Source organism: Bacteroides acidifaciens (genome assembly GCF_903181435.1).
In the GTDB taxonomy this organism is placed as follows: Bacteria; Bacteroidota; Bacteroidia; order Bacteroidales; family Bacteroidaceae; genus Bacteroides.
In genome coordinates, this window is the sequence record NZ_CAEUHO010000004.1 from 1,268,774 (window position 1) to 1,384,116 (window position 115,343).

Annotated in this window: 72 protein-coding genes, 1 tRNA gene and 1 pseudogene (2 of these 74 running past the window's edge); 30 read left to right on the forward strand and 44 right to left on the reverse strand. The window is 44.8% G+C overall.

The features are described from left to right. Nucleotides 1–172, reverse strand: partial view of a ParA family protein gene (locus CLIN57ABFB40_RS16840; protein WP_175631145.1) — the 5' end (the start) only. Its footprint begins 593 nt before the window's first position; only the first 172 of its 765 coding nucleotides appear in the window; its start codon is at nucleotides 170–172; the stop codon falls past the left edge of the window. Nucleotides 173–527: 355 nt separating this feature from the next. On the opposite strand from CLIN57ABFB40_RS16840, the gene surE reads away from it, so the two are divergent. The 3 genes from surE to CLIN57ABFB40_RS16855 all read left to right on the forward strand — a co-directional run bounded on the left by surE (nucleotide 528) and on the right by CLIN57ABFB40_RS16855 (nucleotide 3,294). Further along, nucleotides 528–1,295, forward strand: a complete 768-nt coding sequence (gene surE, locus CLIN57ABFB40_RS16845; RefSeq protein ID WP_175631146.1) for a 5'/3'-nucleotidase SurE — start codon at nucleotides 528–530, stop codon at nucleotides 1,293–1,295. Then, nucleotides 1,295–2,431: a lipid-A-disaccharide synthase gene (gene lpxB / locus CLIN57ABFB40_RS16850; RefSeq protein WP_175631147.1), complete on the forward strand. Its 1,137-nt coding sequence runs from the start codon at nucleotides 1,295–1,297 to the stop codon at nucleotides 2,429–2,431. Before surE ends, lpxB begins: the two co-directional genes overlap by 1 nt. Nucleotides 2,432–2,523: 92 nt before the next feature. Then, complete coding sequence (locus tag CLIN57ABFB40_RS16855) at nucleotides 2,524–3,294, forward strand: NigD-like protein (protein WP_175631148.1); 771 nt, start codon at nucleotides 2,524–2,526, stop codon at nucleotides 3,292–3,294. Between the two features lie 103 nt (nucleotides 3,295–3,397). Here the strand turns inward: CLIN57ABFB40_RS16855 and CLIN57ABFB40_RS16860 are convergent, their stop codons facing one another. From CLIN57ABFB40_RS16860 to rsfS, 3 genes are read right to left on the reverse strand one after another with little or no spacing between them, the layout of a single operon-like run. Next, nucleotides 3,398–4,246, reverse strand: a complete 849-nt coding sequence (locus tag CLIN57ABFB40_RS16860; protein ID WP_175631149.1) for a phosphatidate cytidylyltransferase — start codon at nucleotides 4,244–4,246, stop codon at nucleotides 3,398–3,400. A 34-nt stretch (nucleotides 4,247–4,280) separates the two neighbouring features. Further along, entirely contained in the window at nucleotides 4,281–6,410 is a 2,130-nt protein-coding gene (gene ftsH / locus CLIN57ABFB40_RS16865) for an ATP-dependent zinc metalloprotease FtsH (RefSeq protein ID WP_175631150.1), read from the reverse strand. A gap of 9 nt (nucleotides 6,411–6,419) precedes the next feature. Continuing rightward, complete coding sequence (rsfS, locus tag CLIN57ABFB40_RS16870) at nucleotides 6,420–6,779, reverse strand: ribosome silencing factor (RefSeq protein ID WP_024987356.1); 360 nt, start codon at nucleotides 6,777–6,779, stop codon at nucleotides 6,420–6,422. A gap of 262 nt (nucleotides 6,780–7,041) precedes the next feature. Between rsfS and CLIN57ABFB40_RS16875 the strand changes: the two genes are divergently transcribed. Then, nucleotides 7,042–7,112, forward strand: a tRNA-Gln gene (locus CLIN57ABFB40_RS16875). A gap of 233 nt (nucleotides 7,113–7,345) precedes the next feature. On the opposite strand, the gene CLIN57ABFB40_RS16880 is transcribed toward CLIN57ABFB40_RS16875, so the two are convergent. From CLIN57ABFB40_RS16880 to rsmA, 3 genes are all read right to left on the reverse strand, one after another. Beyond that, a complete protein-coding gene (locus tag CLIN57ABFB40_RS16880; RefSeq protein ID WP_175631151.1) occupies nucleotides 7,346–9,199 on the reverse strand; it encodes a DUF349 domain-containing protein in 1,854 nt (617 codons plus the stop codon). A gap of 85 nt (nucleotides 9,200–9,284) precedes the next feature. Continuing rightward, nucleotides 9,285–10,625, reverse strand: coding sequence for a magnesium transporter (gene mgtE / locus CLIN57ABFB40_RS16885; protein ID WP_175631152.1), 1,341 nt, complete (start codon nucleotides 10,623–10,625; stop codon nucleotides 9,285–9,287). A gap of 40 nt (nucleotides 10,626–10,665) precedes the next feature. Next, nucleotides 10,666–11,487, reverse strand: a complete 822-nt coding sequence (rsmA, locus tag CLIN57ABFB40_RS16890; protein WP_175631153.1) for a 16S rRNA (adenine(1518)-N(6)/adenine(1519)-N(6))-dimethyltransferase RsmA — start codon at nucleotides 11,485–11,487, stop codon at nucleotides 10,666–10,668. Between the two features lie 113 nt (nucleotides 11,488–11,600). Between rsmA and CLIN57ABFB40_RS16895 the strand changes: the two genes are divergently transcribed. From CLIN57ABFB40_RS16895 to CLIN57ABFB40_RS16920, 6 genes and pseudogenes are all read left to right on the forward strand, one after another. Next, the gene (locus CLIN57ABFB40_RS16895) at nucleotides 11,601–12,587 is read left to right on the forward strand and encodes a lysylphosphatidylglycerol synthase transmembrane domain-containing protein (RefSeq protein ID WP_175631154.1); all 987 of its coding nucleotides are present in this window, start codon (nucleotides 11,601–11,603) and stop codon (nucleotides 12,585–12,587) included. Nucleotides 12,588–12,734: 147 nt separating this feature from the next. After that, nucleotides 12,735–14,192 (forward strand): aminoacyl-histidine dipeptidase, encoded by a 1,458-nt coding sequence (locus tag CLIN57ABFB40_RS16900; protein WP_175631155.1) that lies wholly within the window; start codon nucleotides 12,735–12,737, stop codon nucleotides 14,190–14,192. A gap of 1,600 nt (nucleotides 14,193–15,792) precedes the next feature. Further along, nucleotides 15,793–20,865: pseudogene (locus CLIN57ABFB40_RS16905) on the forward strand (alpha-2-macroglobulin family protein); the annotation flags it as partial. A gap of 107 nt (nucleotides 20,866–20,972) precedes the next feature. Next, nucleotides 20,973–22,040, forward strand: a complete 1,068-nt coding sequence (locus CLIN57ABFB40_RS16910) for a DUF1573 domain-containing protein (protein ID WP_175631157.1) — start codon at nucleotides 20,973–20,975, stop codon at nucleotides 22,038–22,040. Nucleotides 22,041–22,051: 11 nt separating this feature from the next. Beyond that, nucleotides 22,052–23,149, forward strand: a complete 1,098-nt coding sequence (gene meaB / locus CLIN57ABFB40_RS16915; RefSeq protein ID WP_175631158.1) for a methylmalonyl Co-A mutase-associated GTPase MeaB — start codon at nucleotides 22,052–22,054, stop codon at nucleotides 23,147–23,149. Between the two features lie 119 nt (nucleotides 23,150–23,268). Beyond that, complete coding sequence (locus CLIN57ABFB40_RS16920; protein WP_175631159.1) at nucleotides 23,269–27,300, forward strand: glycoside hydrolase family 2 TIM barrel-domain containing protein; 4,032 nt, start codon at nucleotides 23,269–23,271, stop codon at nucleotides 27,298–27,300. Between the two features lie 102 nt (nucleotides 27,301–27,402). On the opposite strand, the gene CLIN57ABFB40_RS16925 is transcribed toward CLIN57ABFB40_RS16920, so the two are convergent. Then, on the reverse strand, nucleotides 27,403–28,320 hold the full coding sequence (locus CLIN57ABFB40_RS16925; protein WP_175631160.1) for a DMT family transporter: 918 nt from the start codon (nucleotides 28,318–28,320) through the stop codon (nucleotides 27,403–27,405). 168 nt (nucleotides 28,321–28,488) lie between these two features. Here CLIN57ABFB40_RS16925 and CLIN57ABFB40_RS16930 point away from each other — a divergent pair, with 168 nt between their 5' ends. From CLIN57ABFB40_RS16930 to CLIN57ABFB40_RS16950, 5 genes are all read left to right on the forward strand, one after another. Beyond that, the gene (locus CLIN57ABFB40_RS16930; protein WP_175631161.1) at nucleotides 28,489–29,340 is read left to right on the forward strand and encodes an AAA family ATPase; all 852 of its coding nucleotides are present in this window, start codon (nucleotides 28,489–28,491) and stop codon (nucleotides 29,338–29,340) included. 33 nt (nucleotides 29,341–29,373) lie between these two features. Further along, on the forward strand, nucleotides 29,374–30,375 hold the full coding sequence (locus CLIN57ABFB40_RS16935) for a DUF4435 domain-containing protein (protein ID WP_175631162.1): 1,002 nt from the start codon (nucleotides 29,374–29,376) through the stop codon (nucleotides 30,373–30,375). A gap of 32 nt (nucleotides 30,376–30,407) precedes the next feature. Beyond that, a complete protein-coding gene (locus CLIN57ABFB40_RS16940) occupies nucleotides 30,408–31,748 on the forward strand; it encodes a mechanosensitive ion channel family protein (RefSeq protein WP_175631163.1) in 1,341 nt (446 codons plus the stop codon). A gap of 55 nt (nucleotides 31,749–31,803) precedes the next feature. Next, nucleotides 31,804–32,700, forward strand: a complete 897-nt coding sequence (locus tag CLIN57ABFB40_RS16945) for an AraC family transcriptional regulator (RefSeq protein ID WP_175631164.1) — start codon at nucleotides 31,804–31,806, stop codon at nucleotides 32,698–32,700. Between the two features lie 87 nt (nucleotides 32,701–32,787). Further along, a complete protein-coding gene (locus tag CLIN57ABFB40_RS16950; protein ID WP_175631165.1) occupies nucleotides 32,788–32,970 on the forward strand; it encodes a hypothetical protein in 183 nt (60 codons plus the stop codon). A 100-nt stretch (nucleotides 32,971–33,070) separates the two neighbouring features. Here the strand turns inward: CLIN57ABFB40_RS16950 and CLIN57ABFB40_RS16955 are convergent, their stop codons facing one another. The 14 genes from CLIN57ABFB40_RS16955 to dxs form a co-directional block, all read right to left on the reverse strand. After that, complete coding sequence (locus CLIN57ABFB40_RS16955; protein WP_175631166.1) at nucleotides 33,071–34,510, reverse strand: NADH-quinone oxidoreductase subunit N; 1,440 nt, start codon at nucleotides 34,508–34,510, stop codon at nucleotides 33,071–33,073. Nucleotides 34,511–34,548: 38 nt separating this feature from the next. Continuing rightward, a complete protein-coding gene (locus CLIN57ABFB40_RS16960) occupies nucleotides 34,549–36,033 on the reverse strand; it encodes a NuoM family protein (protein WP_175631167.1) in 1,485 nt (494 codons plus the stop codon). Between the two features lie 13 nt (nucleotides 36,034–36,046). Next, on the reverse strand, nucleotides 36,047–37,936 hold the full coding sequence (nuoL, locus tag CLIN57ABFB40_RS16965; protein ID WP_175631168.1) for an NADH-quinone oxidoreductase subunit L: 1,890 nt from the start codon (nucleotides 37,934–37,936) through the stop codon (nucleotides 36,047–36,049). A gap of 108 nt (nucleotides 37,937–38,044) precedes the next feature. Continuing rightward, nucleotides 38,045–38,353, reverse strand: coding sequence for an NADH-quinone oxidoreductase subunit NuoK (gene nuoK, locus CLIN57ABFB40_RS16970; protein WP_007764713.1), 309 nt, complete (start codon nucleotides 38,351–38,353; stop codon nucleotides 38,045–38,047). 36 nt (nucleotides 38,354–38,389) lie between these two features. After that, on the reverse strand, nucleotides 38,390–38,902 hold the full coding sequence (locus tag CLIN57ABFB40_RS16975) for an NADH-quinone oxidoreductase subunit J (protein WP_175631169.1): 513 nt from the start codon (nucleotides 38,900–38,902) through the stop codon (nucleotides 38,390–38,392). 2 nt (nucleotides 38,903–38,904) lie between these two features. Next, nucleotides 38,905–39,393, reverse strand: coding sequence for a 4Fe-4S binding protein (locus tag CLIN57ABFB40_RS16980; RefSeq protein WP_175631170.1), 489 nt, complete (start codon nucleotides 39,391–39,393; stop codon nucleotides 38,905–38,907). A gap of 11 nt (nucleotides 39,394–39,404) precedes the next feature. Continuing rightward, nucleotides 39,405–40,481 (reverse strand): NADH-quinone oxidoreductase subunit NuoH, encoded by a 1,077-nt coding sequence (gene nuoH / locus CLIN57ABFB40_RS16985; protein WP_175631171.1) that lies wholly within the window; start codon nucleotides 40,479–40,481, stop codon nucleotides 39,405–39,407. A gap of 93 nt (nucleotides 40,482–40,574) precedes the next feature. Beyond that, nucleotides 40,575–42,167, reverse strand: a complete 1,593-nt coding sequence (locus tag CLIN57ABFB40_RS16990; protein WP_175631172.1) for an NADH-quinone oxidoreductase subunit D — start codon at nucleotides 42,165–42,167, stop codon at nucleotides 40,575–40,577. 27 nt (nucleotides 42,168–42,194) lie between these two features. Beyond that, nucleotides 42,195–42,797 carry an NADH-quinone oxidoreductase subunit B gene (locus CLIN57ABFB40_RS16995; protein ID WP_005677205.1) on the reverse strand — a complete coding sequence of 201 codons (603 nt, stop codon included), beginning with the start codon at nucleotides 42,795–42,797 and terminating at the stop codon, nucleotides 42,195–42,197. Continuing rightward, on the reverse strand, nucleotides 42,788–43,138 hold the full coding sequence (locus CLIN57ABFB40_RS17000) for an NADH-quinone oxidoreductase subunit A (RefSeq protein WP_024986404.1): 351 nt from the start codon (nucleotides 43,136–43,138) through the stop codon (nucleotides 42,788–42,790). Before CLIN57ABFB40_RS17000 ends, CLIN57ABFB40_RS16995 begins: the two co-directional genes overlap by 10 nt. Nucleotides 43,139–43,256: 118 nt before the next feature. Beyond that, nucleotides 43,257–43,634 (reverse strand): hypothetical protein, encoded by a 378-nt coding sequence (locus CLIN57ABFB40_RS17005; RefSeq protein ID WP_175631173.1) that lies wholly within the window; start codon nucleotides 43,632–43,634, stop codon nucleotides 43,257–43,259. 112 nt (nucleotides 43,635–43,746) lie between these two features. Then, entirely contained in the window at nucleotides 43,747–45,198 is a 1,452-nt protein-coding gene (locus tag CLIN57ABFB40_RS17010) for a TrkH family potassium uptake protein (protein WP_175631174.1), read from the reverse strand. A gap of 27 nt (nucleotides 45,199–45,225) precedes the next feature. Beyond that, complete coding sequence (trkA, locus tag CLIN57ABFB40_RS17015) at nucleotides 45,226–46,566, reverse strand: Trk system potassium transporter TrkA (RefSeq protein WP_175631175.1); 1,341 nt, start codon at nucleotides 46,564–46,566, stop codon at nucleotides 45,226–45,228. A gap of 1 nt (nucleotide 46,567) precedes the next feature. Further along, on the reverse strand, nucleotides 46,568–48,472 hold the full coding sequence (dxs, locus tag CLIN57ABFB40_RS17020; protein WP_175631176.1) for a 1-deoxy-D-xylulose-5-phosphate synthase: 1,905 nt from the start codon (nucleotides 48,470–48,472) through the stop codon (nucleotides 46,568–46,570). A gap of 81 nt (nucleotides 48,473–48,553) precedes the next feature. On the opposite strand from dxs, the gene CLIN57ABFB40_RS17025 reads away from it, so the two are divergent. From CLIN57ABFB40_RS17025 to CLIN57ABFB40_RS17045, 5 genes are all read left to right on the forward strand, one after another. Further along, a complete protein-coding gene (locus CLIN57ABFB40_RS17025) occupies nucleotides 48,554–49,543 on the forward strand; it encodes a GSCFA domain-containing protein (RefSeq protein ID WP_175631177.1) in 990 nt (329 codons plus the stop codon). Further along, a complete protein-coding gene (locus CLIN57ABFB40_RS17030) occupies nucleotides 49,519–52,059 on the forward strand; it encodes a bifunctional UDP-N-acetylmuramoyl-tripeptide:D-alanyl-D-alanine ligase/alanine racemase (RefSeq protein ID WP_175631178.1) in 2,541 nt (846 codons plus the stop codon). The genes CLIN57ABFB40_RS17025 and CLIN57ABFB40_RS17030 overlap by 25 nt, the downstream gene beginning before the upstream one ends. A 191-nt stretch (nucleotides 52,060–52,250) precedes the next feature. Further along, nucleotides 52,251–52,469, forward strand: a complete 219-nt coding sequence (locus CLIN57ABFB40_RS17035; RefSeq protein WP_007751163.1) for a twin-arginine translocase TatA/TatE family subunit — start codon at nucleotides 52,251–52,253, stop codon at nucleotides 52,467–52,469. An 11-nt stretch (nucleotides 52,470–52,480) separates the two neighbouring features. After that, a complete protein-coding gene (gene tatC, locus CLIN57ABFB40_RS17040) occupies nucleotides 52,481–53,305 on the forward strand; it encodes a twin-arginine translocase subunit TatC (protein WP_175631179.1) in 825 nt (274 codons plus the stop codon). Continuing rightward, the gene (locus tag CLIN57ABFB40_RS17045) at nucleotides 53,280–56,705 is read left to right on the forward strand and encodes a DEAD/DEAH box helicase (protein WP_175631180.1); all 3,426 of its coding nucleotides are present in this window, start codon (nucleotides 53,280–53,282) and stop codon (nucleotides 56,703–56,705) included. Before tatC ends, CLIN57ABFB40_RS17045 begins: the two co-directional genes overlap by 26 nt. A 396-nt stretch (nucleotides 56,706–57,101) precedes the next feature. Here the strand turns inward: CLIN57ABFB40_RS17045 and CLIN57ABFB40_RS17050 are convergent, their stop codons facing one another. The 3 genes from CLIN57ABFB40_RS17050 to CLIN57ABFB40_RS17060 all read right to left on the reverse strand — a co-directional run bounded on the left by CLIN57ABFB40_RS17050 (nucleotide 57,102) and on the right by CLIN57ABFB40_RS17060 (nucleotide 61,214). Further along, nucleotides 57,102–58,550, reverse strand: coding sequence for an MFS transporter (locus tag CLIN57ABFB40_RS17050; RefSeq protein ID WP_175631181.1), 1,449 nt, complete (start codon nucleotides 58,548–58,550; stop codon nucleotides 57,102–57,104). A 273-nt stretch (nucleotides 58,551–58,823) separates the two neighbouring features. Next, the gene (gene kduI, locus CLIN57ABFB40_RS17055; RefSeq protein WP_175631182.1) at nucleotides 58,824–59,744 is read right to left on the reverse strand and encodes a 5-dehydro-4-deoxy-D-glucuronate isomerase; all 921 of its coding nucleotides are present in this window, start codon (nucleotides 59,742–59,744) and stop codon (nucleotides 58,824–58,826) included. A gap of 63 nt (nucleotides 59,745–59,807) precedes the next feature. Then, nucleotides 59,808–61,214, reverse strand: coding sequence for a PTS galactitol transporter subunit IIC (locus CLIN57ABFB40_RS17060; protein WP_175631183.1), 1,407 nt, complete (start codon nucleotides 61,212–61,214; stop codon nucleotides 59,808–59,810). Nucleotides 61,215–61,516: 302 nt separating this feature from the next. Here CLIN57ABFB40_RS17060 and CLIN57ABFB40_RS17065 point away from each other — a divergent pair, with 302 nt between their 5' ends. From CLIN57ABFB40_RS17065 to CLIN57ABFB40_RS17080, 4 genes are all read left to right on the forward strand, one after another. Continuing rightward, the gene (locus CLIN57ABFB40_RS17065) at nucleotides 61,517–62,716 is read left to right on the forward strand and encodes a glycoside hydrolase family 88 protein (RefSeq protein ID WP_175631184.1); all 1,200 of its coding nucleotides are present in this window, start codon (nucleotides 61,517–61,519) and stop codon (nucleotides 62,714–62,716) included. A 9-nt stretch (nucleotides 62,717–62,725) separates the two neighbouring features. Beyond that, nucleotides 62,726–63,697 carry a pectinesterase family protein gene (locus tag CLIN57ABFB40_RS17070; protein ID WP_175631185.1) on the forward strand — a complete coding sequence of 324 codons (972 nt, stop codon included), beginning with the start codon at nucleotides 62,726–62,728 and terminating at the stop codon, nucleotides 63,695–63,697. 449 nt (nucleotides 63,698–64,146) lie between these two features. Continuing rightward, the gene (locus tag CLIN57ABFB40_RS17075) at nucleotides 64,147–65,886 is read left to right on the forward strand and encodes a pectinesterase family protein (RefSeq protein WP_175631186.1); all 1,740 of its coding nucleotides are present in this window, start codon (nucleotides 64,147–64,149) and stop codon (nucleotides 65,884–65,886) included. 331 nt (nucleotides 65,887–66,217) lie between these two features. Continuing rightward, nucleotides 66,218–70,720 (forward strand): two-component regulator propeller domain-containing protein, encoded by a 4,503-nt coding sequence (locus tag CLIN57ABFB40_RS17080; RefSeq protein ID WP_175631187.1) that lies wholly within the window; start codon nucleotides 66,218–66,220, stop codon nucleotides 70,718–70,720. A 76-nt stretch (nucleotides 70,721–70,796) separates the two neighbouring features. Here CLIN57ABFB40_RS17080 and CLIN57ABFB40_RS17085 read toward each other — a convergent pair whose 3' ends face one another. The 7 genes from CLIN57ABFB40_RS17085 to CLIN57ABFB40_RS17115 all read right to left on the reverse strand — a co-directional run bounded on the left by CLIN57ABFB40_RS17085 (nucleotide 70,797) and on the right by CLIN57ABFB40_RS17115 (nucleotide 84,504). Then, nucleotides 70,797–72,293 carry a pectate lyase gene (locus tag CLIN57ABFB40_RS17085; protein ID WP_175631188.1) on the reverse strand — a complete coding sequence of 499 codons (1,497 nt, stop codon included), beginning with the start codon at nucleotides 72,291–72,293 and terminating at the stop codon, nucleotides 70,797–70,799. Nucleotides 72,294–72,326: 33 nt separating this feature from the next. Next, on the reverse strand, nucleotides 72,327–73,991 hold the full coding sequence (locus CLIN57ABFB40_RS17090) for a pectate lyase (RefSeq protein WP_175631189.1): 1,665 nt from the start codon (nucleotides 73,989–73,991) through the stop codon (nucleotides 72,327–72,329). Nucleotides 73,992–74,022: 31 nt separating this feature from the next. Further along, a complete protein-coding gene (locus CLIN57ABFB40_RS17095; protein WP_175631190.1) occupies nucleotides 74,023–75,597 on the reverse strand; it encodes a pectate lyase in 1,575 nt (524 codons plus the stop codon). A 96-nt stretch (nucleotides 75,598–75,693) separates the two neighbouring features. After that, entirely contained in the window at nucleotides 75,694–77,337 is a 1,644-nt protein-coding gene (locus tag CLIN57ABFB40_RS17100; protein ID WP_175631191.1) for a pectinesterase family protein, read from the reverse strand. Nucleotides 77,338–77,411: 74 nt separating this feature from the next. Further along, entirely contained in the window at nucleotides 77,412–79,301 is a 1,890-nt protein-coding gene (locus CLIN57ABFB40_RS17105; RefSeq protein ID WP_175631192.1) for a DUF5123 domain-containing protein, read from the reverse strand. A gap of 15 nt (nucleotides 79,302–79,316) precedes the next feature. Continuing rightward, nucleotides 79,317–81,221 carry a RagB/SusD family nutrient uptake outer membrane protein gene (locus CLIN57ABFB40_RS17110; protein WP_175631193.1) on the reverse strand — a complete coding sequence of 635 codons (1,905 nt, stop codon included), beginning with the start codon at nucleotides 81,219–81,221 and terminating at the stop codon, nucleotides 79,317–79,319. Between the two features lie 25 nt (nucleotides 81,222–81,246). Next, nucleotides 81,247–84,504, reverse strand: coding sequence for a SusC/RagA family TonB-linked outer membrane protein (locus CLIN57ABFB40_RS17115; RefSeq protein ID WP_410489612.1), 3,258 nt, complete (start codon nucleotides 84,502–84,504; stop codon nucleotides 81,247–81,249). Between the two features lie 1,317 nt (nucleotides 84,505–85,821). On the opposite strand from CLIN57ABFB40_RS17115, the gene CLIN57ABFB40_RS17120 reads away from it, so the two are divergent. The 3 genes from CLIN57ABFB40_RS17120 to nagB are packed head-to-tail and all read left to right on the forward strand — an operon-like array spanning nucleotide 85,822 to nucleotide 88,919. Further along, complete coding sequence (locus tag CLIN57ABFB40_RS17120; RefSeq protein ID WP_175631246.1) at nucleotides 85,822–86,799, forward strand: TIGR01212 family radical SAM protein; 978 nt, start codon at nucleotides 85,822–85,824, stop codon at nucleotides 86,797–86,799. A 59-nt stretch (nucleotides 86,800–86,858) separates the two neighbouring features. After that, nucleotides 86,859–88,055: an FprA family A-type flavoprotein gene (locus tag CLIN57ABFB40_RS17125; protein ID WP_175631195.1), complete on the forward strand. Its 1,197-nt coding sequence runs from the start codon at nucleotides 86,859–86,861 to the stop codon at nucleotides 88,053–88,055. A gap of 51 nt (nucleotides 88,056–88,106) precedes the next feature. Then, nucleotides 88,107–88,919 (forward strand): glucosamine-6-phosphate deaminase, encoded by an 813-nt coding sequence (gene nagB, locus CLIN57ABFB40_RS17130; RefSeq protein WP_175631196.1) that lies wholly within the window; start codon nucleotides 88,107–88,109, stop codon nucleotides 88,917–88,919. A 93-nt stretch (nucleotides 88,920–89,012) separates the two neighbouring features. On the opposite strand, the gene CLIN57ABFB40_RS17135 is transcribed toward nagB, so the two are convergent. The 4 genes from CLIN57ABFB40_RS17135 to CLIN57ABFB40_RS17150 form a co-directional block, all read right to left on the reverse strand. Beyond that, nucleotides 89,013–89,627, reverse strand: coding sequence for an L-threonylcarbamoyladenylate synthase (locus tag CLIN57ABFB40_RS17135; RefSeq protein ID WP_175631197.1), 615 nt, complete (start codon nucleotides 89,625–89,627; stop codon nucleotides 89,013–89,015). 24 nt (nucleotides 89,628–89,651) lie between these two features. Then, nucleotides 89,652–92,177, reverse strand: a complete 2,526-nt coding sequence (locus CLIN57ABFB40_RS17140; protein WP_175631198.1) for an AsmA-like C-terminal region-containing protein — start codon at nucleotides 92,175–92,177, stop codon at nucleotides 89,652–89,654. Nucleotides 92,178–92,546: 369 nt separating this feature from the next. Continuing rightward, complete coding sequence (locus CLIN57ABFB40_RS17145; protein WP_175631199.1) at nucleotides 92,547–94,544, reverse strand: tetratricopeptide repeat protein; 1,998 nt, start codon at nucleotides 94,542–94,544, stop codon at nucleotides 92,547–92,549. A 24-nt stretch (nucleotides 94,545–94,568) separates the two neighbouring features. After that, nucleotides 94,569–95,357 (reverse strand): Cof-type HAD-IIB family hydrolase, encoded by a 789-nt coding sequence (locus tag CLIN57ABFB40_RS17150; RefSeq protein WP_175631200.1) that lies wholly within the window; start codon nucleotides 95,355–95,357, stop codon nucleotides 94,569–94,571. Nucleotides 95,358–95,425: 68 nt separating this feature from the next. Between CLIN57ABFB40_RS17150 and CLIN57ABFB40_RS17155 the strand changes: the two genes are divergently transcribed. Then, a complete protein-coding gene (locus CLIN57ABFB40_RS17155) occupies nucleotides 95,426–96,598 on the forward strand; it encodes a MalY/PatB family protein (protein WP_175631201.1) in 1,173 nt (390 codons plus the stop codon). A 330-nt stretch (nucleotides 96,599–96,928) separates the two neighbouring features. Here the strand turns inward: CLIN57ABFB40_RS17155 and CLIN57ABFB40_RS17160 are convergent, their stop codons facing one another. The 6 genes from CLIN57ABFB40_RS17160 to CLIN57ABFB40_RS17185 are packed head-to-tail and all read right to left on the reverse strand — an operon-like array spanning nucleotide 96,929 to nucleotide 107,306. Next, complete coding sequence (locus CLIN57ABFB40_RS17160; RefSeq protein WP_175631247.1) at nucleotides 96,929–99,694, reverse strand: glycosyl hydrolase; 2,766 nt, start codon at nucleotides 99,692–99,694, stop codon at nucleotides 96,929–96,931. Continuing rightward, a complete protein-coding gene (locus CLIN57ABFB40_RS17165; protein ID WP_175631202.1) occupies nucleotides 99,694–101,097 on the reverse strand; it encodes a glycoside hydrolase family 28 protein in 1,404 nt (467 codons plus the stop codon). Before CLIN57ABFB40_RS17165 ends, CLIN57ABFB40_RS17160 begins: the two co-directional genes overlap by 1 nt. Beyond that, nucleotides 101,094–101,669 (reverse strand): DUF4450 domain-containing protein, encoded by a 576-nt coding sequence (locus tag CLIN57ABFB40_RS17170; RefSeq protein ID WP_175631203.1) that lies wholly within the window; start codon nucleotides 101,667–101,669, stop codon nucleotides 101,094–101,096. The genes CLIN57ABFB40_RS17165 and CLIN57ABFB40_RS17170 overlap by 4 nt, the downstream gene beginning before the upstream one ends. Next, complete coding sequence (locus CLIN57ABFB40_RS17175) at nucleotides 101,620–103,143, reverse strand: glycoside hydrolase family 28 protein (protein WP_175631204.1); 1,524 nt, start codon at nucleotides 103,141–103,143, stop codon at nucleotides 101,620–101,622. The genes CLIN57ABFB40_RS17170 and CLIN57ABFB40_RS17175 overlap by 50 nt, the downstream gene beginning before the upstream one ends. A gap of 21 nt (nucleotides 103,144–103,164) precedes the next feature. After that, the gene (locus tag CLIN57ABFB40_RS17180) at nucleotides 103,165–104,403 is read right to left on the reverse strand and encodes a rhamnogalacturonan acetylesterase (protein ID WP_175631205.1); all 1,239 of its coding nucleotides are present in this window, start codon (nucleotides 104,401–104,403) and stop codon (nucleotides 103,165–103,167) included. A gap of 26 nt (nucleotides 104,404–104,429) precedes the next feature. Next, a complete protein-coding gene (locus CLIN57ABFB40_RS17185; RefSeq protein ID WP_175631206.1) occupies nucleotides 104,430–107,306 on the reverse strand; it encodes a sugar-binding domain-containing protein in 2,877 nt (958 codons plus the stop codon). A gap of 242 nt (nucleotides 107,307–107,548) precedes the next feature. Here CLIN57ABFB40_RS17185 and CLIN57ABFB40_RS17190 point away from each other — a divergent pair, with 242 nt between their 5' ends. Continuing rightward, nucleotides 107,549–109,951, forward strand: a complete 2,403-nt coding sequence (locus tag CLIN57ABFB40_RS17190; RefSeq protein WP_175631207.1) for a family 43 glycosylhydrolase — start codon at nucleotides 107,549–107,551, stop codon at nucleotides 109,949–109,951. A 150-nt stretch (nucleotides 109,952–110,101) separates the two neighbouring features. Then, a complete protein-coding gene (locus tag CLIN57ABFB40_RS17195; protein WP_175631208.1) occupies nucleotides 110,102–112,192 on the forward strand; it encodes a beta-galactosidase in 2,091 nt (696 codons plus the stop codon). Nucleotides 112,193–112,695: 503 nt separating this feature from the next. Here CLIN57ABFB40_RS17195 and CLIN57ABFB40_RS17200 read toward each other — a convergent pair. Together CLIN57ABFB40_RS17200 and CLIN57ABFB40_RS17205 are read right to left on the reverse strand one after the other, a co-directional pair. After that, nucleotides 112,696–114,780: a RagB/SusD family nutrient uptake outer membrane protein gene (locus CLIN57ABFB40_RS17200; protein WP_175631209.1), complete on the reverse strand. Its 2,085-nt coding sequence runs from the start codon at nucleotides 114,778–114,780 to the stop codon at nucleotides 112,696–112,698. A gap of 24 nt (nucleotides 114,781–114,804) precedes the next feature. Beyond that, nucleotides 114,805–115,343: the 3' portion of a SusC/RagA family TonB-linked outer membrane protein gene (locus CLIN57ABFB40_RS17205; RefSeq protein WP_175631210.1), read on the reverse strand. The gene runs 2,593 nt beyond the window's last position; the window shows 539 of its 3,132 coding nt (coding positions 2,594–3,132); its start codon lies beyond the right edge, outside the window; the stop codon is at nucleotides 114,805–114,807.

Sequence of the window (115,343 nt, forward strand, 5' to 3'; positions counted from 1 at the left end):
ATTCCGACTGCTTAATATCTACTCCCAGGCCGGAAGAGGCATTAGCTTGCGGGTCGGCATCTATCACGAGTACCTTTTTTTCGAGTGTAGCAAGCGAAGCTGCGAGGTTAATCGTAGTCGTTGTCTTTCCTACACCACCTTTTTGATTGGCCAAAGCAATAATTTTTCCCATATTCTCTAAATTTATTGGCAGCGAAATAAGTGATAAATCCTTAGAGCGCCTACGAAAAAAGAGAAACTTTGCAATTTCTGTTGATAAGTCACCTGTTTTGTTAATAACTGTCGGACGAAACAGCTACAAAAAACTGCCAGGTTCTTCATCTACTATTCTCTTTCTGAGCTTGCAAATATACATATTTATATTGGATATTTATTTCTTTTTTTGCTCGCTTGCAGAAGATTAAGATTTGTAAACGGGTAAGGGCAGGGTAGGGGAGTTACTTTTTCATCTGGAGGAAAGTGGGTTTGGCGGTACGGCTTCTTTTTGTTACTTTTGTGCGAATATTAAAAAGGAAAGGATTGAATATATGGAAAATGAAAAGCCGTTGATTCTTGTTTCGAATGATGATGGCGTGATGGCTAAGGGTATCAATGAATTAGTGAAGTTCCTTCGTCCGCTGGGAGAAATCGTTGTAATGGCACCCGATTCACCGCGTTCGGGCAGTGGTTGTGCGCTGACGGTGACTCAGCCTGTTCATTATCAACAGGTCAGGAAGGAGGTTGGACTGACTGTATATAAATGTTCGGGAACACCTACCGATTGTATTAAGTTGGCACGCAACACGGTACTCGACCGGACACCGGATTTGGTGATTGGCGGTATTAACCACGGGGATAATTCGGCTACGAATGTACATTATTCCGGCACGATGGGAGTGGTGATTGAAGGTTGTGTGAATGGAATCCCTTCTATTGGCTTCTCTTTGTGTAACCACGAACCGGATGCCGATTTTGACGCTGCCGGTCCTTATATCCGTAATATCGCCGCAATGGTATTGGAAAAAGGGCTTCCTCCTTTGACTTGTCTAAATGTGAACTTCCCGAATACTGCCGATATTAAAGGAGTGAAAGTCTGCGAGCAGGCAAAGGGGTGCTGGACTAACGAATGGGTTGCTTGTCCCCGTCCGACCGATCCGAATTATTTTTGGCTGACTGGTGAATTTACTGACCACGAATCCGAAAATGAGAAAAACGACCATTGGGCATTGGCTAACGGATATGTAGCTATCACTCCGACTATCGTTGATGTGACAGCTTATGATTTTATCGATGAACTTAATAAGTGGTTTAATTAATGAAGTATTATCTGATTGTCGGCGAAGCATCCGGCGATTTGCACGCTTCCCATCTGATGGCTGCCTTGAAGGAGGAAGACCCGCAAGCTGATTTCCGGTTTTTCGGGGGCGACCTGATGGCTGCTGTTGGTGGAACGATGGTGAAGCATTATAAGGAATTGGCTTATATGGGGTTTATTCCTGTGTTGCTCCATTTGCGTACTATTTTTGCAAATATGAAGCGTTGCAAGGAGGATATTGTTTCCTGGAATCCCGATGTGGTCATCTTGGTAGACTATCCGGGATTCAATCTCGATATTGCCAAGTTTGTGCACAGCAAGACTCAGATTCCGGTTTACTATTATATTTCTCCGAAAATATGGGCTTGGAAAGAGTATCGTATCAAGAATATAAAGCGTGATGTGGATGAGCTTTTCTCTATTCTCCCTTTTGAAGTGGAATTTTTCGAAGGGAAGCACCAATATCCTATTCATTATGTCGGAAATCCGACTGTCGATGAGGTAACTGCCTATCAGGAAGCGCATCCCAAAAACTTGGCAGCGTTTATTGCGGAGAACCAATTGGAGAATAAGCCGATAATCGCTCTTTTGGCAGGAAGTCGTAAGCAGGAAATAAAGGATAATCTACCGGATATGTTGAAAGCAGTTTCCGTTTTTCCTGACTATCAGCTTGTCTTGGCGGGTGCTCCTTCCATTGCTCCCGAATACTATAAGCAATTCATAGGTGATGCGAATGTGAAAATCATTTTCGAACAGACGTATCGTCTTTTGCAACATGCGGATGCCGCTTTGGTTACTTCGGGGACGGCTACTCTTGAGACGGCTTTGTTCCGTGTTCCCCAAGTCGTTTGTTATCACACTCCGGTCGGAAAGTTTGTTTCGTTTTTACGTCGTCATATCCTGACAGTGAGATTTATTTCATTAGTCAATCTGATTGCCGATCGCGAAGTCGTGAAAGAGTTGGTGGCTGATACAATGACTGTGAGGAATATGCAGCAGGAATTGAAGAATATACTTGAAAATGAGAAGTATAGAAACCGAATGCTTAAAGAATATGAGTATATGGCGGAACGATTGGGACCTGCCGGTGCTCCCCGTCACGCAGCACGTGAAATGCTGGACTTGTTGAAAAAATAACTTTCTTTTTCTGAATAAACGTAAAGCCGATGCAGTAAATGCACGGCTTTTTTATTTATAGTACAGAAGATTAAAAAAAGAAAGGAACCAATATGAAAAAATTTAAGTGGATTTTAGGTGTTTTAGTGTTGGCATTAGTGCCGATGTTGCAATCATGTGATGATGACGACGGTTATTCTATCGGAGACTTTAGTTGGGATTGGGCAACTGTTCATACAACTGGTGGCGGAGGGTATTATTTGGAAGGTGACCGTTGGGGAACGATTGATCCGGTTAGTACTTCTATTCCTTGGTATAAACCTGTAGATGGCGAACGTGTAGTGGCATTCTTCAATCCTTTGTATGATGTGGAAAATGGTGTTCAGGTGAAGATGGAAGGGATACGAGATGTGCTGACAAAAGAAGTGGAAGAGATGAAAAACGAAGAACAGTCCGAGGAATTTGGAAACGACCCTATCGTGATTTATGAGGGTGATATGTGGCTGGGAGGAAAATTTCTGAATGTCATCTTCCGTCAGGATATACCTCGTTCGGAAAAACATCGTATCAGTCTTGTGCAAAATCTGATAGGTGTAGAAGAACCGACACCTCTCGAAATAGCTGAAGACGGTTATGTGCACTTGGAACTGCGTTATAATACGTATGATGATAAGACCGGCTATTGGGGATGGGGACGAGTTTCTTATAATCTGGAGAAATTTTTTCCTACACCAAAAGATTCTTGGGTAGCACCAAAAGGTTTTAAGGTTACAATAAACTCAAAAGAAAATGGAGAAGGAAGAGTTATTGTACTTGACTTAGATCATCCGGTTGGTGTACCGGAAAATGCTAAGGACGTACATTCTACTTCTTCAATCCGATAACCTCTAACTATGATTTGCTGTGTGTGAAAAAGGTCGGGATACTAAAAGAAGTTCCCGACCTTTATTATTTTATTATAATTATATTCCTCTAAGAAAGAATGGTTTAAAATCCTGTCAAGGCATACAAATAAACTACTGCTGCCGGAATAGCCATTAGGGCGCTGTCAAACCGGTCGAGCATTCCGCCATGTCCTGGAAGGATGTTTCCCGAGTCTTTAACATGTAGCTGGCGTTTGAATAGTGATTCCGTCAAGTCGCCCCATGTGCCGAATATAACGACTACTAATGCCAGTCCGGCCCATTCCAACATGGACATGAATGGGAAGTAATGGGCAAGTATAAAAGATACCCCGATAGCTACTATTCCGCCACCAATAGAACCTTCCCAGGATTTCTTCGGTGAAATACGTTCAAATAACCGGTGTTTGCCGATAAGTGAACCGATGCAATATGCGCCGGTGTCATTCATCCAAAGGAATATAAAAATGGATAGCGGCAAAATCGGGTTGTAACTCACGCTACTGTATTCCGGGTTGTTATGAAATGCCAGTATGTTCAGCATAGCGAAAGGCAGACCGATATAAAGTTGGCTGAGCATTGAATAAGCCCAATTGAGTACCGGATTCTCTTTCTTGAGGTATAATTCACTAATCATCATATAGAGTAGCAGAAGTACATATGGAATAAAGATAGTTGAACCTTTCTGGCTTGCGTTGGTGCAGAATCCCATTATTGCAAGGAATAAATAGGCTCCTCCCAACATTGCAATGGTCTTGTTTATCTTAGCTCCTTCCACTCGCATATTCACTAACTGTCCGAACTCATAAATGGTCAGCGCACTGATGATAGTGAACAGAATACCAAAACTTAATGGATTATAAAGGATGCACCCCACCAAGATGGCAACAAAAAGTACACCTGTAATAGCTCGTTTTATAAAATTGTTAATCAAAATCAGTGTGTTTTAATTAGTTGGATTTGGTAGCTTATTTTTCCTTGTTAGTTTCAGTTTCCGTAGTTGTATTTCTTTCTACGGTCACTTTTGTTCCTTCTGCGGTAACTTTCGTTTCCATAGAAGCTTTTTCTTCTTCGGTATTTTTAGCTTCCTCTTCTTTAATCTCTTTTTCTTCTTTTTTCAACTTTTCAGCAAGCTGCTTTTCTGCATTTGCTGCATCCTGGCTTTTTTTTGCTGCCATGATTTCTTCCGAACGGGAAGCCCAGGGACGTTTGCCGAAGATACGCTCAACATCTTCCGCAAAGATTACCTCTTTGTCAATCAATAGTTGCGTCAGTTGGTTATGCCCTTCTCGATGTTCGGATAAAATCTGTTTGGCACGTTCATATTGCTCGTTTACCATCTTTTTAACTTCTTCATCAATGAGTTCGGCAGTCTTTTCGCTGTATGGACGGTTGAAAGAATATTCTTCATTGTTATAATAGCACAGGTTAGGCAATTTGTCACTCATTCCTAGATAAGCAATCATGCCGTATGCTTGTTTGGTAACTCTCTCTAGGTCATTCATGGCCCCTGTTGAGATACGTCCCATGAATAAATCTTCAGCCGCACGTCCACCGAGAGTTGCGCACATCTCATCAAGCATCTGCTCTTTAGTAGTAATCTGGCGTTCTTCCGGCAGATACCAGGCAGCGCCCAGCGCACGTCCACGAGGAACGATTGTTACTTTAATCAACGGATTGGCGTATTCCAATAGCCATGAGATGGAAGCGTGACCTGCCTCATGTAAAGCGATAGAGCGTCTTTCGGCTTCGGTTGTTATTTTGGTTTTCTTTTCCAAACCACCGATAATACGGTCTACGGCATCCAAAAAGTCCTGTTTGCCTACGAACTTCTTTCCGTGACGGGCGGCAATCAATGCCGCTTCATTGCAGACATTGGCAATATCCGCACCGGAGAATCCCGGAGTCTGACGTGCCAGTAAATCTACGTCTACTGTGTCGTCTATTTTAATCGGGCGCAAATGTACGCCGAATACTTCTTTACGTTCGTTTAGGTCGGGCAGGTCTACATGTATCTGACGGTCAAAACGTCCGGCACGGAGAAGTGCCTTGTCCAATACGTCTACTCGGTTGGTAGCGGCAAGGATGATAACACCGCTATTAGAACCGAAACCGTCCATCTCTGTCAGCAATTGGTTAAGGGTGTTTTCGCGTTCGTCATTTCCACCCATTGCAGGGTTTTTGCCACGTGCACGCCCTACAGCGTCAATTTCATCAATAAAGACGATACAAGGAGCTTTTTCCTTTGCTTGCTTGAATAAATCACGGACACGGGATGCGCCTACACCCACAAACATTTCCACGAAATCGGAACCTGCCAATGAGAAGAAAGGTACATTCGCTTCGCCGGCAACAGCCTTGGCAAGCAAAGTTTTACCGGTTCCCGGAGGACCTACTAGTAATGCCCCTTTGGGAATTTTACCACCCAAATCTGTATATTTCTGAGGTTCTTTCAGGAACTCTACAATTTCTTCCACTTCTTGTTTGGCTTCTGCCAGACCTGCTACATCTTTGAATGTAACTTTGATAGAGCCGCCTTTTTCAAAAAGCTGGGCTTTTGATTTTCCTACGTTGAATACACCGCCGGGACCACCGCTACCACCGCCGCTCATGCGCCGCATGAAGAATATCCATAAAGCAACCAGCAGAACAAGCGGAAGTATCTGAATCAGGATAGCAGGGAATATATCCGATTTAGGGGGATAATCCGATGTGCCGTCGAAATGACCAGCTTCTTTTTCAGTCTGTAGAAACTCTTCCAGTTTATCAGTAGATGGGGTTCTACTTGTGATGATAGGGTTACGTCCTACCTTTGTAGAGTCCGCACCAAATACGGCACCTACTGCAGTTGGTTTCAGATATGCCTCGATAGACTTGTCTTCATAACCCAATACTTTGCTGATATACCCATTTTTAACGTAATTCTGAAACTCGCTGTAAGTGACAGCTTTGCTTCCAGCACCCTTTGAATCACTGCCCCACCAGAGGCCGAGAAGCATCAGGGCAATAATCATATACATCCAGTTCAGATTGAACTTCGGCAAATTAACCTTATTGTTAGGTTTATTGCTGCTGTTATTATTGCTATTATTGTCCATAATCGTAAATTAGTCTAAATCGGGGATTTGAGTAAGTTTAGCATCTGCCCAAAGATGCTCAAGGTTGTAAAAATCTCTTGTTTCCGGCAAAAAAACATGCACTAATACATCAGAATAGTCCATAGCTACCCATTCCGCATTCCGAAGTCCGTCAATGGCAAAAGGTTTGCTGTCAGCGCCTTTGCGTGTAAATTCTCTGATTGAATCTACAATGGCACTTACTTGGCTGGGAGAGTTTCCCTGACAGATAACGAAATATTTACAGATGGTATCTTCTATACTGGTTAAATCGGCAATAATTATGTTTTTACCTTTTTTCTCTTGAATTCCTTCTTTTATTTTTTCAATTAATACTTTAGTATTGTTCATTCTTACAATTGAAATTAATAATTCATGTTCTTTTAGTTTATAACAAAAAAAGACAGTCCTTTGTTTCTAGTTATAAACGTGATATTTTTGACAAATATACGCTGATTTATTGGATACAAGAAAGTTATACCCCAATTTTTGTGTTTTTTAGTGGAGATACTTGCCAATAAAAAGCTAATTTTAGGATTTTAGCAAAAAAAACAGCAGAAATGTTTTGATTTCCCAAATTATTTGTATCTTTGCACCCGCAAACGAAAAGCATTGGGCTATGGTGTAATGGTAACACTACAGATTCTGGTCCTGTCATTCCTGGTTCGAATCCAGGTAGCCCAACAAAATACCAGCTTTTTAATGACAAAACCCGCTAAAATTGCATTTTTAGCGGGTTTTTTGTGCTTTGACAAATACCATCCGAAAAAAGTTTGACGCTAATTCGGTGACTAATTCGGTGGCACGAATGCTCTTTTTTTGATATTCTGTAACGTGTAGATAACAAAAAACAGGTTTTATCACCTATAGGCGTGATAAAACCTGTTTTTTATATTTCTAAATCAAGCAGGGAAAGGTTACTCTTCTGTCTTTATTGACTCATCAATCACCTTGATTTTCTGTAATACCAGCTCCAAATCCGCTTTCAATTTATCTACTTTGCGGTTTAGTTCGGTCAGCAAGCTGCTGCCCTTTTTGGAAGTAGAAGTAAGGAAGCCCAGATTGTTTTCGTAAGTCTGGAGTTCGTTCTTCATATTCTCATAAGTACGCATCAGTTTCTCGCGTTCTCTGTACAGGGATTGAGAGCCGCCGCCTTGTATGTTGCTGATATTCGAGCGGAAGTTACTCAATTTCTTGTTAGAAGCACTGATGTTGAAACGGTCAAACAATTGGTCGATGATACCATGATATTGTTTGTATAATCTGTCTTTCTCTTTGAATGGTACATGGCCGATGGCATTCCACTCTTTCATCAAATCGCGTACGAGTGTATTGGCTTCTTCGGTATCCATGTTTTCGTCAATGGCAGACAACTTTTCAATTAACGCTTTCTTTTTCTCCATATTCTCTATTTCGACAGAGCGTTGGGAAGAAGTAGCTTTGTTCTTTTGTTCAAAGAAATAATCACAGGCTGAGATAAAACGTTTCCAGACAGCATCCGAATGTTTCTTGGATACCGGACCGATTGTTTTCCATTCTTTTTGGAGTTTGGTCAACGCGTCAGCGGTTGTTTTCCAGTCCGTGCTGTCTTTCAACGCTTCCGCTTTTTCGCAGAGCGCTTTTTTCTTTTCCAGATTCTCGTTCATTCCTTCTTTCAGGCTCTTGAAGAATTCTCCTTTTTTCTTGAAGAAATCGTCGCAGGCATGACGGAAACGTTCGAAAATCTTCACGTTCATTTTTTGGGGAGCAAAACCGATGGTTTTCCATTTGTTCTGCAGGGCAATGACTTCCTGGGTCTTGTTTTCCCAAGCTGAGAATGTTTTCAGCTCATTGTATTCTATTGCTTCTACGATTTCGCAGATAACCGTTTTCTGATCCAGGTTATGCTGCTCCGTTTCTTTCAGAGCCTCGAAGTGCTGCTGATGGCGACGGTTGACAGCGGTAGACGCAGCTTTGAAGCGGTTCCAAATCTCATCACGCAATTCTTTTGTCACCGGACCCGTATCACGAAATTCCTGGTGCAACTTCTGGAGTTGGTGGAAAGCTGAAACCACATCTTCCTCGTCAGCCAACTTTTCAGCAGCTTCGCAGAGATGCATCTTTATTTCCAAGTTCTTCTTGAAGTCATATTCGCGGAATTCGTTGTTCAGTTTCAGTAAATCGTAGAACTTCTCTACATATAATTGGTAGTTCTTCCAAAGTTCATTCACTTTGCCTTGCGGCACCAACTTTGTTTCATTCCATTGTTGTTGCAACTTCTTGAATTCCGTATAGGATTTATTGGCGTCATCGCCGGATTCCACCAATTCCTTCAGTTCCTCTATAATGGAAAGTTTAACTTGCAGGTTTTCTTCTTTCTGCCGCTCTTGCTCGGCAACCAGTTTGCTCCTTCTGTCTTTAATGACTCCCATCAGACGCTTGAACTCTTCTTCTATCGGATCTTCTTGGGCAACAAAGTCTTCAACGGCGCCACCATTGTCTGTAAACTGCTTCTTGGCAACTTCCAGCTCAGTATTATGTAACTTGTAGAATGATTGTTTCAGGTTGTCAATTTCCTGCTTGTTTGCATTCTCGGCATCCTGCGCAAGCTCTTTCAATCGGTTTAGTACATCTTCCTTAGTGGCAGGTTTAAGAGCTGCTTCAGGTTGAACTTCGGCAGTAACTTCTTCAGTTGGAGTCTCTGTAATAGGTTCAGAAACCTCGACTGTTTTCTTTTCTTCTTCTAATTCCCCTTGGTTCAAGGGTTGATTAGTGTCATGGGCGTCCATCATTGTATATTAGTTTTGGGTCACAAATTAATGAAATAAAACGATTACTTCATACTATTTTGCTTATTTTTTTTTGTTTACTTCATTTTTATGATAATAAAACCGTAATTCCCATGTACAACATCATGCCGATGATGTCATTTGTAATGGCTATAAACGGACCTGTCGCTATGGCGGGATCGATTTTAAGTTTTTCAAGAGTCATCGGCACCAGTGTTCCGAAAATGGAAGCGAACATCACCACGGCAAACAAGCTGATAGATACGGAATAAGTAACCGTAGCCGTTGCTCCGAACCGGATAAAATTGTAGGTATATACCAATAGCGAAATAATAGTAGCATTGATTAAGGCCACTACCGCTTCCTTCGTGATTTGTTTGAATGTATCTTTAGCGTCCAGCGAACTGTTTGCGAGTCCTTGCACGATGATAGCCGAAGACTGTGTTCCGACATTCCCACCTGTACCACCGATTAGCGGGATATACAACGCCATTTCTGGATGAGCGGCGAACGTAGAGTCGAAATTGCCTAATATCATGGAATTTCCGATTCCGCCAATCATGCCGATAAGCAGCCATGGAAGGCGAGCCGTTGTTTGTTTGAGCACGTTGTCGTCCGTTTCTACGTCCTGCGAAAGACCGGAAGCCAACTGGTAGTCACGTTCCGATTGTTCACGGACTTCGTCCATGACGTCATCGACCGTAATCTGTCCGACGAGCCGGCCGATACTGTCGACAACGGGGATAGCCACCAAGTCATACTTTTCAATTGCCTGTACCACTTCGTCGATAGGCGTATCCACATGTACCGAAATCGGGTCTTTCTGCATCACGTGTTTCACTTTTGATACAGAAGGGGAGGTTATCATTTTCTTGAGCGGGAAAATACCTCGCAGGCGTTCGTCGTCGTCGATGACATATACATAATAGATTTCGTCCAGCTCTTCCGCCTGCTGGCGCATCTCTTTCAGACATTCGGGCATACTCCAATTCTCATTGACAAGCACCATTTCCGTACCCATCAAACCACCGGCGGTATTTTCATCGTACTTCAACAAGTCTACAATGTCACCTGCCTGTTCGATGTCCTCAATATGCGAAAGAACCTCTTCCTGTTTGTCCTCGTCAAGTTCACGCATCAGGTCTACGGCATCGTCCGTATCCATATAGTCGACGAAACGTTTGGCGATAGTTTCCGAAGGAAGCATTTCGAGAAACTCTTTACGGGCATCCTCATCCATTTCGACCAGTACGTCGGCGGCTACCTCGTTATCGAGCAGTCGGTAGACTAACTTGGCTTCTTCCGGGTTCAGGTCATTGCATAATTCAGCGATGTCGGCCGGATGAAGGTCGATGAGAAGTTCTTTTACCTTATCGGCATCTTTCTGTTCGATAAGATGTTTTACGTTGTCAATGTATTCCTCGTTCATTGTTGTCTATTACAAATTACGAATTACAAATTCCCGTTCTCTACTCATTTTGGTTTGTCAACAATTCGTTGCTGCCGACCGTCTTCAATGCTTGTTCCACTTTGTTGGTCAAGTCGATAAATTCCTCTACGGATAGTTGTTCCGGGCGTTTATTAAATAATATGTCCTCTGTCAGCGGGCAATCCTTGCCTAAAATCGGTTTGATAGAGTTGCGTAGTGTCTTGCGGCGTTGGTTGAAAGTAGTTTTTACTACCTGCTTGAACAGCTTGGGGTCACATCCCAACTCCTTAGTCTCGTTGCGTGTCATGCGGATAACGGCGCTTTTTACTTTTGGGGGCGGGTTGAATACATGTTCGCTTACAGTGAACAGATATTCCACTTTATACCACGCTTGTATCAGTACGCTGAGAATACCGTATGTCTTGCTGCCCGGTCCGGCAGCGATACGTTCCGCCACTTCCTTCTGAATCATTCCCGTGCAACAAGGTATAATATCCTTATTGTCCAGCATCTTGAAAAAAATCTGGCTGGAAATATTATACGGGTAATTACCGGTCAGAACGAAAGGTTTGCCGTCGAACAACCGGTTGAGATTCATCTTCAAAAAATCATCTTCAATGATATGGTCTTCCAGTGACGGATAGGCTTCGCGGAGATAGGCAACCGATTCATAGTCAACTTCTACGACTTTTACCAACCGATCTTTTTTTACCAGAAACTGAGTCAGTACTCCCATGCCCGGTCCTACTTCGAGAACGGGCAATTCGGGGAAAGTGTCGACTGTATCGGCAATATCCTGCGCAACTTTCAAATCTTTCAGAAAGTGCTGTCCGAGAAACTTTTTAGGCTTTACTAATTTCATTTACCAACTAAATAATTACTTTTGCAGCCGACAAAGGTAATTCTTTTAAATGAAGAACCTGCCACTATTTAGAAAATAAATGATGTGTCGGCGAAGCTAATGAAGAATAAAGGATGAAGAAACTGTTAAAAAAGACGCTGCAACTTATATTACCGATTGTTTTGGGCGGCTTTATTTTGTTTTGGGTATATCGTGGCTTTGATTTTACAAAGGTGGGCGATGTATTGCTACATGGCACAAACTGGTGGTGGATGCTTTTTTCACTGTTGTTCGGAGTTCTTGCCCAAGTGTTTCGTGGCTGGCGGTGGCGGCAGACGTTGGAGCCACTGGACGCTTTTCCGGAGAGAAGCGATTGCGTGAATGCCGTTTTTGTCTCTTATGCTGCCAGTCTGGTCATTCCCAGAATAGGCGAAGTGAGTCGTTGCGGTATATTAGCCAAATATGATAATGTATCATTCGCCAAATCACTGGGTACGGTAGTTACCGAGCGGCTGGTCGATTCACTGACAATCCTTCTGATAACAGGGATTACCGTGTTACTGCAAATGCCGGTGTTTGTCACTTTCCTTCAACAGACAGGGACGAAGATACCTTCCATGCTGCATCTGCTGACATCTGTCTGGTTCTATATTGTCCTGTTTTGTTTCATCGGAGTAGTGATACTTCTTTATTATTTAAGGAAGACGTTGTTTTTTTATGAAAGAGTGAAAGGATTTGTCCTCAATATATGGGAGGGAATCATGTCATTGAAAAGCGTGCGCAATATCCCCCTCTTCATATTCTATACATTAGCCATTTGGACGTGTTACTTTTTTCATTTCTATTTTACGTTTTACTGCTTTGCTTTTACTGCCCATTTGGGTATGATGGCAGCTTTAGTCATGTTTGTAGGCGGTACGTTTGCCGTGATTGTGCCTACTCCTAATGGAGCGGGGCCGTGGCATTTCGCTGTTATTTCTATGATGATGCTTTATGGAGTAAATGTGACAGATGCTGGAGTATTTGCCCTTATTGTGCATGGCATTCAAACTTTTCTGGTTGTTTTGTTGGGTGTCTATGGTTTGGCAGTTCTGCCGTTTACTAATAGACATCGGAAATGATGTTTTTTCAAAAGAAAATCCTTGGATGATATGCGAATGTTGTCTTTGAAATGAATGTTTTTGTTAACGTCCTTTGCTATCTGAAAACTTTTCCATAACTTGCCACTGTTTAATTATTAGATTTAAAACAGTGTTAAAATATTTGTTATGAGTACAATTCTTTCTCTAGCTCCACAGAATGTGTGGAAGCATTTTTATTCGTTGACTCAGATTCCTCGTCCGTCAGGGCATATGGAAAAAGTGACTGACTTTCTAATTAATTTTGGAAAGGGCTTGGGCTTGGAGTCTTTTGTCGACGAAGCAGGTAATGTTATTATCCGCAAGCCTGCGGTTCCGGGTATGGAAAACCGGAAGGGCGTTATTCTTCAGGCGCATATGGATATGGTTCCTCAAAAGAACAACGATACAGTGCACGATTTTGAAAAAGACCCGATTGAAACATATATAGACGGTGACTGGGTAAAAGCGAAAGGTACTACCTTGGGGGCTGACAACGGTCTTGGTGTAGCTGCCATCATGGCTGTGCTCGAAGCCAAAGACTTGAAACACGGTCCTTTGGAAGCCCTTATTACTAAAGACGAGGAAACCGGAATGTACGGTGCATTCGGTTTGAAACCGGGTACGTTGAATGGGGAGATTCTTTTGAATCTTGATTCTGAGGATGAAGGCGAATTGTATATCGGTTGTGCCGGTGGTATGGATGTTACTGCTACTTTGGAATATAAGGAAGTGGCTCCGGAAGAAGGAGATATCGCAGTTAAAGTTACGCTGAAAGGTTTGCGTGGCGGACACTCCGGTTTGGAAATCAACGAAGGACGTGCCAATGCCAATAAATTGCTGGTTCGCTTTATCCGTGAAGCTGTTGCAAGTTACGAAGCTCGTTTGGCTGGTTGGGAAGGTGGCAATATGCGGAATGCCATTCCGCGTGAAGCGCATGCAGTCGTAACCATCCCTGCCGAGAATGAAGAAGAACTGCTGGGTTTGGTGAAATATTGCGAAGACTTGTTCAATGAAGAGTATTCGGCTATCGAAACTCCGATTAGTTTCACGGCAGAACGTGTGGAACTTCCGGCAGGTCAAGTGCCCGAAGAGATTCAGGATAACTTGATTGATGCGATTTTTGCTTGTCAGAATGGTGTGACACGTATGATTCCGACTGTACCTGATACGGTGGAAACCTCTTCCAATCTTGCCATTATTACGATTGGCGAAGGTAAGGCGGCTATTAAGATTTTAGCTCGTAGCTCCAGTGATAGCATGAAGGAATATCTCACTACCAGTCTTGAGTCTTGTTTCTCTATGGCAGGAATGAAGGTAGAGATGACAGGTGGCTATTCCGGTTGGCAGCCCGATGTGAATTCACCGATTCTGCATGCGATGAAAACATCTTATAAACAGCAGTTTGGCGTAGAACCTGCAGTGAAAGTTATTCATGCAGGTCTGGAATGTGGTATCATCGGTGCTATTATTCCGGGATTGGATATGATTTCCTTCGGTCCTACATTGCGTTCACCGCACTCACCGGACGAAAGAGCGCTGATTCCTACCGTACAGAAGTTTTATGACTTCCTTGTGGCTACTTTGGAACAAACCCCAATAAAATAATTCTTTCCTATTATATAATAGGTATCCTATGGAAAAGGCACGGATGACATTTCTTCCGTGCCTTTTTGTCTTATTTGTTGCCGGGATTGTTGTAAATTTCTTCTTTAATAATTAAATTAATTGATGCAAATCAATTAATATGCTATAAAACATAAAATATCTCGTTTTTATGTGCGATGTATAAACAAAGGCTGTATTTTTGTGTTGTATAACATGTAAATAGGAGGATAACAAAATGAAAAGTTTAAAAAGATTGTTTAGAAAGTTCGGTGAAGCCGATGTACATGTTTGGGGATATTCAACGATTAATATAAGCCCCAAAGAAAAGTTTTAGTTTTCAGGAATTAGTAATTTAAAGATTTAAAGATTATGGCAAAGAAAATGAGTTCTTTAGTAAGAAAAATCCTCAGTGAAGTAGGTCGTAACGAAATGCTTGCATGGGGGTACAGAATTGAAAAATGAGAAAAAGTACATTAACTAAGTTTATAGTGGGGATACGTTATTGAAAACGCTATCCCCACTTTTTTTATGTCTAGGCGTAATACATTATATGTTAAGTCTTAATTTCCCGTTCCCAGGTTCGTAATTCCCGTTCCCAGACAGGTCATTGTCGTTTCCCTATATGGAAATTCGAGTTTCTCTACGTGGACACTGTCGTTTCCATAGCTGGAGACCGGAGTTTCTATATATGGAAACGGAACCGGATATGCAGAGAACTGTTGATAGCAGATGTGATATAAACGAAATGTTGCAGGTGGCAGATAAAAACGAAAAAATAAATTTGTGGAGAGGGGAATTATTGGGTAATTACTGTTGTCATAACAACCGTTATTATTGTACAAATCTATTATATTTATTCAAAAAAAGATGATTCTTTAAACTTTATTTCTTTACTTTGTTATTTATACTGTGATATTTATAGCGAACTTAAACTAAAAAGATTATGAAAATAAAGCAGATTTGCATGATGGTGCTGTTTGGGTTAGGAGTGATTCCGGCAGTACAGGCACAAACTTTCGACAAATTATGGAAAGAAGTAGAGCAGGCGCAAAAGAAGAGCTTGCCTAAAACGGTAATCAAATTGACTGACGAGATTTATCAGAAAGGAGAGAAAGAAAAGAACTCCGCCCAAATGCTGAAAGCCTATATGTGGCGGATGAAAACTCAGGAGACTTTGACTCCCGACAGTTTCTATGTCGGTCTGAAAGGTCTGGAACAATGGGCAAAGCAGACAGAACAGCCGATGGACCGTGCAATATTACACTCCTTGATAGCAGGCATCTATGCGAATTATGCTGCCAGCAACCAATGGCAACTCCGGCAAAGGACGGAAATTGTAGGGGAAACCCCTTCTGTCGATATGCGCGAATGGACGGCAAATATGTTCGTAGAGAAAGTACGGGCAAATATAAAGGAAGCGTTGGCTGACTCGGTATTGTTGCTTAAAACTTCCTCACGGAATTATATCCCTTTTATTGAATTGGGCGAGACTAGCGAATATTATCACCATGATATGTATCATCTGCTGGCTTCCCGTGGCATCGAATCTTTGAATCAAATAGAGAGACTGGGGCGCATCGGCTTCAATGACACCATGCCTTCACCTGTGAAACAGGATATTAAAAATATCTACGGCAACATGATTGCCGCCTATAAGGCTGCCGGTCTGAAAGAAGGATACATTTTGACTGCACTCAACTATTTGGAGTGGAGACGTAATGCGGATAGAAGTGTCATGCTTTTAAAAATTAAGGCAGGGCGTCGGGGATTGACTGAAGATACGTACCTGACAGCGTTGAATACATTGAAAAGCAAGTTTGCGTCGGAACCTGTTAGCGCGGAAGTCTATTTGGCGCAGGCCCGCTATGCTATTGAGAAAGAACAACAAATCAATGCCTTGCAACTCTGTGATGAGGCGATTCGCCTTTATCCGAATTATCGCAGGATAAATGCAGTGAAGAATCTTCGGGAAGAGATTTTAGCGCCTTCGTTGAACGTCAGGGCAGCGGGGCAGGCTTTTCCGAATGAAGAGATAAAGCTGGATGTCTTCCATAAGAATCTGGACGGATTCACCCTACGGCTGTATCGGGAGAAAAAACTGGTGAAAGAGCAGCATTACTCCGTTCTTCGTCCGCAGGATTACCGTACACAAGATACAGTATTCACGTTCAAGGCTCCCGACCTCGGTTCTTATGTGATGCGCATCGTGCCGGATATTCGTGCGAAGCGAGATAGCGAAAGCAACTTTAATGTGACACGTTTCAAAGTGCTGACATGCCGTCTGCCTGGGAATCAATATGAAGTGGTGGCATTGGACGGACAGACCGGTCATCCCGTTCCCAATACAAAAATTACACTATATAATAATGTAGAGAAAGTATTGCAGGAGTTTACGACGGGAGAAGACGGTAGGGTCGTATTCCCTTGGAAATCCGAATACCGGTATCTGAAAGCTTCGAAAGGTGCAGATACGGCGATGCCGAGACAAGGCATTTATGGTGGAAGTTTCGGGTATTACGGTGATGCGTACAAGGTGACTGAAGGTATGACGCTGTTGACCGACCGCTCTCTGTATCGTCCCGGTCAGACAGTGTATGTGAAAGGTATTGCTTATACACAGAATTCGGATACGGCAAACGTGCTTCCGAACAAAAACTACACAGTCGTTTTATTGGACGCAAATAATCAGGAAGTGGGACAGAAGTCCGTACGTACCAATGACTTTGGCTCATTTACTGTTGATTTTGCATTGCCTTCGGCTTGCCTGAACGGAATGTTCTCTTTGACGGCAGGAGACGGCAGGACGAATATCCGTGTGGAAGATTATAAACGTCCGACATTCGACATAACTTTTGAAAAACAGATGGGAAGTTACAAGCTCGGAGATGAGGTGCAGGTGAAAGGGAAGATACAATCTTATAGCGGTGTGCTGCTTCAAGACCTTCCGGTGAAATATACCGTGAAGCGTTCTACTTACAGTTTTTGGAGAATCTCGGAATCTACACAGCTTGCTTCTGGTGAAGTGACTGCCGACGCGAATGGAGAATTCACGATACCGGTTCGCCTGGAAGAAAGTGACGCTTATAAGAATAATGATAAGGTTTACTATCGTTATTCTGTTGAAGCTACTGTTACCAATGTGGCGGGTGAAACTCAGTCCTCTACGGACGTGATTTCAGCAGGTAGCCGTTCGTTGGTTTTGCAGCCGGAGTTGCAGGAAAAGACTTGTAAGGATACGCCGTTCAGCATCGTGTTTAATGCGCAGAACTTGAACGGACAACCTGTGGAAGTGAAAGGAAATTATGCCCTGTATGCTGCGAAAGATAAAGATTTTAAAGATTTGGGCGAGAGCCCGGTTGCGACGGGAACGTTTACTTCCAATGAGGACATGATGCTCAACTGGGAGAATATTCCGTCGGGAGCTTATGTACTGAAAGCATCGGTAAAAGACAGCCAGGGCAAGGAAGTGACGGCAGACACCCATACCATTCTTTTCTCCAAAGAAGATAAACGTCCGCCTGTACAGTCTACCGTGTGGTTTTATGCGCCGAATACGGAGTTTGATGCTGCCCATCCGGCAGTGTTCTGTTTCGGGACTTCGGAAAAAGATGTCTATGTGATGATGAATGTGTTCTCCGGTGATAAACTGTTGGAAAGTAAGATGCTGAACCTATCCGATACGATTGTGCGATTTAACTATCCGTATGAGGAAAGTTATGGTGATGGTATCTGTGTGAATTTCTGCATGGTGAGAGACGGGCAGGTATATCAGGAACAGATTCAAGTGAAGAAACGCCTGCCGGATAAGACGCTGACAATGAAGTGGGAAGTGTTCCGCGACAAGTTGCGTCCCGGACAAAAGGAAGAATGGAAACTGACAATTAAGACCCCGCAAGGACAGGCTGCCGATGCGGAAATGCTGGCAACGATGTATGATGCCTCACTGGATAAAATATGGAATCATAAGCAGGAATTACGGGTGTACTACAATCAGATACTCCCTTATTTTAATTGGATGAGCGGGTATGCCGGAAATAATTCGTTCAATTACTGGTGGAATAACCAGTATCTAAAAGTGCCTGCAATGTTGTATGACAGATTTGTCGTGCAGCCGGGATTTGGCGTTGAAGAATTGCTTGCGGTAACGAACAATGCGGCAATATATGGTGCATCGGCACAAGGAAGGATTATGATACGTGGAGTGGCGAGCCGGAGCGTGAAGAAGGAGATGTCTTCACCGGCTATGGTAGCCGATGCTGCCCAAGAAGTAGAATTTACGGCAGGTTGGGGACAAACAGAAATACTGGATAAAGCGGATACGTCCTCCGAAGAGGAAACACTTCCCGAAGCCCCTGCCGACCTGCGTACGAATCTTGTCGAAACAGCCTTCTTCTATCCGCAACTCCGTACCAACGAGCAAGGGGAGATTTCCTTCTCATTCACCATGCCCGAAAGTCTGACACGCTGGAACTTCCGCGGATATTCTCATACAAAGGGAATGTTGATAGGAACACTGGACGGTGAAGCCACCACCAGCAAGGAATTTATGCTTACTCCCAATTTGCCGCGTTTCGTACGTGTAGGGGATAAAACTTCCATTGCAGCTTCTATCTCCAACATGACAGGTAAGCTGCAAGCGGGAACAGTAAGCATGGTTCTTTTCGACCCGATGACGGAAAAGGTGGTCAGTACACAGAAACAGAAATTCTCCGTTGAGGCGGGAAAGACGATTGGTGTGAACTTCATGTTTACCGTAAGTGATAAATACGAAATACTGGGATGCCGGATGATAGCCGATAGCGGCACATTCAGCGACGGAGAACAACAATTGCTTCCGGTGCTCAGCAACAAAGAACATCTGGTAGAGACGCTTCCGATGCCTGTACGTGGAGAAGAAACCCGTACTTTCTCACTCGATAGCCTGTTCAATCAGCACAGCAAGACGGCAACCGACCGTAAACTGACAATTGAATTTACCGGAAATCCTGCTTGGTATGCTATTCAGGCATTGCCCTCTTTGAGTCTTCCGGTCAATAATAATGCTATTTCGTGGGCTACTGCTTATTATGCGAATACATTGGCTTCATATATAATGAACGGCCAGCCACGTATCAAGGCAGTGTTCGATAGCTGGAAACTTCAAGGTGGTACAAAAGAGACGTTCCTCAGCAATCTGCAAAAGAATCAGGAAGTGAAGAATATCCTCTTGTCCGAATCGCCGTGGGTACTCGAAGCGCAGACCGAAGAACAACAGAAAGAGCGTATCGCTACACTGTTTGATTTGAACAATATCCGCAGCAACAATATCGCTGCCTTGACAAGGTTGCAGGAGTTACAGAGTTCCGACGGCGCATGGTCATGGTATAAAGGTATGAACGGCAGTAGTTATGTTACTGCTTATATTGCGGAATTGAACGCCCGCCTTGCCTTGTTGACTGGCGAGAAGTTGAGCGGAACCGCGCTTTCTTTGCAGACTAATGCGTTGAAGTATCTACACCAGTCGGCTTTGGATGAGTATAAGAATATTCTTAAAGCACAGAAAGAGAGAGCGAAGTTCACAGGAGTTTCAAGCGGTATCCTGCAATATCTGTATATTATCGCCATTTCCGGCGAACAGGTTCCTGCGGCTAATAAAGCGGCTTACGCTTATTATCTCTCCAAGGTAAAAGAACTGCTTCCGTCAGCTTCGATGGATACCAAGGCTATCGCTGCTATCGTGCTTGATAAAGCCGGACGTAAGCAAGAAGCGCAGGAGTTTGTCGCTTCCTTGAAAGAACATCTGACGAAAACGGATGAACAGGGCATGTTCTTTGCTTTCAACGAGAATCCTTATACGTGGGGCGGAATGAAGATGCAGGCCCACGTAGACGTGATGGAAGCATTGGAATTGATTGGCGGCAACACGGAGACGGTAGAGGAAATGAAGCTCTGGTTGCTGAAACAGAAGCAAACGCAGCAGTGGAACTCTCCGGTGGCTACTGCTGATGCGGTATATGCGCTACTGATGAAAGGCACTAACCTGCTCGATAACCAGGGCGACGTACGTATCGTGATTGCCAATGAAGTGATGGAAACAGTTTCACCGAGCAAGACTACCGTTCCGGGACTGGGATACATCAAGCGTTCGTTTACGCAGAAGAATGTGGTGGACGCCCGCAAGATTGAAGTGGAAAAGAGAAATCCGGGTATTGCCTGGGGGGCTGTTTATGCGGAGTACGAATCACCGATAAGTGATGTGAGACAGCAGGGCGGTGAATTGAATGTACAGAAGCAATTGTATGTGGAACGTATGGTGGACAACGCGCCGCAACTGCAACCTGTTACGTCAAAGACGGTGCTTCAGGTGGGGGATAAAGTCGTTTCACGCCTGAGTATCCGTGCAGACCGTGCAATGGATTTCGTACAGTTGAAAGACCAGCGTGGAGCTTGCTTCGAACCTATCGGCAGTGTATCCGGTTATCGCTGGGACAACGGAATCGGTTATTATGTAGACATCAAGGACGCTTCCACCAACTTCTTCTTCGACCATCTCGGAAAAGGGGTGTATGTGCTGGAATATAGTTACCGCGTGAGCCGTACAGGAACCTATGAAACGGGACTGGCGACCATGCAATGTGCCTATGCGCCGGAATATGCTTCACATTCCGCCTCAATGACGGTGGAAGTGAAATAATTATTTATTAACGGTGAACGTTTGGCGTTCACCGTTAATAATCCTTTCAATCCAATCAATATCTCATCTAAAACAGCTACATTTGTGCACCAAATAAAATGTATCGCATGAAACGTAGTTTACTATCTATATTTTTTCTACTTACTGTCGCTTTGGCAGCCGTTGCCCAACCCCGTATCTCTTCGAATAAAGAGACACACAACTTTGGACAAATAGAGTGGAAACGTCCGGTGACAGTGGAATATACAATAACTAATACCGGTAACCAGCCGTTGGTTCTTACTAATGTCACTACTTCCTGTGCCTGCTCCGTTGCCGACTGGACAAAGGAGCCGATTGCTCCGGGAGCGAAAGGAACGGTAAAGGCTTCTTTTGATGCGAAAGCATTGGGACGTTTTGAAAAGTCGGTCGGGATATATAGCAATGCTACTCCGAATCTGGTTTATCTGAAGTTTACCGGAGAGGTGGTGCAGGAAGTGAAGGATTTTACAAAGATTCTTCCATATGCTATCGGAAATATACGTCTGGACCGTGACGAGTTTGCTTTCACTGATGTATATCATGGTCAGCAGCCTTCATTCACCTTCAATATAGCTAACCTGTCCGACCGTCCGTACGAACCGGTATTGATGCATTTGCCGCCTTATCTCAAAATGGAAGCGGAACCGAAAGTCCTGTTGAAAGGAAAGAAAGGGACAGTCAAACTGACGCTGGATGCCAGCCAGTTGAAAGATTACGGATTGACACAGACTTCGGTTTACCTTTCCCGTTTCGCCGGTGATAAGGTGAGCGAAGATAACGAAATACCTGTCTCGGCTATTCTTCTTCCCGATTTCTCACGTATGACGGCTACAGATTCTCTGAATGCTCCTGCTATGCGTATTTCGGAAACGGATATCGACCTCAGCGTGCCGTTGATTAAGAAGAAAAAGGCTAGTTATGATATATTGATTGCTAATGCGGGAAAGACGCCGCTGATTATTAGTAAACTGCAAGTCTTTAATTCATCGGTAGGGGTGAGCCTGAAGAAAACGGTACTTCCGCCGGATGGAATGACGAAGCTCAAAGTGACGATTCGCAAGCGTGATGTAGGTAATAAGAAACATCATTTACGTATTTTGATGATAACAAACGACCCGATGCGCCCGAAAGTCGAAATCAATATCAAACGCTAAATCTTATTGTCATGGAACATCCTGAAAATGGTGAAGAATACAAAGGACTCGTTGTCAACAAAGGCATTGAGCAACCTTCGTCTGTGAATCCTTATTTGAAACGGAAACCTAAAAAACGCCAGCTTTCGGTAGCTGAGTTTGTGGAAGGTATAACAAAAGGTGATGTCACTATATTGAGTCAGGCTGTGACACTGGTGGAAAGTGTGAAACCCGAACATCAGACTGTCGCCCAGGAGGTGATAGAGAAGTGTCTGCCATTCTCCGGCAATTCTATCCGGGTAGGAATCAGTGGTGTTCCCGGTGCGGGAAAGAGTACGTCGATAGATGTATTCGGTCTGCATGTGCTCGAAAAAGGCGGGAAGCTGGCTGTATTGGCTATCGACCCGAGCAGTGAGCGCAGTAAAGGCAGTATCTTGGGAGACAAGACTCGCATGGAGCAGCTTTCCGTGCATCCTAAATCATTTATCCGCCCTAGCCCTTCGGCTGGTTCGTTGGGTGGTGTGGCACGCAAGACCCGTGAGACGATTGTGCTTTGTGAAGCTGCCGGATTCGATAAGATTTTTGTGGAAACGGTTGGCGTAGGACAGAGCGAGACGGCTGTTCATTCAATGGTGGACTTCTTCCTGCTGATTCAATTGGCGGGGACAGGAGATGAATTGCAGGGTATCAAACGCGGTATCATGGAAATGGCGGACGGCATTGTGATTAACAAAGCGGATGGTGATAATCTGGAACGCGCCAAACAGGCTGCCTCTCAGTTCCGCAATGCGTTGCATCTGTTTCCTGCATCCGAATCGGGCTGGACACCACAAGTTCTGACATATTCCGGCTTCTATAATTTAGGTGTCAAGGAAGTATGGGACATGGTATATGCGTATATTGACTTTGTAAAAGAGAACGGTTATTTTGAATATCGCCGTAACGAACAAAGCAAATATTGGATGTATGAAAGCATCAACGAGCAACTGCGCGACAGTTTCTATCATAACCCGAAGATTGAAGCGATGCTTCTGGAAAAAGAGCGTCAGGTGTTGAGTGGCAATCTGACTTCATTTATTGCTGCCAAAAGTTTGCTTGATACTTATTTCGATGATTTATCTTTAATCTAGAGAAAATACGTTAAAAATTTCATTGTTCATTCGGGATGATGTGCTTTTCGTGTGTATTTACTATAGAGCGAAAAGTATAGATATATGACATGAATAATTTTTATCGACTTAAATACCTTATGAACAAAACCTTGTTAACCGGTCTTTTGTGCTGCACCCTCACAGCGCAAAGTTTTGCAGACCAACCATTAGAGGGCTTTACGTATGCTTCGGTGAATGCCCCGACAGGAAATGAATGGGAATCTCCCGAAAATCTGGCATTGAATAAGGAACAGCCTCATGCTTATTTCTTTTCATTCCAAAATTTGGAAAGCGCCCGTAAAGTATTGCCTGAGAACAGTAAATACTGGCAGTCGCTCGATGGGGACTGGAAGTTCCATTGGGCTCCTGACCCGGATTCCCGCCCGAAGGATTTTTATCGGACAGATTTCGATGTGGCTTCATGGGATGTAATCCCAGTGCCGTCCAGTTGGAATATTTACGGTATTCAGAAGGACGGAAGTCAGAAGTATGGAACACCTATTTATGTCAACCAGCCGGTTATCTTCCAGCATAGCGTGAAAGTGGACGACTGGCGCGGGGGAGTGATGCGTACGCCGCCTACTAACTGGACAACGTATAAGGTTCGTAATGAAGTGGGTTCGTTCCGTCGTGATTTCGATATACCGCAGGATTGGGACGGACGTGAAATCTTTATCAGTTTCGGTGGGGTGGATTCTTTCTTCTATCTATGGATTAATGGTAAATATGTAGGTTTCTCCAAAAACTCACGCAACACTGCCAATTTTAATATAACTCCCTATCTGCATAAGGGTAAGAACACGGTAGCTGCCGAAGTATATCGCAGTTCGGACGGGTCGTTCCTGGAAGCTCAGGATATGTTCCGTTTGCCGGGTATCTTCCGTACGGTAGCTCTGTATTCGGTTCCCAAGGTTCATTTCCGCGATTTGGTGGCTACTCCTGATTTGGATGCGGCTTATACGGATGGTTCTTTGACTATCAATGCCGATATCCGTAATTTGGATAAGAAAGCGGTGAAAAACTATAAAGTGTATTATTCACTGTATACCAACAAGCTCTACTCTGATGAGAATACATTGGTGGATGGCGTTTTATCTCCTGTCATGGAGAAAATTGAACCGAACGGAACGGGCAGGATTCAGACTGTATTTCATGTAAAAGCTCCGAATAAATGGTCGGCAGAGTTTCCTTATCGTTATACGCTTGTAGCCGAATTGAAGGATAAGAAGAATAGGACGATTGAAACGGTTTCTACTATTGTAGGGTTCCGTAAGGTGGAAATCAAAGATACTCCTGCATCGGCGGACGAATTCGGGCTTGCAGGACGTTACTACTATATCAATGGAAAAACTGTCAAACTGAAAGGCGTAAACCGCCATGAATCTAATCCGGCAGTGGGACATGCCATCACCCGTGAGATGATGGAGAAGGAAATTATGTTGATGAAACGTGCCAATATTAATCATGTACGTAATTCGCATTATCCGGATGACCCTTATTGGTATTTCTTGTGTAATAAGTACGGCATCTACTTGGAAGATGAGGCGAATATTGAATCGCACGAATATTATTATGGTGCTGCTTCCCTCTCTCATCCCGTTGAATGGAAAAATGCGCATGTAGCGCGTGTGATGGAGATGGTACATGCGAATGTCAACAATCCGTCTATTGTTATTTGGTCATTGGGCAACGAAGCCGGACCGGGTAAGAATTTTGTGGCGGCTTATGATGCGTTGAAGAAGTTCGACTTGTCCCGTCCTGTACAGTACGAACGAAACAATGATATTGTGGATATGGGCTCTAACCAATACCCGTCTATTGGCTGGGTACGCGGTGCGGTCAAGGGGAAATATGATATCAAATATCCTTTCCATATTTCGGAGTATGCCCATTCGATGGGTAATGCCTGCGGCAATCTGGTGGATTATTGGGATGCTATGGAGGCTACCAATTTCTTTTGTGGCGGTGCTATTTGGGATTGGGTAGACCAGTCGATGTACAATTACGACCCGAAGACGGGGACACGCTATTTGGCTTATGGCGGTGATTTCGGTGATACTCCCAATGACGGGCAGTTTGTAATGAACGGAATCGTATTCGGTGATTTGGAACCGAAGCCACAATATTATGAAGTGAAGAAAGTATATCAGAATATAGATGTAAAAGCGGTCGACCTTGAAAAAGGTGTATTCGAAGTCTTCAATAAATATTATTTCAAGAATCTGGCAGACGATTATTATTTGATGTGGTCGGTTTATAAGGATGGCAAAGCTGTTCAGGCGACTCTGATAAAAGACATAAATTTGGCTCCCCGTCAGAGGATGCAAATATCTCTTCCCTATAACCGTACTGCGTTTAAAAAGGATGCAGAATATTTTGTGAAGATGCAGTTCATGCTGAAAGACCAAAGGCCATGGGCTGGCAAGGACTTTGTGATGGCAGAAGAACAGGTATTGGTTAAGGAAGCTACGGATCGTCCGTTAATCAGTGAAGTGGCTGCTGCTACTGCTACCGGAACTTTGAAGACTAACATGAATCCGGATACAAAAAAAATCGAGATAAAGGGAGAAGGTTTTGATATGAAGTTTGATTTGCAAACCGGAAGTCTTTATAGTCTGAAATATGGTGATGAAACGATTATTGCGGATGGCAACGGCCCGAAACTGGATGCGCTTCGTGCTTTTACAAACAATGATAACTGGTTCTATGCTCCCTGGTTTGAATATGGCTTGCATAACTTGAAGCACAAGCTGATAGAGTTTACCACTCGTGAGAAGGAGGGTAAGATGGTATTGAACTTTACCGTAGAATCTCAGGCTCCGAATGCTGCAAGCATCAAAGGCGGCACAAGTTCCGGTAAGAATAGTATTGTGGAACTGACAGACAAGGTCTTTGGCAATAATGACTTTAAGTTTATTACCAATCAAGTATGGACGGTATATCCGGATGGCTCTGTCGAATTGCAGTCCGGCATCACTTCCAATCGTCCCACTCTGACTTTGCCCCGTCTTGGCTATGTAATGAAAGTTCCTCAACAATATACTAACTTTACTTATTATGGTCGTGGCCCGATTGATAACTATGCGGATCGTAAAAGCGGTCAGTTTATTGAGCTGCATACCAATACGGTCGCGGGCGAGTTTGTGAATTTCCCAAAACCGCAGGATATGGGCAACCATGAAGATGTCCGCTGGTGTGCGTTGACCAATCAGGCAGGACAGGGAGCTAGTTTTATAGCTACCGATCGTCTCTCGGTTTCGGCACTTCAATATTCTGCTCTTGATTTAATTCTGGCGTCTCATCCTTACCAGTTGCCCGAAGCAGGTGATACCTATTTGCATCTGGATTGTGCGGTTACCGGTTTGGGTGGTAACAGTTGCGGTCAAGGTGGTCCTCTCGTTCAGGACAGGGTATTTGCCGGTCAGCATAATATGGGATTTATTATTCGTCCTGTTCGTGGCAAGGAGTTGGCTGCTGTTGCCAATGTTGCTCCGGCCGGGGATATTCCTTTGTCTATTACACGTACTCCTGCCGGAATAGTAGAGTTGACATCAGCAAGAAAAGATGCTGTATTCTGCTACACGATTGACGGCAGTAAGAAAGTACAGGAGTATACGGAACCTATTCCTCTTCGTAATGGCGGCATTGTGAGAGCATGGTACAAGGATAATCCGGATATCAGTGCCGTTATGAAGTTTGAAAAGATAGAAAGTATCCAGATGCAGGTGGTGTATGCCAGCAGTCAGGAATCGGGTGACGGGGATGCGGCTAACTTGGTTGATGGTGATCCAAGCACAATATGGCATACAATGTATTCTGTAACCGTTGCCAAGTATCCACATTGGGTAGACCTTGATGCTGGCGAGATGAAGGAAATTAAAGGCTTTACATATCTGCCTCGTCAGAATGGAAATAACGGTAACATAAAGGATTACTCTATTCAAGTCAGCATGGATGGCAAAGAATGGGGCGACCCGGTCCAAAAAGGAACTTTTGCTAATAATTCAAAGGAAAAGAGAGTCATGTTCAGCAAGCCGGTGAAGGCTCGTTATATTCGCTTTACTGCTTTGAGTTCGCAGAACGGACAGGACTTTGCATCCGGTGCGGAAGTGACGATTCTGGCAAATTAGACTGAAACTATTTAGGCACGGATAACGCTAATAACACGGTTCTTTGATTTACTAAAACCGTGAACTCTAGCTGGTCCGTGTCTAAATATTGATTATAGACTATTATAATTCCTTTCCCGCTTTCTCGAAATCAGCTCTCGACTTGCTTTGCGTCACAATATATACTCCAAGAAATACAAGTGCGATGGCAAGTCCTTTCTGCCAGCCAAAACTACCGATTCCCATAATAATGGCAGCAATCGTAGCTACAATCGGTTGCATATAATTATACATACTGACAACCGTAGGACGAAGCAGTCTTTGTGCTGTCATAATGCAGAGATAGGCAAGGAAACTTCCCCCTAACACTACATAAAGCACTTGAATGATAGCGACAGTAGAGATAGAAGCCCACTGGATAGTGGAAATGTCGTAATAAGAGAACGGTATATAGCACATTGAAGCATAAACGAACATCCACTTGTTGATGGTCACTGCCGAATATTGCTGAGTCAGTCCCTTGAATACGGTTAAATAAATGGAGAAACTGATTTGTGCAGTTAGGCAAAGCAAGTCGCCAATCAAACTTCCATTGCCATTACTTCCCGCTTGGCTGCTCAGGATAAGAATAAGTGCTCCCATGGCGCCTACGAAAATTCCCAGTACTTTTTTGTTTGTAACCGGCTCTTTCAGATAAATAGCAGCTACAATCATGGTCACAATCGGTAAAGTCGTCGTAACAATCGAAGCGTCGATAGGCGAAGTCATGGACAGCCCGAAAATAAATACTCCCTGATTAAATACCAAAGCAAACAGCGAAGCGAAGAAGATTCTCAGCATATCCCGATGATTCACTTGTTCCTGTTTACAAAACATGGAAAGTATCCAGAAGGCTGCCGCTGCTCCCACCATACGGAAGGTGGTAACTGAAAGGGCTGAAAACTCTTGGAGGGCAGACTTGCCGATAGGTGCCATCAGCCCCCACATGACGTTTGCTGTAAGTGCAAATAGGTGACCGTGCAAATTCTTACTTTTGTTCATGTTGACAAGATTTAGTTTGCGATATATTTTCTTAATAAGAATAACATCTGAAAAGAGAAAACGGCTGCAAAGGTAGTTTTTTATTCTTGTATTTTCTGAATTTGATGAGTTTACTAGCAACTTTGTCGGATGATTTATTTATATTTGCCTTGATTAAACTTGAATATTATGGAACAACAGGCCAATTATATCCGTCGTATCGAAATCCATGGGCTATGGGAGCGCTTTAATATAGGATGGGATTTGCGTCCCGATGTGAACATCCTTTCCGGCATCAACGGAGTGGGGAAGACCACCATTCTGAACCGTTCCGTTGGTTATCTCGAAGAACTTTCCGGCGAAATGAAAAGTGACGAAAAGAACGGAGTGCGCCTTTTCTTCGACAATCCCGCTGCCACCTATATCCCTTACGATGTAATCCGTAGCTACGACCGTCCCCTGATTATGGGTGACTTCACAGCCCGCATGGCAGATAAGAATGTAAAGTCCGAACTCGACTGGCAGCTCTATCTCTTGCAACGCCGTTACCTCGACTACCAGGTCAACATCGGCAATAAAATGATAGAAATGCTTTCCAGTACTGATGAAGAAGAACGCCGCAGGGCAGCCACCCTGTCCATAGCCAAGCGTCGTTTCCAAGATATGATTGACGAACTTTTCAGCTACACCCGCAAGAAGATAGACCGAAAACGGAACGACATCGCCTTCTATCAGGATGGTGAACTGCTATTCCCCTACAAACTGTCTTCCGGTGAAAAGCAAATGCTCGTCATCCTGCTCACCGTACTCGTGCAGGACAACAGCCATTGCGTACTCTTTATGGACGAGCCGGAAGCCTCACTCCACATAGAATGGCAACAAAAACTGATAGCCATGATACGTGAACTGAATCCGAATGTACAGATTATCCTGACTACCCATTCGCCTGCCGTCATTATGGAAGGCTGGCTGGATGCCGTCACGGAAGTGAGTGACATCTCGACGGAAGCAGACGGATTTAAAGTATCCCCCGTCCATTAATCACTTATCACTAAACCGTTAATCACTAACTACATGGCAACTTCACTACGAGATAACCTGACTTCTTCCTACTTCAACGCAGCCCACAAACTTTATTCGAAGAAGGCTCGCCGGCGTATCATTGCTTACGTAGAAAGCTATGACGATATCGCATTCTGGCGTACGCTGCTTGAAGAGTTTGAAGATGACGAACACTATTTCCAAGTGATGCTCCCTTCCGCCAACTCCCTCGCGAAAGGGAAAAAGATGGTTCTCATGAACACGTTGAATACAGCCGAGTTGGGAAGAAGTCTGATAGCCTGCGTAGACAGCGATTATGACTTCCTGTTGCAGGGAGCCACCAATACTTCCCGCAAAATCAACCGGAACAAATACATATTCCAAACCTATACGTACGCCATTGAGAACTACCATTGTTTTGCCGAAAGTCTGCATGAAGTATGCGTACAAGCCACATTGAACGACCGCTTTATCTTTGATTTCAATGCTTACCTGAAAAGGTATTCCGAAATCGTATATCCTCTTTTCCTGTGGAATATATGGTTCTACCGCCAACGGGACACCTACACCTTCCCAATGTACGACTTCCACACTTATACTGCCTTGTGTGAGATAAGCCTCAAGCATCCGGAAAAGAGTCTGGAAGCATTGCAACAGCGTGTCAACCAAAAACTGGCGGAACTGAAGAAACGTTTCTTCAGCAGCATCAACCAAGTGAATGCGTTGCGCACTGAACTGCGAGAATTAGGACTGATGCCGGAAACCACTTATTTATATATGCAGGGGCATCATGTGATGGACAATGTGGTGATGAAACTTCTCACTCCGGTGTGTACGGTACTGCGCCGGGAACGTGAACAGGAGATTAAACGGCTTGCCGAACATAATGAACAATTCAAGAACGAATTAACTTGTTACCAGAACAGTCAGGTGAATGTGGAAATTATGCTGAAGAAGAATGTTGCCTACAAACGGCTGTTCCATTATGACTGGCTGAGACAAGATATAAATGAATATTTAGGAAAAGGAAAATAACAGCCTAAAAATAAGAAGAGAGAATGTTGCTTATGGAAGATGTAAAAGAAGTGATTGACATAGTGCCTGTTGCATTAGCTGACGGAGGGATACAAGATACCGGTAATGCAATGATGCAAGGCGTGAATGACGTTTTGTTGTCAATGGGGGTGGATGAAGTCTGGGCGGATAAGATTGATAACTTTATCATATTGTTGCTTATTATCGGAGTAGCCCTGTTAGCTAACCTGGTCTGCCGTAAGATAATATTGCGCACAGTTTCCAGATTGGTGAAACAGACGAAAGCTACTTGGGATGATATTGTATTCAATGACAAGGTGATGGCAAACCTTAGTAGGATGGTAGCGCCGATATTGATTTATGTAGCCATTCCTATCGCATTCCCCGAACATGCAGATTCCGCCTTGCTCGATTTTCTTCGCAGGCTCTGCATGATTTATATACTGGCAGTCTTCCTGCGTTTTGTGAGTGCGCTCTTTACTGCCATCTATCTGGTGTACAGCGCACGCGAGCAATATAAGGACAAACCCCTGAAAGGGCTTCTTCAGACAGCACAAGTGATTCTATTCTTTATAGGAGCTATTATCATCATCAGTATCCTGATAAAGCAAAGCCCTGTGGTGCTATTGACCGGACTTGGGGCTTCTGCCGCCGTGCTGATGTTGGTTTTCAAAGACAGCATCATGGGCTTTGTCTCCGGTATCCAGCTTTCCGCCAACAATATGTTGAAAGTGGGAGATTGGATTACCATGCCGAAATACGGTGCTGACGGCACAGTGATAGAAGTAACTTTGAACACTGTGAAAGTACGTAATTTCGACAATACCATTACCACTATTCCGCCTTACCTGCTGATTAGCGATTCTTTCCAGAACTGGCAGGGAATGCAGGAATCCGGCGGTCGCCGTGTGAAACGCTCCATTAATATAGATATGACCAGCGTACGTTTCTGCACCCCGGAGATGTTGGCGAAATACCGCAAGATACAGTTGTTGAAAGATTACGTAGAGCAAACGGAAAAAGTGGTCGAACAATATAACAAGGAACACGATATTGACAATTCAATACTGGTGAACGGACGCCGCCAGACCAACCTGGGAGTTTTCCGTGCTTACCTGACCAACTATCTGAAGAGTCTGCCTACTGTCAATCAAGAAATGACTTGCATGGTGCGTCAACTTCAGCCTACGTCAACCGGTATTCCGATGGAACTTTACTTTTTTTCCGCCAATAAAGTTTGGGTTGCGTATGAAGGCATACAGGCGGATGTTTTCGACCATGTACTTGCTATCATACCCGAATTTGACTTACAGGTATTCCAGAATCCTTCGGGTGCGGATTTGCGCCGGATAGGAGTAAAGATAGAAGACTGATAAGCACAATAAAACAAATGATATTCCAATAAAATCACAATAAACTACTTATGTTATGAGCACACCGTTACCTAATCAGATAATCCGCGAGATTACTCCTTTGTCAGACAAAGACTGCTTTTATATTGCGGAACGTTATAAGACAGAATTCACTTATCCCATTCACAACCATTCCGAGTTTGAGCTGAACTTTACGGAGAAAGCGGCGGGAGTGAGGAGAGTAGTTGGAGATTCTTCCGAAGTGATAAGCGACTATGACCTGGTCTTGATAACAGGTAAAGACCTCGAACACGTATGGGAACAGAACGAGTGCCGTTCGAGGGAGATACGGGAGATAACGATTCAGTTCTCTTCCGACCTCTTCTTCAAGAGTTTCATCAATAAGAATCAATTCGATTCTATCCGCCGGATGCTGGATAAAGCGCAGAAAGGACTTTGTTTTCCGATGTCCGCGATTCTTAAAATATATCCGTTGCTGGATACGCTTGCTTCTGAGAAACAGGGATTCTATGCAGTCATCAAGTTTATGACGATTCTCTACGAACTTTCCCTTTTCGAAGAAGAAGCCCGCACGTTATCCAGTTCATCGTTTGCCAAGATAGATATTCATTCCGACAGCCGACGTGTGCAGAAAGTGCAGGAATATATCAACTCCCATTATCAGGAAGAGATTCGTTTAGGACAGTTGGCAGATATGGTCGGAATGACGGATGTATCATTCAGTAGGTTCTTCAAACTGCGTACAGGAAAGAATCTTTCTGATTATATCATTGATATCCGTCTTGGTTTCGCTTCCCGCCTGTTGGTGGATTCCACCATGTCGATAGCTGAAATCTGCTATGAGTGCGGATTCAACAACCTTTCCAATTTCAACCGTATCTTCAAGAAGAAAAAAGCTTGCTCGCCTAAAGAATTCCGTGAGAATTACCGGAAAAAGAAGAAGCTGGTTTAACAAATCGAGTGCTCTGTCACAATTAAATGATGATTCGGAATTAGGCATGGTTGATTATACTCTCTGCAGGGAGTAATTGGGAAAGCCATGCATGAGATAGTTTCCGCCATGCTGGAACTAAATGTTTTTCATGTACTGAAACTAAAAGTTTCATGCCGGGAAACAAACCGTTTCACGCCGAGAAACAAAGTGTTTCAAGTAGTGAAACGAAGTGTTTCAACCTATGAAACAAATTTTGAAACTGGCGGATATGATTTCTCTTCATTCTGATTCTTCAGATTATAAAGTTTTAGGAAAGTTAAAAGAGGTTGTGCCAGCGTTTTGACATAACCTCTTTTTCAGTTGTGCAGTCTCGACCGGTTCTTGTTTATTATATCCCGAACGAGAGTTTATCAATAGATTGATAGACAATACTTGCAATACCCAGTCCGATGATGCCCAGCGTACAAAGAGCCAGTCCCCATTTTGTACAGCGGTCGCTGCGGAAAGTAGGAATCGGATTGTCGGAAGGAGTGATATACATTGCCTTCACAATCAGCAGGTAGTAGTACAATGAAATCACTGTATTGACCAATGCGATGAATACCAACAGGTGGAATCCTGCATTGAAAGCTGCCATGAAGATAAAGAACTTGGAGAAGAATCCGGCAAACGGCGGGATACCTGCCAATGAGAACAGGGATAAAGTCATCAGGAAAGCTATTTTCGGATTCGTCTTATAAAGTCCTGCATAGTCTTCGAGCGTGAACTTCTGGCTGCGTAGTGCTACGATGGTGATTACGGCAAATACACCGAGGTTGGCGGCAGCATATACAAGCACGTAATACACTAATGCCGTCATTCCCTGTGCCGTTCCGCCGATAACGCCAAGCATGATATATCCCGCTTGTGAGATACTGGAGAATGCCATCAGACGTTTTAGGTTCTGTTGGCGGATGGCGAATATATTGGCGATAGTGATAGAGGCGATAGTCACCCAATAAAGTACTTCCTGCCAGTCGTTTATCATCGGCGCGAATACTTTGATAAGGATAGCCAGCAGAACGAAAGCTGCCGAACCTTTTGAAACGACGCTCAGATAAGCGGTAACTGTACTCGGCGCACCTTCATATACGTCCGCTGTCCACAGGTGGAACGGAACGAGTGACAGCTTGAATGCCATACCCGTGAAGAAGAACACGAATGCCATAATTTGTAACGGATTTCCGTCGATATGAGCGGGAAGGTCGTCAAAGTACAATGTCCCGGTAGAGCCGTAAATCATAGACAGACCGAACAGTAACAATGCGCTGGAGAAGAGGGCGGTAAGGATATATTTGGCTCCCGCTTCGGCAGAGTTGTGGCGGTATTTGTCAAAGGCAATCAGAGCGGCCATCGGGATAGATGCCGTTTCCAGTCCGATAAAGAACATCAGGAAATGTCCGGCGGAAATCATAAGATACATACCAAACAGGGTGGAAAGTGTCAGTACATAAAATTCTCCTTGTTTGAATGAGGTATCTTCACGTTTCATCCATTCGTGTGCCATCAGGAAGACAATCAACGTACCTACATTCAGGATTGATTTGACAACCGTATGCATGGGTACATAATGGTACATGCCGCCGAATATGTCGCAGGCAGTTTCCGGAACAAGGTTGATAGCTGTATGAATCGCCATCAAGATGACGGGTAACATGGTGTTCAGCCGTGCCTTCCCATCATTCTTGTGTGCGTCCGGACTCATGAAGAGGTCGGCCAAAAACAGTAGTATCAGGACAACTACGAGCGACAGCTCTTCTCGCATATGTAGAAATTGTGAATAATCCATATTGTTAATTTACTATTTAACGATTTACAATTTACTATTTAGGGTATCAGTTGTGAGACAACCGGCAATACGCTTTCACCAATCATGTGGCTGACCCAGAAAGGAGCCATACCCAGTCCGGCTACACAAACGATGAGGCAGATGACTGCTACACGCTCGTCCCATGTTGCGTCGGTCAGCTCGAGGTGGTGCTTGTTGGTGCAGGTTCCGTATAGAATCTTACCTATCAGGCGCAGGATATAGACTGCTGTAATCACAATCGAAGAGCAGGCGATGATAGTCAACGCGCGATGGAATACTTCGTTGTTCTGGAAAGAACCAACGAAGATAGTCATCTCGGCAATGAAACCACTCAGTCCCGGCAGGCCGAGGTTGGCAAGACCGGCAATCACGTAACATACGCTGAGGAACGGCATAATCTTCATCAGACCGGCAAGCTCGCGAATGTCACGGGTGTGTGTACGTCCGTAAATCATACCGATAAGGGCGAAGAACAGGGCTGTCATCAATCCGTGCGAAAGCATCTGAAGGATAGCTCCCGTTGCAGCCGTCTGGTTCAGCATCAGGATAGCGAAGAGAACCAGTCCGCAGTGGGATACGGAAGAGTAAGCATTGATATATTTCAAGTCTGTCTGTACACAAGCGGAGAAAGCTCCGTAGACAACAGAGATACCTGTCAGTATCAAGAATATCCACGAAAGTTCGTTAGCAGCTTCCGGCATCAGATATATGGCAATGCGGAAACATCCGTAACCGCCCAGTTTCATTAAGACTCCTGCATGGAGCATGGATACTGCTGTCGGGGCGGAAGCGTGACCGTCAGGGCTCCAGGTATGGAACGGGAAGAGAGCACCCAGTACGCCAAAACCGAGGAAAGTCAGCGGGAACCAAATGCATTGCTGTGCAAAAGGTATATTGTGCAGTTGTGCGATTTCGAGCAGGTTCATTGTCGTCGCTCCCGAACCGAAGTAGATTCCGAGGATTCCAATCAGCAGGAAGGCGGAACCGCCCATCAACATCAGTGTCAGCTTCATGGCTGCGTATTCCTTGTGTCCCGAACCCCATACGCCAATCAGCAGGTACATAGGTATCAAGGCTATTTCGTAGAACATAAACATGGTGAACAAGTCCACGGATATAAAGAATCCGAACACTCCCATTGACAATAGGGTGAACCAAAGGAAATACTCTTTTGTCAGTGGTTGCAGACGCCAGGAAGCAAATGTTCCGGTGAATACGATGATGGCGGACAGTAACAGCATGGCTACTGAGATTCCGTCTACGCCTACCGAGTATGAGATATGAAGCGGTGCATACCAAAGAGTGTCTGCACGGAAAAGCATTTCTGCTGTGTTTCCGGCACTACGTTCTCCCAAATACATGAATGTCAGTACGACAGAGGCTATCAGGAGTGCCGATGCGCCAGTAACCATAACCCCACGGATGGCTTTTATTCCTCGTGCTGCCCAAAGTCCGGCCAGCATCAGGATGGGGATAAGTACGAATATTGATAAGAAATTCATATCGTTCTGTGCTTTATAAGATTAATAGTAAGATAAGTGCCAGTGCACCGCAAAGGAACACATATGCATATTGCTGTACCTGACCGCTTTGCAAACCGCGGATTTCGTCGCTTGTGGTATTGGTAGCCCATGCCAGGAAGTCAAAGAATCCATCTATTACATGACGGTCAAACCATGCGATAGGAGTAGAGATGCAGCGGAAGATAATCTTATGCGTAATGAACTGGTATATATCATCAATATAGAAACGATTATAAGCAGCCTTGTGCAATCCCTTGAACTGCTTTGCCAGTGAATCGGCAACAGGCTGTTTGGCATTCTTATACATCCAAGTCGCGATTGCAATAGAAATAATGGCAATAACGACGCTTGTGATAGCTACCGACGGGTCGAGATGGATTGAGTAAGACTCACCGTTCGAACTGATGAAATGTCCGAAAGGAATAAATCCGGCACCACAGGTAACGGCTGCCAGGAACATCAATGGGAATGTCATAGCCAACGGACTTTCATGGGGCGTGTGGTGAGCATGAAGCTCTTTATTTTCCTTGCCCCAGAAGATGCCGTAGTAAAGGCGGAACATATAGAAAGCAGTCATTGCGGCAATTACCGTCATCACCCACCCCATTACAGGACTGTATTGGAAGCAGGCAGCCAAAATCTCATCTTTCGAGAAGAAACCGGAGAACGGGGGGATACCTGCAATGGCAAGGCAGGCAATCAGGAATGTCCAGTGAGTGACAGGCATATATTTGCGTAATCCGCCCATGGCTGACATCTCATTGGAGTGTACCGCATGAATGATGCTACCTGCGCCCAGGAAGAGCAATGCTTTGAACATGGCGTGTGTGAAAAGGTGGAACATGGATGCCATGTATCCCAATCCGCCTTCGTGTGGGTTTATCGAAGTACAAACGCCTAAAGCTACCATCATAAAACCAATCTGAGAGATAGTAGAGAAAGCGAGTACCCGCTTGATATCCGATTGTACACAAGCTACACTTGCTGCATAGAAAGCGGTGAATGCCCCCACCCAGGCTACCATATGCAATGTATTCGGAGCATAAGCAATGAAAAGCGGGAACATACGTGCCACCAGATAAACTCCGGCAACTACCATCGTAGCCGCGTGAATCAAAGCGCTGACCGGAGTAGGGCCTTCCATTGCGTCGGGCAACCATATATGCAATGGGAACATCGCACTTTTACCGGCACCGCCCACGAACATCAATCCGAGAGCTAACGGAAGCATGGCAGCTCCACCGCTGACCAACGATACCGTATCCGGAGTGAAACCGAACGTTCCGCCATAATATCCGTAAATCAGGATACCGAGCAGGAAGCCCAAGTCGGCAAAACGAGTGACAATAAATGCTTTCTTTGAAGCGGAGATTGCAGCAGGTTTTGTATAGTAGAATCCGATTAATAAATAAGAACTTACACCCACCAATTCCCAAAAGAGATACATTTGGAAGATGTTTGTCGCTACTACCAGTCCCAGCATAGACATGGTAAACAGGGAGAGGAAAGCGTAGTAACGTTGAAAACCAGTCTCGCCTTTCATGTAGCCGAAGGAGTAGATATGCACCATCAGTGACACGGTAGAGATGACAATCAACATCATCACAGATATAGGATCGAGCAGGATGCCCAGGTCGAAGTGTAATGTCTCTGTAAAAGGAAGCCACGTGAAATTGTAAGGTATCAATGTGGCAAATGTTCCGTCTTCCAGCCGTGGGGCGGAGAAATATTGGAAAGCAGTCACATAAGACAGTACTGCTACCGTTCCCAGTATCAGAGTACCGATGGTACCCGCTGTCCGATGCGACATCCATTTTCCCCCGATTCCCAATATGAGAAAGGAGAAGAAAGGAAGAAGGAGTATTAGAATTGTTAGTTCCATACAGTTTTATTTAATTACTTGTTTTATTATTACTTATATTATAATATCTCACAAATTCATCCGTCCGTCTATTCATCCGAATGAAAACCTGGAAGTGGCACCTTGCCACTACCATTTCAAGTCGTCGAGGTTGCGGACTTGGATGCTTCGGAGATTACGGTAGATATTGATCATGATGGCGATAGCTATTGCAGTTTCCGCGGCTGAGATGGCGATGGAGAACAGTGCAAAGAAATAACCTTCCATTCCTCCCGGGAAGAGAAAACGATTGAACACGGCGAAGTTGATGTCCGTGGCGTTCAGCATTAACTCTACGGAAATCAGGATAGCCAGCGTGTTACGGCGGGTAAAGAATCCATAGATTCCTGCAAACATCATGATGGTAGAGACTACCAGATAATATTCCATGTGTATCATATTCAATTCAATGTTTGATAGTTAATACTTTCGTTCTTATCTCTTTCGGGCAATCATGATACCACCGATGATACAAGCTAGTAATAAGATACTGACTGCTTCGAAAGGCAATACATAGCCGTATTTGTCACTACTCAGCAAGGCATGTCCGATAGCGTGGATGTTTATCTCCTGCGGGGCAAGGTTCGCTGTCTGCATAAAGTTATGTTTCAGCGTGATAAACAGGATAATTGCCAAGCCGGCAACCATTGTAAAAAGTCCTGCCAGGAACCTGCTTCGTTTTAGTTTCTCGGCTCGGTCGCCCTCGCCACTGGTCAGCAGGATGGAGAATACATAAAGCACAACGATACCACCAGCGTAAACCATAATTTGGACGGAGCCTAAAAAGGTGTAGCCCAGCAAGAAGTAGATGCCGGCCGTGCCGAAGAGCACGAAGAGCAGGTAAGTAGCCGAGCGGACAATACGTTGGGTAGTCACCGTCATGATGGACATAGCAGTAATAAATGCTGCCAAAAAGTAGAATACTACTGTTTCAAGAGTTGCTCCCATATCTAAACTTCTTTTTTCTTTTCTATTACTTTACTACCGTCATGATTCAGTTTCAAGACGAGCTTGGAACGGTCGAATACTGCATGCTCGAAGTTCTGGTCGAACATGATAGCATCGTGCGGACAAGCATTTACACAAAGTTGGCAGAATATACAAGCGCCCAGGTCATATTCATAGGTCGCCAGGATTTTCTTCTTCTTGCCGTCTTCTGTTTCAATCGTTTCGCTGGTCACTTTGATTGTGTCGTTCGGACAAGCCATCTGACATAATCCGCAGGCAACACAGCGATGTTCATTATTCTCATTGTGGGGCATGTTCAGCGTTCCGCGGAACCGGTCGAACATCTTCAGCTCCTTCCGGTTTTCGGGATATTGCTCGGTCACTTTCTTGCGGAAGTAAACCTTGATGCTGGTTTTCATACCCGTTGCCAGTGTACTGATGCCATGCACCAGACCACCTAAGTACGTATATTTTTTATCTTTATATTCCATAATCTAATCTGCTAGAAGTGAAAGCCGAAGGCTACGCAACATGCCATTAATAATAGATTTACCATAGAAATAGGAACCAGGTACTTCCATTCCAGATTCAGAATCTGGTCGATACGTAGACGGGGGAATGTCCATTTAATCCACATCAGCAGGAATACCACAAAGAACGCTTTGCCGAAGAACCAGATAAATCCGGGGATATAATCCATTACGGCATTAAATCCGTCCAAACCGACGATGTGCAACGGCATCCATCCTCCCAGGAAAATGGTGGCAGCAACACTGGCTACGATAAACAGGTTCAAGTATTCTGCCAGATAGAAGAAACCGAAACCCATACCGGAATATTCGGTGTGGTATCCGGCAGTCAGCTCACTTTCCGCTTCGGGAAGGTCGAACGGACCACGGTTACATTCGGCGTTTCCGGCAATCAGGTAGATGATAAAGGCAATCACGGCGGGGATATGTCCCTTGAAGATAAACCAGCCATTGGCTTGCCCTTCCACAATTTCAGAAAACTGCATGGTTCCCATCAACACGACCATTGTCATAATGCTCATACCAACAGAGAGCTCATAACTGATAATCTGCGCGCCACTTCGCATAGCACCAATCAGAGAGAACTTATTGTTACTACCCCAACCGGCAAGCAAAATACCAACTACTTCGATGCTGGAAGCTGCCAACAGAAAGAATACCCCTACATTGAAATTCAGAATTTCCGCTCCCTTATTAAAAGGAATACAAGAGAAAGTAAGGAACGAGGCGATAATCACCATGAACGGAGCCAGATTGTAGAGGAAATGGTCGGCACCTTTTGGCATGAAAATTTCCTTGGTCATCATTTTGAGCACGTCGCATACTACTTGGATAGAACCCCATTTGCCCACCCGGTTCGGACCGAGACGACACTGGAAGAACCCGCAGACCTTGCGCTCCATGTAAATCAATATGATAGCGAGGATGGCATACAATGCAACAATGCACACGCCGACAGCCACACATTCTATAAATACAGCCACTCCCTCAGGCATAATGGAGAGAAGCAGCTCATGTATCCAATTTGTTACTATACTAAAGTCGAACATATTTAATTAGTGTTTAGTGTTTAATGATTAGTAATTAACATATTGATGCATTCTTTTCCGTTAATCGTTCATCACTAAACGTTAATCGTTAACTTACCGGTCTATATCCGGAACCACATAGTCCAGCGTTCCGCCAATGGCAATCAGGTCGGCAATCTTCGCTCCACGACAGATCGTGTCGATGGCGGCTACAAGCGGCAGCCCCGTGGCACGATAGTGCAGGCGATACGGCATCTTGTCACCCTGGCTTTCGAGGAAAACACCGAATTCACCGCGGCTTCCTTCCACAGCAGCATAGTAGCTGCCTTCGGGAACACGGATGATAGGTTTCATCTTCTCCTGATACGGCCCTTCGGGGATATTATCTATTAATTGCTCAATGATGTTCAGACTTTCCATGATTTCGTCCATACGCACCAGATAGCGGGCGAAGCAGTCGCCTTCCGTATAAATGATTTCTTTGAAATCCACTTTGTCATATACACCGTACGGTATCCGCTTGCGCACGTCGCAGGCCCAGCCCGAAGCACGGCCTGTACCACCGGTGCAACCGAAAGAAATAGCATCCTCGCGACTTAGTACACCCACGCCTTTCATACGGCTTTGAGCAATGATATTGCCTGTGAATATATCGTGATATTCGTGAATAATACCTCTCATATACGGAATAAATTCTTTCACCCGTTTGACGAAGTTCGGGTGAAGGTCAGCCTGTACACCGCCAATCGTATTGTAGTTCATAATCAAGCGTCCGCCACAAGTCTCCTCAAAAATATCAAGAATCTTTTCACGGTCACGGAATCCGTAGAAGAAAGCCGTCAGTGCTCCGAGGTCCATGGCAAGGGCGGAAAAGAATAACAGGTGAGAGTCGATACGTTGCAACTCATCCATAATCGTACGGATATATTGTACACGCTCGCTGACTTCGATACCCATCGCCTTCTCGATGCACATACATAATGCATGCCGGTTCTGATGCGCACCCAAATAATCAAGACGATCTGTAAGAGCCAATGTCTGAGGATAGGTAAGACTCTCGTTCATCTTCTCGATACCCCGATGGATATATCCGCAGTTTGCGTCAATCTTACGGATGATTTCACCTTCGAGAGAAACACGGAAACGCATTACACCGTGAGTTGCAGGGTGTTGCGGGCCGATATTGACTACGTATTCTTCTTCTCCGAAGAGTTTTGTTTCTTTGTTTTTGATTGTTCCGTCCGGGTTGAGTTCTATTTCCTGAGTCGTGTCGAACGTTTCCTCATTGGTCATGCAGAGCGGATTATCTTTTTCCGGATCATTGTCTTTGCGCATCGGATAACCTATCCAGTCGTTACGCAGATACAGACGACGCATATCGGGATGACCGATAAAGGTGATGCCGTAATAATCGAAAACTTCGCGTTCGTAGAAGTCTGCTATCTTCCATATATCGCTGACAGACGGTATTTCCGGCAAGTCACGGTTGGTTGTCGCAGTTTTCAGCGCCATCCGTTCGCCCGTGACGGTAGATTCCAGATGATAGACTACGCCTAAACCGCGGAGTTTCTCCGGAGCGTCTTTCTCATCCGCTGCTCCCCAGTCCATGCCGGTGAGGCTTTCGAGAAAGTCCATCTGCTTTTCATTTCGCAAGCGCAGCATCTCGTCGTGTAATGCTGCAGGAGCTATAAATTGTATTTCTTGCATAAATCAAATTAAATTAAGAACGTAGAGTCATTCTTCATTTTTTATATAATCCGGTTTCTTCTCTTTCCTGTTTACTCCACCAAAGAACTTTTCTATTTTCACTTTGCGTTGCAACTGCATCATGCCATAATAGAAAGCTTCGGGACGCGGCGGACATCCGGGGATATATACATCTACCGGAAGAATCTTGTCCACTCCGTTCACCACATGGTAGGACTTCTTGAAAGGACCGCCGCTGACAGCACATCCGCCTACGGCAACCACATATTTCGGGTCGGGCATCTGGTCGTACAGACGTTTCAGTACCGGAGCCATCTTGTTCGTGATTGTTCCGCATACCATAATCATGTCGGCCTGGCGCGGACTGGCACGGGCTACTTCAAACCCGAAGCGGGCCATATCATAACGCGCGGCACCCAGTGCCATAAATTCGATACCGCAACAACTGGTAGCGAAAGTAAGCGGCCACAGCGAATTGCTGCGTCCCCAGTTGATAAAGTCATCAAGAACTCCGAGAGCGACGTTTGCCCCTCCTGCATTAAGTTCCCTGACCAACTTTTCCAATGATTCATTGTCGATGAACTCCTCATACGGAATTGATTTTATTTTTGGCTTTTTGGTTATTTCCATTCCAAAGCTCCTTTCCTCCAGGCATAAGCAAGACCCAGAACTAGAATGATAAAGAAGAAGAGAATACTAATAAGTCCCTGTGGTCCCATGTCGCGCATGACCACTGCCCACGGAAACAGGAAAGCTGTTTCAACGTCGAACATCAGGAACAGGATAGCAAACAAGTAGTAACCTACACGGAACTGCATCCATGATTTACCACGTGTCGGTATACCACATTCGTAAGCTTCAAACTTTTGCACATTGTACGAACGGGGTGAAATAGCACGTGAAAGAGCTATCACTACACCGACAAAAGCAAGCGCTGTCAGTAAAACAACAACTAAAAATGTAAAATTCATAATTCAATAGCTGTTTAGATTGAATATTATAGAAATAAACAACTGGATTATCCACCCTCTGGGGGACGAAACCAACTGTAATATAAGTGACGGGTTAAAAAGCCGACTGTACTGTCGTCTAAACCACAATCTTTCTTAACCCATATATATAATAGGAGATAGGATCGTAGTAACAGGTGGGAGCGTGGAGCGATATAGGGTAAGGCGGAATTTGAAGTTTGTAATGCTCGCGGAAATAGGCTATTAGCAATAACACACTCTTGTCTGCCGGAACATGTGCAACTTCCGTATGACTCATATCGCAGGATTGGGTAGAATAAAAGTTATAAAGGCGTTCCAAAGCATTGTGTGCCGGATGGTCTTGGGATACATAGCACTTCTCCTGCCTGTAAGCCGGGGAAGAAACCTTGCAAATATTTTCTATTGCTCCATTTGTTGTGCAATGAATAAGCAAAGTCAGTACCAAAAGTAGTCCGAATTTTAAGCTTTGTTTCATCTTTTCCTTTTAACGGCTGCAAATATAGGACTAATATTTATACTTTTTGCAAAGTCCGGGTAGCAAAAAAGGTTTTTTTAGCACTCGACTTGATACAAATCAAGTCGAGTGCCTAGTTTTTCTTCCAGAAGTCGGAAGTGAAAAGCAACAGTACCGTAAATAATTCCAAACGTCCCAAAAGCATTAAGAAGGAAAGCAGCCATTTGGCAAGAACTGGTAATTCGCTCCAGGAGAAAGCAGGGCCGCATGTACCGAGTCCCGGTCCCATATTACCCATACTTGAGATGACTGTTCCGATTGATTCAAGGAAACCTACCCCAAGTCCCATCATGATAAGTATGCTGATAAGGGCAATCACTGCATACAAAAAGGTGAAAGCCAATACTGTGGACTGGATGGAAGGGGAGATAACCTGCTTGTTTACACGTACCGGAAGCACGGCATTGGGATGCAGGATATGTTTGAATTCATTTTTCACTACCTTAAATAAGATCACCATACGGATACACTTGATACCACCTGTCGTACTACCGGCACAGGCTCCGATAATCATCACAATAAGAAGGCATCCCCAAAGAATGGAAGGCCAAAGCATATAGTCGGCTGTGGCGAATCCTGTGGAAGTCTGCAATGAAATTACTTGGAAAAGTGATTTACGGAATGCTTCTTCCGCACCCATCGAAGATGTCTGGTAGAGCCAGGCTGCAATAAATAGGGTGAAGAAGGAAACGCATATAAAATAGAACTTCAATTCCGCGTCATGGATAAACTTCTTTATCTTGCCGTTGAACATTAACAGTAGCAGTGTGAAGTTGATCCCTGACAAAAACATGAAGATAGAGATTACATAATCTATATAGGGAGAGTGATAGTATTCAATACTGGTTTGCTTGGTAGAGAAACCACCGGTACTGGTCGTTGTGAAAGCATGGCATATACTGTCGAATACGCTCATGCCGCCAAATACTAACAATACAATGAGAGTTCCCGTCATTCCTGCATAAATACCCCAGATCCATTTGGCGGTAATGCCAATGCGGGGATGCACTTTGTCATGAGTAGGACCGCTGGCTTCTGCCGCAAATACCTGAATACCACCGACACCGAAAATAGGCAGGACGGCAATGGTAAAGAATACAATACCTAAACCGCCAATCCATTGCGTCATGGCGCGCCAGAAGAGTATTCCGTGCGGCATTGATTCGATGTTATTTAAGATAGTGGCTCCCGTACTGCTGAAACCCGACATGGTTTCAAAGAATGCGTTGGTGATACTTGGAATATATCCTCCTATATAATAAGGTAACATTCCGAAAAGAGAGAACGTGACCCATGCTACGCTGACAATGACATATCCGTCACGTCGGTTGAGTGATTTTTCCGCACCTTTGCCGATGGCAAGCAATACAATACCGACACCGGCAGTAATAGCCGATGAAACCAGAAAACTCTGCAAGTCATTCTCTTTGTAGAATAAAGAAACAACACCGCAGCATAGTAACATCGCAGTTTCTATGAGCAGCAGAAAACCCAGAATCCGGTATATCATCTTCGAGTTGATCATAAACAAATGTCAAGTATTACTTACTACCTAATGAAAGAATTTCTCGATTTTCTTAATCATCATACTCAAGCAGAACACTACTACATGGTCGCCCGGTTGAATCAGCGTATCACCGGTAACCAGTATTCCTTCTCCGTTGCGAATCATACCGCCGATAGTCGTCCCTTTCGGTAGTCCGAGGTCTTTGATCAGATGCTTTGTTATTTTTGCTCCGGCGGGTACAGTAAATTCTGCGACATCCGCATTGGCAAACGTCAGACATTTCACATTGGAGACGTCGGCATCCAGCATCATTTGATAAATATGGCTGGCGGCAATCATCTTCTTGTTGATGACCGTACCGATGTCAAGGCTTTCCGCCATGCCGATATAGTCGATATTTTCGACTTCTGCTACGGTCTTTTCCACCCCCATGCGTTTGGCGGCAAGACAAGCCAGTATGTTGGTTTCGGAATTTCCGGTCAGGGCAACGAAGGCTTCGGTATTCTTCAATCCTTCTTCGATGAGCAGATCCATGTCACGACCGTCCCCGTTGATAATCATCGTTTTGTCGTCCAACAGTTCTGTCAGCCGGTTGCAACGGTTAATGTCATTGTCTACGATTTTCACTTGCATATAGTCCGGCACGTATTGGGCGGTACGGACTGCGATGCGGCTTCCGCCCATAATCATCACGTTACGCACGTCGGCATAATCTTCCTTGCCGGCTATCTTACGTATATAAGGAATATATTTGCGGGTGGTGGTGAAATAAACAATGTCATGCAGTTTTATCACATCGTCTCCACGCGGAATAATGGTTTCCGTTCCGCGTTTGATGGCTACTACGTGATAAGGAATGTCCGGTGCCCCCAACTCATAAAGGGGAATATTCAGTATCTCCGCTTTTTCGCGCATCTTCGTACCGATCAGTACGAGTGCTCCGTCACAGAATTCCCACCATTGGCGTACCCAGCTCATGCGCATGGAAGATACGATTTCTTTGGCAGCCAACATCTCAGGGTAGATTAACGAATCCACTCCCAACTTTTGGAAGAACTCTTTGTTTTTGGGCAGAAGATATTCGTAATTATCGATACGTGCCACTGTCTTTTTAGCTCCCAGATTGGTAGCCAGCATACAGGCAGTCATGTTTCGGCTTTCGTCCGGAGTAACTGCAATGAAGAGGTCGGCTTCTTTGACACCTACCTCTTTCAGGCCGGAGATAGAAGAAGGAGAGGCGGCAACTGTCAGCAAGTCGAAATTGGAGCTGAGAGCACTTAGTTTCTCTTCGTCATCATCCATCAAGATAATATCTTGCTTTTCGCGCGATAACAGTTTTGCCAAATGGGTGCCTACGTTGCCGGCACCGGCGATAATAATCTTCATGTCAATTGATAAATTCTTTTATTTTAGTCAGAATGCCTTCCTCGTCCATGCCGCAGATGTGATAAAGTTCGGCCACTGAACCGTGTTCCACAAATATATTGGGGATACCGATACGCTTCACTGTCGGTTTGTATTCATTGTCTGCCATAAATTCGAGGATAGCGCTGCCCATACCGCCTTTGATAATGCCGTCTTCAACGGTAAGGATACGCTCGAATTTGCGACCTATTTCATGCAGTAACTCCTCATCCAGCGGTTTTAGGAAACGTAAATCATAATGGGCGATGGATTTACCAAGCTTGGCTTCTGCCTGGGCAATGGCGCGGGCGGCAGTGTTTCCTATCGGTCCGATAGTAATAACCGCAAGGTCGTCACCATCTTTCAACTTTCTTCCTTTTCCTACCGGAACTTCTTCTAGCGGACATTTCCAGTCCACCAACACGCCGCGTCCCCGTGGATAACGAATCACGAACGGACCTTTGTCCGGCAGTTGTGCTGTGTACATCAACCGGCGTAACTCGTGTTCGTCCATTGGCGAAGAAATAGTCAAGTTAGGTATCGGGCGCAGGCAAGCCATGTCAAAAGCTCCGTGATGTGTAGGCCCGTCCTCACCGACAAGTCCGGCACGGTCGAGACATAGTATCACAGGAAGATTCTGTATCGCTACGTCATGTATGATATTATCCTGTGCCCGTTGCAAAAAAGAAGAATAGATATTGCAGAACGGCAGCAATCCGTCTTTCGCCATACCGCCAGAGAAAGTCACGGCATGCCCTTCGGCAATACCGACATCAAATGCGCGTTTCGGCATTTTCTCCATGAGGATGTTCATCGAACAGCCGCTGGGCATGGCGGGAGTTACACCGACAATCTTCGGGTTGGCTTCGGCAAGCTCTACCAGTGTATTTCCGAATACATCCTGGAAGAGAGGCGGCATTCCTTCCGTGTTGGCAATGAAACGTTTGCCGGTGACGGGGTCGAACTTGCCCGGAGCATGCCATTCGGTAGCATGTTCTTCTGCCGGGGCGAACCCTTTTCCTTTTATAGTGTGTAAATGCAGGATTTTAGGTCCTTGCAAATCTTTAATATCATGCAGTACTCGGGCAAGATTCCTAACATCGTGCCCGTCTATCGGACCGAAATAACGGATATTCATCCCTTCGAAAATATTCTGTTGCTGTGCAGCCATCGACTTCAGGCTGTTGCCAAAACGTATCAGTGCTTTGCGGCGTTCCTCATTCAAGATACCGAGTTTGAACAACACACGTGACATGCTGAAACGCAACTGGTTGTAACGGTTGGTGGTCGTCAGGTTGAAAAGATACTGTTTCATGCCACCGACGCTGCGGTCGATAGCCATATCATTGTCATTCAGTATAATAAGCAGATTGTTCGGGGTGACAGATGCATTGTTCAACCCTTCAAAAGCCAGTCCGCCACTCATGGAACCGTCACCGATGATGGCTACCACATGACGTTTGGAATCTCCTTTCTGAGCGGCGGCAACAGCCATGCCAAGGGCAGCGGAGATTGAATTAGAAGCATGCCCGCATGTAAAAGTATCGTATTCGCTCTCTTCCGGTGATGGAAAAGGGCGTATTCCGCCAAACTTCCGGTTGGTGGAAAAAACTTCGCGACGTCCTGTCAGAATTTTATGGCCGTAAGCCTGATGTCCCACATCCCATACAATACGGTCATAGGGCGTATTGTAGATGTAGTGCAGAGCTACCGTCAGTTCCACTGTCCCCAGACTGGCGGCAAAATGTCCCGGATTGCAGCAGAGTTCTTTAATAATGTCTTGCCGCAGTTCATCGCATACTTCCGGCAGTTGGTCTACGTTTAGTTTCCGTAGGTCTTCGGGGTAATTAATAGCGTTTAGCAAGTTATATATCGGTTCATTCTTCATGATTCGAGAAAATTTAGTGCAAAAGTACGAAAAGAAAGTCTACTTTTGCATACGAAATGTAATAAAGTGATGGAAAATCGTATGAACTTTCAAACATCTGTGGAATTACCTGCCGGGCTTCCGCCTGTCAGCCATGCAGACCATATCCTTCTGATGGGCTCTTGTTTTGCCGAGAATATAGGCGCTTTGCTAATGGATGCCAAATTCCGGCTGAACCTGAATCCTTTCGGCATTCTTTATAATCCTTTGTCTATCTTATCCGCTTTGCGGGAGATTGCAACGAAAAAAGAATACACGGAGAAAGACCTGTTTGCTTATAGAGGACTGTGGCATAGCCCTATGCATCACGGCTCCTTTTCCGCATCCACTCCGGAGGAAACCTTGCAGAATATCAATGACCGTTTGCAGCAAGCCTGTCAGGTTATGCAACAACTTGATTGGCTGATGCTGACTTTCGGTACGGCTTATGTCTACGAACAAAAAGAAACGGGAAAAGTTGTTGCCAATTGCCACAAACTGCCTGAGAACAACTTCAGCCGCAGGCTTCTTCTTGTAGACGAAATTGTCGATGAATACACTTCGCTGATTACCAGTCTGGCAGCCTGCAATCCGAATCTGAAGATTCTGTTTACGGTGAGTCCCATCCGTCATATCCGCGACGGGATGCATGCCAACCAACTAAGCAAATCCACTTTATTACTCGCTATCGACCGCTTGCAGCAACTCTTCCCGCAGCAGGTCTTCTATTTCCCTTCCTACGAAATAGTACTGGACGAATTGCGTGATTACCGCTTTTATGCGGACGATATGTTGCATCCGTCTCCATTGGCAGTCCGTTACCTGTGGGAACGCTTCTCTGAAACTTTCTTTTCAGCTGACACAAAGCAGGTTATGGCAGAAGTCGAAGATATCTGGCGCGACCTGGCTCATAAGCCCTTTCACCCCGGTTCAGAGGCCTATCAACGCTTTTTAGGACAAATAGTGTTAAAAATAGAACGACTTATCGGAAAATACCCGTACTTAGATTTTCAAAAAGAAACAGAACTATGTCATATGCGATTAAATCCATAGCCCAAAGTATCGGTGCCCGCCGTGTGGGCGACTACGAAGCGACTATTGATTGGCTGTTAACAGACAGCCGTTCCCTGAGTTTTCCTGAAGAAACTCTTTTTTTTGCTTTAGCTACCAAACGAAATAGTGGTGCCCGCTATATCCCTGATTTATATGACAGGGGAGTGCGCAATTTTGTTGTCTCCGAAGAAGACTTTAAAGAAATTGAGAGTGGAGAATTGAGAATTGAGAAATCTGTGCAGCATGATGGCGCGCAGCCAATTCTCAATTCTCAATTCTCAATTCTCAATTTCCTCATCGTCCCCAATCCCTTGAAAGCTTTGCAGAAGCTTGCCGAAGTGCATCGTGAGAAATTCAAGATGCCGGTTATCGGCATTACCGGTAGTAACGGAAAGACGATTGTGAAAGAATGGTTGCACCAGTTGCTCAGTCCGGACCGCTGCATTGTCCGTTCTCCGCGCAGCTATAATTCACAGATTGGTGTTCCTCTTTCTGTATGGCAACTGAATGAAGAGGCGGAGTTAGGAATCTTTGAAGCCGGCATTTCCGAAATGGGAGAGATGGGAGCTTTGAAGCGGATGATAAAGCCTACTATCGGTATCTTGACCAACATAGGCGGTGCCCATCAGGAGAATTTCTTCTCATTGCAGGAGAAATGTATGGAGAAGCTGACGCTTTTCAAAGACTGTGATGTCGTAATCTACAACGGTGATAATGAACTAATCAGCAATTGCGTTGCAAAATCAATGCTGACAGCCCGTGAGATTGCCTGGAGCCGTACCGATATCGAACGTCCGCTGCACATCAGCCGTGTGACAAAGAAGGAAGACCACACCATTATTTCCTACCGTTATCTGGATATGGATAATACTTTCTGTATCCCTTTTATTGATGATGCTTCCATCGAAAATGCGCTGAATTGTCTGGCAGCCTGTCTCTACCTGATGACTCCTGCCGACCAGATAACAGAACGTATGGCACGTCTCGAACCGATTGCGATGCGTCTGGAAGTAAAAGAAGGAAAGAACAACTGTGTGTTGATAAATGATAGCTATAATTCGGATTTGGCATCTTTGGATATAGCCCTAGACTTCCTTGTCCGCCGCTCTGAAAAGAAAGGGTTGAACCGGACGCTTATCCTCTCGGACATACTGGAAACCGGACAAAGCACGGCAACACTCTATCGGCGTGTAGCCCAACTGGTGCAAAGCCGTGGAATCAATAAACTGATTGGCGTAGGACCGGAGATTTCTTCGTGTGTCGCCCGGTTTGATGCCGGCATCGAACGCTATTTCTTCCCCAATACCGAAGCTCTTCTGGCATCAGACGTGCTTAAATCCCTTCATTCGGAAGTAATTCTGATAAAAGGTTCCCGTATATTCAACTTCGACAAGGTATCCGAAGCGCTGGAACTGAAAGTGCACGAAACTATCTTGGAAGTAAACCTGCATGCCATGGTCGAAAATCTGAACCATTATCGTTCCATGCTCCGCCATCCCGAAACGAAGATGATATGTATGGTGAAAGCTTCTGCCTACGGAGCCGGTTCATATGAAATTGCCAAGACCTTGCAGGAACATCATGTCGATTACCTGGCGGTGGCCGTTGCCGACGAAGGCTCCGAACTTCGCAAAGCGGGCATCACTTCCTCTATCATGATTATGGACCCGGAACTTACGGCGTTCAAAACCATGTTCGACTATAAACTGGAACCGGAAGTGTATAATTTCCATCTGCTCGACGCACTTATCAAAGCCGCCAAAAAAGAAGGAATTACCAACTTCCCGATTCACATCAAACTGGATACAGGTATGCACCGTCTCGGCTTTGCCGTGGAAGATATACCTTTGCTTATCCGTCGCCTGAAGAACCAGAGCGCGGTGATTCCCCGTTCGGTATTCTCTCATTTCGTAGGAAGTGATTCTCCCCAGTTCGATGCCTTTACACGCCGGCAGATAGAATTGTTTGAAAAGGGCTCGCAGGAGTTGCAAGCCGCTTTCCCGCATAAGATTTTGCGTCATATCTGCAATACGGCGGGAATCGAGCGTTTCCCCGGTGCGCAGTTTGACATGGTACGGTTGGGAATCGGGCTTTACGGAGTCAGTCCGATAGACAATTCGATTATACATAACGTAAGTACCCTCAAGACAACGATACTTCAGATTCGTGATGTGCCCGAAGAAGATACCGTAGGGTATAGCCGTATGGGGCATCTGACACGTCCTTCGCGTATCGCCGCCATTCCTATCGGTTATGCCGACGGGCTGAACCGTCATTTGGGACGTGGAAATGCCTACTGCCTGGTGAATGGGAAGAAAGCGGTTTATGTAGGCAATATCTGTATGGATGTCTGTATGATAGACGTAACCGACATCGACTGCCGCGAAGGCGACCAGGCGATTATTTTCGGTGATGACCTGCCGATAACGATTCTCTCCGACAAGCTGGATACGATTCCTTACGAAGTTCTTACCAGTATATCGACACGGGTGAAACGGGTATATTATCAGGAATAAAACCGAGGGAGATAAACAAAAACAGAGAACCGATAATTGGATAATCAGTAAATAACAAAATGGTAGACAGTAAACGGTAAATGATGAATGAAAGTGAACTAACATAAATAATTCATTGTTTACCGTTTACAGTTTGCCGTTTTTCTTTATATTTGCACCAACTAATAAAAACCTCTTTATCGAATAAACGTATGACAAACTTATTATTATTAGGTTTCTTGCCTAGTGGTTCCGAGTGGATTATTATTGCTTTGGTTATTCTCCTGCTCTTTGGTGGAAAGAAAATTCCCGAACTGATGCGCGGCTTGGGCAAAGGAGTGAAGAGCTTCAAAGATGGAGTGAATGATGCAAAAGAAGAAATAAATAAGGCAAAAGAAGACCTGGATAAACCGGCGGACTCAAGTAAGTAAAATAAGTACCGATGGCAGAAATGACCTTTTGGGATCATTTGGATGAACTGCGCAAGGTACTTTTTCGGGTGATTGGAGTTTGGTTTGTATTGGCAATAGGTTATTTTATTGCTATGCCTTATCTTTTCGATCATGTGATTTTGGCGCCATGCCACAATGATTTCATATTCTACGATTTATTACGGCATATCGGACAGACATTCGATTTGACCGATGACTTTTTCACACAAGAATTTCAGGTGAAGCTAGTCAATATAAACTTGGCGGCTCCCTTCTTTATACACATGTCGACAGCCTTCTGGATGTCGGTCGTGACCGCCATGCCTTATATTTTCTTTGAAGTATGGCGTTTTATCAGTCCCGCTCTTTATCCTAACGAAAGGGAAGGAGTACGCAAGGCATTAACCATCGGGACAGTGATGTTCTTTATCGGTGTCTTGCTGAGCTATTTCATGGTTTATCCGTTGACGCTCCGTTTTCTTTCCACCTATCAGCTAAGTTCGGAAGTGGAGAACATTCTGTCACTAAATTCCTATATCGATAATTTCATGATGCTGATTCTCTGCATGGGGCTGGCATTTGAATTGCCATTAGTGACGTGGTTGCTTTCATTGCTGGGAGTAGTCAATAAGTCCTTCTTGCGGAAATACCGCCGCCATGCCGTTGTCATCATCGTGATAGCTGCTGCCATTATCACTCCGACGGGCGACCCGTTTACGCTGAGCGTTGTAGCTATCCCGCTTTATCTGCTCTACGAAATGAGTATTCTGATGATAAAGGATAAAAAGAAAACAGAAGAAGAGATTGAAGATGAAGTTGCCTTGTCAGAAAAGTGAAGCGATAGAATCTTATGAGTTACTTTTGGCTGTTTGCCGGGTGGAAGACACCCGGCTTGCCGTAGGGTACAAGCAAATGCGTGACTTGCTTGAACGCGTCTGTCGGTCACAAATGCAAAATGAAAGTTTGCAGATGACCGACCTCTCCGCACGAATCAGCTTTATCGCTGCAAAGATAGACCTTTCGGCAGGAGAACAAAACCGGCTGCATACTTTCCGCCTGACTTCCAACCAAATTCTGAACCGCCGTCTCGAACCGACTAGGGAGAACCTGTTGCGGGATGCTAAAACACTGGCTTTCTTAATCCGTAAACTTTCGGAAGAAGACATACCCGAAGAACTGTACCGATTGCTTCCGAAAGCGGATGCTACTTATCTGGCAGCCCCTCCCGCCCGTAAACGTGTGCAACGGATGCGCGTATGTTTTCAGTATGCAGATGAGCAATACCTGTATGTAACTCCATTGGACGAAGTTTCGGAAACCCCGTGGCTTGTCCGTTACAATATCCCTCAAATAAATGAAGAGTTTGCGGAGACATGCAAACTACTCTGGCGTCACACCCAACTGAACTTATTAGACGTAGCCATTGACGATGAGGGAATACTGACCCCCTCGTTTATCGTTCTCGAACCGGATTACCTGATTGACATCAGTTCCCTTGCCGAGTGTTTCCGCGACTACGGGCATCATCCGGCAAATTATTACCTTTCCCGTCTCCAGCCGATTGAGAATGCACGCCCCCTGTTATTGGGAAATATAGCGAATCTTTTCCTTGATGAATGGATTCACGCGCAGGATGAAGAAATAGACTACCGGACTTGTATGCAGAAAGCCTTCCGACGCTATCCTATCGAGTTGGCAGCCTGCCCCGATTTGCGGGATAAGGAAAAAGAACGCCAATTCTTTGACGACTGCAAACTGCACTTTGAGCATATTCGCGAAACGGTGAATGACACCTTTTATGCCGCCGGATACGAACTTGATAAGACGGACGCTGTGCTCGAACCCTCTTATATCTGCGAAGCACTCGGACTACAAGGGCGCCTCGACTATATGCAGCGGGATATGTCTTCTTTCATAGAAATGAAGTCCGGCAAAGCCGACGAGTACGCCATTCGCGGCAAAGTAGAACCCAAGGAAAACAATAAAGTGCAGATGCTTCTCTATCAGGCTGTTCTCCAATATTCTATGGGGATGGACCACCGGAAAGTAAAAGCCTATCTGCTCTATACCCGTTACCCGCTTCTTTATCCGTCCCGTCCTTCCTGGGCAATGGTGCGCCGGGTAATTGACTTGCGCAATCGGATTGTAGCCAATGAATACAGCATCCAATTACGGAACAGCCTGGAATATACGGAACAGAAACTGGCAGAAGTCAATGCCGCCACCTTGAATGAACGAGGACTGCAAGGACGCTTCTGGGAAACCTGGCTACGTCCGTCTATCGACAACTTCCAAGAGAAACTGAAAGCTCTTTCGCCACTGGAAAAGAAATATTTCTATGCCGTATATAACTTCCTTACCAAAGAACTTTATACTTCCAAATCCGGCGATGTAGACTATGAAGGACGCACGGGAGCCGCTTCTTTATGGCTTTCCACATTAGCTGAGAAGTGCGAGGCAGGGGAGATTATCTATGATTTGCGAATAAAGGAAAATCATGCTGCTGATGAACATAAAGCCCACTTGTTGCTGACACGTTCACGAAACGGAATACAAAACGTACTTCCCAACTTCCGCCAAGGCGATGCCATCATCCTCTATGAACGAAACCATGAGACGGATAACGTAACCAATAAAATGGTATTCAAGGGGAATATCGAGTTTTTGGCAGATGATGAAATCTGCATCCGTCTGCGCTCTACGCAGCAGAATCCTTCCGTACTTCCTGCAGGAAGCCTTTATGCCATAGAGCACGATACGATGGACACCACTTTTCGTTCCATGTATCAGGGATTGTATGCTTATCTCTCTGCTAGACAAGACCGCCGTGACTTGTTGCTTTCGCAACGTCCGCCGAGGTTTGACGAATCACTGGATACCCTTATCTCTCAAGCAAAAGATGATTTCACCCGTATTGCGTTGAAAGCCAAAGCCGCACAGGACTATTTTCTTCTTATCGGCCCTCCGGGAACGGGCAAGACTTCCTGCGCACTAAAGAAAATGGTAGAGACTTTCCATGCCGACAAGGATACTCAAATACTGTTGCTTTCATATACCAACCGTGCCGTTGACGAAATATGCAAGTCGCTGGCTTCTATCCGTCCGATTGTCGATTTTATCCGTGTCGGAAGTGAATTGTCCTGTGACGAGAGCTACCGTTCACATCTGATAGAAAACGAACTGTCGTCTTGCAACCGTCGTTCGGAAGTCTACGAACGTATCCGGAACTGTCGTATTATTGTAGGAACAGTCGCTGCTATTTCCGGTAAACCGGAACTATTCCGTCTGAAACATTTCAATGTCTCTATCATAGATGAGGCTACCCAGATACTCGAACCTCAATTATTAGGAATTCTTTGTGCCCGCGGCGAAGATGACCGGAACGCCATTGATAAGTTTATCCTGATTGGCGACCATAAACAGCTTCCTGCCGTTGTGCTCCAAAATACAGAACAGTCTGCTATTTATGATGAAACATTACTGTCGGTTGGTTTGACAAATCTGAAAGACTCGTTGTTTGAGCGCCTTTACCGGAATTGTTCTTCTAGCAACGATAGCACACCGTCTGTTATTGCCGACAGCGCATCATCCGTTACTGCCGATAACACATTGTCAGCTACCGGTCGTTCATTCGACATGCTTTGCCGTCAAGGGCGCATGCATCCCGAAGTTGCTTTGTTTGCCAACCGTGCTTTTTATGGCGGTCGTCTGATTCCCGTCGGATTACCTCACCAACTGGAAGATTCCGAGCATATTTCCCGTGTCGCCTTCTATCCTTCCGTGCCGGAGCAAGCAGGAACGTCTGTCAAGATAAACTCTTCGGAAGCTCGGATTGTTGCCAAACTAGCTTCCCGGATTTACGAAAGCAACCGTGCGAATTTTGACGAATCCCGCACATTAGGAATCATAACCCCTTACCGGAGCCAGATAGCTCTTATTAAAAAAGAAATAGAAACATTAGGTATTCCCGCCCTCAATCGGATACTGGTAGATACTGTCGAACGTTTTCAAGGCAGCGAACGGGATGTGATTATCTATTCCTGCTGTATTAATAGTTATTATCAGTTAAAATTTGTCTCTAATTTAACAGAAGAGGATGGAGTACTGATAGACCGAAAACTGAATGTAGCCCTTACCCGTGCGCGGAAACAGATGTTTCTGACGGGTGTACCAAAGTTCTTGAAAGCTAGTCCGCTTTACCAAAGTTTATTAAAATTAATAGAGAACCGGGAGTGATTTGCTAATTTTTGCAGATGTTAGTCTTTATTCTCTCTTTATGCGATTCATTAACACCTCTATAATGAACAAACGCCTATATTTGCAGCACGTTTTTTTCATAGAGATTTAGATTTAAGGTTAGAAGAATTGTGGAAGTCGTGAGACTTCCCTTTTTTTCATCTTAACGTTTACTATTCTTCATTATTGGAATGCAAAGACACTGCTTTATTAGTGTTTCAATTCCTTTTTATAGTTGCAGGATGGTGATGCAGGGTAAGTAAACCTAAAAAGCCTTCTTCGTGAGAAGAGGCTTTTTTGTTTTTTCATTGAAATAAAATTTTGTGAAATTAATAGAGGGCGGCTCGTGATGAGTCGCCCTCTTACATTATTATAATAATCTTGAGATTGGATTGCTTAGTCCAATACGATAGGTTTGTACTTCGGTACTAATGCCTTCATGATTATCCAGCCCACCAGATAAGCTACGGCACAGATACAGAACATGATGAAATATCCGGCAGGTTTGCCTTCAAATCCCATAAATGTCATGTGTGTTTCGTCAGCGTGAACAAACAGAAGACCTGCGCCGAACTGCATCAGCATAGAGCCTACGCCACCGGCCATACCGCCGATACCTGTAATACTTGCAATCGCTGTTTTCGGGAACATATCACCTACGGTAGAGAAAATGTTAGCCGACCATGACTGGTGGGCAGCGCCACCGATACCGATAAGGATAACTGGGAACCACGGAGAGAACGTACCCAACGGTTGTGCCAGCAATACTACCAACGGGAAGAATGCGAAAATCAACATCGCCTTCATACGCGCAGCATACGGATTCATACCCGTCTTATTGATAAAGATAGTCGGAAGTTTACCACCATAAATAGACAGCATAGTCACAGCGTAAAGTGTGAAAATCAATGCCATACCCAATCCGTCGGAAGTCTTGATATCAAATTGGGTGTTCAGGTAAGACGGAGTCCAGAATAAGAAGAACCACCACACACCGTCCGTCATAAACTTACCGGCAGCAAAAGCCCATGTCTGCTTGTAAGTGAAACATTGAAGGAAGCTCATCTTCTTTTCGTCTTTCTCTTCAACAGCTACAGGGGCAGCACCTTCTTCGTATTTATCCTGCTCGATGTAATCCAATTCGGCTTTGTTGACGTGCTTACTCTTTGACGGAGCATCGTACATGAATACCCACATACCCATCCAGACGAAACCGAGTGCACCGATAACGATAAATGCCATTTCCCATCCCCATGCTTTCGCAATCAGCGGGATAGAAACCGGAGCAATCAAGGCACCGATAGAAGCACCGGCGTTGAAGATGGAAGTAGCGTAAGCGCGGTCTTTCTTAGGGAAGTATTCTGCTGTTACTTTGATAGCAGCCGGGAAGTTACCCGCTTCACCGAGAGCCAGGATACAGCGTGCGGCAAGGAAACAGTACATACTTACGGTAGCCAGTACCACCACTACGTCGCCCGTAGCCGCCATCAGTTCGGCTGCGCTATGCAGACCTACATATTGTTCGGTTACGATTCCGCAAAGTGCGTGCATACAAGCACCTGCCGACCATACACCGATTGCCCAGAGGTATCCCTTCTTCGTGCCCATCCAGTCGATAAAGCGACCGGCGAACAACATACATATTGCATATACAATAGAAAAAACGGAAGTAATCGTACCGTAGTGAACTTCGTTCCAATGAAATTCCGGCTTAATAAACTCGTCCCAGGTAAGGGAAAGCACCTGGCGGTCGAGATAGTTAACTGTAGTAGCAAAGAATAGCATAGCACAGATAGTCCATCTGTAGTTTGTCATTTTCTCGCCTGTTTTTTGAAATGCATTCATGATAATGGATTTAAATAGATTTTGATTCGTTGACAAAGGTCGGTATTTCGACTGGATTTCATTTGTAAAATTTGGTCGAATTCATGTATTATTCGTTACATTTATATGCTATTTGTTTCAAAGAGTATATTTATCGTTTCATAACACGTCTAGTCTGTAACGTTGGGGGGAGGTTGAAGTATATAAAACCCGGAAAACTTCATCCCTTCTCCCGGCGGGGGAAAGGATGAAGTTTCTCGGATTTTATATATGTAATGCAGAGCCGCGCAACGATTAGCGCATTTCTGTATATTTGAGCTTGTCCATGTCTCCGTAGTCGAGGTTTTCACCAGCCATACCCCAGATGAACATGTAGTTGCTTGTTCCGGCAGCAGCGTGGATAGACCATTCCGGTGACATGATAGCCTGTTCGTTCTGCATCCATACGATGCGTTCTTCCTGAGGTTCGCCCATGAAATGACAGATGGCGTTGTCGGCAGGCACATTGAAATAGAAGTAGGCTTCCACACGACGGCTGTGAGTATGAGCCGGCATTGTGTTCCATACGCTACCCGGTTTCAGTTCGGTCAATCCCATTTGCAGTTGGCAAGGGCCTTCTTCAAGTACATTGTTCACAATCAACTGGTTGATAACGCGGTCGTTACTTTCTTCCATCTTTCCTGCTGCGAAAGAGTTAGCTTTCAGAGAACCTTTGCGTCCGTCGATAGTAATCAACTGAGTCTTGTATTCCTTGTGGGCAGTAGCGGAGTTGATATAGAACTTGGCGGGATTACTTGAATCTTTGCTTTTGAAAGTCACCTTCTGCTTGCCTCTACCTACGTACAGAGCATCTTTGAATTTCAAAGTATATTCTTTTCCGTCAACAGTTACGATACCTTCGCCACCAATGTTGATGACACCCAGTTCGCGACGTTCCAGGAAGAATTTAGCTTTCAGCGGGTCGATAGTTTCCAGTACCAGTTCTTTAGTTGTAGGAACAGCACCACCGAAGATAAGGCGGTCGTACATAGAATAAGTAAGGTTGATTTCGTTCGGAGCCATTACTTTTTCCATCAGGAAGCTACTACGCAGGCGGTTTGTATCATACGTTTTCACGTCTTGCGGACTGCAAGCCACTTGCATCTTGTAATTCACCTGGGCAGAAGCAGACATAGCTGCGATGCCCAACATCATTGCAATTGCTAATTTTTTCATCTTTCGAATTTTTATTTGGATTATATATTATATACTACTCATTGTCAGTTACGGGTTTTCAACTTATTCCTTGTTACCGTTCAATGCATTTTTCGCATCGTTTCTAGTCATGCGGATACGGTTGTAGATTGCCATTCCGAGTGCAAGAACCACGAGGATGGCAGGACCGATAATCTTCAAACTGTAAGTCAGGTGGAAGATACCCCAGCAGAAAAGGCTGGAAGCGAAGTCGAGTGCGCCGCCTTCAAAGCCTGCGGGAATATTCACTGTCGGGTCGCCCGTAGCGGCATATACGTCTTTAGCAGCCAAAGTGAAGAATCCTGCAAGTTCAGTCACGAAATACAGACCGACGATTAATGCTACCAAGCCGATAATGAATGACTTCACTACGTTACCTTTTGTAATAGGCAGAATCATCGGGAACAAATAGAACATACCTGCCAGGGAAGCCAACGGTAAGAAACGATTGCCCGGGAGGATAACTGCAAGGAAAATGGTTACAGGAATCAAAAGCAATGAAACCACCAGCGTAGTCGGATGACCGATAACCAGTGCGGGGCTCATACCGATGCTCAGACCTGTATTGCTCTTATATTTTTTAGCGATAAGTTCGCGGGTAGCGTCAGAGATAGGTTTCAAACCTTCGATGAAAAGACTGGTGATACGGGGAATCAATTCCATTACCGCACCCATCTTGATACCCAGTCCGAGAATGCCCGGAATACTGTCTACCACTTCTTTCCAGCTTCCGCAGCCCAATGCCCCGATAGCGCAACCAATCACGATACCCAGGAACAACGGCTCGCCCATCAGACCGAATTTCTTCTTCATACCTTCCGAGTCGATATTCAGTTTGTCGAATCCCGGAATCATATCGAGCAGTTTGTTGATAACAATAGCGAACGGAACAAAACTTTGGCAGAACGGTTGAGGAATAGAGATACCGTCCATTTTATCATAGAACTTCTGGAAAGCGGGAGCGGTCATATCAGCCATTACCAGCGTAATGATGTAGCAGATGATGGCAGCGAAGAATCCCCAGTAGATATTGTCGGAAGCAAAATAAACGATGGCTCCGATAAATGCGAAGTGCCAATAGTTCCAAAGGTCGATATTGACGGTACGTGTTGTCTTGGTAACCAACATAAGGATGTTGACACCCAAGCAAACCGGGATAATGAAAGCACCGACCGAAGTATTGTAGGCTACTGCTGCCGCAGAAGGCCAACCCATGTCGAAAATACCCAGTTCCAATCCGTAGATTTCTACCATTTTACTTAGTGCAGGGCCCAGGCTGCTGGTGAGCAACGCTGTCACTACCGACAATCCGACGAAACCGACACCTACTAATAAACCGCTTTTCAGCGCTTTAGCAAATTTAATTCCGATACATACTCCTAAAATTGTGAAAATGACCGGCATCATCACTGCCGCCCCAAGACCGATAATGTACTTGAATACTTCTTCCATTCTGTTCTATTTTTTCTCTGTTTTAAATGATAAATAACTGTGTTTCCCCCAGAGGGTATTAGTTGTAAACCGTGCCAAAAGTACGACCTTTTCCGCTTTCTTCCAAAACGAAACTATTAATTTATTAGATATTGCATCAAAAATGGACATTTTTGACGTTTACGTGCACAAAATTAGTCGTTTCCGTGCACGAAAAACAAAAAATGCACCTACTTGATTAAAAAATCCAACTGGCTTTGGCGGAAAAACACTACTTTCGTACCGTGAAAGACTCGTATGTTTAATCCTTAAAATAACAAACCATGAGACGAACCCTTTTTTATAATTTTTTTATATTGGCTCTACTGGTCTCAATAGCCCTTCCGGCATTCTCCCAGCAGGTAGACAGCAAACTGCCCTGGTCTGTACGGATGACTGAATCGGAGATGATTCGCTATCCCGAATCCTGGCAACTCGACTTCCAGCCGAAGTTGAAGTGGGATTATTGCCACGGACTGGAACTGGGAGCCATGCTCGACGTTTACGATACGTATGGCGACAAGAAAATTCGCGATTATGCCATCGCGTACGCAGACACGATGGTGCACGATGACGGAACGATTACCGCTTATAAATTAACCGATTACAGTCTCGACCGCATCAACTCCGGAAAGATTCTTTTCCGTATCTATGAGCAGACGAAGAATCCTAAATATAAGAAAGCGCTCGATTTGCTTTACAGCCAGTTCGCGGGACAGCCCCGCAACGCGGACGGCGGTTTCTGGCACAAGAAAATTTATCCCCATCAGATGTGGCTGGACGGACTTTATATGGGGGCTCCTTTCTATGCGGAATATGCGTTCCGCAACAATCTTCCGCAGGACTATGCGGACGTAATCAACCAATTTATCACTTCTGCTCGTCATACATACGACCCGAAAAACGGTCTGTACCGTCACGCTGCCGACGTAAGCCGCACCGAACGCTGGGCAGACCCGGTGACCGGACAATCCAAACACAGTTGGGGACGTGCTATGGGTTGGTATGCCATGGCTTTGGTGGATGCTTTGGAGTTTATCCCGAAGCATGAGGCCGGAAGAGATTCCCTGCTTGCCATTCTGGATAACATTGCCGTTCAAGTGAAGAAACTGCAAGACCCGAAGACCGGGGGATGGTATCAAGTGCTTGACAAGAGCGGTGAGAAAGGGAATTATCTCGAATCATCCTGTTCTGCCATGTTTGTTTATTCCTTATTCAAGGCAGTTCGTTTGGGCTACATTGATAAGTCTTACCTCGATGTAGCGCTGAAAGGATACAAAGGTTTCCTTGATAACTTTATCGAAGTGGATAAAAACGGATTGGTGACCATCACCAAAGCCTGTGCCGTAGCCGGACTGGGCGGGAAGGTGTACCGTTCTGGTGATTATGAGTATTATATCAACGAAACTATCCGCAATAACGACCCCAAAGCAGTAGGACCGTTTATCATGGCAAGCTTGGAATACGAACGCTTACAAAAATAATTTCTACCGATGAAAAGGGCATTTTTTAAAGGAATGATGTTGTTGCTCCTGCTTGGTGCGGGGGGAACATCGGTCTATTCGCAACAACAGCAACGCAAAGATACGTTAGTTGTCGCACGCGACGGGACAGGAGATTATCGGATTATTCAGGAAGCAGTGGAAGCCGTCCGCGCTTTTATGGACTACACGGTGACTATTTATATCAAGAATGGCACGTACAAAGAAAAACTGGTGATTCCCTCTTGGGTGAAGAACGTGCAGTTGGTGGGCGAGAGTGCTGAAAAGACGATTATCACGTATGATGACCATGCCAATATCAACAAAATGGGAACATTCCGCACCTATACTGTCAAGGTGGAAGGCAATGACATCACTTTCAAAGACCTGACGATTGAGAATAATGCGGCTCCTTTGGGGCAGGCAGTGGCCCTTCACACCGAAGGCGACCGGCTAATGTTCGTCAATTGCCGTTTTCTCGGCAATCAGGATACTATCTATACAGGTTCGGAAGGAGCCCGTCTTTTATTTACCAACTGCTATATAGAAGGTACTACCGACTTTATTTTCGGTCCTTCTACGGCACTTTTTGAATATTGTGAGCTGCATAGCAAACGTGATTCGTATATCACCGCCGCTTCGACTCCTCAAAATGAAGAGTTCGGCTATGTCTTCAAAAACTGTAAACTGACCGCTGCTCCGGGAGTGAAGAAGGTATATCTAGGTCGCCCTTGGCGTCCGTACGCCGCTACGGTGTTTATTAATTGTGAGTTTGGCGGCCATATCCTCCCCGAAGGATGGCATAACTGGAAGAATCCGGAGAATGAAAAGACAGCCCGTTATGCGGAATTTGGAAATACAGGCGAAGGTGCAGGTACATCGGGACGTGTGGCATGGGGGAAACAGCTCACAAAAAAGGAAGCATTGAGGTACACACCGGAGAATATCTTTAAAGAAAGCAGTAACTGGTATCCTTATAAGTAGAAACATTAGCGCTTCTGATAGGTTCTACGCTACGAAATGTTTGTTTCCATTACTTGAAACTTGAGTTTCTTCAGCGTGAAACTAAAGTTTCTATTGCTTGAAACTAGAGTTTCATCAGTAGGAAACTAAAGTTTCTGACGCTTGAAACTAATAGTTTCAAAGCAGAAAACGAAGTGTTTCAAGCCTTGAAACACTTTGTTTCACGGCATTGAACACTTTGTTCCAATAAGGATGAGCAAACTTGGATACGAGAGAAATGTAGCTTCCGGTAGCTTTTGGAAATAAAGAAATAAAGAAGGTTGGGAAGCGGTGATAGGTGATAGATTGGGTGATAGGTTGAAAAACAACCTATCACCGCTTGAAATGCCGATGAATAGGGCGTTTGATGGATGTCGGTGATAGGTGAAAGATAAAAATGATTTTTTTATTATAGTGTATAGTATAAAGAAATGAAAGAAAATAGAAGTAAATTAGTACTGTTGTTGGCAGTTGCCTTTGTTCTCTGCTCTGCATTTCGCGCGGACAAACCTGTCGTAACTATCTTTATGATAGGGGATTCGACTATGGCTAACAAGAAGTTGGACGGCGGAAATCCCGAACGTGGCTGGGGAATGGTACTTCCCGGATTTTTCTCCGAAGACATAAAGATAGACAATCATGCCGCCAACGGACGCAGTTCCAAGAGTTTTATCTCCGAAGGGCGTTGGGCAAAAGTCATCTCCAAAGTGAAGAAAGGTGATTATGTCTTTCTCCAGTTCGGACATAATGATGAAAAAGCGGATTCTATCCGACACACCGAACCGGGAACTACTTTCGATGACAATCTCCGCCGTTATGTAAACGAAACCCGCGCGAAAGGTGGCATCCCCGTATTGTTCAATTCCATCGTCCGCCGTAACTTCGTCCAACCGCAAGATGCTTCCATCACTAAGGATATCCGCCGGACACCGGGGGAAAAAGAGCAACCCAAAGAAGGAACGGTCTTGTTCGATACGCATGGAGCTTATCTGGATTCTCCACGCAATGTAGCGAAAGAGCTCGGAGTCGTATTTATTGATATGAACAAAATCACTCACGACTTGGTGCAAGAGCTTGGACCGGTAGAATCGAAAAAGCTTTTTATGTTTGTCGCCCCCAATCAGATTCCCGCTTTCCCGAAAGGTCGTGAAGATAATACTCACTTGAATACCTACGGAGCGCGAACCATCGCAGGCCTGGCTGTTGATGCCATCGGCAGGGAAATTCCCGAACTGGCAAAATATATCCGTCATTACGATTATGTGGTAGCCCAAGACGGTAGCGGTGATTTCTTTACCGTGCAGGAAGCAATCAATGCCGTCCCCGACTTCCGTAAAAATATCCGTAGCACGATTCTAGTTCGTAAAGGCACTTATAAAGAAAAGATTATCATCCCTGAAAGTAAGATTAACATCTCCTTGATAGGAGAGGATGGCGCAGTATTGACTAATGACGATTTCGCCAATAAGAAAAACGTATTCGGTGAAAATATGGGAACTTCCGGCTCATCCAGTTGTTATATCTATGCCCCGGACTTCTACGCGGAAAATATCACATTCGAAAACTCATCCGGTCCCGTAGGGCAAGCTGTCGCCTGCTTTGTCTCTGCCGACCGTGCATTTTTCAAGAATTGCCGCTTCTTAGGCTTCCAGGATACCCTCTACACTTACGGCAAACAAAGCCGCCAATATTACGAAGACTGCTACATCGAAGGAACCGTTGATTTTATCTTCGGCTGGTCTACCGCTGTGTTCAATCGCTGCCATATTCACAGTAAGCGTGACGGCTATGTGACCGCCCCTTCTACCGACAAAGGAAAAAAATACGGTTATGTCTTTTACGACTGCAAGCTCACCGCAGAACCGGAAGCTACAAAAGTATATCTTTCCCGTCCTTGGCGTCCATATGCGCAAGCTGTATTTATCCGTTGTGAACTGGGAAAACATATTCTTCCCGAAGGATGGAACAACTGGGGTAAAAAGGAAAACGAGAAAACTGCCTTTTATGCCGAATATGAGAGCTGTGGCGAGGGAGCCAATCCAAAAGTGCGTGCTGCTTTCTCCCGTCAGTTGAAGAACCTGAAGGGATATGAGATAAAAACAGTCCTGGCAGGAGGTGATGATTGGAATCCGGTAGAAGATGGAAATAAGTTGTTGGATGTAAAACGTTGATTGTACCCGAAAGGATATTATTTTCTATTAGAGATATTAATATCCAAGGGTTGAGTTTTTCCACCATTATTAGCTATTATTCTTTTTGAATGTTTTAGTCTCGTTTTCTCTCATGGCTTGGATTTTCTGTTTTAAGGTCGTATCTTTTGTTTTGGTATCCACTGGATTTTAATATGAAATTCGGTGGATGCTTATAGGTAAAAGAACGATGTCTCCATTTAAAAGAATCTCCTGATTCTGTTAAATAGCTGGTAAGGATTGTGTTAAACTACTGTTATTTTCTTATATTTGTTCCTTTGTTATAGCACCATTAATTATTAAGGACATAATAATGATAAAAAAAATCTTATATCTAGCTATTTCGAGTTTACTAGTCTGGACAGCGGTACAGGCGCAGACAAACAGCTTTTTCACCCATTATTCTACAGAAGACGGATTATCACAAAATACGGTGATGAACATCTTGCAGGACCATAAAGATAATCTCTGGTTTGCTACCTGGGACGGAATCAACCGTTTCAACGGATACACATTTAAGACGTACAAGGCACGTCAGGGAAATTATATCAGCCTGACAAACAACCGGGTGGACCGCCTGTATGAAGATTGTTATGGTTTTATTTGGCTATTAACCTATGATAACCGTGTCCATCGTTTTGACCCGAAGACCGAGACTTTCGAACAGGTTCCGGCTGCCGATGAAGAGGGGAGTACCTATTATGTGGGAGCTATCAAAGTATTGTCGAATGGTATCGTTTGGTTATTGACCGAGAGTGACGGTGCTATCCGTGTCAGCACGAATCCCGAAAAAGGGCATCAACTGGATATTGATATATACTCCCGGAAGTCGGGCTTGTTTCCCGCCACTCACGTATATCAGGTCTATGAGGATAAGGCAGGCAATGACTGGCTGCTGACCGATAACGGACTGGGCATGATACCCTCCGGTGAGAAAACACCGGTTTCTTATTTTGTCGATACCAAAGGAAAGTCCGGCGGGATGAACCAGGCTTTTTATGCGGTTCAGGAGCGTGACGAGGATATTTGTTTTGCTTCGGACAAAGGAAGAGTCTGGCGTTATCAGAAAAGTAACGGTGAGTTTCATTTGCTCGAGATTCCTACCAAAGCCAATATTACCGCTATCTATGCCGAACAGGAAAAGGCAGTCATGGCGACAGATACAGACGGGTTCTTCACCTATGACATGAAAACCGGAGAGAGTGTGCACTACTCCCATGTGACTTGCAAAGACTTACCCGATAAACCGATTCTTTCCATGTATGTGGACCGTGCTTCGGAGATTTGGTTCGAACAGGAAGAACTCGGTGTGGTGGTTCATTTCAACCTTGCCACCGGAGTGGTGAAGCGGGAACAGATGAAAGTGGAATATAGCAATGCCGACCGTTCCCGTCCTGCTTTTCACATCCACGAAGATGTGAACGGATATTTGTGGGTGCATCCGTATGGCGGCGGTTTCTCTTATTTCGACCGCGAACGGAACTGCCTCGTTCCTTTTTATGATGATTTGGACAGTCATAACTGGCGTTTCTCTAATAAGATTCATATTGCTTTCTCGGACAAACAGGGTAATCTGTGGCTTTGTACCCATTCGAAGGGATTGGAAAAGGTCACTTTCCGCAATGTCCCTTTCTCCATGCTGACCCCGGTTCCTCACGAATATGAATCGTTAAGCAATGAGACGCGGGCTATCTGTGAAGATAAGCTGGGTAATCTGTGGGTAGGGCTGAAAGATGGAATCGTGCGTATTTATGATTCCAACCGTCAGTATAAAGGTTATTTGACGGAGAGCGGAACGATTGCTCTTTCCGGTGCTCCGATGCAGGGGACTGCTTACTTTATTATGCAGGATTCAAACGGCGTAATGTGGATTGCTACGAAAGGTAACGGACTGGTTTCCGCACGTCAGACTTCACAGACCGGTATGTCGTATCGGCTGACACGCTACCAGCACAATAAGGATGATATGTATAGCCTGAGCGACAATAATGTATATTGTGTGTACGAAGACCATCACGGACGCATCTGGGCGGCTACCTTTGGCGGCGGTATCAATTACATTACTCAAAATCAGGAAGGGGAGACGCTCTTCATCAATCACCGCAATAATCTGAAAGGGTATCCCATTGACTTGTGCTATCGAACCCGCTTTATCACTTCCGATAACAACGGGCGTATATGGGTGGGTACGACAACAGGGGCTATCGCGTTCGACGGGAATTTCAAGAAGCCGGAAGATATACAGTTTCATCATTTCTCGCGTGTACCTAATGATACGAACAGCTTGAGCAACAACGATGTGCACTGGATTATCCCGACTAAAAAGAAAGAACTTTACCTGGCTACTTTCGGCGGCGGACTGAATAAACTGTTGTCTATCGACAAAGACGGTCACGGAGAGTTTAAGTCTTACTCGGTGCTCGACGGGCTTTCTTCGGATGTGTTGCTCTCCATTCGCGAAGACCATAAGCAGAATCTTTGGATTAGCACGGAGAACGGCATCTGTAAGTTCATCCCTTCCGAAGAGCGTTTTGAAAATTACGACGAACGGAGTATCAGCTTCCGGGTTCGTTTCAGTGAGGCGGCTTCGGTATTGACTTCCAAAGGGAATGTGATGTTCGGCACCAGTAACGGGGTATTTATGTTCAATCCGGACTCGATACGGAAAAGCAGTTATGTGCCGCCGATTGTTTTCGGCAAATTGATGGTGAATAATGAGGACGTCACTCCGGGAAAAGCATCTATACTGAAAGTAGATTTGGATGAAACGGAAAAACTGGTGCTTTCGCATGACGAGAATATTTTCTCTCTTCAGTATGCGGCACTTGATTACACGAATCCGCAGAATATACAATATGCCTATATTCTCGATGGATTTGAGAAGCAGTGGACGTTTGCGGATAAACAGCGGAGTGTGACTTATACCAATCTACCGAAGGGCGAGTATGTATTCCGTGTCCGGTCTACCAATAGCGACGGGGCGTGGGTGGAGAACGAGCGTACGCTGGATATTGTTATTCTTCCCTCTTTCTGGGAGACTCCGGTGGCGTATGTGCTCTATGTATTGTTTATACTGATTATTATTCTTGTGGCTGTTTATATCCTGTTCACAATTTACCGGCTTAAACATGAAGTATCCATCGAACAGCAGATTTCGGATATAAAGCTGCGTTTCTTTACCAATATTTCCCATGAGCTCCGTACACCGCTTACGCTGATAGCGGGTCCCGTGGAGCAAGTGTTGAAGAATGATAAGTTGCCGGAGGATGCCCGTGAGCAGTTGGTGGTGGTAGAACGGAATACCAACCGTATGCTTCGTCTTGTCAACCAGATTCTGGACTTCCGTAAGATTCAGAACAAGAAGATGAAGATGCAGGTGCAGCGTGTGGATGTCGTTCCGTTTGTACGCAAGGTGATGGATAACTTCGAAGCCGTTGCCGAGGAACACCGGATTGATTTCCTGCTCGAGACGGAGAAGCAGCATTTGTATCTTTGGGTAGATGTGGATAAGTTGGAAAAGATTGTGTTTAACCTGCTTTCCAATGCTTTCAAGTACACACCGAACGGGAAAATGATTACAATTTTTATCCGCGAAGATGAGAATACTGTTTCTATCGGTGTGCAGGACCAGGGTATCGGTATTGCCGAGAATAAGAAGAAATCGCTGTTTGTCCGTTTTGAGAATCTGGTGGACAAGAATCTTTTCAACCAGGCGAGTACGGGTATCGGGCTTTCATTGGTGAAGGAGCTTGTGGAGATGCACAAGGCAACTATTTCTGTCGATAGCCATTTGGGAGAAGGAAGTTGCTTCAAGGTTGATTTCCTGAAAGGAAAAGGGCATTATGATGAGGAAGTCGAATTTATCCTTGATGATGCGGAAGCTCCCGTAAGAATGGGGCAGGTGGTGGATATTGCCAATGCGTCGCTCCAGTCTGAAACTTTGGCGGCTAATTCCAAAGAGATGATGTTGCTGGTTGAAGATAATCAGGAATTGCGTGAGTTCCTGCGTAGTATATTTACTCCGATGTACAGGGTGGTGGAAGCTGCCGATGGTATGGAAGGTTGGAGCAAGGCGTTGAAATATCTGCCGGATATTATTATCAGTGACGTGATGATGCCCGAAAAAGACGGTATTGAGATGACCCGGGAACTGCGTGCGGATATGACGACCAGCCATATACCTATTATCCTGCTTACCGCCAAGACTACTATCGAAAGTAAATTGGAAGGGCTGGAGTACGGTGCGGATGATTATATAACGAAGCCTTTCAGCGCTACGTATCTGCAAGCCCGTGTGGAAAACCTGCTGATGCAGCGCAAGAAGCTGCAGAGTTTCTACCGCGATAGCCTGATGCATATCAACATGTCTGCTGTCCCCGAAAATTTGCCTGTACCGGCAGAGGTTGTATCAGAGGAAGCAAACGAGGTTGAATCGGGGCAGGGAGCGCAGCCTCAACCTCAACCTACTGTTCCCGATATGTCTCCCAACGACCGTAAGTTTATGGATAAACTGGTGGAACTGATGGAGCAGAATATGGATAATGGCGACTTGGTAGTAGATGATTTGGTACGCGAACTGGCTGTCAGCCGTTCGGTATTCTTTAAGAAACTGAAAACGCTTACCGGGCTGGCGCCTATCGAGTTTATCAAGGAAATCCGTATTAAGCGTGCCACCCAACTGATTGAAACCGGAGAGTTTAATATGACTCAAATTTCGTATATGGTCGGTATTAATGACCCGCGTTATTTCAGCAAATGCTTCAAGGCGCAGGTGGGGATGACGCCGACAGAGTATAAGGAGAAGGTAGGCAGGTAGGAAGTAATAATTGTGACATAATAAAAAAAGAGGAATTAACTTTGTTGAAAGTCTTCCTCTTTAATAATTATCTATTCTATTTTTTAGGGAACAGGTGATTGACCAGGCTGTTCATATATACTTCAAGATTCGTATATTCCGAGCTTAAAGTATATTTGGCTCCGTCTGAAGGGTCATTAGGGTTCAGATTGTGCTTCTTTTCCCATTCGTCAGGAATACCGTCTCCGTCTGTGTCTGGCAAAACCGTCCCGGATTTGTATTCGGGCCATCCGCCTACATCGGACGGCTGGTCAATCATTCCGTTCGTACTTCCGTGAGAACCTTCGTAGGTATAAGTTCCTTTTTCGGTTTCTTCTACGATACGTTGGTCTACGGCATCACGGCGATAGGAAGCGCCTGCAAATTGGAGAACGTCCTTATAGGCTTTCTTTGCCGGTTGTAGGGAAGTATGTTCCGCTATATCAAATGCTTTCTTAGACAACATCTCTTTCTCGGTTGCGAAGTCTTTTTTGATAACTAAGCCGTAGGTATTGTCCATATTCACTTTATAAAGAGCTTCTTTCTGTTTGTCTGTCAACTTAGAACAAGTAGGGTCCATATAGTTTCCTTTGAAGTGGAATACTCCGTGAACGCCTGCGGCATTCTTGTTTTTGCCGTCATCGGCATAAGCTGTGAATAGGCGTTTGAAAGAACCTTTCGTTGCGCTGAAAGGGCCGGGCTTGTAGTAGTTATTGATGAAGTTGTAAGAACCGCCTTCGCCGGCATAAGCGCCGTCGCTACCGTAATTGTAAATCACGTTATTGAATAGCTCTACCTTTTCATCTTCCGGTCTGCCTGTATAACGGCTTCCGCAAAGGCGGGGAGTGCGGTTGGTGTGATGGGCGAGCAGATTGTGGTGGAAAGTGGCAGGTTGTCCGCCCCAAATGCCGCCATAGCCGTGTGCTCCTTTCTCATGGATAGAGTTGGCAAGGCTTTCGCTGATAATGCACCATTGAAGGGTAAAGTTGCGGTTGTCGTAGAAAGTGGCACATTCATCCGTACACCAGCTCATGGAGCAATGGTCGATGATTATGTTTTGGTGAGCTTTCGTGCCGTTTATGGCATCATCACCTTTCTGTTTGATGTCGACTCCCATACGCGAGCGGATGAAGCGGACAATCACGTTGTCCGCCTGGATAGAGAATGTATAGTTCTTCAGACAGATGCCATCTCCGGGAGCAGTTTGTCCGGCAATGGTGACATCTCCGTTATTGACCCTTAGCGGTTTTTGAAGTTCAATGATTCCGCTAATGGCAAAGACAATGGTACGGGGGCCTTTCTTACCGATAGCCCAGCGGAAGGTTCCTTCGGAGCCGTCGTCAGCCAATGAGGTGATTGTGTAGACTGCACCGCCGGCGCCGCCTGTTGTGTACTTTCCGGCACCGTCGGCACCGGGGAAAGCTACGACTTTGCTACGGTCGGGAGCAGGATATTCATTCAATCTTTTTTCATCTGAAATAGCTGCTTGCATGGCGTGCCCCAACAAAGGAAAAGCTAGTACAAAGCTACAGAACGCGATTATATTCTTTTTCATTCTTATTTTCATTTGGGTTCGAATATACTAAAATTATTCCACAACGTTACCACCTGTTGCGCCATTTACCATGATTTCGTGTACCAGGCTATTGAGATACATTTCCAGGTTGGTGTACTTTCCATTTTTGTCGATAGTCGTTTCTTTGCCGTCAGCGGATTTTTTTGGATTCAGCCCATACTCTTCTTCCCAATAATCGGGGATACCATCGCCGTCCGTATCTTTTATGTTTGCGTTGGTAACAGATTTCAATATATCATAAGGGTTATTGACTCCTAATGCACTACAAACATCTGACGGGGAATTGATATATCCCTTCTTGTTTTGTGAATAGCCGGATAGATTGCTCCATTTTGTTGCATCACCTGTGCTGCTCGCCGCTCTGTTTTTAACGTCGCTGATTATCAAGTCATCAATTTTGTCCCGATAGTTGCTTGCTCCTGCATATGCCATTACGCGTTCATAAGCTATGTCTGCCGTGTGGGTAGTAACTTTACCTGCTTCAATAACCGGTGAAGTTGATTTGATTTGGGTATGTTGGTTCCACAGTTCGGTGGTTCCGCAGTTCTTGTTGTCCATTTGTTCAAATACACCTTTTGTCCAGTTGTCACTGCTTACTGTTGCATTGTCTGCTACTTTATTTCCGTTGATATAGAATTTACCCCATTTTTGAAACCATTGGGTATAGGCTGTGCCTGAGTAATTTTGGGGATATACATCCGGTTTGGCAATGCGATAGGCACGTCCTGCTTTGTTGGTTTCGTCAGTTCCGGGTCCCGGTTTATAATAATTATTCACGATATTTGTATGTTGCGCTTCACCGCCGTAACAACCTTCGCCTCCCCAATTGTAGTAGATGTTGTTACGGATATCTACCCGTTCTCCATCGTTATTGTTCAGTGCCAATGTGGTATATCGTGGACCGAGACGCGGAACGCGGCTTTCACAATGGGCTATCAAGTTGTGATGATAAGATGCATGATGTCCTCCCCAGTTACCTCCATATCCGTGAGATGAGAATTTGCCCTTGGCTGCGGTAATTTTGGCATCTGTCACACGTAAGGCTTGGGCGGCTATGCACCATTGTACGGTGGAGTTTTGCATTCCATAGACAGAAAGACATTCGTCACTGCACCAGCTTGTCGAACAGTGGTCGACAATGATATTTTGCTTGTCACTTCCTCCTAATGCGTCACAGTCGATGGCTGTATTTCCCGGCCGGAAGCGCATGAATCGGATGATAACATTGTTGGAATTGATGGTCAATGGATAGTCGGCTATACAGATTCCCCCCGGTGAGGTTTGTCCGGCAATAGTCAGATTGTCTTTCTGCGTCTTCAATTCCGCTTTCAGATAAATGGTACCCGATACATCAAATACAATCGTCTTGGGACCATCTTGTTTCATTGCCCAACGTAGGGTTCCGCTGGTGCTTCCGCTAGCGTCATCTTCAAGGCTGGTGACATGATAGACTTTACCGCCACGTCCGCCGGTTGTGTTGCGACCATGACCTTCGGCATAAGGGAAAGCAAGAAGTTCTCCATAATCCAGTTGTTTGATGTCGGAAGATGAGTTGCCGGGATTGTCTGTCCCACCACCCGGATTGTCTGTTGGGTCGTCAGAAGAGCACGATACTGCGCATTGTCCTGTCATACCGAAGAGTATGGCTAGGTAAAACAAGGATATTTTCTGTTTCATAATCTTTTGAAGTGTTTGGGGATATAAAATCTTATTTGTCAGGATATGAGTTTTCTACCAGACTGTTGAGGTAAACCTCCAGATTGGTATATACTTTGCTCAATGTGTATTTGGCACCGTCGGCGGCACTTTTGGGATTTAGTCCATTGGCTGTTTCCCATTCGTCGGGGATACCGTCCCCGTCGGTGTCTTTCGGACCCGTTTCTTTTTTATAGTCCGGCCAGCCGCCTACATCACCTGCTTTATCGATAAGGCCGTATTCACTGCCATTACTACCGGCCGCTGTATAGTCTCCGTTGATGACATTGGCAATGATGCGTTTGTCTACATCGTCATATCTTAAGGAAGCTCCGGCATACTTTAGTACTGAATTGTAAGCATCTTTAGCTGATTGGGTAAATTCGGATGTATTGTCGCCAATCGTAAATTCATTGTTGGATTGGATTGCTGTTTTTCCGCCACTAGGCAGGGGGACTGCTTCTGTCGCTTTAGGTTGTAATCCTATCCAGTTGTCATTGTTTACGGAAGTAAGCAGAGATTGATATTCAGCTTTCAATTCAGGACATGTGCCATCGAAGTAGTTTCCTTTCAAATAAAAATTTCCCCATACTCCTTTGGCATTCTTATTTGTACCGTCGTCACCATTCGGTTGGAAAATACGGTTTACAATGTCTTTCTTGGTATTGGTGACGGGACCGGGTTTATAATAGTTATTTACGAAATTGTAGCTTCCGCCTTCTCCGGCATAACCGCCATTGGTAGGTCCCCAGTTGTAGAATACATTGTTACGTAAATCGACTTTCTCATTTTCCGGTTTGCCGGTGTAGCGGCTACCGCATAAACGGGGGGTACGGCTACTATGATGAGCTAACAGGTTGTGATGGAACGTGGCAGGAGAACCACCCCAGATACCTCCATAACCGTGGTTTCCTTTGGTATGTACCGAACGGTTCAAACTTTCGCTGATAATACACCATTGCATCGTGAAGTTGGTGTTGTCATAGAAAGAGGTACATTCGTCGGTGCTCCAACTCATAGAGCAGTGGTCAATGATAATGTCTTTATGCTGTTTTCCCCATAAAGCGTCACCGCTGTCTGCTTCCTCTTCGGTCTTAAAATTATCTGACCCCATGCGGAAGCGCATGAAACGGATGATTACATTGTCTGCTTGTACGGAGACGGGATGACCTTTCAGGCAAATGCCAGCTCCCGGTGCGCTTTGACCGGCAATTGTTACATCTCCATTGGTTATCTTTAGGGGGCTTTGTAATTCTATCAATCCGCTGACTGAAAATACTATCATGCGTTTTCCTGTACGGCTTAATGCATAGCGTAGTGTTCCCGGTGTCATGTTGTCTTCAAGCGAATTGACAGTATATACTGTTCCGCCTGCGCCGCCGGTGGTGTAACGTCCCGCACCGTAAGCACCCGGAAAGGCATAGCGCGTTTCGTCAGGTGTGTTTCCACCGCCTTCGTTCTCATTACCACCGTTGCCGGTACTTTGTCCCGGTGTCTCATCGGTGGTAACCGGATCTTCACTGCTGCAGGCAACTGTCAAGTTGAGCATGCAGAAACATACCAGTCCTATTTTAATTAAATTGAGCATACAAATATTATCGTTTTAAAAAACAGAGTTCTTTGTCTCACACACTGTGTTTTACTGATGATGTGACAAAGAACTCTTTATAAAATCTTATTGGTTTTATTCGCTTACCGTACCGTACTGGCTTACGGTTTTCACTGTATAGATATTGCTTTCGTCGGTATTAGTCAGTGTAACGGTTGTGTCAGTAGTCTGGCCTGCATAGTTACCGTTCATAAAGATGAGGTAACCGGAAGCGCCTGATACGGCATCCCATGACAGTTCGTTGCCACTCAGATTGACGTTGCCCGGTGCTGCGAGAGGAGTTTCCATATATTCTTTCGGATTCCAGCCATTGGTTCTCACGATCTTTTCATAAGTGTATTCTGCTGCTTCTGTTGCTGTAAGTACCGTACTTGTGAAGCTGTACTCACCGTTTCCAACAGTTTTTCCTTCGGTAGAAATGACGGTTCCGTTTTTGTCAACCGTATTGTATTCACCATAAAGTGCAGGTATGCTTGACCAGGAAGACCAGTGTGAGGCTATAATATCCATTTTCAGAGTGGTATTAATCCAAACGGTTTTGGTATTTGGCTTGTACGGACGTCCGAAGGAGAAGGCGGTTATGCCACTTTCGCCATCCACTGTACAGTCTTTCATTATGTATCCCCAAGTTCCTGTTTCACCGGATGCAGTAATATAAGCGCCATCTCCTGTATTGTAGAACTTGCTGTTTTCTATGAATACATTGCCGCTTCCCCAAATATAGTCTGTACGGCCTTCAATTAATGTATTGCTGAGATAAGCAAGATTCTCGGAGTAAGCAGTGTGGCGACACCACCATGTATCCTGGAAAGATACGAGTACGCAATTGTATAAAGAGAAGCGGTCGTTGCGTGTAATCAAGGCTTCCGCTTGTCCGTCTTTGCCTAAACCGCCTGTATAGCGGCTGGGCAATGCACCGTAGAGATTGATGATTGAGAGATTTTCGGCATAGAAATCTGTGGCTTCAACTAATACAACACAGTTTTGGTCTTTGGTATATCCTGCTTTCCGAACGGCAGAGTTCGGATTATTACTGGAATATTTCCATGCATCGTCTGTTGCATTTCCTTGTGTTTCATCATTGTAGTTTCCTGCACGGTTCAAAGCATACTGAATTTTTACGCCATCGCGGCTTTCACCAATCAAATGGATAAAAGTTTTATTTTTAGTGATTCGGATACATTCATTGTATGAACCATTAGTGATGAAGATTTTGTAAGGACTGGTCTTTTCTCCGGGAACAGCGTCAATCGCAGCCTGAATGGTGGTAAAGTCACCGTTTCCCTTAGAATCAACAACTGCGTCGAATACCTTTCCACCGCCTGAAATTTCAGATTTTGCGGTGAAGGTAAGAAAGAAGTCTTCATCATAAGCTCTTCCCTGCATATCAGTCAATGCTCCTGCAGGAATTTCGAATGTGCATTCTTTGTTCTCCATGCCGGAGAATGTATAACGTACTCTTTCGTAATTGATAGATACACGTACTATTCCTCCGTTAAAGTAGATTTCTGTATCCGGTGCCTGGCGCATGGCTTTGCTGAAGGTCAGTTCTACATATCCGTTCGGGCCTACTACATCGCCTTCATTTATGTTCTGTGAAATTAGGACAGGAATACTTGTGTCTTCTGCGTCATCGTTGTCGCTACAGGCAACTCCTGTGAAAATCAACAGGAACAGAAGTAAGTATTTACTTATTGTATAGATTGAATTTGTATTCATAATATCTGTTGCTTTTTAGAGAAGGCTCTTCGTCAGCTTTTGTTTCTGACGAAGAACCTTGTGGGGTTATTTAGTTATTTGTTCCAACGTGGATCGCCAATTTTATATTGTTCGGGTACATCTGCTCCATAGATAAGGTTAAGTCCATCTGTTCCTGTACTTGTAAATATCTGGTCTGTTGACATTGGAATCTCATTAATTGTCAGATTATCCCATATGTTGGAAAGTTTACAGTCAGAACTTACATATACATTGCTTCCTATTGTCGTAGCAGGCTTTTCATCTGCCTTATTCAATATTTTCAAACCTGAACCACTAAACAGTACATTCGATATTTTCAATGTTGCGAGATTGAGTTCTCTAAATAAAGTTTGTCCAGAAACACATTTATAGAATGTACATTGCTCAATTGTTGTAGTAACTGTTTGGGTTTTAAGGAAACGGATCAGAGGGCCGGTTGCGTATGCATTACTGCTCGGACTGAATGTTGTACGAGTCATACTGAATGTAACTGTTGTTAATGCGCTACTGCCACTTGTATCAATAATACCATATATTCCTGAACCGGAAGCCGTATGATAACCTAAATCTTCAATTATACAATCGTCTATTTGAATTTCCATTGCCGGCTTGGCATTTGACCTCATGCGAATCAACCCGCGTTGATTTTTTAATGTACATGAAGTAAATTTCAATACATCAGCAGAACCGGCATTGCTGTTGTGATTAATAAGTATGTTGTTGCCGGTTGATGCAATATTCAAATTGTAAAACTCTACTTCTTGAAGTTGTCCGCCGAAATTAAACTCACCAGTATAAGTTAATGTCGGTTGAGTTTCACCTTCACCCCAGAACAGGATTTTGGTTACATTTGTAGGAATCATTTTTTCACCAAATGTAATATCACTGTCTATTGTAATAAGTATACTACCTGATAATGTACTCCATTTACTTTCTGCTTCGCTTAATGTTAATGATTCATCATAGTCAGTCGGCTTACCTTTTTTCGTCGTAAACGTGATACGTGAACAAATAGAACCGTTTGCAAATGCATAAGCTGTATATTCTGTACTGGAAGCCAGACCTGTAATGGTTACTTTATGTGCAGCGATTTCTTCTGCTGATAATTTAATACCCGATTCAGGCACTCCTTCGGTAGAAGGAACACAAGCATATTCATTTACGTCAACTGTTTCTTCCCAAGAGAATATAGCCGAATTAGCTGTAATATCACTGATTGCAGATTCGATTTCCAATCCGGGAATAGTAACAGTCTGCGAACCGCGCAAAGTGTTTCCGTTATAAATACTGATTGTATATTCTGTGAACGATTTCAGATTTTCAATCCATGCTTCGCCTGCTGCAACTTCTGTCGAAGATATGTCACGTGAGGTTACATCTGTAGAGCCGGTTGCTACGATCTCGAAGTGGTCTACTGCTAGTCCGGCTTCCCATGACATACGTACCTTTCCCTGACCTTGCGGCAGATCTTCAGAGGATGGAATATTCAGGATTGCTTCTTCCTTAACGGAAGCAAAAGTCTTTTTATAATTCACCCAAAGAGATTCTTTACCACCTGAAACAGACTTGATACGCAGATAATAAGTTGTATTTGCGCTCAGATTATCTATGGTGTAAGGTGACTTCGTGATGCGGTTTGTCGGATCGTTTCCATATACCTGGCTGTCGTTTTCGTCTGAACCCATCGGAGTTTCATCCGTCATTTCATTCGGGCTGATTTCGATAAGGTAATAGTCCGTGTTCGGTGTTGCACTCCATGTCACTACCGCTCTGGCTACTTTGCTATCAGTTTCTACACCGATTCCGTTTTCATCAGTTCCGAAAGGGCGGCTGTAAGAAGAGTCGATGTCCCAATCACTTTTCTCTGTACACGAAGATACAGCTAGAGAGGCAAGGAGCATGAAAGCTCCCGTTCCCAATATGTTTTTTATATTCTTCATCATTTTACGATTTTAAGATTAATCCGAATAACCATATGAGTTATGTAGTTTACCGTTTGAGGTAGATATTGTAGTGGAAGCTATCGGCAATAAGTAACGATTCTTCACAGATTTATTCAGTCCTCCTGAAATGCTAGGCAAGTTTATTTTCAGATTTTTCTGTTCCTTGTCAGTCGTTTCAGCCCCGAAGAAACTCTTGTTTTCATATCCACTCACTTTGGCTCCAAATACAAGAGAAGTCATATCTATATACATCGGATTGTCCGTGCGATATTTGTAGTTTACATACTGCGGATATGTACCGTTGTATACAGCATTTGTATATTCAGTCTTGAACTCGTCTATTTTTTCACTCAACAGATTCCAACGAATCAGGTCGAACTTACGAACACCTTCGCCTGCCAGTTCCCATGCATTTTCGTCAACGATAGCGTCGAAGAAATTTTTCTGCATTAAGGCAGTCCAGGCTGCGTCGCGTTTATTGGCATCGGTATAAGCACGATCGTGTACTTTTTTCAGTGCTCCTGTGGCTGTCAACGTACAACCTTCGGCTGTCGCATCTTTACCGTGAAGTTCGTTTACCACTTCAGCATACATCAGTAATACTTGTGCGTAACGCATTTTCACTACATTGATTCCGGAACATACTTTCTGGTCACTGGCAAGTACGGCTGCATACCATTCTGTATTTTCCATCATCTTGCGATAATCCCATTTGCCACAGTAAATGCCGAAAGGTGAATTGCCCAACATAGATTCTTTAAATTCTTTGGTATTCTTATCGGTAGAGAGCTGTGAGATGGCACAAGTCAGTTCGCGGCGAATATCTCCTTCACCGAATGACAGATAATAAGGAGCAGTCAGTTTCAACTTGCCGGATGAGTTGCCTTTCGGACCGAACAAAGTGCTGGCACCATTTATACGGTATCCGATAGTATATCCCAACTCTCCGCTTTTATTCAGTCCCATCGGTATTTCAAACAGGTTTTCCTGATAAGTCTGGTCAAGTCGTCCGATATTCATCAAACGCCAGTATTCTTCAACAGAAGGATTCAAGTTATGCTTTCCCGAACCGATGACAGCAACAAGGTGTTTTTCTGCCAATTTGAATAGTTCCTGACGTTCGGCATTACTGCAACGTTGGGTAGGGTAGGTGTCATCACTGTTATTTCCTCTGATATACCCGTCTTTCGCTTGTTCGCGGATAGCATATCCGGCGCGTGTCATTGCGATGTTAGCCAATAATGCGTGAGCATAACCTTTACTGACGTGTTCGGTAGTATGACCGTCTTCACCCGCCCAGGGTAAATATTCGATAGCTTCGTCGAGTTCGAGCATCAGTTCGTCCATGATATCGTCACGGTCTGTCTTGCCGATATAAACATTAGACAAGTCGCTTTGGGAAGTTTCAGTCTTGAAAGGGATATCTCCGAACAGACGAATCATGTCGAAATAGACCATAGCACGCAAGGTCATGGCTTCGGCACGGAACCTCATCATGCTAGTGCGGGTTGCTCCCGGTTGTTGTATCAGTTGGCTGTTGTTGATACCATCCACTACGAGATTGGCATTCTCGATCACTCCGTACATCGCATCCCATACCTTTGAGAGTTGTGCCCATCCCGGATTAGCATTGTAGTTCATATTACCACGTTCGCTTGAAGTATTGCTGGCATCGGCACCCAAACCGTCAATTAATTCACAATCGGTGTTGGTTCCTGCGATGATAGGCATGAAGTTAGAGTAAGTCTGGTCTTGCGTCAGGCTACCGTAAACTTTATTGAGTGCCAATTCTGCATAATAGGCATTATTAAAAGTTGATTCATTATCCAGTTCAGACGGTGAGGTCTGATTTAGGAAATCCGAACAGGAAGACAGGGCAATGAGGCCTATCCCCAGGAATAATGTCTTATATATTTTCATACGATAAATCTGTTTCATGTTTTAATTAGAATGTAACGTTAATACCACCGACGAATGTACGGCTCTTAGGATAAGCAGCGTAATCGATACCCGGAGTCATTGCATTTTTCTTGCTGCTGGTGTCGACTTCAGGGTCTGCACCACTGTAATTAGTCCAACAGAACAGGTTGTATCCTGTCAGATAGATTCTTACATTCTGGATAAATGCTTTCTTAACGATGGTTTTCGGAAGAGAATATCCGATAGTTATGTTGTTCAAACGCAGGAACGAAGCTTTCTCTACAGCATAATCTATCAGTTGCATGGTAGTGGCGCTGGCTGGATTGTACATATTGGCATTAGCGTTTATTTCATTCAGGCGTAATCCTGCGGCATTCATGTCACCATAAGTGTTAAGTACGTCTGTGGAGCTAGAAGACAAGTTCAAACCAGTTTCCGGGTCAATCCAAGTGTAGCGGTTGGACAATCTGAAATCATTGTTGAGGTTGTAACCGGTTCTTGAGCCTGACCGGAAAGAGGAAGCCAGTTTCGTACCATTGACAATTACGTTTCCAACAGAATAGTTGAAGAATACGTTGAAGTCAAAGTTGCCTACACGACCATCAAATCCGAAACCGCCGGTTGTCGGAGCAATTGTGTTACCTAGACGTTGTTTGAGAGGGTTGCCGTCTTTATCACATTCCAGTTTCAGCCCGCCCGGATAGTATTTACCACCTGTGATGGTAGGACTGTTGTCCTGCATACCGTCTTTCAATGTCCATTCACTGCCACCCCAGACAAGTTCGCCGGTAGGGTTGCTGACAGGATCATATACAGTATAGTGACCGTTGGTCTTATATCCCCAAACTTCGCCCAAACGTCCGCCTTTCTCTACGCGGAAGTCTTCGTATTTAGCCATTGTACTACCTGACCAGTTACTGCTTTGCCAGGGAGAATCAGTGTTCAGTTTATCAATGTGGTTACGGTTGTAAGAGATGTTGGCGTTAAAGTTCAAAGAAAAGTTCTTCTTGTCAAACAGGACCGCGGTGACAGAGAGTTCCACACCCTTGTTGGATGTTTGTCCGAAATTCTTATATTGGTAGTTGTAACCGGAAAGAGAAGGGATTTCAGTACGCATCAACAAGTCTTTGGTAGTATTCCAGTATAAGTCGATAGCACCGGAAATACGGTTATTCCAGAATCCGTAATCAATACCGAAGTTACGGGTTACTGTAGTTTCCCATTTTAGGTCGGGATTATAAAGGTTAGTACCATGCTCGAGCATAGTGGTGTTTTCGCCGTTGAAGAACGGGTTGCGCGCGTCATTGCCACCCAATGAATAAGTCGTGGCAAGCAAACCGGAGTTGATGCGGTTATTACCGGCGGTACCGAAGCTCAAACGCAGTTTCAATGCCGACAGCCAGTCTTGAGTGTTTCTCATGAAGGCCTCGTCGGATACACGCCATGCCAAAGCGGCTGACGGGAAAACACCCCAACGGTTTCCTGAACTGAACTTGCTGGAACCGTCCGCGCGTACTGTAACGGCAAGCAGATATTTATCCATCATGCTATAGTTTACACGACCGAAAAAAGATAGTATGTTTTCTTTTGCAGCAATAGTGGACTGGTTGGCAAGAGCTTTGCCCGCCCCCATATTGGCTTTCATATCATCAAAATTCATGGTAACAGGGAAAGCGACAGATACATTTTCTATTGATTTTTTCTGGCTGCTGCTTATTTCGTGTCCTAACAGTACATTCAGTTTGTCGCGACCCTTAAATAACTTCTTGTTATCATAAGTCACAGTGTTGGCATTACGCCAGTTCATAGTTTTCTCTCTTAATAAATAAGCCTGTGGCTGGCCATTGTATCCGTATTTAGAGTTGGATACTGCGTCTACTCCCCAATATTGTTCCGTATCGTCATACTTCCATCCGTAACCGAATTCAGAACGGAATGTCCAGTTCTTGAATGGTTTCCAGTTTAAACCTACGTTATAGTTTTGGTTGAAAGTGTTGCGTGCCTTATCTGTCGCAAGCAAGCGTTCCAATGGAGACTTCTGTTGTGCCGAACTGTTCTCTTCATCATCGTCACTGTATTTCAGTGAATTAACCGGACGGAATACAACTGCGTTGGCTACTGTTGAGTTGGCTGCGTTGGATTCGTTTGTATCGGCTCCACCACCCAAACCGTCGATAGTGGAATAACTTAAACGGGCGTTAAAGTCCAATGTCATCCATTTGCTCAACTCTGATTTGATTTTAGCGTTTACATTATCTTTCTTGAAGCCGGAATTGAGCATGATGCTCTTCTCTTCATTGTGAGCGTAGCTGACACTGTAAGTCAGTTGTTTTGTTCCGCCGCTGACGTTCACATTATATTGTTGTTGGTTTCCTGTACGTCCGAACATCTCATCCTGATAGTCGATACCGCCAATAGAACGCCAAATGTCCATATCGGCAAAGTTACCATAATCTAAGGAACCGATTTCACGCTGGTAAGCAACAAAGTCGTACGGGCTTAACACTTCAGTCAGTTTTGTTACCTGCTTGAAACCGAAAGAAGCACCGAAATCTACTTGTGTCTTACCTTCCTTGCCGCTCTTGGTAGTAACGATGATAACACCATTAGCACCACGGGCACCATAAATCGCAGTAGAAGACGCATCTTTCAGAACGTCAATGCTTTGGATTTCGGAAGGAGCGATATCACTGATACTTGAAACGGGAAATCCATCTACTATATAGAGAGGAGAGTTATCCTGCGACAACGAACCGCCACCACGAACACGAATTTTAATATCTGCATCAGGAGAACCTTCTGTAGTAGTGATGCTTACACCGGCAAGTTTGCCGGTAAGAGCTTCTGTGGCACTTGCTACAGGAACGGCAGCCAAGTCTTTTGAGCTTACGGATGCTACGGAACCCGTCAGGTCTCTTTTGTTCACCGTGCCATAACCTATAACTACGACTTCGTCCAATGCTTTTGAGTCATCGACCATCTGTACGTTGATTGTCTTTCTACCTTGAACGGCTATTTCCTGTGTTTTCATACCTATATATGAAATCACTAATGTTTTCTTACCGTCTACTTTAATAGAGAAATTACCATCTAAATCTGTAATCGTACCGTTGGTCGTATTACCTTTTTCTACAACAGAGGCTCCAATGACAGGCTCTCCGCTGGTGTCTTTCACGTTACCTTTTACGGTAATCGTTTGCGCAGATACGCTAAGCGATATTGCTGAAAATAGCATTAGCAATAAAGAGCGCATGTTTTTCACTTTGTTAGACATTCTTTGCATGTTTATTAATTAATGGTTGTTGTTTGATAATTCATAAAACTCCTGAAAGAGTTCATTCATCGCTACAAAAGTATGATAATACAGATACAGCTATGTGCAATATTTGTTTTTCACCTAGTATTTTTTGTTTTTAGTTGGCTACAAGGTGTAAGAATCTGTTTTGAAGCGTGCTATTTGTGGTTGTGAATTGTGGCAAATATACGAATCCGGGATTTATTAATTGATTTTTTTATCGGTTTTTATCCGCTATTCATCAGCTTTTTAACCCGGAATCGACAGAAAATACTGTAGAAGCATAAAGAAATCCTTAGAAAAGATTCATTCCGGTGCTGGGATGAATCAAAGCAGTACTGAAGTAAGCCGAGCCATGTATTTGACTTACTCAAGTCTCCTATATCATTTCATTGAGTGTAGTACTTGTTGCAGTCAAGTCTCCTACTTGTTACAGCTAAATCTCCTACCAAATATAAAAAGTAAAAAAACGCCTTCAGCTTTCAGTTCTTCAAAAAAGTCCCTTTTCATCGGTGTTTTTGGCTGAAGTCACTCCTGAATGCAAAAGTGTATAATTTAACCACGTGCCACCCACTTTTACCTGGGTGATGGATCTATATACCCCGCGTGGTGGGCATATAGATCCAGTACGGTGAGTATATATACCTACCACGGTGAATATATAGCTCTATTGTCAAGTCTGAAAAAGCTGAATGCGCTGAAAGCACTTTCCCCTGGCTACAACCTATTCTCGCAGGGGATTTTTTTTCCGCCTTCAGCCGCTATCCCCTTTTGCCAAGGCGTTTGCGAATAAAACTGAAACGGCTGAAACCGGATTATAGCATAAAAATCAGTAAGAGAGTTTTTAGCTAGTTTGGATACAGATAATTGGAGATTTGGTTTATTTCCGCATGGGGATGAATCAATTTTTAGGGATATGGCTGTGTCCTGAACCAAATCCCCCAAGAATTACAATTGCGCCCTGACTTTATTGAAACTTAAATAAACGATAGTTATTTAAACCAAAATCCCCTTTATATTCTTATTAGGAATATAAAAGGGATAATTTTATTGACAAGAGTTGCATGGGGTATGGTGAGATGAAATCATAATTGGGGAATAAATTGCACAAGACTTTCACAAGTATCCTCCCGTCAATGCCTAAAATCAAGGCAAAGCTAACTAAATAGTTTTTTGAAATGCAATAATTATTAAAATATCTTATGCTATTTATGATTATTTTGATATATTGAAGATATTTTGGGGCATCTTTTTTTACCTCGTTGATTTTTCTTATGTTTGTAGATTAAATAATGAATGAACAGAATGGATATGTCAACTTCTTTTCTATATAATGATTTTCCGGCTTTCTTGCGTAAGTATTTTCCTTACAAAGTACAAAAGATTTCATTGAATGCTGGTTTTACCTGTCCCAACCGGGACGGGACGAAAGGGTGGGGTGGTTGTACTTATTGCAACAACCAGACTTTCAACCCGGATTATTGCCGGACGGAGAAATCCATCGCTACCCAACTGGAGGAAGGCAAATGTTTTTTTGCCCATAAATATCCGGATATGAAATATCTGGCCTATTTTCAGGCTTATACCAATACTTATGCGGAATTGGAAGGATTGAAACGTAAGTATGAAGAGGCGCTAGAGGTGAAAGATGTCGTAGGTTTGGTGATAGGAACGCGTCCGGATTGTATGCCGGAAGGCTTGTTACGCTATTTGGAAGAGTTGAACAGGCATACTTTTCTCATGGTGGAATATGGAATAGAAAGTGCTTGCGACAAGACTCTGCAACGTATAAATAGGGGGCATACTTATGCGGATACAGCAGAAGCGGTCGGGCGGACTGCTGCTTGTGGTATCCTGACAGGCGGACATGTCATCCTCGGACTTCCGGGAGAAACACATGACACGATGGTGGAACAGGCGGAAATACTTTCGGAGCTGCCGTTGAGCACTCTGAAAATTCATCAGTTGCAACTGATTCGCGGCACGCGCATGGCTCATGAATATGCTGAGAATCCCGTTGATTTTCATTTGTTTGCGGAAGTGGACGAATATATTGATTTAGTGATTGACTATGTAGAACATCTCCGTCCCGATATAGTAGTGGAGCGCTTTGTCTCCCAATCTCCTAAAGATTTATTAATAGCTCCTGACTGGGGGCTGAAAAATTATGAATTTGTAGCGCGTTTACAAAAAAGAATGAAAGAAAGAGGTGCTTATCAAGGAAAGAAGTACAAGGATTCGGAAAAAAGGATTATTTTTGCAGACGATAAATTTACTACCTGATAAATATCTATTTGGGGAATATCGGGTGGTGAGAGAGACTTTTTAATGTAACTTAAAGAATGGAACATAAAACAAGAATTAAAGGAAATGTCCACTATGTGGGAGTAAATGACCGTAACAAGCATAGATTTGAGGCGATGTTGCCATTACCCTATGGGGTTTCATACAACTCTTATCTGATTGATGATGAAATGGTGGCATTGGTGGATACGGTGGATATCTGTTATTTTGAAGTCTACTTGCGTAAGATTAAGCAGGTGATTGGAGAACGTCCCATTAACTATTTGATTATAAATCATATGGAACCTGACCACTCCGGTTCTATCCGATTGATTAAGCAGCACTATCCGGAAATTATCATTGTAGGCAACAAGCAGACATTCGGTATGATTGAAGGTTTTTATGGCGTGACCGGAGAACAATATCTGGTGAAAGACGGAGACTTTCTGGCTTTGGGACGTCATAAACTACGTTTTTATATGACTCCGATGGTACACTGGCCGGAAACGATGATGACATTTGACGAAACGGATGGAATTCTTTTCTCCGGTGACGGATTCGGATGTTTCGGTACGCTGGACGGCGGTTTCTTGGATGCCCGTATGAATGTAGATAAGTACTGGGGAGAAATGGTTCGCTACTATTCAAACATCGTTGGTAAATATGGAAGCCCCGTGCAAAAAGCGTTGCAGAAACTCGGCGGACTTCCTATTTCTGCTATTTGCTCTACCCACGGTCCGGTATGGACGGAGAATATAGCCAAAGTGATAGGTATCTATGACCGTTTGAGCCGTTATGATGCGGACGAGGGCGTAGTTATCGCATACGGAAGCATGTATGGAAATACGGAACAAATGGCTGAGGCTATTGCGGCGGAACTTTCGGCACAGGGAATCAAGAACATCGTTATGCACAATGTGACGAAGAGTCATCCTTCTTATATCATAGCGGATATTTTCCGTTATAAGGGATTAATCATCGGTTCTCCTACTTACAGCAACCAGATTTTCCCAGAAGTGGAAGCGTTGCTTTCAAAGATTCTGTTGCGTGAGGTGAAAGGTCGCTATTTAGGCTATTTCGGTTCTTTCACATGGGCAGGTGCTGCTGTGAAGCGTCTGGCTGAATTTGCAGAAAAGAGCAAATTTGAGTTGATAGGCGACCCGGTAGAGATGAAGCAGGCGATGAAAGACATTACCTATACCCAATGCGAAAACCTGGCGCGTGCAATGGCGGAGCGCTTGAAGAAAGACCGTTAAAACAGTGAATGAGATAATATATTTATTACTAACCTATAAAACAATCGACTTATGAGATTAATTATTCAACCGGACTACCAGTCCGTATCTCAGTGGGCTGCACATTATGTTGCTGCAAAAATAAAGGCTGCTAATCCGACTCCTGAAAAACCATTTGTATTGGGTTGCCCTACAGGTTCTTCTCCTCTGGGTATGTACAAAGCGTTGATTGACTTGAATAAGAAAGGTATCGTTTCCTTCCAAAATGTAGTGACATTCAACATGGACGAATATGTAGGATTGCCGAAAGAACATCCGGAAAGCTACTATTCTTTTATGTGGAATAACTTCTTCAGCCATATCGACATCAAACCGGAGAATACAAATATCCTGAATGGCAACGCTCCTGACTTGGATGCTGAATGTGCACGTTATGAAGAAAAGATTAAGTCTTACGGTGGTATCGACTTGTTTATGGGTGGTATTGGTCCCGACGGACATATCGCATTCAACGAACCGGGTTCTTCCCTGACTTCACGCACTCGTCAGAAGACATTGACAATGGATACTATCATTGCCAACTCACGTTTCTTTGATAATGACATCAACAAAGTTCCCAAGACTTCATTGACAGTGGGTGTGGGTACTGTACTTTCTGCAAAAGAAGTGATGATTATCGTGAACGGTCATAACAAGGCACGTGCTTTGTATCATGCTGTAGAAGGTGCCATCACTCAGATGTGGACTATCAGTGCTTTGCAGATGCATGAAAAGGGTATTATCGTTTGTGACGATGCTGCTACTGTTGAATTGAAAGTGGGCACTTACCGCTACTTTAAGGATATCGAGTCTACTCACTTGGACCCGGAATCTTTGATTAAGTAAGACGAGGATAAACTCTATAAAAAATGGGCTGCATCAGTGTTTAATTGATTGCAGCCCATTTTGTTATAATTGAATTTCCGGCAGGAGAAGAGATTAGTTCTCTTCCAGCCAGCCTTTCCCTTGACGTACGATTTCCGGCTCGTCCTCTGTGCATTTTACTACGGTCGAGGGTTCTATTCCCCCGATTCCCCCGTCAATGACCAAATCTACTATATCACCGAACTTTTCGTCTATAAGTTCGGGGTCAGTCATGTATTCCAAATCCTCATGTTCTTCATATGGTAGGGTGGTAGTCATAATGGGAGCGTCGAGCAACCGGGCAATCTCACGGATAATGTTATTGTCCGGCATGCGGATACCGACTTCTTTCCGGTTGCGGAAAATCTTGGGCAAACGGTTCGTACCGTTCAGGATAAAGGTGAATGGTCCCGGAAGATTATGCTTCATAAGCTTGAATACGCTATTGTCTACTTTAGCATATTCGCTGATACTGCTCAAGTCATAACAGATGATAGACAGGTTGTTCTTTCGCGGGTCTATCTCTTTAATTCGGCATATCCGCTCTATTGCACGCTCTTTCAGACCGTGGCAGCCGATGGCGTACATCGTATCGGTAGGATAGATGATGAGTCCGCCGTCATTCAGGATATCAATTACTCGTTGTAAATCCTGCGGGTTGTTATTTTTATCATATAGCTTCAGAAGCATAACTTCTTCTCCTTCCCATCTTCTTTATTTAAGTTTCTTCTTTAGGAAATCCAGCGCCTTTTCAGCAGCTTTTTCCGTTACTTTCTGCTTGATTGAGTCTTTGTTGGCAGTAGCGGCAGAATCCAGACCCAGTTTCTGACCGAGTTTGCTGATAGCCTCATCGGCTACGGCTTCAACAGCCTGGCTTGCCATACTCTTGGTATCGACACTGACTTTGGGAGAAGTAAACGAACCGCCGATTTTTAGGTCGAGAGTCATTAGTTTGGAGATATTTCCCGCGGATGCAGGCAACTTGATTTTTCCTGTATAATCAATGGTTTGGTCAAGTCCCGTGCTGCCGGAAAGATTCAGATTGTAATCTCCCATCTTAATATCGAACGGTTTCGTTTCTACACGTCCGTCTTTGATGATGAAATCAAGTGTCATATCTTTCACCTTCATATCTTTCAGGCTTGGTTGCTTCACAGCATCGGCAATCTGGTCGATTGCTTTCACTCCGCTTAAACTGAGGTCGCGGGTAGAAAGGCTGCCATCGCCTTGCATCGTATCCAATACAGGGCTCATGGCTGCATCCAAATCTGTCAATACATTGATGCTGCCGGAGAAATTTCCTTTCAGGTTTTCGAAGATAGGAGCCATCTTCTGTACCATATCCAGTTCTTTATAAGCCTGAGCGAAGACGATATTCGACAGTTTGAATCCGGCTTTCAGTTCCGGTTTCTTCACGTTCGCGGTCGAATAATATCCGTTCATGACCACGTTTCCGCCCATAGTACTCATGGATAAATTCTTCATGTCTACCTTACCGTCTTTTACGATAAGTTTGCCGTTCATATTGTTGAAAGACATCTTGTCGAATAATACCTGTTTCAGATTGGCATCCATCTGGAAGTCAATGTTGCGCGGCACTTCAACAATTCCGGTGGAAGTAGGTACAGAATCGGTAGCCGCTGCGTCCGGTGTAGCAGTTTCATCTGCGGAAGCAGTCATGAAATCATTCAGGTTGAAATAGTTGGAACGGATATTCAGCGTACCTTTTAAGGTCGTTCCTTTCAGTACGTAACCGATATAATTTTCAAACCGGCTGTCGGCAGTGATGTCGTTCTTGCCTATATTGACAGTCGTTTCGCTCAACTGGAGATATTTCGGAGTGAAAGTGAAAAGTGACTTCTTAATCTCTACATCCGGCATATCTTTCATTTTCAGCTTCATACCCGTCAGTCCGATGGTGCCGGCAGCCTGCATACGTTCATACTGTTCCTGTTCGATGTAGGAGAGACGTCCCGACATTTGCATATCGGCGTCGATTGTCCCGTTCAATTCCATGTCTCCAAGCGGATATACCTGCTTAATCATGCCCAAGTTGAGAATACCTTTTGCTTCGGCTTTAAAGTCCGGGTCGCTGATTGGAGTTTTCACGTTGGCAGTCAGACTGAACGGATTGTTAGCCAGACGGAAGCTGAACGGATTAATGTCAACGGTAGTCAGGTCAATATTTCCACCCGGATTCTGAACGTTAGCGCTAATATTGATTTGGTCTACGCCTGCCGGTAAAGCCGGATAGCGGAACATGGCATTTTTGACTTGCATATCAATATTGAATGAAGGAACGGTGTCTCCTTGCAGGATACCTTTGGCTGTTGCGGTAAGGGTGGCGGTTCCGTCTGTTTTCAGGCTGGAGAACTCAGTCGCGTAGATAGCAGGAATCAACGAAAGAATTTCCTTGAAACCGATATCATTCGTATTAAGTTTCAAATCCATGTCGATAGCCGGGTCTTTCAAGGCTACCCAGCCGTCGATGCCGGCTTGGATGGCGTTAAGACGAATCGTATTATCCTTTAATGTGTATTTGTTGTTGGCGAGGTCGGCATCTACATCCATCTTTGCGGAGATATTGGCATTTGCCAGGAAAGGAATCCCGTTCATCTTGTAAGTCAGGGATTTAGTTTCCGCTTCCAGTTTCAGGGTAGTATGTTCACTTCCCAAGTCTCCTGCGCAGATAGCGTTGAAGTCGCGGATATCAGCATACATTTTCCCTTGTTGGTCATCATAGACCAGATTCATGTTTTTGATGACGAAACGTTGTAGCTTCACTTTGAAAGGAGAAGATTCTTCTTCGTCAACGGCTGGTGTTTCGTCGGTTGCGGTCGTGTCCGGTTTCATGATGTCCCAGTTGACTTGACCGTCCGGCAATACAATGGCGTGCAGCTTGGTGTCTTCAATGAAGATTTTAGAAATATCATAGCCACTATCTCCGAAAAGTGAGAATAGATTAATGGCGGCAGTAACTTCTCCGGCTTGTACAAGGGTATCGTTTGCGAATTCTCCCGTACCTTTCAGCCAGAAATCTTCGAGAGTGACAGAAGCCTGCGGGAAGTTACGGAACAGGCTAATGTTGAGTTTCTTAAAGTCAAATTGAGCGTTGAGCATCTTGTTGCCTTCTGTCTTTACGATATCGGCTATCTTACCCTGGAAGGCGAAAGGAAGAAGGAGCATCAGAATGATAATTACTCCTACGGTGATAGCTGCGATTTTCAAACCTTTTTTCATTTGCTTCTATTTTAAGAGTCTGATTATATGCAAGGAACAAAATTAATAAAACTTTTTGATAATAAGGGGTAAAAGAGTTTTTTTTAGGGATTCTTATTTTTAAATTAGCAGAATCCAAAGTACGGGATTGTGTTAGGGACGGTTGAGGATAGAGAGTAGGGGATGATAACTTAATCTGTAAATATATTTGCGTGTAGCTCTCCAAAGTAGACAATGGCTTTCCAAGGCGTTGTAAGTGGGGGATTCGTTCCTCGGTGAGCAACGACCTTTTCCTCGGTGGGGAACGGGGCTTTCCTCGGTGAGGAACGATGTGTTGGTCGGTGAGGAAGAAAACGGTCGGTTTCCGTCTTTTTCATTTATATAGATTTATTACTTTCTCTTTTTCTTCAGTTCCTCTGCGATTCTCCATTGTAACGCAGCTTCCACTTCTTTTCCTGCTTTCAGCAAAGCGTCACCGAATAGTTCATGTGCACCGGCATGCTCCGGTTTCAGGCTTGTCGCTTTATCCAGGTCGGCAATGGCTCCTTCCGTATCTTCTGTTTTTAGTCGAAGCTTTCCCCGGTTATAAACAGCTTTGAAATTTGCCGGATGAAGATTTACAGCCGTATTGAAACAGTTCTCCGCATCAAAATATTCTTTGTTGTTAAAGAGCGTGATTCCTTTTCGTATCCAGGCATCCACGTAGTTCGGGTCGAGACTGAGCGCCTTGTCATAGTTGGCAAGGGCGGCACGTGCGTCGTGTGCCTGAGTGATACACTCATTTCCCATTAACAGATACTCATGTGCGTATTGGCGCAGACGTTCCTGCTGTTCCTTCATCTGTTCCTTGAGCTTTTTATTCTGTTCTTTCAAGGTGTTGATGACACCGAGTTTCCGGCGGATGAAGCGGCGCGGGACAGGTTTTTCTATATCATAGCGGGAATGAATAGCTCGGAAAAATTGTTCCAGACACTCTTCCATATCTCCTTTGTCGAAAGCACGTGCGGCTGCGGCATATTGTACATCTGCCTGTGCCTGTTTCAATGCCTTGTCAATGGCTTGTCGGTTATTGAAACGTCCTGCAAAGTTCACAATCTCGGGACGGACGAAAACATCTGCCCTGTTAATCGGCTTTTTGAGCTGGATACCATCCAGTGAAGTGCAACGGCTAAGTGCGACATACGCTTGTCCACCAGCAAATACTCCGCCTGTAAAGTCAATGACTACCCGGCTGAAAGTCAATCCCTGGCTCTTGTGAACAGTAATAGCCCAAGCCAACCGGATAGGATATTGCGTGAAACTACCCAGTACTTCTTCCTCAATCTCTTTCGTCTTTTCGTTGTAACGATAGCGGATATTGCGCCATGAATCCCGTTTCACGTCACATTCTTTTCCGTCATCAGTGATAACGTATATCGTTTCCTCTTCCTCATCAATGCCGGCAATGACACCAATCGTACCATTCACCCAACGACGGTCAAAGTCGTTCTTGATAAAGATAATCTGTGCACCGGGTTTTAATACAAGCTCTTGTGAGGTAGGTAGACTACTTTCGGGAAAGTCTCCTTCGATTACTCCTTCAAAAGTAATCGGTTCTCCCGGAAGTTCGGCCAGTTTCTTCTCATTGATTGAATCTACCGTATCCCTTCGGGTAGCAAGCGTGATATACATATCCGCTTCCGATTCTTCAATCTGACTTCCATATCGGGTATTCAACAGTTGCAAATCCGCAGCTCCGGCAGTATTAGTACGAATGTGGTCAAGGACACCGACAAAAACAGGGTCAGTCTGCCGATAAACCTTTTGTAGTTCGATAGACACCAAATCTATCTGACCGAATACCCGTGCAGAGAAAAAGTAGGGAGTAGGGTAGAATCGGTTTAATATTTCCCGCTCATCGTTCTTCACGACAGGTTCCAACTGGAAGACATCGCCTACCAATAACAACTGTTTTCCACCAAAAGGCTCACGTAAGTTATGGGAATATACGCGCAGGATACGGTCGATGGCATCAATAATATCCGCCCGCACCATTGAAATCTCGTCAATAATCACCAGTTCTATCTGTTCCAGTAACTTCCGGTGTGGTTTGGTATATTTGAAAAACTCGTGGATGCGTCCCCGTTGCAGGCTGAGGTTCGGGTCGTCCGGCAATAGCGGATAAAAGGGAAGTTTAAAGAAACTATGCATCGTGCTTCCCCCGGCATTGATTGCGGCAATACCCGTCGGAGCAAGTACGACATGTTTCTTTTTCGTATTCTCGCAGACGTAACGCAGGAATGTAGATTTCCCTGTCCCCGCCTTTCCGGTCAGAAAGACCGACTGGCGTGTATATTGAATCAAGTTCAGGGCATCCTGAAACTCAGCGTTGTTAGTGTCTACGCTCATTCTTGTAAGTATAGTAAATCCTTTTTATTCAATGATTCCGAAATGTTTCATCGCTTTGCTGATTCCGTCCTCGTCAATGGGAGCCGTCACGTAATCGGCGGCAGCTTTTACATCATCCTTTGCCTGTCCCATAGCTACTCCGATAGCGGCATGGCGAAGCATACTGATGTCGTTTCCACCATCTCCGAATGACATCGTATCTTCCAACTTAATATCAAAGTAACGGATGATTTCATCAATCCCCTTTTGCTTTGTATCTCCTTTCGCGGTTACGTCGGCAAAAGATGGATACCAGCGACCTATCTCACATGTCGGGATAGACGGGCGGATTTCTTTTTCTTCTTCCTCTGTGATAAAAGGTGTCATTTGTATAATCTCTTTGCTGGTCGCTTCTTCAAAAGAAACAGTCGGGATAACATTCACATGCAGGAAATCATAGAATGTCTTTTTCACTATCTCGTCAGGCTGGCAAACGGATATGTTATGTTCCTCTACAAAGATACAAGGCACTCCTTTCTTTTCGCAGAAAGCTGCCATTGCTTTTACTTCCTCTTGGGGGATGGCACTTTTATAAATAACTTGCTCACCGACAAAACAATAAGCCCCGTTCATGGTTATGTATCCATCTATGAGATTCCGGTCTTGTAGTTCGGAAAGGTTGTTGATAATAGCTTTCGGGCGTCCGGTAGCGATAAATATTTTGTGCCCTTTTGCATGGGCGGCTTCCAATGCCTTGATGGTAGAAGTCGGGATGCGGTGAGTTTCAAAACTGACCAGCGTTCCGTCTATATCAAAAAATAATGCTTTCGTCATAGGTTCCTTTTTGAATTGAATACAAAAGTACTATTTTTGTCTCACATAACATAATAACATCATGCAGTATGAAATATAATTTTGATGAAATAATAGACCGTAACGGTACAGACTCCGTTAAATGGGACGGAGTGGAAGGGCGTTGGGGACGCAAGGACTTGATTCCGATGTGGGTAGCTGATATGGATTTCCGTACAGCCCCTTTTGTGATAGACGCTTTGAAAAAACGCCTGGAGCATGAAGTGCTCGGATATACTTTTGCCTGCAAAGAATGGTCGGAATCCATAATCAACTGGTTACAGGCACGCCACGGGTGGACGGTAAGTGAGGAGATGCTGACATTCACTCCCGGCATTGTCCGTGGATTGGCTTTTGCTATTCACTGCTTTACGCAGAAAGGGGATAAAGTCATGGTGATGCCGCCTGTTTATCATCCTTTCTTTTTGGTAACTCAGAAGAATGAACGCGAAGTTGTATTTAGCCCGTTAGTGCTGAAAGACGGACAATATTATATTGATTTTGACCGTTTTCGCCAAGATATTCAGGGCTGCAAACTGCTTATTTTAAGTAACCCTCATAATCCGGGCGGACGTGTATGGACAAAAGAGGAGCTGGCTCAAATAGCCGATATTTGTCATGAAAGCGGTACATTAATCATCTCTGACGAGATTCATGCCGACTTGACTTTGCCGCCATACAAGCATCCTACGTTCGCTCTTATCTCGGAAAAAGCGCGGATGAATTCACTCATCTTTATGTCTCCGAGTAAAGCGTTCAATATGCCGGGACTGGCAAGCTCTTATGTAATTATAGAAAATGAGGAGCTTCGTCACCGTTTCCAAACATATATGGAAGCAAGTGAGTTCAGCGAAGGGCATCTGTTTGCTTACTTGAGTGTAGCAGCTGCTTACAGTCATGGTACTGAATGGCTTGAACAAGTACTTGCTTATATCAAGGAAAATGTGGACTTCACCGAAAACTATCTGAAAGAGCATATTCCTGCCATCAAGATGATTCGTCCGCAAGCTTCCTACCTTATCTTTTTGGATTGCCGTGAATTAGGACTAAATCAGGAAGAACTGAACCGCCTTTTCATAGAAGATGCTCATTTGGCATTGAACGATGGAGCAACATTTGGCAAGGAAGGCGAAGGCTTCATGCGGTTGAATATTGCTTGTCCGCGTACTACATTGGAACGTGCGTTGAAGCAGTTGGAGCAGGCAGTAATAAGCTTAAAGTAACCTCTTTGAAATGGGATTATACACTAGAATTATTCTCACCGAAATGAGAAATAATTCTCATCAATATGAGAACTTTTTCTCATCGCAGTGAGAATTATTTCTCATCACGATGAGAATATTTTCTCATAGGCATGGAAATATTTTGAGAAAAATAAGAGCGTAATCAGTTGATTACTATGTAGCTAGAAATGCTTGTGTATTGTCCTGTAATCAGAGATAAAGAAGTAGAGACTAACCTAAATTATAAAATAAGCCCCTTTTCTACGAAATTCGGAAAAGGGGCTTGTCTTTTAGGATAAGAAGTTTAAGAAATCAAATAAAGATAAACACTTACTTCTGTATCAAATCTACCGGAATCAACCGCACTTCACTATTCAAGCCGGAAGGCAGCGGACTCCAATGCCCGTAATTAGCCGGGCGATAGTTTAAATCGACAATATTGATTTCTTTAAACTTGCGCCACTGCACTCCCTGCCTGTCCAGTTCTGCTATTCGGTTTGCAGAAAGGTTCGTGACTTCTATTTCGATGTGGTTTTTTCCGGATTTCAGCAGATGACCTACTCTCAACTGATAAGGCACTGCCCACACACAACCCGCTTCCTGTCCGTTGATGCGGACACGGGCACTTTCGCGTACATCTCCCAAATCAAGTATCCAGTCGTCAGCTTTCAAGGCAGGCAGCTCGATATCCAATGAATACACACCGGTTCCCATATTGATTTTGGCTGCCGGATGATTGATGCTTGTCCATGAACACGGGCGGTCTATGTCGAATGTACCTTGAACTTCCGGTTTGCTTTCGGCAAAGTGCAGTTTCCAGCCATGGTCAAGGCTGAGGCTGAAAGGTTGTTCCTTTATATATCTCCACGGTTTGGAAGCTTGCAAAGGCTGTTGATAAGTTTGCAGGATAACCGATTCGCCGGATTTCAGTTGCAGATAAACTTGTGTCTTGCCGTCTGCCTGGCGGATAAGGGCTTCTCCACATTCTCCGGTCATCGGATTGAAGAGGGCGGCTGCGGTTGCATTTGTTCCTAAGGTAACCCAGCCATCCACTCCTTTGTCTTGCAGGGAAGAGATGAAGTAATGATGTCCCGTGTCATTCACTCTCCGGATAGTTTGCAGGCCGAATTTAGTTTTCATTTCCTCGCAAGGAATATGGCAACTGGCCAATGTGCGCGCATAATCCGTTCCTGTGATAATCTTTCCCTTTCCAACCGGAGTGACGGTTGTCTCGGAGAAAGAGACAGACGGAAGTTGGCGGAGCGTACGTTGGTAACTCTTACGTTTCTGTTCCAGTCGGGCATATCCCGGTACATCCGTCGGATAGTTTTCGAGGAATACGATAGTAGCTCCCTGTTTGGCCAGTTCTACAAGATGCGCCAACACATCATCCGGCATCAGATGGGCGGCAGGCACTACCAATGCTTTGTAACCCGTTCCGCCCGAAGTAACCAACTGTCCGTCCTTGAAACGGGTGCTGCGGATGAAGTTGTCGGAGATGTAATCCCCGTCGTATCCGCTGTTGTTGATGCGGTGGATAGCGTCGATAAATTTGGGAGCAAGTTTATCCATGTGGTGGATAGTGAACAATAACAATCGTCCCGGTTGTTCGTTCCACATATCATATACCGGAAGATAAATCAGGAAATCATTATCCGGCCGTCCCATTTGCAGAAAGCTCTGGCAACGGGTGATATAATTGAAGAAAGAAGGAGCGTCACGCCAGATACTGTTCGTCGGATTCATATTGATAGACGCATAGAACAACCAACCCGGCCATTCGGCTTCTTTCGGAGAATAAGGTGTTCCATGAAAGAACATATGATTGACACCGGAAACAAACATCAAGTCCATATCCGGCTTGCATTGTGATAGGGAAGTGCGGAAATGCTCCGTCAGCCAGGTGAATGTTTCGGAAGAAGTATAGGTCTTACCTGCAATGTGTGCGGCCGAAGAAGCATATTTCAACATAGACAAGTCCGAATCATTCTTTTTGGTCAATGAATCCTGACGCAATCCTTCGATATGGAACTGTGACAGTCCGAAGCCTTCACATTCGGGAATATCTACGGCTGCGTAAATATCAATCAGATTACCCGGTGAGCCGTGGGCTTGGTTACGGGTGATGCTACCGTTTTTGTGTGCCCAGTCTGTCCATTGACAGGTGAAGTTCTCCAATAACAAGTCGGAAATCGTCTCCCGATAATCGGACAAGATACGTCTGCTGACTTCGGGACGGCTTTCATCCAGAAATTCAGGGAAATGCTCTTCCAGTTTATATCCCCGTCTGCGGGCAAACTGTTCCAGAAAATCGTCTGTCCAGTCTGCTTGATACACCTCGTAAGAGTCGTTGAAGAATGTATGCGGATAGCTTGTCTTGCTACTCTTGAATGCACGGTCGAAGCGGGAAAGATAGTTCTTGACAGCTTTCTTTGACAGGTGGTTCATGACGTATCCTTCCCCGCCCGGTGCTGCCCGTTTCACTTTCTGCCGTGTCTTTCCAATGTAGAGAGCTACCACTTTCCATTTACCGGCAGGGGCTTTCCATTGCAACTTGTCTTTTTTAACATGAGAAGTCAGATTAAGACACTGCCCATTTTCATTATAAGCCATTACCCGGCTTAAAACGGAATAAGGTTGTTGCTTAGGGTCAGTCACATTAATATCCTGAACAATCTCTTTGCCGCCTTCTATTTCGTAAGTTTGGAAGATTGCCTTGGTAGCTGCGTCTTCAATGCTGACTTCCGGCCCGCCAAAAGGCCAGCCCGTACCTGTATTCATGTCGATTTCAATACCTGTACGTTTACCTTCCGCTTGTGTATGCTTGAGCACTTCCATCCAACGGGGAGAGAGGAACTGTATCTCGTTTGCGTCATTCCCTTGCACGCCGTAGATAGGAGTGATTTCCACCGCACCCATGCCGGCACGTGCGTATTCTTCCAAGTTGTATGTCAGGTTCTTTTCGTCTACGGCACTTCCCAGCCACCACCATCGGGTGCCGGGACGTGCTTCTGCCGGAACGTCCGGCCATTGTTGAGCTTGTGCAGCTCCGCCTGTTGCAAGCAGGCAGAGGAATATCAATTGTTTCTTATTCATCATTCTTTCGGCGTATTATAATATTCTATGTTTTCTACATCATCGGTTACAAAGAGTGGTCGTCCGTCCGGCTGTTCGAAATGGAAGCGGATACCGTCGAAAGTGATATTCCGTGCATGGCGGACGTAAAATCCTTTGGCGGGAATAGTGCCGAACATCCACGGTTCGGGATATACTTTCTCCTGTTCGGGCGGAACACGCTTGCCGTCTTCCGCGCTGTATCCACCTTTATAATATAGGTGGATATTACGGAAAGTGACGTCCTCGATGCAAGCACCCGGCACGCCGCTGATAATGGAAGCATACCGGCTGTCGGCATTCCATACATTGATGTCGCTGATAAGGATACGTTTCATTGTACCTACGGGCGTACCTTCCGGACTGCGCATACGTGCGCCCAGTCTCAGAAAGATAGGAGCATTGACAATATTCCTCATCGTGATATTGCTGATAACAATATCTTCCAGACGTCCCCCGTCTACGGTTTCCAATGCCAGACCCCTGCAATGCTCGAAGATACAATTAGTAATCGCAATATTACGGAATCCGCCGCTACTTTCTGTGCCGAACTTGATACGTCCCGTGCGGTAACCGTGGTCGGGAGCCTGGGGCTCGTCCAGTTGCCAGGTTCCGTTCATTACGCTTCCCTGGTCAAAACCGCTCACATAACAATCACTGATAGTCACATTCTCCGTATCCTGAAAACGCCCTAACCCGTAAGAGGCTTTCAATACAATGGCATCGTCCCAGGGAGAATTCACCGTACACTGGCTGATACGCACATTCCGGCAACAGTCAATATCGAATCCATCGCGGTTGGTATCTACTTTCAGATTCAAGATAGTCAGATGGTCTACCCCGGTGGCGAGCAGGGCGAAATGTCCGCAGTGAAGCATGGACAAATCCTTGAGCGTCACATTCCGGCAATCTTTCAGACTGATAGCCTTGTTGCCTACACCCGGCAGACGGCTTTCTTCGCGGGTCAATCCTTTACCGTAGATAAGTCCGGAACCGCTGATGGTTATATTTTCCAGTCCGATTCCCCAAATCAAAGAGTTCTTCCAATGGCTGTGCCCGAAGTCCTGGAACTTATTATGCTCGTTCGGTTCAGCGGTATCATATCCTTCCTCTTTTCCGGGAAAGGCGGCAACGATGCGTGCGCCTTGTTCCAGATACAGGTGAATGTTGCTTTTTAACCGTATGGAATAACATGCATACTCTCCGGCAGGCAGGTAAACAGTTCCGCCACCGGCTTGTGCGGCAGCCTCAATCGCGCTGTTGATGGCGGGAGAATCAATCGTTTTTCCATCCGCTTTGGCTCCGAAATCCTTCACGTTGTAGATGGCTGCATAGCTGTAAATGCACCCCACTAAGAGACTGAATAGTAAATATATCCTTTTCATTTTTTGTCGGTTTGGGCAAAAATATCCGGTAACATATAGTAGTTATAATCCGCCTTCTCGTTCTGTTCGTAGAAGCAGAAATAAATCCTGCTGCCGGGAACGAGCGGGCAACGTCCCGCCAGTATGGGGCGGTCGGTCTTTTTTCCTGATTCATAAAGCATCAGGGGAGTTTCGTCCTTGTGCCCGTCGCTCAGGCGGATATCATCGGTGGGAGTGACTGCCTGTACAGTCCGTAATTTCATGCTTTCCCCATAATAGCAGGTGAAAGCCTGCCCTTCCACGCTAAACACATTCACGTCCGCATCCGGCTGGCAATCACCGAAGCTCCAGAATAAGGTATCGGCCTTGGGAGAGGATGCCACCTCTATTTCCAATATAAATCCGCGGGTATCTGGCAGGGCTTTCCATTGGAAAGTAATCCCCGGTGTCTTTTCCTTAGGTTTCAGCCAGTGGCTCTCATTTACCTGCGATATTCCTAATCGGAAAGTACCGGCAGGCGGCGTCAGAGACTGTGCTTGCGCATCAATGAGCAAGATTCCCAGCAGTACGATGGTCAGGAGTTGTTTCAGCATAGTTGAATTTAATATTACTTTGTTCATTTTCCTTTAGTTCGATAGCGTCTTTCTCTGTTACGTCCAATGTAATCTCCGACAGGTTGAAATTCTTCGTATAGCAGATTTTACCCGGTTTCTTAGCCTGTGCTTCGATGGCGTAAAGATAGAAATTTTCCAGACGCAAAGAGTCGTTCCAACCCGAAGCGGAGATAAATTCGTCTACGTTTTCGGCTTTAATCCGTGATACATATACGTTGCGGAAGCGTGGGTATCCCTTTTCGGCTGGTTCCACCGGAGTCAGCATTACTTTCCAGTGTTCCGGGATTTCCTTGCCTTCATACTCTTTGGGCAGCGTGCTGTAACTGTAACTGGGGTTCCAGTTCAAGTCTGCTGCCAGTACGTGGCGGACGTTTTCGGCTTTTACGTTAGTCATGTAGATGTTTTCGATTGTCCCACCGCGGTTCATGGCGCTTTTCAGACGGAGCACGGCGGAAGTGCCGACAGCTTCGAGGTTATAGCCCAATACATTCCGGATACTGCCGGAAGTTTCGCTACCACAGGTGATAAGTCCTGCACCCTTGCGGGCAATGCAATTGCGAATCACCACGTTCTCCGTAGGAAGATTCACCCGCAAACCGTCCGCGTCCCGTCCCGATTTGATACAGATATTGTCGTCATTACAGTCTACATCGCAGTTCTCTATCAGAATGTTGCAGGAAGAATCTATGTCGATGCCGTCCGTGCTCGGGCCGTGACCGCCTATATTATTGTTAATCGTCAGTCCGTCTATGGTGCAATAGTTGGAATAAAGAATCTGGCATCCCCAAAAGCCGGTACGCATCAGCGTGAATCCCTTTAAGGTGACATCCGAACTGCGTTCCACAAGAATACCCCGTACACGTTTGCAGTCGTAATCTACAATCCAGCGCAATCCTTTCGTTTCGTATTCTTTGCGCATTTCCCAATATTTGTCCCAAAAGACTTTTCCCCGGCAGTCCAAAGTTCCTTCTCCGCTGACAGCGGCGTTCTTCTCATTGACAATGTTTATCACTGCCGCCGGCCATGTCATCTCGATACCCGCAATGCGCGAACGGAATTCGGGATAATGGTGGATATGGGGGCTGGCGAGTAGGGTGACGCCTTTGTCCAGTTGCAGGTTGACACCGCTTTTAATGAATAGTGCCCCGGTCTGATAAAATCCGGGCTGGAGAGTGACGGTTCCCCCGCCGGAGACGGCGCAACTGTCGATTGCTTTCTGGATAGCTTCCGTGCTGAGCACTGTGCTGTCCGCTACTGCGCCAAAAGAATTAGCGGATAAAATTAGGTTGTTTCCGGGAGTTTGCCGGCTTCCTACGCTGTCCGCCCACGACAAATCCGGTTGCTGCGGAACCTGTCCCCATTCGAAGCTGTTGCTTCCTGCTTGTTTGGCTGGAGTACATGCTATAAAAAACGAGCCCGCTACGAGTAGGGGAAGGATGCTTTTTCTTTTCATATCGGTCAATATTGGGATTCTTTAATTTCCGTCCGGTTTCTCTATCTCTGTGAAAGGTGATTCGTTCCAATGGAAAGTGTTCACGTCATCCGGGTGTGCCGGGTCGTATGCCGGGTCGATTTTCAGATGCTTCGCCAGTTCGGGGACGGCTTTCTTCATTCCTTCAATCACACATTGGGCTATCTGATAAGCCCCGTAAGGATTGAAGTGGGTGTTGTCGGCAAAATCCTTGGTCTGTCCCGGATAAGTGCCTGCCAGGTAATGTACGAAAGCACGTTTGGACGTTTCGGGACCGAGGGCTTCATAGAGCGTGCGGGTCATTTCGTTGAGGTCAATCAACGGCACATTCTCTTTGGCGGCAAGCCAGCGCATGGCTTCCGGGTAATTTTCGTGCGTGTCGCGGATATGCCCGGTCGCGTCAAAGCTCCGGCGTTGGGTGGGGGTGACCAGTACGGGATATGCTCCGCGTGCACGGGCTTCGTCAATGAATGTTTTCAGACTGGTCATGAAAGAGTAATACGCTCCTTTGCCGGGGCCTTTCTGCTTCTGGTCGTTATGTCCGAACTCCATAAAGAGATAATCGCCTTTCTTCATTTGGCTCAATGCTTTTTTCAGGCGTCCTGCTCCGATAAAGGTATTGGCAGATTCGCCGGATTCCGCATAATTGGCAATGCAGACGTCTGTTCCGAAGAAGTGGGGAATCATCTGTCCCCAACTGGCCCACGGTTCGTTATCCTGGTCTACTACCGTGCTGTTGCCGCACAGGAAAACTGTGATAACCGACGGGTCGGCAGGTTCTATATTGATACTCTGGCATACAGGTGCGTCACCGTTGAATTCCAGTGTCAATTTATCATCCCAGTTCAGTTTCTTTTTCTCACGTGCCTTGATACGCACGGATTCTTTCTCGGTGATGCGGGGATTCCGCTTGTTGATGATAAACGTCTCGTCTATGAACTGGCCTTTTTTTGTCGGCAGATTCTCTACGAACAGACGACGGGATTCTCCCCGTACAGTTGTCACTCCTGCCTGCTTCTTGCTTCCGAGACGAACGGTCACTTTGTAATTTCCATCTGGTACGCGGACAGAGAAGAAGAAAGGCGCTTTGTTTCCTTTTTCGGGTGTGGCGGTGAGGTCGTATCCGTATCCCGTCTCCTCGCTATATCGGGGTGCGTCCGACAGTTGGTAGGTGCGGACTTCTTCTTGAGCATTGACGGTCAGTGTAGCCAAGAGTAGTAAGCCTATGATAGTAGTTTTCATTATAATATAAATTAAAGTATATCCGTTTAGTTAATCTTCGGTTTCAGTTCGTCGGGAGAATCTTTGGTGTAAGACTTCACATCTCCCGCTACTTTAGTAAACAGCGTTTGTATCTGCTCCGGCGTTATTACCGTTGACGGGCGGAAAGCATCCGAATTCATATAATCCAGGATTGCTTTGTGCATCTGTCGGGCAACGATTCTTTTTTCCGGCTGTGAAGTAATATCCATACTGGTCATCAGCAACTTTCCGTTCAATACCTTTGCCTCAAACAACATTCCTATTTTGCGACTGATAAACCACGTATCAATGCTTTGGATAGTCGGCTGGAACTCTGCCGGAAAGTCGGTGAACTGCATCACCTGTGCTTTATTCAATAGCTCCCACCATTGCAGGTTGCTGTGGTATTCCGTCGGGAACTGGCGGAAAAGCGGATGATATTCATTCACGAAGATACCCGTCATGTGCGGTGGACGCATCTTGAACCAGGAAGTGTTCCAGAATACCGGAGTAAAGTATTGTTTGACTTCTTTGCCGTATTGAATCTTTCCGGCTGCCGTAATCAAAACGTTTCCGCCTTCCTGCAATACCGATAAAGCCTTGGCGTCCAGTGTATCCGTGGTATATACATCACCCTGTGTCAGTTCTACTTGTGCGGGATATACCCAGAAATCCCAGTCATTCACGGCATCACTGCCCTCGATACGTACTTCCAGATTAAGTTTCTGCGGAGTAGTGATTCCTGCTAAATCCATATCTACACTACCCAAAGAACAGAGATTACCGATAGGTATATTGTGAGTACCTACACTTCCATGGGCATATACTTTTCCGAACTTATCCTTGATAGTATAAACCGTTTTTGCTTCCTGCAAAGGAGCTGCCCCGAAATGAGACACTTCGATGTCGGCATGGAATGTTTCGTTATTGGCATATACAAATTTCGGGATACGCGCCAATGGCACAGTCGGACTGCAAAAACGTCTGAACTGTTCTGCATTGATATATCCTTTTTCTTCGAAGAATACGTCCAACACACCGACCAATGCAGTTCCCTGACCGGAATAATCATTGAGAGCCAACAACTGGAATCCAGCATAATCGGGAGTGCGCAATGTCTTTTCAATCTCATGCTTGTAGCAGAGAGCCTGAAGTTTACCCGAAGCCATCATAAAGTCGTAACTTTGACTTCCCATATGGTTATCATTCAGAATATCCCGGAAGATTTCAAAATTCTTCGCTTTGTTGACCCCGGTGTACTTACGGATTTCATTGAAATTAGGGAATACGCACCATTGACCTGTCTCATGTGAAACATACGGCTGCTTCACCGTATCTATCCTTGCACGGTAGTCTGACATGCTTTCCGGACGGGCACCTGCCCAACTCAATCCACGTGCTCCGGCTTTCACATGAAACTCATTGTGAGGTTGCCACTGCCAGCTATTTCCTACGGAAGCTCCCGTATATACATGACGCGGGTCGGTCGCTTTCCAATAATCCACAAACTTGCTTACCCATGCCACCCAACGACCGGAAGGCTCATTGCCGCAAGCCAGCATACAATAAGAAGCGTAATTCCCATATTCTTTCGTCAGAGCAATCGTTTCATCCATCAGATACTTGTCAATCGGCTGTCCGTTACCCAGTCTCGGTCCATGGTTCGGCCAGCTCGGCCCTTCCGGTTGCAGGTAGAAACCTACAAGGTCGGCAGCGATAAAAGCCGCTTCCGGCGGACAGAAAGAGTGGAAACGCATATGGTTCAACCCGTAGCTGCGGCAAATGCGGAATACCCGTTCCCAGGAAGCTACATCCATCGGCGCATAGCCTGTCAACGGGAAATCACAGTTTTCTACCGTGCCGCGAAGCATTGTCTTTCTGCCGTTCACATAGAACCATTTTCCTTCTATCTTGAAGTCGCGCATACCGAACTGCACTTGCTTCGTATCCGTCTGTTTACCGTTGCTCAACGTGGCTGTCAGTTTGTAGAGTGCAGGGCTGAATTCATCCCATGTCAGGAAATCCTTTCCCATCGGAAGTTCCATTTCAACCGCATTGTCTCCTGGACGGATACTGAAAGTTTGTTGTACGGGAGCGACTTTGTGGCGGATGTCCGTGTTGAAACTCTCGGCGGAAAGCGTGATTTCTCCTTTGGCGGAAGAGGCGGACTGTACATTCATGCGTACCAGCGCTTTCTGATTGCTCAAATCGGGATATACTTGAATGTTCTCAAAGTGTACTTTCGGAGTAGCCTGCAATTCGATTCGTCCGACGATACCGTTCCAGTTGCCTTGCGTCTGGTCGGTGATACTGTGGGAGTCGGGGCCTACGTTGATTTCCTTGATGCGGTTGTCAATGCGGATAGTAATCAGACACGTTTTTCCGGGGGCGACTGCAGAAGTCAGGTCATAGACGTGGGGAACACAAAGACTGTTCTGCATACCGAGTTCCTTTTGGTTTACCCAAACGGTGGTTTCGATATGCGGACGTTCCAGGAAAAGGGAGATTCTTTCCCCTTTCCAGTTGGAAGGGATTGTAACTTTCTTTTGATACCAGGCTACGCCTACATAATGTTTGTCGGGAGTCAGGAAAAAGGGGAGCTTTACTTGTCCCTCTATCCTGTATTTTTCCATATATGGGTTGAAGTAGTAAGAACTGTCGTAGAGGCTTCCCGTCCATTGGGTGCGGGCGGTCACTTCATCCCCCTTTAGCTTTTCGGGCATGGAGCCGGGCAGGTTGATAGAGTCGTCGAGGGATTTTTTGAACCATTGTTCCTTGACGCCGGTATCTTCCCGGTCTATCTGGAAGTTCCACTTGCCGGATAAGCTGAAAGAGTGATTTTGCCCCACTGCGGTCAGTATAGCGGCAAATACGATAGCAATACTTACTAAAAGTCGTTTCATGATATATAGAATTGATATGTTTTTCATTTCTTCTGAAAATCTGCCGCTAAAGTAGGGCTTTTTAAGGGTTTGGTAAATAGAAAGATGTACAGATACATAGAATATTGTATCAAAATGGATGTACAGGGCGGTTTGTGTACAAAACTACATGTATTTGAAATATTGTCCATGCTCTTTGTCTTTGAGGAGTTTGGGAGATGCCCTATATTTGCGAAGTAAACTTTTTAATCTTAAAAGGAACCATGAAAAAAGTATTTGTCTGGATAGCTTTCAGCCTTTGGTCGGTAATGACAATCTTTGCCGGTGAGAAAGCCTATCTCTTTTCTTATTTTATCAATGGCAGTAAAGACGGGTTGCATTTGGCATACAGTTACGATGGTCTGAACTGGCTGCCTCTGAATGGCGGACGCTCTTATCTGACGCCCTCTGTCGGTAAAGATAAATTAATGCGTGACCCAAGCATTTGCCAGTCTCCGAACGGAACATTCCACATGGTATGGACTTCCAGTTGGACAGACCGGATTATCGGATATGCCTCTTCCCGCGACCTGATTCACTGGAGTGAGCAACAAGCCATTCCGGTGATGATGCACGAGCCGGAAGCCCATAATTGTTGGGCGCCCGAACTGTTTTATGACGAGCCTTCGCAGACTTACTATATCTTTTGGGCTACCACCATCCCCGGCCGTCATAAGGAAGTGCCGACCAGCGAAAGTGAAAAGGGGCTGAATCATCGCATTTATTACGTAACGACGAAAGACTTCCGCACTTTCTCAAAGACAAAGATGTTCTTCAACCCAGATTTCAGCGTAATTGACGCTGCCATTGTGAAAGACCCGAAGCATGAAGACTTGATAATGGTGGTGAAGAACGAAAATTCCAATCCGCCGGAAAAGAATCTGCGTGTCACACGTACGAAGAAGATAGCGAAAGGATTCCCTACCAAAGTATCTGCACCCATTACAGGAAAATACTGGGCGGAAGGCCCGGCTCCTCTTTTTGTAGGTGATACGCTCTATGTCTATTTCGATAAATACCGTGACCACCGTTATGGCGCTGTCCGTTCGCTGGATTACGGCGAAACGTGGGAAGATGTTTCCGAACAGGTTTCCTTTCCGCGGGGTATCCGCCACGGAACAGCTTTTGCTGTCGATATTTCCGTAGTGGAAGCGCTGAAATCCAACCGCAACTACAACCCTTTGATTCCCGATAATGTGGCAGACCCTTCCGTAGCCAAGTTCGGTGATACGTATTATCTATATGGAACGACCGATTTGGATTACGGTCTGAACCGTGCCGGAACACCTGTCGTATGGAAATCGAAGGACTTTGTGAACTGGAGCTTTGAAGGCTCTCATATTAGCGGATTCGACTGGTCGAAGGAATATGAATATACGAATGATAAAGGCGAAAAGAAGAAAGGATATTTCCGTTACTGGGCTCCCGGAAGAGTGATTGAACAGGACGGCAAATATTATCTGTACACTACATTCGTGAAGCCGGACGAGAAAATGGGGACATATGTGCTCGTGGCAGACCGCCCGGACGGTCCTTTCCGCTTTGCCGACGGTAAGGGGCTTTTTGCTCCCGGAAAGGGCTTCTTGGCTGACAGTAAGGGACTCTTAGCTCCCGGAGAAGGCGGTATCGACAGCCCGGCTCTCATTGATGATATTGACGGAGAACCTTTTATTGACGATGACGGTACAGGATATATTTACTGGCGTCGCCGGAATGCGGCACGCCTTTCTGCGGACAGGCTTCATTTGGAAGGTGAGCCGGTGTCACTGAAAACACCCCGTCAGGGATATTCCGAAGGCCCTGTTCTGTTCAAGCGCAAAGGCATCTATTACTATATTTATACGTTGAGCGGACATCAGAATTATGCAAATGCCTATATGATGAGCCGTGAATCCCCCCTTACCGGCTTCGTAAAGCCGGAAGGCAATGACATCTTTTTATTTTCCTCTCCCGAGAACCAGGTATGGGGGCCGGGGCACGGCAATGTATTCTATGATGAAGGAACGGATGAATATATCTTCCTCTATCTTGAATATGGGGATGGCGGAACTACCCGCCAAGTGTATGCCAACCGTATGGAGTTTAATGACGACGGAACGATTAAGACTTTAATCCCCGATATTCGTGGTGTCGGCTATCTGGCAACTCCGCAAGAGACACGGATGAACCTCGCCTTGCAGGCTCATTTCTATGCTTCCAGCGAGAAAGCTCCCCGAACTTCCGTTGTTAATATTGAAACCCAGCCCAACCAACCTTTGCCGGATAAAGGCTCGGTGAAAAGCTATACACGTACACATACATATCAAGCAGCTTATGTAGCCGACGAATCAAATGGAACCCGCTGGATGGCTGCCGATACAGACAGCAGCCCCTATATCACGGCCGACTTGAAAGAAATCCGCAACATCAGCGAATGTCAGTTCTACTTTACCCGCCCCACCGAAGGACATACGTGGAGACTGGAGAAATCAATGGACGGAAAGCATTGGCAAACGTGCGCCGAACAAGGAAAAGTACAGGTACGCTCTCCTCATATTGCCAACGGTATTGGTAAAGCCCGTTATCTTCGCCTTCATATCCGCAGGGGAGTTGCTGGATTGTGGGAATGGAAAATCTATGAGAAATGATGATTTTTAGGCACGGATTACACGGCTTACGCTGTTGCAATATGCACACATATTTAGGAAAAACCGTGAAATCCGTGTAATCCGTGCCTAATTCTCCATTTATAAAACTAATATTGAACTAATAATCACACCGATAACCTCATCGAATTTATGAAATATATGATAAAAAGTAAAATGCTGGCAGCTTTCTGTGCCGCTTGCTTGCTGACCCTTTCAGCCACAGCACAAACCTCTTCCTGGTTTAATGACAAGGACCTGACATTGACAGGCGTCTATTATTATCCCGAACACTGGGATGAAAGCCAATGGGAGCGTGACTTCAAGAAAATGCATGAACTGGGATTTGAGTTTACCCATTTTGCCGAGTTTGCATGGGCGCAACTGGAACCCGAAGAGGGGCGTTATGACTTTGCCTGGCTCGACAGAGCCGTAGCTTTAGCTGCCAAATATGATTTGAAAGTAATCATGTGTACTTCTACCGCCACACCGCCCGTATGGATGAGCAGGAAATATCCCGAAATCCTACTGAAGAACGAAGACGGTACAATCCTCGACCACGGCGCCCGCCAGCACGCATCGTTTGCTTCCTCCCTGTATCGGGAATTATCTTATAAAATGATAGAAAAACTGGCACAGCATTATGGAAAAGACTCCCGTATTATCGGCTGGCAACTCGATAACGAGCCTGCCGTACAATTCGACTATAACCTGAAAGCGGAACTTGCCTTCCGTGATTTCCTTCGTGCCAAATACCATAATAACATCCGGCAATTGAATGATGCATGGGGAACGGCTTTTTGGAGCGAAGCCTATTCGTCTTTTGATGAAATAACCCTTCCCAAGCGTGTACAGATGTTTATGAATCATCATCAAATTCTAGACTACCGTCGTTTTGCAGCAACGCAGACCAATGATTTCCTGAACGAACAATGTCTATTAATCAAGAAATACGCCAAGAACCAATGGGTTACTACCAACTATATACCGAACTATGACGAAGGACATATCGGGGGTAGCCCTTCCTTTGACTTTCAGAGTTATACCCGCTATATGGTATATGGCGATAATGAAGGTATCGGTCGTCGGGGATATCGTGTCGGCAATCCGTTGCGTATCGCGTGGGCAAATGATTTCTTCCGTCCGATACAGGGAACCTACGGTGTTATGGAACTTCAGCCGGGACAAGTAAACTGGGGCGGCATTAATCCCCAACCCCTTCCGGGAGCAGTCCGCCTGTGGATGTGGAGTGTCTTTGCCGGTGGTAGTGACTTTATCTGCACCTACCGCTATCGTCAGCCTCTCTACGGCACAGAGCAATATCATTATGGAATAGTAGGCACGGACGGAGTAACGGTAACCCCCGGCGGAAGAGAATATGAAACCTTTATAAAAGAGATTCGCGAACTCCGCAAGCACTATTCTCCCCGCGAAACGAAACCTGCCGCATACATCGCACGTCGTACAGCTATTCTTTTCAACCATGAAAACTCCTGGAGCATCGAACGGCAGAAGCAGAACCGCACATGGGATACTTTTGCACACATCGAAAAATATTACCGTACTTTAAAATCCTTCGGAGCACCTGTCGATTTTATTTCAGAAGCCAAGAATCTGTCAGATTACCCGGTCGTTATCGCCCCGGCCTATCAATTGGCTGATAAGGCATTGGTAGACAAATGGATTACATACGTGAAGAATGGCGGAAATCTCGTCCTTACCTGTCGTACGGCACAGAAAGACCGCTACGGCCGTCTGCCGGAAGCCCCTTTCGGCTCTATGATTACCCCGCTGACCGGAAACGAAATGAATTTCTATGACTTACTTCTTCCCGAAGACCCCGGCACTGTTGTCATGAACGGAAAGGAATATTCCTGGAACACCTGGGGAGAAATCCTGAATCCCTCAGCCGATGCACAAGTATGGGTGACATATACCAATGAATTTTACGAAGGAAGCCCCGCAGTGACTTTCCGTAAATTGGGAAAAGGAACGATTACTTATGTCGGAGTGGACAGCCATAACGGTGCACTGGAAAAAGACCTGTTGAAGAAATTATATGCACAACTCGATATTCCGGTAATGGATTTGCCTTATGGCGTAATCCTTGAATACCGCAATGGCTTTGGAATTGTTCTGAACTATTCAGACCAGCCTTATACTTTCGACTTACCGAAAGGCAGTAAAGCATTGATAGGAACCCCGGAAATTCCCACGGCGGGCGTATTGGTCTTTTCAATATGAATATAGAATAGCATCTAATTCTAATCTTTGAATAGTTTTTTCCGTTCGGAAATGAGTTAAATGTATTATCATTACAAACAATTGGTTGTTGCTATGCTATTCTTAGTCTATTCCTTGGCTTATCTTATTTCTTCCAATAGCAGATGAATTTTCGTTCAACAATTGTTGAACGATAGCTTGATATATGTAGAACGTCCGTTCGACAACTGTTGAACGAAAATTCATTAGGCTATTAAAAACATCTTGATAGGACAAGAATTTATTAAAAACTGCTAATAGAAGGATTAGCTATAATTGACTCATATTTGCAAGGAAATGAATTAATTCTTACGAAAATTCTATTTTGTAGGATGCTATTGCTTTTATTAGAAATCAACAAAAGTGTTTATTAGTAATACAAACTATTGTTGATTACAAATAAAAAGAATTGCCACTTATATTTCTTGAATAAGCCTTTATATTCAAGAAGCATAAGTGGCAATATCGACAATATCTATTTAAGATTAATATCCGGGATTCTGCATTGCTTTCTTTTCCTCATTGTTTAATGCAGAACCATTTGCATTTGTAATACCGTCTAAGAATGCCTGTGGAATTGGACGATAATAATGTTTGCTTGGATTGAATTCGCCAATACCCCGGGTAGCACCGTCGTTGAATTTATGCCAGCGAGTATCCAGTGTTTTGGTACGGGCTAAATCTTCCCAACGTTGCAATTCACCGCAAAGTTCGCGGGTACGTTCGTTTAATAAGAAACACATCATCTTTTCGGCATTGGACGTACAACCCAATTCATTATAAATAGGAGTGTCAACTGTAGAATTATAAACGTCTGCCACGCTATTCAGTTTCATAGCTGATTTGGTTGAAGCCGTAGTCTCTGCACCTTCCATATTATTGGATTCATAGTATGTGTTTTTGTCCCAATAGATGGCACCTTCGTCAGAGTGACCGCCACCTTTTCCTGAACAGTAAGGATTGTTCTTATAGGCTTGTCCACCGTCTACATTCTTGCTGCGGTCTTCTTGGTCTGCATAGCCGGCACGGTTGCGTAACTTATTAATCCATTCGATAGCTTTGTTATAACTAGCTTCACCTTTGCGGATATAAGCCTCGGCAACCATTAACACATCATCAGCCGAACGGGCAATGATAGCATCGCGAGTACCAAATTGTGAAGCGATAGAAACACGGTAACCGTCACGGAATTTAGACAAAGCGACCGAACGCTTGTGTGGGATAATATTGTAATAGTTGCCGGTCTTTTCATTTTCATTTAGGTTCCAGCTATGGGATTGTCCTTTGAAATAACGTACATAAGTATATGTGTTACACATCTTTCCGTCTTTCAATACTGTATATGCCGGAGCGTTAGGATATTCTTCATATCGGCTGTCACCCGGATTGTTGACGATGTATTTTAGACCTAGCTCACCGCCTCTGAAGCGTTTGTCACCCTTGTTGACACCTGCCGGAGCATAAGGCATATCTTCTTCTGTCCATTCCGGGGCACTTTTGGTTTCGTTGGCTCCATAACAAGTGATGAATGATTTCCAGAAACGGGAATCGTTGACACGGTCGAACACTTGCATGGTATATTCTGTAGCACTGACATACGAGAACTCACGTCCGCCGGAAATGTCACGCTTACAACCACTGAGGTCTTGATATACAGACGGATAATAAAGATGCATTTGGTTTGCAAAACGTCCCCATGTTGCTTCGTCATTAGAGAATTGGGCAGCCAGAATTACTTCGCTGACTTTTTCGTTTGCACCGTTCGGCTGCTGGTAATCCCATAATTCCACATAGTCATCGCACAATGGATGTGCGTCTACCACTTCTGAACCATACTGGATAACTGCGTCCAAATCGGAAGATACATAATTCCCGTTCCAACTGCTATACAATTCGGAAGCACGGAACAGATGTGCTTTTGCCAGGAAATGGGCGGCTGCGTATTTATTGATACGTCCGACAGATTCTCCTTGTTCCGGCAGCAATCGGTATGCTTCTCCAAAGTCGGATATTACCTGAGTGTATATTTCCTCTTCCGAGTTGCGTGTGAAGTAAGTTTCCGCACTTGTAGAAGGTTCCAGTTTCAAGGGTACGCCACCGAATTGTTTCACCAGTTCGAAATAGGCATAAGCTCTGAGGAAATAGGCTTCTCCCAAACGGGTGTTATAGGTAGGCGAACTTGTATTGTAATACTGCGGCAAGTTCTGGAGAAGTATATTGGCGGGTTCAACCAATCCGTAATAGTTGTCCCATATCGGTTGGTTAGCAGCAGTTTCTGAAGAATTCAAGTCCTGGCTGTAATGATTCCATGCCGGTATCACATTGTTGGCATCGGTAAATTCGTCCACTCCCATGTTATAACATTGGATTCCCCAGATATAATTGAATTTGAATTTCAACTTTTGATAAGCTCCGGTTACTAATTCATCAAGGCCTTCCTGTGTCTTGAAACGGTCGGTACTATATTGGGTCTTTAATTCTTCGTCAAGGAATGATTCGCTGCACGAAGTGAACGAACCGCTCATAACGCTGGTTAGTATAGCTGCGAATAATACTTTATTTATTTTCATAATGTTCTTACTTTTAATTGTTTATTAGAATCCGATATTGACACCAATGACAAAACTCTTTAAAGTAGTGGGTGAACCGAACGTTCTGGTATTGTTGTCATAGTTCACTAAATCGGTATCCAGAAAATCACACGCTTTATAGATATTGAATGGATTCATTGCCTGAACATATAATTTCAGGTTATTGATACCCAGTTTGCCCAATTGTTGCGGAGTAAAGTTGTAACCTAATGAAATGTTACGCACTTTGATATACGAACCGTCCTGGTAATTCATGGCACTGTTGTAAGTATCTGCTCCTTCACCGTTAGAGCCCGGTGAGTAGTATCTTGCATTTTCATTTGTTCCTGCTACCCAGTAATCAACCTTGCGTTGCATATAGCGGCCGTCAAGTGTGACAGCACCTTGAGGTACGGTGAATCCCCAGCGTGACAGAATGAAGAAAGATAGTTCAAAGTTCTTGTAATTGAAGGTGTTGCTCCAACCGCCTGTCCAGCGAGGACGTACATAACCTACCACCTTTTTATCATCATTAGCATCTATCTTATCGTCCTTATTCAAGT

Bases quoted from the DNA above. Each gene is read 5' to 3' on its own strand.
- CLIN57ABFB40_RS17200 (WP_175631209.1), bottom strand. From the start codon at position 114,780: ATGAAAATAAATAAAGTATTATTCGCAGCTATACTAACCAGCGTTATG.
- lpxB (WP_175631147.1), top strand. From the start codon at position 1,295: ATGAAGTATTATCTGATTGTCGGCGAAGCATCCGGCGATTTGCACGCT.
- CLIN57ABFB40_RS17080 (WP_175631187.1), top strand. From the start codon at position 66,218: ATGATAAAAAAAATCTTATATCTAGCTATTTCGAGTTTACTAGTCTGG.
- CLIN57ABFB40_RS17160 (WP_175631247.1), bottom strand. From the start codon at position 99,694: ATGAATAAGAAACAATTGATATTCCTCTGCCTGCTTGCAACAGGCGGA.
- CLIN57ABFB40_RS17025 (WP_175631177.1), top strand. From the start codon at position 48,554: ATGAACTTTCAAACATCTGTGGAATTACCTGCCGGGCTTCCGCCTGTC.
- nuoK (WP_007764713.1), bottom strand. From the start codon at position 38,353: ATGATACACATGGAATATTATCTGGTAGTCTCTACCATCATGATGTTT.
- CLIN57ABFB40_RS16900 (WP_175631155.1), top strand. From the start codon at position 12,735: ATGAGTACAATTCTTTCTCTAGCTCCACAGAATGTGTGGAAGCATTTT.
- tatC (WP_175631179.1), top strand. From the start codon at position 52,481: ATGGCAGAAATGACCTTTTGGGATCATTTGGATGAACTGCGCAAGGTA.
- kduI (WP_175631182.1), bottom strand. From the start codon at position 59,744: ATGAAAAAATTAGCAATTGCAATGATGTTGGGCATCGCAGCTATGTCT.
- CLIN57ABFB40_RS17115 (WP_410489612.1), bottom strand. From the start codon at position 84,504: ATGCAAAGAATGTCTAACAAAGTGAAAAACATGCGCTCTTTATTGCTA.
- CLIN57ABFB40_RS17070 (WP_175631185.1), top strand. From the start codon at position 62,726: ATGAAAAGGGCATTTTTTAAAGGAATGATGTTGTTGCTCCTGCTTGGT.
- nuoH (WP_175631171.1), bottom strand. From the start codon at position 40,481: ATGTTCGACTTTAGTATAGTAACAAATTGGATACATGAGCTGCTTCTC.
- CLIN57ABFB40_RS16960 (WP_175631167.1), bottom strand. From the start codon at position 36,033: ATGAATTTCTTATCAATATTCGTACTTATCCCCATCCTGATGCTGGCC.
- CLIN57ABFB40_RS16990 (WP_175631172.1), bottom strand. From the start codon at position 42,167: ATGCAAGAAATACAATTTATAGCTCCTGCAGCATTACACGACGAGATG.
- CLIN57ABFB40_RS17145 (WP_175631199.1), bottom strand. From the start codon at position 94,544: ATGAGCGTAGACACTAACAACGCTGAGTTTCAGGATGCCCTGAACTTG.
- CLIN57ABFB40_RS17010 (WP_175631174.1), bottom strand. From the start codon at position 45,198: ATGATCAACTCGAAGATGATATACCGGATTCTGGGTTTTCTGCTGCTC.
- CLIN57ABFB40_RS16895 (WP_175631154.1), top strand. From the start codon at position 11,601: ATGAAGAAACTGTTAAAAAAGACGCTGCAACTTATATTACCGATTGTT.
- CLIN57ABFB40_RS17195 (WP_175631208.1), top strand. From the start codon at position 110,102: ATGAAATATATGATAAAAAGTAAAATGCTGGCAGCTTTCTGTGCCGCT.
- CLIN57ABFB40_RS17125 (WP_175631195.1), top strand. From the start codon at position 86,859: ATGGAACATAAAACAAGAATTAAAGGAAATGTCCACTATGTGGGAGTA.
- CLIN57ABFB40_RS17155 (WP_175631201.1), top strand. From the start codon at position 95,426: ATGAAATATAATTTTGATGAAATAATAGACCGTAACGGTACAGACTCC.
- rsfS (WP_024987356.1), bottom strand. From the start codon at position 6,779: ATGAACAATACTAAAGTATTAATTGAAAAAATAAAAGAAGGAATTCAA.
- CLIN57ABFB40_RS17190 (WP_175631207.1), top strand. From the start codon at position 107,549: ATGAAAAAAGTATTTGTCTGGATAGCTTTCAGCCTTTGGTCGGTAATG.
- nuoL (WP_175631168.1), bottom strand. From the start codon at position 37,936: ATGGAACTAACAATTCTAATACTCCTTCTTCCTTTCTTCTCCTTTCTC.
- CLIN57ABFB40_RS17105 (WP_175631192.1), bottom strand. From the start codon at position 79,301: ATGATGAAGAATATAAAAAACATATTGGGAACGGGAGCTTTCATGCTC.
- dxs (WP_175631176.1), bottom strand. From the start codon at position 48,472: ATGAAGAATGAACCGATATATAACTTGCTAAACGCTATTAATTACCCC.
- CLIN57ABFB40_RS16930 (WP_175631161.1), top strand. From the start codon at position 28,489: ATGGAACAACAGGCCAATTATATCCGTCGTATCGAAATCCATGGGCTA.
- CLIN57ABFB40_RS17140 (WP_175631198.1), bottom strand. From the start codon at position 92,177: ATGAAAAAAGGTTTGAAAATCGCAGCTATCACCGTAGGAGTAATTATC.
- CLIN57ABFB40_RS17110 (WP_175631193.1), bottom strand. From the start codon at position 81,221: ATGAAAATATATAAGACATTATTCCTGGGGATAGGCCTCATTGCCCTG.
- CLIN57ABFB40_RS16880 (WP_175631151.1), bottom strand. From the start codon at position 9,199: ATGATGGACGCCCATGACACTAATCAACCCTTGAACCAAGGGGAATTA.
- CLIN57ABFB40_RS16975 (WP_175631169.1), bottom strand. From the start codon at position 38,902: ATGGGAGCAACTCTTGAAACAGTAGTATTCTACTTTTTGGCAGCATTT.
- CLIN57ABFB40_RS17035 (WP_007751163.1), top strand. From the start codon at position 52,251: ATGACAAACTTATTATTATTAGGTTTCTTGCCTAGTGGTTCCGAGTGG.
- CLIN57ABFB40_RS17120 (WP_175631246.1), top strand. From the start codon at position 85,822: ATGGATATGTCAACTTCTTTTCTATATAATGATTTTCCGGCTTTCTTG.
- CLIN57ABFB40_RS16855 (WP_175631148.1), top strand. From the start codon at position 2,524: ATGAAAAAATTTAAGTGGATTTTAGGTGTTTTAGTGTTGGCATTAGTG.
- CLIN57ABFB40_RS16940 (WP_175631163.1), top strand. From the start codon at position 30,408: ATGGAAGATGTAAAAGAAGTGATTGACATAGTGCCTGTTGCATTAGCT.
- CLIN57ABFB40_RS17150 (WP_175631200.1), bottom strand. From the start codon at position 95,357: ATGACGAAAGCATTATTTTTTGATATAGACGGAACGCTGGTCAGTTTT.
- trkA (WP_175631175.1), bottom strand. From the start codon at position 46,566: ATGAAGATTATTATCGCCGGTGCCGGCAACGTAGGCACCCATTTGGCA.
- CLIN57ABFB40_RS17000 (WP_024986404.1), bottom strand. From the start codon at position 43,138: ATGAATTTTACATTTTTAGTTGTTGTTTTACTGACAGCGCTTGCTTTT.
- ftsH (WP_175631150.1), bottom strand. From the start codon at position 6,410: ATGGACAATAATAGCAATAATAACAGCAGCAATAAACCTAACAATAAG.
- CLIN57ABFB40_RS17135 (WP_175631197.1), bottom strand. From the start codon at position 89,627: ATGCTTCTGAAGCTATATGATAAAAATAACAACCCGCAGGATTTACAA.
- CLIN57ABFB40_RS17170 (WP_175631203.1), bottom strand. From the start codon at position 101,669: ATGCTGAAACAACTCCTGACCATCGTACTGCTGGGAATCTTGCTCATT.
- CLIN57ABFB40_RS17090 (WP_175631189.1), bottom strand. From the start codon at position 73,991: ATGAAACAGAAAATATCCTTGTTTTACCTAGCCATACTCTTCGGTATG.
- CLIN57ABFB40_RS17085 (WP_175631188.1), bottom strand. From the start codon at position 72,293: ATGAAAAAGAATATAATCGCGTTCTGTAGCTTTGTACTAGCTTTTCCT.
- CLIN57ABFB40_RS16995 (WP_005677205.1), bottom strand. From the start codon at position 42,797: ATGGAAATAACCAAAAAGCCAAAAATAAAATCAATTCCGTATGAGGAG.
- CLIN57ABFB40_RS16945 (WP_175631164.1), top strand. From the start codon at position 31,804: ATGAGCACACCGTTACCTAATCAGATAATCCGCGAGATTACTCCTTTG.
- CLIN57ABFB40_RS16920 (WP_175631159.1), top strand. From the start codon at position 23,269: ATGAACAAAACCTTGTTAACCGGTCTTTTGTGCTGCACCCTCACAGCG.
- CLIN57ABFB40_RS17175 (WP_175631204.1), bottom strand. From the start codon at position 103,143: ATGAAAAGAAAAAGCATCCTTCCCCTACTCGTAGCGGGCTCGTTTTTT.
- CLIN57ABFB40_RS16910 (WP_175631157.1), top strand. From the start codon at position 20,973: ATGAAACGTAGTTTACTATCTATATTTTTTCTACTTACTGTCGCTTTG.
- nagB (WP_175631196.1), top strand. From the start codon at position 88,107: ATGAGATTAATTATTCAACCGGACTACCAGTCCGTATCTCAGTGGGCT.
- surE (WP_175631146.1), top strand. From the start codon at position 528: ATGGAAAATGAAAAGCCGTTGATTCTTGTTTCGAATGATGATGGCGTG.
- mgtE (WP_175631152.1), bottom strand. From the start codon at position 10,625: ATGAACGAGGAATACATTGACAACGTAAAACATCTTATCGAACAGAAA.
- CLIN57ABFB40_RS17060 (WP_175631183.1), bottom strand. From the start codon at position 61,214: ATGGAAGAAGTATTCAAGTACATTATCGGTCTTGGGGCGGCAGTGATG.
- CLIN57ABFB40_RS16955 (WP_175631166.1), bottom strand. From the start codon at position 34,510: ATGGATTATTCACAATTTCTACATATGCGAGAAGAGCTGTCGCTCGTA.
- CLIN57ABFB40_RS16935 (WP_175631162.1), top strand. From the start codon at position 29,374: ATGGCAACTTCACTACGAGATAACCTGACTTCTTCCTACTTCAACGCA.
- CLIN57ABFB40_RS17065 (WP_175631184.1), top strand. From the start codon at position 61,517: ATGAGACGAACCCTTTTTTATAATTTTTTTATATTGGCTCTACTGGTC.
- CLIN57ABFB40_RS17165 (WP_175631202.1), bottom strand. From the start codon at position 101,097: ATGAAAAGGATATATTTACTATTCAGTCTCTTAGTGGGGTGCATTTAC.
- CLIN57ABFB40_RS17030 (WP_175631178.1), top strand. From the start codon at position 49,519: ATGTCATATGCGATTAAATCCATAGCCCAAAGTATCGGTGCCCGCCGT.
- CLIN57ABFB40_RS17075 (WP_175631186.1), top strand. From the start codon at position 64,147: ATGAAAGAAAATAGAAGTAAATTAGTACTGTTGTTGGCAGTTGCCTTT.
- CLIN57ABFB40_RS17050 (WP_175631181.1), bottom strand. From the start codon at position 58,550: ATGAATGCATTTCAAAAAACAGGCGAGAAAATGACAAACTACAGATGG.
- meaB (WP_175631158.1), top strand. From the start codon at position 22,052: ATGGAACATCCTGAAAATGGTGAAGAATACAAAGGACTCGTTGTCAAC.
- CLIN57ABFB40_RS17180 (WP_175631205.1), bottom strand. From the start codon at position 104,403: ATGAAAACTACTATCATAGGCTTACTACTCTTGGCTACACTGACCGTC.
- CLIN57ABFB40_RS17100 (WP_175631191.1), bottom strand. From the start codon at position 77,337: ATGAATACAAATTCAATCTATACAATAAGTAAATACTTACTTCTGTTC.
- CLIN57ABFB40_RS17005 (WP_175631173.1), bottom strand. From the start codon at position 43,634: ATGAAACAAAGCTTAAAATTCGGACTACTTTTGGTACTGACTTTGCTT.
- CLIN57ABFB40_RS17045 (WP_175631180.1), top strand. From the start codon at position 53,280: ATGAAGTTGCCTTGTCAGAAAAGTGAAGCGATAGAATCTTATGAGTTA.
- CLIN57ABFB40_RS16925 (WP_175631160.1), bottom strand. From the start codon at position 28,320: ATGAACAAAAGTAAGAATTTGCACGGTCACCTATTTGCACTTACAGCA.
- CLIN57ABFB40_RS16950 (WP_175631165.1), top strand. From the start codon at position 32,788: ATGCATGAGATAGTTTCCGCCATGCTGGAACTAAATGTTTTTCATGTA.
- CLIN57ABFB40_RS17185 (WP_175631206.1), bottom strand. From the start codon at position 107,306: ATGAAACGACTTTTAGTAAGTATTGCTATCGTATTTGCCGCTATACTG.
- CLIN57ABFB40_RS16980 (WP_175631170.1), bottom strand. From the start codon at position 39,393: ATGGAATATAAAGATAAAAAATATACGTACTTAGGTGGTCTGGTGCAT.
- CLIN57ABFB40_RS17095 (WP_175631190.1), bottom strand. From the start codon at position 75,597: ATGCTCAATTTAATTAAAATAGGACTGGTATGTTTCTGCATGCTCAAC.
- rsmA (WP_175631153.1), bottom strand. From the start codon at position 11,487: ATGAAATTAGTAAAGCCTAAAAAGTTTCTCGGACAGCACTTTCTGAAA.